The organism is Paenibacillus sp. Y660 (assembly GCF_057221575.1).
The window spans coordinates 1-115343 of record NZ_JBXBBJ010000016.1; the positions used below are offsets into that span (position 1 = coordinate 1).

114 protein-coding genes and 3 pseudogenes (1 of these 117 running past the window's edge) are annotated in these 115343 nt (G+C 48.0%); 98 read left to right on the forward strand and 19 right to left on the reverse strand.

What is annotated here, in order from left to right; all coding sequences use genetic code 11:
* Positions 1-620: 620 nt before the first annotated feature.
* On the forward strand, positions 621-1154 hold the full coding sequence (locus AC2TDN_RS17560) for a 2'-5' RNA ligase family protein (protein WP_482067621.1): 534 nt from the start codon (positions 621-623) through the stop codon (positions 1152-1154).
* Positions 1155-1468: 314 nt separating this feature from the next.
* On the opposite strand, the gene AC2TDN_RS17565 is transcribed toward AC2TDN_RS17560, so the two are convergent.
* Both AC2TDN_RS17565 and AC2TDN_RS17570 read right to left on the reverse strand, forming a co-directional pair.
* A complete protein-coding gene (locus tag AC2TDN_RS17565) occupies positions 1469-2866 on the reverse strand; it encodes an MATE family efflux transporter (RefSeq protein ID WP_484689373.1) in 1398 nt (465 codons plus the stop codon).
* Between the two features lie 94 nt (positions 2867-2960).
* A complete protein-coding gene (locus AC2TDN_RS17570; protein WP_484689375.1) occupies positions 2961-3677 on the reverse strand; it encodes a FadR/GntR family transcriptional regulator in 717 nt (238 codons plus the stop codon).
* Positions 3678-3793: 116 nt separating this feature from the next.
* Here AC2TDN_RS17570 and AC2TDN_RS17575 point away from each other — a divergent pair, with 116 nt between their 5' ends.
* From AC2TDN_RS17575 to AC2TDN_RS17605, 7 genes and pseudogenes are all read left to right on the forward strand, one after another.
* The gene (locus AC2TDN_RS17575) at positions 3794-4072 is read left to right on the forward strand and encodes an FAD-binding oxidoreductase (RefSeq protein ID WP_484689376.1); all 279 of its coding nucleotides are present in this window, start codon (positions 3794-3796) and stop codon (positions 4070-4072) included.
* A gap of 7 nt (positions 4073-4079) precedes the next feature.
* Positions 4080-4340, forward strand: coding sequence for an FAD-linked oxidase C-terminal domain-containing protein (locus AC2TDN_RS17580; RefSeq protein WP_484689377.1), 261 nt, complete (start codon positions 4080-4082; stop codon positions 4338-4340).
* 137 nt (positions 4341-4477) lie between these two features.
* A pseudogene (locus tag AC2TDN_RS17585) lies at positions 4478-5033 on the forward strand (alpha-L-arabinofuranosidase C-terminal domain-containing protein); the annotation flags it as partial.
* Positions 5034-5481: 448 nt separating this feature from the next.
* The gene (locus tag AC2TDN_RS17590) at positions 5482-9840 is read left to right on the forward strand and encodes an S-layer homology domain-containing protein (protein ID WP_484689379.1); all 4359 of its coding nucleotides are present in this window, start codon (positions 5482-5484) and stop codon (positions 9838-9840) included.
* A gap of 314 nt (positions 9841-10154) precedes the next feature.
* Entirely contained in the window at positions 10155-11198 is a 1044-nt protein-coding gene (locus tag AC2TDN_RS17595) for a multicopper oxidase domain-containing protein (RefSeq protein WP_484689380.1), read from the forward strand.
* 18 nt (positions 11199-11216) lie between these two features.
* Complete coding sequence (locus tag AC2TDN_RS17600) at positions 11217-12416, forward strand: ZIP family metal transporter (protein WP_484689382.1); 1200 nt, start codon at positions 11217-11219, stop codon at positions 12414-12416.
* Between the two features lie 26 nt (positions 12417-12442).
* Positions 12443-12643 carry a twin-arginine translocase TatA/TatE family subunit gene (locus AC2TDN_RS17605; RefSeq protein WP_484689384.1) on the forward strand — a complete coding sequence of 67 codons (201 nt, stop codon included), beginning with the start codon at positions 12443-12445 and terminating at the stop codon, positions 12641-12643.
* A 590-nt stretch (positions 12644-13233) separates the two neighbouring features.
* On the opposite strand, the gene AC2TDN_RS17610 is transcribed toward AC2TDN_RS17605, so the two are convergent.
* Positions 13234-15387 (reverse strand): heavy metal translocating P-type ATPase, encoded by a 2154-nt coding sequence (locus AC2TDN_RS17610; protein WP_484689385.1) that lies wholly within the window; start codon positions 15385-15387, stop codon positions 13234-13236.
* A 178-nt stretch (positions 15388-15565) separates the two neighbouring features.
* The gene (locus AC2TDN_RS17615) at positions 15566-16642 is read right to left on the reverse strand and encodes a copper resistance D family protein (RefSeq protein WP_484689386.1); all 1077 of its coding nucleotides are present in this window, start codon (positions 16640-16642) and stop codon (positions 15566-15568) included.
* Between the two features lie 209 nt (positions 16643-16851).
* On the opposite strand from AC2TDN_RS17615, the gene AC2TDN_RS17620 reads away from it, so the two are divergent.
* The 6 genes and pseudogenes from AC2TDN_RS17620 to AC2TDN_RS17645 all read left to right on the forward strand — a co-directional run bounded on the left by AC2TDN_RS17620 (position 16852) and on the right by AC2TDN_RS17645 (position 21711).
* Entirely contained in the window at positions 16852-17217 is a 366-nt protein-coding gene (locus AC2TDN_RS17620) for an ArsR/SmtB family transcription factor (RefSeq protein WP_482067611.1), read from the forward strand.
* Positions 17218-17444: 227 nt separating this feature from the next.
* The gene (locus AC2TDN_RS17625; RefSeq protein ID WP_484689545.1) at positions 17445-18374 is read left to right on the forward strand and encodes an ABC transporter permease; all 930 of its coding nucleotides are present in this window, start codon (positions 17445-17447) and stop codon (positions 18372-18374) included.
* An 18-nt stretch (positions 18375-18392) separates the two neighbouring features.
* Positions 18393-19301, forward strand: a complete 909-nt coding sequence (locus AC2TDN_RS17630) for a carbohydrate ABC transporter permease (RefSeq protein ID WP_484689388.1) — start codon at positions 18393-18395, stop codon at positions 19299-19301.
* Positions 19302-19343: 42 nt separating this feature from the next.
* Positions 19344-20126: pseudogene (locus tag AC2TDN_RS17635) on the forward strand (extracellular solute-binding protein); the annotation flags it as partial.
* A 102-nt stretch (positions 20127-20228) separates the two neighbouring features.
* On the forward strand, positions 20229-20726 hold the full coding sequence (locus tag AC2TDN_RS17640) for an RNA polymerase sigma factor (protein WP_484689390.1): 498 nt from the start codon (positions 20229-20231) through the stop codon (positions 20724-20726).
* The gene (locus AC2TDN_RS17645) at positions 20716-21711 is read left to right on the forward strand and encodes an anti sigma factor C-terminal domain-containing protein (protein ID WP_484689392.1); all 996 of its coding nucleotides are present in this window, start codon (positions 20716-20718) and stop codon (positions 21709-21711) included. The genes AC2TDN_RS17640 and AC2TDN_RS17645 overlap by 11 nt, the downstream gene beginning before the upstream one ends.
* A 428-nt stretch (positions 21712-22139) precedes the next feature.
* Here AC2TDN_RS17645 and AC2TDN_RS17650 read toward each other — a convergent pair whose 3' ends face one another.
* The gene (locus AC2TDN_RS17650; protein WP_484689394.1) at positions 22140-23093 is read right to left on the reverse strand and encodes an ATP-dependent DNA ligase; all 954 of its coding nucleotides are present in this window, start codon (positions 23091-23093) and stop codon (positions 22140-22142) included.
* 257 nt (positions 23094-23350) lie between these two features.
* Between AC2TDN_RS17650 and AC2TDN_RS17655 the strand changes: the two genes are divergently transcribed.
* On the forward strand, positions 23351-24184 hold the full coding sequence (locus AC2TDN_RS17655) for a deoxyribonuclease IV (RefSeq protein ID WP_484689395.1): 834 nt from the start codon (positions 23351-23353) through the stop codon (positions 24182-24184).
* Positions 24185-24321: 137 nt separating this feature from the next.
* Here the strand turns inward: AC2TDN_RS17655 and ku are convergent, their stop codons facing one another.
* Positions 24322-25170, reverse strand: a complete 849-nt coding sequence (gene ku, locus AC2TDN_RS17660; RefSeq protein ID WP_482067606.1) for a non-homologous end joining protein Ku — start codon at positions 25168-25170, stop codon at positions 24322-24324.
* A 228-nt stretch (positions 25171-25398) separates the two neighbouring features.
* Complete coding sequence (locus AC2TDN_RS17665) at positions 25399-25707, reverse strand: hypothetical protein (protein ID WP_482067605.1); 309 nt, start codon at positions 25705-25707, stop codon at positions 25399-25401.
* Between the two features lie 325 nt (positions 25708-26032).
* Between AC2TDN_RS17665 and AC2TDN_RS17670 the strand changes: the two genes are divergently transcribed.
* The 4 genes and pseudogenes from AC2TDN_RS17670 to AC2TDN_RS17685 all read left to right on the forward strand — a co-directional run bounded on the left by AC2TDN_RS17670 (position 26033) and on the right by AC2TDN_RS17685 (position 29200).
* Positions 26033-26488: a hypothetical protein gene (locus AC2TDN_RS17670; protein ID WP_484689398.1), complete on the forward strand. Its 456-nt coding sequence runs from the start codon at positions 26033-26035 to the stop codon at positions 26486-26488.
* 128 nt (positions 26489-26616) lie between these two features.
* Positions 26617-28058 (forward strand): annotated as a pseudogene (locus AC2TDN_RS17675) (spore germination protein).
* 39 nt (positions 28059-28097) lie between these two features.
* Positions 28098-28775, forward strand: coding sequence for a GerAB/ArcD/ProY family transporter (locus tag AC2TDN_RS17680; RefSeq protein ID WP_482067603.1), 678 nt, complete (start codon positions 28098-28100; stop codon positions 28773-28775).
* A 176-nt stretch (positions 28776-28951) separates the two neighbouring features.
* Complete coding sequence (locus AC2TDN_RS17685) at positions 28952-29200, forward strand: YolD-like family protein (RefSeq protein WP_482067705.1); 249 nt, start codon at positions 28952-28954, stop codon at positions 29198-29200.
* A 652-nt stretch (positions 29201-29852) separates the two neighbouring features.
* Here AC2TDN_RS17685 and AC2TDN_RS17690 read toward each other — a convergent pair.
* Together AC2TDN_RS17690 and AC2TDN_RS17695 are read right to left on the reverse strand one after the other, a co-directional pair.
* Positions 29853-30263: an ImmA/IrrE family metallo-endopeptidase gene (locus tag AC2TDN_RS17690; protein WP_169089368.1), complete on the reverse strand. Its 411-nt coding sequence runs from the start codon at positions 30261-30263 to the stop codon at positions 29853-29855.
* An 8-nt stretch (positions 30264-30271) separates the two neighbouring features.
* Positions 30272-30700, reverse strand: a complete 429-nt coding sequence (locus AC2TDN_RS17695; protein ID WP_484689401.1) for a helix-turn-helix domain-containing protein — start codon at positions 30698-30700, stop codon at positions 30272-30274.
* A 255-nt stretch (positions 30701-30955) separates the two neighbouring features.
* Here AC2TDN_RS17695 and AC2TDN_RS17700 point away from each other — a divergent pair, with 255 nt between their 5' ends.
* From AC2TDN_RS17700 to AC2TDN_RS17795, 20 genes are all read left to right on the forward strand, one after another.
* On the forward strand, positions 30956-31576 hold the full coding sequence (locus AC2TDN_RS17700) for an ECF-type sigma factor (protein ID WP_484689403.1): 621 nt from the start codon (positions 30956-30958) through the stop codon (positions 31574-31576).
* Between the two features lie 169 nt (positions 31577-31745).
* Complete coding sequence (locus AC2TDN_RS17705) at positions 31746-31934, forward strand: hypothetical protein (protein WP_484689405.1); 189 nt, start codon at positions 31746-31748, stop codon at positions 31932-31934.
* Positions 31935-31937: 3 nt separating this feature from the next.
* Positions 31938-33254 (forward strand): phage tail sheath family protein, encoded by a 1317-nt coding sequence (locus AC2TDN_RS17710; protein WP_484689407.1) that lies wholly within the window; start codon positions 31938-31940, stop codon positions 33252-33254.
* Position 33255: 1 nt separating this feature from the next.
* Entirely contained in the window at positions 33256-33720 is a 465-nt protein-coding gene (locus AC2TDN_RS17715) for a phage tail tube protein (RefSeq protein WP_484689408.1), read from the forward strand.
* Positions 33721-33747: 27 nt separating this feature from the next.
* Positions 33748-34170, forward strand: coding sequence for a phage tail assembly chaperone (locus AC2TDN_RS17720; RefSeq protein WP_484689409.1), 423 nt, complete (start codon positions 33748-33750; stop codon positions 34168-34170).
* Positions 34171-34399: 229 nt separating this feature from the next.
* Positions 34400-36610 carry a phage tail family protein gene (locus tag AC2TDN_RS17725; protein ID WP_484689411.1) on the forward strand — a complete coding sequence of 737 codons (2211 nt, stop codon included), beginning with the start codon at positions 34400-34402 and terminating at the stop codon, positions 36608-36610.
* The gene (locus tag AC2TDN_RS17730; RefSeq protein WP_484689413.1) at positions 36610-37275 is read left to right on the forward strand and encodes a LysM peptidoglycan-binding domain-containing protein; all 666 of its coding nucleotides are present in this window, start codon (positions 36610-36612) and stop codon (positions 37273-37275) included. The genes AC2TDN_RS17725 and AC2TDN_RS17730 overlap by 1 nt, the downstream gene beginning before the upstream one ends.
* Before the next feature lie 4 nt (positions 37276-37279).
* Positions 37280-38248, forward strand: coding sequence for an XkdQ/YqbQ family protein (locus AC2TDN_RS17735; protein ID WP_484689415.1), 969 nt, complete (start codon positions 37280-37282; stop codon positions 38246-38248).
* Complete coding sequence (locus tag AC2TDN_RS17740) at positions 38248-38550, forward strand: DUF2577 domain-containing protein (protein WP_484689416.1); 303 nt, start codon at positions 38248-38250, stop codon at positions 38548-38550. The genes AC2TDN_RS17735 and AC2TDN_RS17740 overlap by 1 nt, the downstream gene beginning before the upstream one ends.
* Positions 38547-38948, forward strand: coding sequence for a DUF2634 domain-containing protein (locus AC2TDN_RS17745; protein ID WP_484689418.1), 402 nt, complete (start codon positions 38547-38549; stop codon positions 38946-38948). The genes AC2TDN_RS17740 and AC2TDN_RS17745 overlap by 4 nt, the downstream gene beginning before the upstream one ends.
* A complete protein-coding gene (locus AC2TDN_RS17750; RefSeq protein ID WP_484689419.1) occupies positions 38935-39978 on the forward strand; it encodes a baseplate J/gp47 family protein in 1044 nt (347 codons plus the stop codon). Before AC2TDN_RS17745 ends, AC2TDN_RS17750 begins: the two co-directional genes overlap by 14 nt.
* 3 nt (positions 39979-39981) lie before the next feature.
* Complete coding sequence (locus tag AC2TDN_RS17755) at positions 39982-40395, forward strand: phosphoglucomutase (protein WP_484689421.1); 414 nt, start codon at positions 39982-39984, stop codon at positions 40393-40395.
* Positions 40396-41418 carry a DUF2793 domain-containing protein gene (locus AC2TDN_RS17760; protein WP_484689423.1) on the forward strand — a complete coding sequence of 341 codons (1023 nt, stop codon included), beginning with the start codon at positions 40396-40398 and terminating at the stop codon, positions 41416-41418.
* A 12-nt stretch (positions 41419-41430) separates the two neighbouring features.
* A complete protein-coding gene (locus AC2TDN_RS17765) occupies positions 41431-41925 on the forward strand; it encodes a tail fiber protein (RefSeq protein ID WP_484689425.1) in 495 nt (164 codons plus the stop codon).
* 3 nt (positions 41926-41928) lie between these two features.
* Positions 41929-42546, forward strand: coding sequence for a putative phage tail protein (locus tag AC2TDN_RS17770; protein ID WP_484689427.1), 618 nt, complete (start codon positions 41929-41931; stop codon positions 42544-42546).
* 4 nt (positions 42547-42550) lie between these two features.
* Entirely contained in the window at positions 42551-43489 is a 939-nt protein-coding gene (locus tag AC2TDN_RS17775) for a hypothetical protein (protein WP_484689428.1), read from the forward strand.
* 3 nt (positions 43490-43492) lie between these two features.
* Positions 43493-44461, forward strand: a complete 969-nt coding sequence (locus AC2TDN_RS17780) for a hypothetical protein (RefSeq protein ID WP_484689430.1) — start codon at positions 43493-43495, stop codon at positions 44459-44461.
* 476 nt (positions 44462-44937) lie between these two features.
* Positions 44938-45474, forward strand: a complete 537-nt coding sequence (locus AC2TDN_RS17785; RefSeq protein WP_484689432.1) for a phage holin family protein — start codon at positions 44938-44940, stop codon at positions 45472-45474.
* Positions 45467-46174, forward strand: a complete 708-nt coding sequence (locus AC2TDN_RS17790; RefSeq protein WP_484689433.1) for a peptidoglycan recognition protein family protein — start codon at positions 45467-45469, stop codon at positions 46172-46174. The genes AC2TDN_RS17785 and AC2TDN_RS17790 overlap by 8 nt, the downstream gene beginning before the upstream one ends.
* A 217-nt stretch (positions 46175-46391) precedes the next feature.
* Entirely contained in the window at positions 46392-46547 is a 156-nt protein-coding gene (locus AC2TDN_RS17795) for a sporulation protein YjcZ (RefSeq protein ID WP_187768168.1), read from the forward strand.
* A 177-nt stretch (positions 46548-46724) separates the two neighbouring features.
* Here AC2TDN_RS17795 and AC2TDN_RS17800 read toward each other — a convergent pair whose 3' ends face one another.
* On the reverse strand, positions 46725-47522 hold the full coding sequence (locus tag AC2TDN_RS17800; protein WP_482067599.1) for an HAD family hydrolase: 798 nt from the start codon (positions 47520-47522) through the stop codon (positions 46725-46727).
* Between the two features lie 494 nt (positions 47523-48016).
* On the opposite strand from AC2TDN_RS17800, the gene AC2TDN_RS17805 reads away from it, so the two are divergent.
* On the forward strand, positions 48017-48181 hold the full coding sequence (locus AC2TDN_RS17805; RefSeq protein WP_482067598.1) for a hypothetical protein: 165 nt from the start codon (positions 48017-48019) through the stop codon (positions 48179-48181).
* Between the two features lie 102 nt (positions 48182-48283).
* Here AC2TDN_RS17805 and AC2TDN_RS17810 read toward each other — a convergent pair whose 3' ends face one another.
* Genes AC2TDN_RS17810 through AC2TDN_RS17825 form a run of 4 tightly spaced genes read right to left on the reverse strand, consistent with a single transcriptional unit; the run spans position 48284 to position 52209 of the window.
* On the reverse strand, positions 48284-48748 hold the full coding sequence (locus AC2TDN_RS17810; RefSeq protein ID WP_053374277.1) for a RidA family protein: 465 nt from the start codon (positions 48746-48748) through the stop codon (positions 48284-48286).
* A 45-nt stretch (positions 48749-48793) separates the two neighbouring features.
* Positions 48794-50398, reverse strand: a complete 1605-nt coding sequence (locus AC2TDN_RS17815; protein ID WP_484689437.1) for an N-acyl-D-amino-acid deacylase family protein — start codon at positions 50396-50398, stop codon at positions 48794-48796.
* A gap of 21 nt (positions 50399-50419) precedes the next feature.
* Positions 50420-51553, reverse strand: a complete 1134-nt coding sequence (locus AC2TDN_RS17820; RefSeq protein WP_484689438.1) for an alanine racemase — start codon at positions 51551-51553, stop codon at positions 50420-50422.
* The gene (locus AC2TDN_RS17825) at positions 51550-52209 is read right to left on the reverse strand and encodes a helix-turn-helix transcriptional regulator (protein ID WP_484689439.1); all 660 of its coding nucleotides are present in this window, start codon (positions 52207-52209) and stop codon (positions 51550-51552) included. The genes AC2TDN_RS17820 and AC2TDN_RS17825 overlap by 4 nt, the downstream gene beginning before the upstream one ends.
* A gap of 360 nt (positions 52210-52569) precedes the next feature.
* Between AC2TDN_RS17825 and AC2TDN_RS17830 the strand changes: the two genes are divergently transcribed.
* The 7 genes from AC2TDN_RS17830 to AC2TDN_RS17860 all read left to right on the forward strand — a co-directional run bounded on the left by AC2TDN_RS17830 (position 52570) and on the right by AC2TDN_RS17860 (position 60913).
* A complete protein-coding gene (locus AC2TDN_RS17830) occupies positions 52570-53685 on the forward strand; it encodes a CobW family GTP-binding protein (RefSeq protein ID WP_484689441.1) in 1116 nt (371 codons plus the stop codon).
* Positions 53686-53832: 147 nt separating this feature from the next.
* Entirely contained in the window at positions 53833-54363 is a 531-nt protein-coding gene (locus AC2TDN_RS17835; protein ID WP_484689442.1) for a hypothetical protein, read from the forward strand.
* A 302-nt stretch (positions 54364-54665) separates the two neighbouring features.
* The gene (locus AC2TDN_RS17840) at positions 54666-57158 is read left to right on the forward strand and encodes a bifunctional diguanylate cyclase/phosphodiesterase (RefSeq protein WP_484689444.1); all 2493 of its coding nucleotides are present in this window, start codon (positions 54666-54668) and stop codon (positions 57156-57158) included.
* 169 nt (positions 57159-57327) lie between these two features.
* The gene (locus AC2TDN_RS17845; RefSeq protein ID WP_484689446.1) at positions 57328-57855 is read left to right on the forward strand and encodes a sigma-70 family RNA polymerase sigma factor; all 528 of its coding nucleotides are present in this window, start codon (positions 57328-57330) and stop codon (positions 57853-57855) included.
* Positions 57856-57912: 57 nt separating this feature from the next.
* Positions 57913-59091 carry a hypothetical protein gene (locus AC2TDN_RS17850; RefSeq protein WP_484689448.1) on the forward strand — a complete coding sequence of 393 codons (1179 nt, stop codon included), beginning with the start codon at positions 57913-57915 and terminating at the stop codon, positions 59089-59091.
* Positions 59088-60041, forward strand: coding sequence for an ABC transporter ATP-binding protein (locus AC2TDN_RS17855; protein ID WP_484689450.1), 954 nt, complete (start codon positions 59088-59090; stop codon positions 60039-60041). Before AC2TDN_RS17850 ends, AC2TDN_RS17855 begins: the two co-directional genes overlap by 4 nt.
* Positions 60038-60913 (forward strand): ABC transporter permease subunit, encoded by an 876-nt coding sequence (locus AC2TDN_RS17860; protein ID WP_484689451.1) that lies wholly within the window; start codon positions 60038-60040, stop codon positions 60911-60913. The genes AC2TDN_RS17855 and AC2TDN_RS17860 overlap by 4 nt, the downstream gene beginning before the upstream one ends.
* Positions 60914-60955: 42 nt before the next feature.
* Here AC2TDN_RS17860 and AC2TDN_RS17865 read toward each other — a convergent pair whose 3' ends face one another.
* Positions 60956-61642, reverse strand: a complete 687-nt coding sequence (locus AC2TDN_RS17865; protein WP_484689452.1) for a hypothetical protein — start codon at positions 61640-61642, stop codon at positions 60956-60958.
* Positions 61643-61795: 153 nt separating this feature from the next.
* Between AC2TDN_RS17865 and AC2TDN_RS17870 the strand changes: the two genes are divergently transcribed.
* The gene (locus AC2TDN_RS17870) at positions 61796-62851 is read left to right on the forward strand and encodes a LacI family DNA-binding transcriptional regulator (protein ID WP_482067586.1); all 1056 of its coding nucleotides are present in this window, start codon (positions 61796-61798) and stop codon (positions 62849-62851) included.
* Between the two features lie 143 nt (positions 62852-62994).
* Entirely contained in the window at positions 62995-65187 is a 2193-nt protein-coding gene (locus AC2TDN_RS17875; protein ID WP_484689454.1) for an alpha-galactosidase, read from the forward strand.
* 114 nt (positions 65188-65301) lie between these two features.
* Here AC2TDN_RS17875 and AC2TDN_RS17880 read toward each other — a convergent pair whose 3' ends face one another.
* The gene (locus AC2TDN_RS17880; RefSeq protein WP_484689456.1) at positions 65302-65457 is read right to left on the reverse strand and encodes a hypothetical protein; all 156 of its coding nucleotides are present in this window, start codon (positions 65455-65457) and stop codon (positions 65302-65304) included.
* A gap of 148 nt (positions 65458-65605) precedes the next feature.
* Here AC2TDN_RS17880 and AC2TDN_RS17885 point away from each other — a divergent pair, with 148 nt between their 5' ends.
* The 17 genes from AC2TDN_RS17885 (at position 65606) to AC2TDN_RS17965 (ending at position 85881) form a co-directional block, all read left to right on the forward strand.
* On the forward strand, positions 65606-65866 hold the full coding sequence (locus AC2TDN_RS17885; protein WP_484689459.1) for a MerR family transcriptional regulator: 261 nt from the start codon (positions 65606-65608) through the stop codon (positions 65864-65866).
* A 175-nt stretch (positions 65867-66041) separates the two neighbouring features.
* Positions 66042-67817, forward strand: a complete 1776-nt coding sequence (locus tag AC2TDN_RS17890) for an ABC transporter ATP-binding protein (protein WP_484689460.1) — start codon at positions 66042-66044, stop codon at positions 67815-67817.
* A gap of 301 nt (positions 67818-68118) precedes the next feature.
* The gene (locus AC2TDN_RS17895) at positions 68119-68829 is read left to right on the forward strand and encodes an MIP/aquaporin family protein (protein ID WP_484689462.1); all 711 of its coding nucleotides are present in this window, start codon (positions 68119-68121) and stop codon (positions 68827-68829) included.
* Between the two features lie 32 nt (positions 68830-68861).
* Positions 68862-70364 carry a glycerol kinase GlpK gene (gene glpK / locus AC2TDN_RS17900; protein WP_484689464.1) on the forward strand — a complete coding sequence of 501 codons (1503 nt, stop codon included), beginning with the start codon at positions 68862-68864 and terminating at the stop codon, positions 70362-70364.
* 216 nt (positions 70365-70580) lie between these two features.
* Entirely contained in the window at positions 70581-71120 is a 540-nt protein-coding gene (locus AC2TDN_RS17905; protein ID WP_482067580.1) for a glycerol-3-phosphate responsive antiterminator, read from the forward strand.
* A 333-nt stretch (positions 71121-71453) separates the two neighbouring features.
* Complete coding sequence (locus tag AC2TDN_RS17910; protein ID WP_484689466.1) at positions 71454-72851, forward strand: LLM class flavin-dependent oxidoreductase; 1398 nt, start codon at positions 71454-71456, stop codon at positions 72849-72851.
* A gap of 31 nt (positions 72852-72882) precedes the next feature.
* Positions 72883-74553: an ABC transporter substrate-binding protein gene (locus tag AC2TDN_RS17915; protein WP_484689468.1), complete on the forward strand. Its 1671-nt coding sequence runs from the start codon at positions 72883-72885 to the stop codon at positions 74551-74553.
* A gap of 35 nt (positions 74554-74588) precedes the next feature.
* Positions 74589-75515, forward strand: a complete 927-nt coding sequence (locus AC2TDN_RS17920) for an ABC transporter permease (protein WP_484689470.1) — start codon at positions 74589-74591, stop codon at positions 75513-75515.
* 18 nt (positions 75516-75533) lie between these two features.
* On the forward strand, positions 75534-76427 hold the full coding sequence (locus AC2TDN_RS17925; RefSeq protein WP_484689472.1) for an ABC transporter permease: 894 nt from the start codon (positions 75534-75536) through the stop codon (positions 76425-76427).
* A 14-nt stretch (positions 76428-76441) separates the two neighbouring features.
* Positions 76442-78475, forward strand: coding sequence for an ABC transporter ATP-binding protein (locus AC2TDN_RS17930; RefSeq protein ID WP_484689473.1), 2034 nt, complete (start codon positions 76442-76444; stop codon positions 78473-78475).
* A gap of 138 nt (positions 78476-78613) precedes the next feature.
* Positions 78614-79453, forward strand: coding sequence for an STM4015 family protein (locus AC2TDN_RS17935; RefSeq protein ID WP_484689547.1), 840 nt, complete (start codon positions 78614-78616; stop codon positions 79451-79453).
* Entirely contained in the window at positions 79426-80676 is a 1251-nt protein-coding gene (locus AC2TDN_RS17940) for an STM4014 family protein (RefSeq protein WP_484689476.1), read from the forward strand. Before AC2TDN_RS17935 ends, AC2TDN_RS17940 begins: the two co-directional genes overlap by 28 nt.
* Positions 80677-80682: 6 nt before the next feature.
* The gene (locus AC2TDN_RS17945) at positions 80683-81468 is read left to right on the forward strand and encodes an STM4013/SEN3800 family hydrolase (RefSeq protein ID WP_484689478.1); all 786 of its coding nucleotides are present in this window, start codon (positions 80683-80685) and stop codon (positions 81466-81468) included.
* A gap of 23 nt (positions 81469-81491) precedes the next feature.
* Positions 81492-82841, forward strand: a complete 1350-nt coding sequence (locus tag AC2TDN_RS17950; protein ID WP_484689549.1) for an STM4012 family radical SAM protein — start codon at positions 81492-81494, stop codon at positions 82839-82841.
* On the forward strand, positions 82838-83701 hold the full coding sequence (locus AC2TDN_RS17955; protein ID WP_482067572.1) for an STM4011 family radical SAM protein: 864 nt from the start codon (positions 82838-82840) through the stop codon (positions 83699-83701). Before AC2TDN_RS17950 ends, AC2TDN_RS17955 begins: the two co-directional genes overlap by 4 nt.
* Before the next feature lie 218 nt (positions 83702-83919).
* A complete protein-coding gene (locus tag AC2TDN_RS17960) occupies positions 83920-84450 on the forward strand; it encodes a type 1 glutamine amidotransferase domain-containing protein (protein WP_484689481.1) in 531 nt (176 codons plus the stop codon).
* A gap of 780 nt (positions 84451-85230) precedes the next feature.
* Positions 85231-85881 carry a hypothetical protein gene (locus AC2TDN_RS17965; protein ID WP_484689483.1) on the forward strand — a complete coding sequence of 217 codons (651 nt, stop codon included), beginning with the start codon at positions 85231-85233 and terminating at the stop codon, positions 85879-85881.
* Between the two features lie 82 nt (positions 85882-85963).
* On the opposite strand, the gene AC2TDN_RS17970 is transcribed toward AC2TDN_RS17965, so the two are convergent.
* The gene (locus AC2TDN_RS17970) at positions 85964-86782 is read right to left on the reverse strand and encodes an alpha/beta fold hydrolase (RefSeq protein ID WP_484689486.1); all 819 of its coding nucleotides are present in this window, start codon (positions 86780-86782) and stop codon (positions 85964-85966) included.
* A 116-nt stretch (positions 86783-86898) separates the two neighbouring features.
* Between AC2TDN_RS17970 and AC2TDN_RS17975 the strand changes: the two genes are divergently transcribed.
* The 3 genes from AC2TDN_RS17975 (at position 86899) to AC2TDN_RS17985 (ending at position 88677) form a co-directional block, all read left to right on the forward strand.
* Entirely contained in the window at positions 86899-87585 is a 687-nt protein-coding gene (locus tag AC2TDN_RS17975) for a M50 family metallopeptidase (protein ID WP_484689489.1), read from the forward strand.
* 26 nt (positions 87586-87611) lie between these two features.
* On the forward strand, positions 87612-88430 hold the full coding sequence (locus AC2TDN_RS17980; protein ID WP_484689491.1) for a PPK2 family polyphosphate kinase: 819 nt from the start codon (positions 87612-87614) through the stop codon (positions 88428-88430).
* Positions 88431-88527: 97 nt separating this feature from the next.
* The gene (locus AC2TDN_RS17985; protein WP_484689494.1) at positions 88528-88677 is read left to right on the forward strand and encodes a hypothetical protein; all 150 of its coding nucleotides are present in this window, start codon (positions 88528-88530) and stop codon (positions 88675-88677) included.
* Between the two features lie 98 nt (positions 88678-88775).
* On the opposite strand, the gene AC2TDN_RS17990 is transcribed toward AC2TDN_RS17985, so the two are convergent.
* On the reverse strand, positions 88776-90527 hold the full coding sequence (locus AC2TDN_RS17990; RefSeq protein ID WP_484689495.1) for a sensor histidine kinase: 1752 nt from the start codon (positions 90525-90527) through the stop codon (positions 88776-88778).
* A complete protein-coding gene (locus AC2TDN_RS17995; protein WP_484689498.1) occupies positions 90524-91279 on the reverse strand; it encodes a response regulator transcription factor in 756 nt (251 codons plus the stop codon). Before AC2TDN_RS17995 ends, AC2TDN_RS17990 begins: the two co-directional genes overlap by 4 nt.
* A 214-nt stretch (positions 91280-91493) precedes the next feature.
* Here AC2TDN_RS17995 and AC2TDN_RS18000 point away from each other — a divergent pair, with 214 nt between their 5' ends.
* The 29 genes from AC2TDN_RS18000 to AC2TDN_RS18140 all read left to right on the forward strand — a co-directional run.
* Positions 91494-92564, forward strand: a complete 1071-nt coding sequence (locus AC2TDN_RS18000) for a peptidoglycan DD-metalloendopeptidase family protein (protein ID WP_484689499.1) — start codon at positions 91494-91496, stop codon at positions 92562-92564.
* Positions 92565-93421: 857 nt separating this feature from the next.
* Entirely contained in the window at positions 93422-94663 is a 1242-nt protein-coding gene (locus AC2TDN_RS18005; protein ID WP_484689502.1) for a LolA family protein, read from the forward strand.
* A 148-nt stretch (positions 94664-94811) separates the two neighbouring features.
* Positions 94812-96005, forward strand: a complete 1194-nt coding sequence (gene alr / locus AC2TDN_RS18010) for an alanine racemase (RefSeq protein WP_482067562.1) — start codon at positions 94812-94814, stop codon at positions 96003-96005.
* Between the two features lie 220 nt (positions 96006-96225).
* A complete protein-coding gene (locus AC2TDN_RS18015; RefSeq protein ID WP_028609437.1) occupies positions 96226-96507 on the forward strand; it encodes a CopG family ribbon-helix-helix protein in 282 nt (93 codons plus the stop codon).
* A 3-nt stretch (positions 96508-96510) separates the two neighbouring features.
* A complete protein-coding gene (locus AC2TDN_RS18020) occupies positions 96511-96861 on the forward strand; it encodes a type II toxin-antitoxin system PemK/MazF family toxin (protein ID WP_028609438.1) in 351 nt (116 codons plus the stop codon).
* Between the two features lie 246 nt (positions 96862-97107).
* On the forward strand, positions 97108-97833 hold the full coding sequence (locus tag AC2TDN_RS18025) for an SAF domain-containing protein (RefSeq protein WP_484689505.1): 726 nt from the start codon (positions 97108-97110) through the stop codon (positions 97831-97833).
* On the forward strand, positions 97830-98678 hold the full coding sequence (locus tag AC2TDN_RS18030; RefSeq protein WP_484689507.1) for a CpaE/TadZ family protein: 849 nt from the start codon (positions 97830-97832) through the stop codon (positions 98676-98678). Before AC2TDN_RS18025 ends, AC2TDN_RS18030 begins: the two co-directional genes overlap by 4 nt.
* Complete coding sequence (locus tag AC2TDN_RS18035) at positions 98675-100048, forward strand: ATPase, T2SS/T4P/T4SS family (RefSeq protein ID WP_484689509.1); 1374 nt, start codon at positions 98675-98677, stop codon at positions 100046-100048. Before AC2TDN_RS18030 ends, AC2TDN_RS18035 begins: the two co-directional genes overlap by 4 nt.
* Complete coding sequence (locus tag AC2TDN_RS18040; protein ID WP_484689511.1) at positions 100041-100976, forward strand: type II secretion system F family protein; 936 nt, start codon at positions 100041-100043, stop codon at positions 100974-100976. The genes AC2TDN_RS18035 and AC2TDN_RS18040 overlap by 8 nt, the downstream gene beginning before the upstream one ends.
* A 13-nt stretch (positions 100977-100989) precedes the next feature.
* On the forward strand, positions 100990-101880 hold the full coding sequence (locus tag AC2TDN_RS18045) for a hypothetical protein (protein ID WP_484689513.1): 891 nt from the start codon (positions 100990-100992) through the stop codon (positions 101878-101880).
* Between the two features lie 35 nt (positions 101881-101915).
* Positions 101916-102065 (forward strand): hypothetical protein, encoded by a 150-nt coding sequence (locus tag AC2TDN_RS18050; RefSeq protein ID WP_482067556.1) that lies wholly within the window; start codon positions 101916-101918, stop codon positions 102063-102065.
* A gap of 40 nt (positions 102066-102105) precedes the next feature.
* The gene (locus tag AC2TDN_RS18055) at positions 102106-102252 is read left to right on the forward strand and encodes a hypothetical protein (protein ID WP_482067555.1); all 147 of its coding nucleotides are present in this window, start codon (positions 102106-102108) and stop codon (positions 102250-102252) included.
* On the forward strand, positions 102249-102674 hold the full coding sequence (locus AC2TDN_RS18060) for a hypothetical protein (protein WP_482067554.1): 426 nt from the start codon (positions 102249-102251) through the stop codon (positions 102672-102674). Before AC2TDN_RS18055 ends, AC2TDN_RS18060 begins: the two co-directional genes overlap by 4 nt.
* Positions 102675-102695: 21 nt before the next feature.
* Positions 102696-103181, forward strand: a complete 486-nt coding sequence (locus AC2TDN_RS18065; RefSeq protein WP_484689515.1) for a hypothetical protein — start codon at positions 102696-102698, stop codon at positions 103179-103181.
* Positions 103182-103245: 64 nt separating this feature from the next.
* Complete coding sequence (locus AC2TDN_RS18070; RefSeq protein WP_484689552.1) at positions 103246-104466, forward strand: M24 family metallopeptidase; 1221 nt, start codon at positions 103246-103248, stop codon at positions 104464-104466.
* Positions 104467-104489: 23 nt separating this feature from the next.
* A complete protein-coding gene (locus AC2TDN_RS18075; protein ID WP_484689517.1) occupies positions 104490-104969 on the forward strand; it encodes a PH domain-containing protein in 480 nt (159 codons plus the stop codon).
* Positions 104962-106497 (forward strand): PH domain-containing protein, encoded by a 1536-nt coding sequence (locus AC2TDN_RS18080; RefSeq protein ID WP_484689519.1) that lies wholly within the window; start codon positions 104962-104964, stop codon positions 106495-106497. Before AC2TDN_RS18075 ends, AC2TDN_RS18080 begins: the two co-directional genes overlap by 8 nt.
* Before the next feature lie 146 nt (positions 106498-106643).
* On the forward strand, positions 106644-107177 hold the full coding sequence (gene sigY / locus AC2TDN_RS18085; protein WP_484689521.1) for an RNA polymerase sigma factor SigY: 534 nt from the start codon (positions 106644-106646) through the stop codon (positions 107175-107177).
* Entirely contained in the window at positions 107164-107502 is a 339-nt protein-coding gene (locus AC2TDN_RS18090) for a YxlC family protein (protein ID WP_484689523.1), read from the forward strand. Before sigY ends, AC2TDN_RS18090 begins: the two co-directional genes overlap by 14 nt.
* Positions 107490-107711 (forward strand): sigmaY antisigma factor component, encoded by a 222-nt coding sequence (locus AC2TDN_RS18095; RefSeq protein ID WP_484689525.1) that lies wholly within the window; start codon positions 107490-107492, stop codon positions 107709-107711. The genes AC2TDN_RS18090 and AC2TDN_RS18095 overlap by 13 nt, the downstream gene beginning before the upstream one ends.
* Before the next feature lie 39 nt (positions 107712-107750).
* The gene (locus AC2TDN_RS18100) at positions 107751-107960 is read left to right on the forward strand and encodes a PLD nuclease N-terminal domain-containing protein (RefSeq protein WP_482067547.1); all 210 of its coding nucleotides are present in this window, start codon (positions 107751-107753) and stop codon (positions 107958-107960) included.
* Entirely contained in the window at positions 107960-108910 is a 951-nt protein-coding gene (locus tag AC2TDN_RS18105) for an ABC transporter ATP-binding protein (protein WP_484689529.1), read from the forward strand. Before AC2TDN_RS18100 ends, AC2TDN_RS18105 begins: the two co-directional genes overlap by 1 nt.
* Complete coding sequence (locus AC2TDN_RS18110; protein WP_484689531.1) at positions 108907-109752, forward strand: ABC transporter permease; 846 nt, start codon at positions 108907-108909, stop codon at positions 109750-109752. Before AC2TDN_RS18105 ends, AC2TDN_RS18110 begins: the two co-directional genes overlap by 4 nt.
* 105 nt (positions 109753-109857) lie before the next feature.
* Positions 109858-110241: an ATPase gene (locus AC2TDN_RS18115; protein WP_482067544.1), complete on the forward strand. Its 384-nt coding sequence runs from the start codon at positions 109858-109860 to the stop codon at positions 110239-110241.
* 165 nt (positions 110242-110406) lie between these two features.
* The gene (gene gatC / locus AC2TDN_RS18120; RefSeq protein ID WP_482067701.1) at positions 110407-110694 is read left to right on the forward strand and encodes an Asp-tRNA(Asn)/Glu-tRNA(Gln) amidotransferase subunit GatC; all 288 of its coding nucleotides are present in this window, start codon (positions 110407-110409) and stop codon (positions 110692-110694) included.
* Between the two features lie 35 nt (positions 110695-110729).
* On the forward strand, positions 110730-112187 hold the full coding sequence (gene gatA, locus AC2TDN_RS18125; RefSeq protein ID WP_484689535.1) for an Asp-tRNA(Asn)/Glu-tRNA(Gln) amidotransferase subunit GatA: 1458 nt from the start codon (positions 110730-110732) through the stop codon (positions 112185-112187).
* Between the two features lie 36 nt (positions 112188-112223).
* Positions 112224-113663 (forward strand): Asp-tRNA(Asn)/Glu-tRNA(Gln) amidotransferase subunit GatB, encoded by a 1440-nt coding sequence (gatB, locus tag AC2TDN_RS18130; protein ID WP_482067542.1) that lies wholly within the window; start codon positions 112224-112226, stop codon positions 113661-113663.
* Positions 113664-113808: 145 nt separating this feature from the next.
* The gene (locus AC2TDN_RS18135; protein ID WP_484689538.1) at positions 113809-114516 is read left to right on the forward strand and encodes an MgtC/SapB family protein; all 708 of its coding nucleotides are present in this window, start codon (positions 113809-113811) and stop codon (positions 114514-114516) included.
* Positions 114498-115343 carry the 5' portion of a DUF4097 family beta strand repeat-containing protein gene (locus tag AC2TDN_RS18140; RefSeq protein ID WP_484689540.1) on the forward strand. 1104 nt of this gene lie beyond the right edge of the window, so only the first 846 of its 1950 coding nucleotides appear in the window; its start codon is at positions 114498-114500; its stop codon lies beyond the right edge, outside the window. The genes AC2TDN_RS18135 and AC2TDN_RS18140 overlap by 19 nt, the downstream gene beginning before the upstream one ends.

The window sequence follows — 115343 nt, forward strand, 5'->3', positions numbered from 1 at the left end:
TATTGAACTGTTTGCTTCTTGTATGTTTCATCATGCTCGATCTTCTTCACAGACACAGTCTCCCTCGTTCAAGTTGTTGAATCTAGTATAATCTGTGTCTACTATTCAGTCTAACTTCACTATGTGTTGCCTCCAAACTGGCAACACATTCTTCGTTGAGCTAACGGGAAACGATATACTTTGTTTTCCTTGAACAGATGATATTCAGTAAAAAAGTCACAAGAAGAAAAAAGTCACCGAATAAGTCACAGAAAAATCGGTTAAAGATGAAAGTTAACGAAATTCTTTAGGGGTTATCTTGTTAATATGTTTAATAAACATGAAAAATGAACAATAATGAAAGTGTGCGAAAGGTAATGAAAAATGGGCGGTATGATGTAATCGCATCATCAAAACCCTTGATTTATCTGAGATTAGAGGACCCTTCGGGGTCCTTTTTTTGTTTAAGGTAACGAAAAGGTAGCATTCCTTGCAAAATAACACAGAGAAAATAAAGCTTTAGACTGACGGTGTGTCAAACTAACTGGCAGGATAGCGGTAATGACTTGTAGAAATAAGAGGAAACTATGAATCGATAAACGAGATCCTATATAAAGGAAGGATGTCAGATGAGGTGTGAAATGCAATATTTCATTGGTATTGTCCCACCAGACGAATATAAAGAGCAAATTGCGCTGTTTCGTAATCGTTGGACAAGTAATCGTCTCAAGGATGTTGTGGAGCCTCACATTACTGTCAAGGCGCAAGGTGGACTTACGGAAGATATGCGCTGGCTTGATAATATAAGGGAAACCTGTGCCTCAATCCAATGCTTTCAGTTATCATTCGTAGAACCAGGAACGTTTGGGAACGCTGTTACATTCCTTAGCGTTGAATCGGATGATGTATATGATTTACATAAGCGACTGGTGGGTACTGTATCACCGTCACCTGAACTAATCGAACGATACTTTGAATTGGATCGCTTTCATCCTCATTTGACCTTGGGCCAAACCTATTGGGGGATGAATGAAGTGGAGATTGAAGACATGAAACTCTCAGCGATTTACGCCTTAGCTCCTTTTCCGACCATTAACGTAAAATATGTTCGGGTATATAAAGAAATTAATCCGAACAAATACATACCTTTTGAAGATATCCAATTTGGTCGCTAATATCTATATCCAGTAACATTCAGTATAAACAAGAAATGACTCAGCTATGGGTATGGATATTTAACGTGGTCACAGGTGATTGCATGCGAATGTTAATGAAAAATGGGCGGCATGATGGAATAAGAGGCTTGAGTCCTTGCGTAGCAAGGACTCTCTTTCAAAAATACATCGGATGCCCACGTTTTGACCTCAAGATGTAGAATGAAGACATCTTAGAGAATGTAGGATTGAATCCTAAAATTCTCTAAGATGTTTTTATTTATGCTAATGCACAAATCAATATGATCTTAAGCGTCTCTCAAAATGAGCAGCTCTCATACAATCTTATGCTTATACCACGCTTCTCCCTTAAATCGTAATCCAAAGATTATGCCTCGTATTGCCCATTCCGTAACCATTGCGATCCATACCCCCACAACACCAAGCTGAAGCGAAATTCCTAATATGTAGCCAAGAATGACTCGGAATAGCCACATGGTGAGCAGCGAAGTAATCGAAGTGAATTTCGAATCGCCAGCCGCACGTAGAGCAGAAGGCAATATAAAGCTCAATGACCAAACGATAGGCTGAGCTATAGCGATTAATAGAATGAGCTGGAAGACGTCTGATACGATTGATTCAGGTGGCGAATACAGGTTAACTAGCCATGGGAAAATGAGCAATAAGATTGCAGTAATCAACACGAAGAAGACACTTGAAAGTGCTAAGAATGATTTAATAAACTTTCTTGCATCGGCGATATCTCTCCTCCCCATGCATTGTCCAACTACGGTAACAATCGCTACACTTAATGCCGTTCCTCCGATTTGGAATAGCATAGATAATGAATTACTGATTGCATTGACCGTAATTGGCAATGTACCGAGCTGAACGATATAGGTTTGCGTAAGCAATTTACCGCCGTTGAAGAACAATTGCTCCGCTGCAAAAGGAAGACCAATAAACATAATTTTTTTCAATAATGGAACATGCAATTTAAGTGCGTTTTTAAGCTTAAAGCGTAGTGTGTGATTGTAACGTAAAAGATAAATCAGTGATACAACAGCCCCTAGTACACGTGCGCTAATTAAGGAAATAGCTAGTCCAAGCACACCCATATCCAAAATGGTAATGAATAATAGGTTCAAGATAAAGTACGACAAGTTTAGTATGACAGACAAGACTAGACAAGCTTTTGTTTCAGACACACCTCGCAAGGCTCCGACAACACCTTGATAGATTGCGAAAAAGGGATAGGAGATACAACTGCCAATAAGAAATATTTTCGCATTAGAGATAACATCAGGATCAGCACTGCCAAATAAAAGGTCTATAATAGTGGAATGAAAAATGATAACGAGCGCGCATATTACGATGGAAAGCGTAGCGACAGATGAGATCGCCTGAGTTGCGGCACGAGATGCCTGCTCTTGGTTTCGACTGCCTGTGTATTGAGCGACAATTACAGTTCCACCTGTTGAGATCGCAATAAACACGCTAATAATGAAAATGTTTACCGATTCGACCATGCTCACTGCACTAACTGCTTCAACGCCTGAGGAGCTGATCATTGCTGTATTCAAAATGCTGATTAATACAATGAAGGCAGAATCAACGAAGATCGGAATAATCATCGAAAATATTTGTTTGTAGTCCATCGATGCTCCTGTGAAATATTTATTCAGCAGGGATATAATTGGACTTTTTAAGTGAGTATTCAATTTTAGCATCATATCATCTCGTTTCAGTCGGACTCATCTTAGAATTAACAAAAATAAAGCCAAATATAGAACTGCAGTTCTATATTTGACTTTATATTGAACAGAATTAATCTTGAATGGCTCCACGTTTCAGTACACTTTCGACTTTATGTAAATGAGCTTGAATTAACTGGCTGGCAAGCTCGCTATCCTGAGCTAATATGGCATCATATATAGATTGATGCTCTTTTAAGAGCAATGTGGAAGAGGACTTGTCCTCGAAAAACCACAGCTGACGAGTTTTTCCTATTGTCTCGGTTAGCTTGCAAGTAAGTGAGCTCATTAATGTATTAAGCAGTTCATTATGTGAGGCAGCCGCTATAGCTAGATGAAATTCGATATCCGCCTGTTCACTCATTTGCGTATTGTTCATTTCCAAAGCTTGCTCCATTTGTTCAATAATTTGCTTTAACCTCTCGAGATCCTTATCGTTTCGACGCTCGGCAGCGAATGCAGCACTGCCGCTTTCAAGCCAAATACGAACCTCCAGTATTTCTTTTACATTTTCCGATTCCTCGAATGGATCACGCGAGTTGCTTTGTGAGGCAGGCAATACTTTACATACAAAGGTACCTCCGCCATGCTTAACATCTATCCAGCCTGTAGCCTTTAATGCGCTCAATGCTTCACGAATGGTGGAGCGACCTACTCCAAAGGAGGTACTAAGGTCAACTACGGACGGTAGTTTTTGGCCAGGCTGTAAGTGACCTTCCTCAATTTGTGAAAGAATGGCTCTTTGCACAAGCTCATGTCCTTTTTCAGTTTCTACCTTTATCGGCTGCATAGAGCTTTTAACCTCCCGAAGATACAACTATAGACTATACTGTACAACTTTATTACACTATAATCAACACGAAGTCATCAGATGACCTGCTCACTTTTGCGATGGAGGGATCGATTATGTTGAATAAAGCTGTAGTTAGTCAAATGCGAGAGATTGTAGGAGAAAAGTTTTTTCGGACAGATCAGGAGGCGTTAATCGCACATTCCTATGATGGAACGCCGATGTTGCAGGCAATGCCTGATGGGGTTATTTATCCAGAATCAACAGAGCAGGTTTCAGAAATTATGAAGATAGCTAACAGCAATCTTATTCCGATTGTAACAAGAGGCTCGGGTTCGAATCTTTGCGGTGGTACAGTACCCTTGCAAGGCGGGATTGTGATGGTTATGCATTAAAAATCAAATGATTCCGGCAAGATTAGAAGTATTGGATAATCCGACCATTCGGGTTGTTGATGATTTCGCGAAAATCGGTTTGCCGCTAGATATGGCCGCGATCCTCATTATTGAGCAGGATGGTGAACCAGAAATGGTTGAACGTGCTATTGAAAAAATACAGCTTATTTGCAAGGAAGAGCAGGCGGATCGAATTGCTGTAGCAGCGGATCGTGAAGAAGCAGAAAAGCTGCTTACAGCTAGATACAGCTCATTCATTGCCTATTAAAGGCTGTTTCCTAAGCAATTATCTGAGATGGAAGCTATTTTACCATCCGCGAGTTCTAAGGGTGTAGTTGAGCGTCTCGGTACTTTTTATCCAGCAAAGGGTGAAGCAATCGCCAAAGTTGCGATGTTCCGCGGTTTAATTTGAGCTTTGATGAATGGAATGTATGGTTTCATTCGAACGAGGCAGATAAGCAGATTGAGCCTTGGTCTATTGGCGCCCCGCAGCCGGAGGATATTTATACGTTTGAGGATGCGCTGCTTGTCGGCAGTATGTTGATTACACTATTGAAGCATGCGGATCGGGTCAAGATCGCCTGCTTGGCTCAGCTTGTCAACGTCATTGCGCCGATTATGACGGTGAACGGAGGCGGATCATGGAAGCAAACGATCAATTATCCGTATATGCATGCATCTGTCTATGGCAGAGGAATTAACGGTGTTTGCGATCAACCGCAGTCTGGAGGAGGCGCTAAGCTTAGAATGTGACATTAGAAGCTTTCCAGAATACGCCGTATTCGAGCAAATAGTACTGGAAAACGAGAATTTAAAAGCGGTAAATTCGATTGCGGGGCAGGATGTGAAGCCGCATAGCGGCGGGCAATCGACCGTGAAGGATAGCTTGTTGGAGGCGCGCCTGGCTAAGCACTCCTGGCATGTGATTCGATTAGGCAAGAGGAAGAACGAGCTGCTGTAAAAGGTTTGGATGAGTAGGGCACTTTGAGATATTCAAACGTATATTTATAAGAAGAGACCTTTCACGAGTTCATTAAACTTGTGAAAGGTCTCTTCTTCTTTAAATAGAGAGCGCAAAAGCTAGCAGGGAAACCAACCTTTTCTACCAGATGATAAATAATGCAACCTTCATCGTAAATTTTTCCATATTCGGAAGGAGGCTAGTATTTTAAGATTGCTATTGCTAGGTATTGCTAGGGAAGGAGATGATCACAAAGAAAGTCTTGTAAGCGATTTCAAGTTATCCTGTTAACTCGAACCTTTTCACTCAAATTCAAAAAAAGCGTCAAAATGCTCAATCCCAAATAACGCAATACGTTTTGCCATCCATTTTTTCCACAACATGCAGCTGCTAATCTCTTTCCACCCGCGTTTAATGAATCATTAACTGACTCCAAGGAGGTTTTATGATGTTTAAGCAAAAAGGTATAAAAAAGGCATTTAGCTCTGTCCTTTCATTTGCGCTTGTGCTTTCGCTTATCAGCGTTTTTCCGGCATCGACGGAAGCGGCGGATAATCCGGCAGTTCATTCAGCAGCAGCAGCAGGTTCTGTCAACCTGCTGGACCCGTCCCTTTTTACGCCAGTGGCAGATGTGAATCTTAAAGTAAGCTCGGAGGACCCGAATCATCCGGGAGCAGACGCTCTGCGGACTGGCGGCAGCGGATATTGGCGAAATTCAAGCTCAAATGTATATATGAACGACTACTCGCCATCATCACTGGCTTTAACCCTTGACTTAGGCGCTCCCAAAACGGTTGATAAGCTGTACCTTGAATTACCGAACACCATCCCAAATATCCAAAGCAATGCGACTAGATTTGAGGTCTATTACTCCAATAACATCAGTTCATGGGAAAGCGCGCCTACGGTTGCCGATTCGGCGTACAATTACGACTGGAAAGGAAATGGCTGGACGCTGGCCGGAGGTACGGAAACGGAAGGCTTGTGGTCATTTGTTACATACAACGGACAACAGTGGGGATTTGATACGAAGACATTTTTGTATCCGTTTACAGCCCGGTATGTGATGATCAATACGGTGCTGGTTGGCCCGCGCGATTTGCGCGCGAACGATGACGCATCGAAGATGGGTTTATCGGGCCTGGCTATCTACGGCAAAGATGCGGTCAATAATGCGACTGTACTGGAACCTGCCAAAGCTACTTACAGTACATGGGATCAGACTGAACCAATAACGACAACGATTAATTTTGCTGACGGACAGACTCTTGCTAGCATAACGAAAGGCGGCAATACGCTTGTTTCGGGTACGGACTATTCGTTATCGGGAAATACGGTTACATTCGAACTCCCATACCTTGCTAAGCTGCCGCTCGGCACAAATGAGTTTGCGATCCATTTTAACAACGGTGACCCATCCATATTCGCACTGGACGTAACAGCCCGCGGCTATGGCGCGAATCACAAAACCATCAAGCTGAACCCCATTGAAGGCGTGTCACCCTATAATATTTTGAGCGGCGCAATGGGTACTGACGAGCCGGTGGAAGGCGTGACCAAACGGATTAGGGATGCTTACCACGACTATTACGGCAATCAGCCTATGGCGACTGCAGCTGACGACCATATCACTAGCGTTTGGGACAGCACGCTTAACAAAAATGTGTTTAAGGTCAAGGCTGACGGCAGAGGCTTGAATAACGAATTTGAAGAGAAGGTTCGCGATGGCGAATACGCCCATAAAGGTGTTTTTGACCCGCAAAAAGGTTACGTTGTAGGCGGAGCGGCAATTACGGACAGGCAGAGAATTGAAATTCGCCCAAGCGAGGATTCAACCAACGATTTTACAGCGTATGAGGGCGACTTGGTTTCCTATGAATGGCTCTGGAATATTCCCGATGGAAATCAGTGGAACCAGTCGAACTTCAGACATCTTTTCCAGTTGAAAGCGACGAACGCGCATAAGAAGGATACATTGCCGGGCGGCAACGCTGGCGGTGAAAACGGTGCATATATTCTCGCGATTTCAATCTCCGGAACGACCAACAGGACGCTTGTTGTGAACCATAACCGTTATGACGGCGACAAGACGATGCTAAGAATTCCGTTAAAGGAAATCGACGGACACTGGATTAAGGTTGAGCTTGACGCGCTTATTTCGGACTCCGGCTGGTTCACCGTTAAGATTACGGATAAGGTTACCGGCAAAATATATACGTTTGACAATCCGGATGTTTTTCAACCATTCGCAGACAAAGGCGCAACCGACGGCGGCAAAGACTTATGGAGAAGACCGGAGAGAAGCGGCGGCTTTGAAACCGAATATCCCGCTACCTTTGATCAATATTTGCGTCCAAAATGGGGCATCTACCGCAGCTCTAATAATGGCACAAACTCTGCATATGATGCGGAGCTTCAGCTTTCGGATATTACGATAAGCAAGGCAGCATCAGGCCTATCCTCTGTGAACCTTGCGCTTAATAAAAAAGCGTATAACGTAGGCCCAACAGCGGGCGCTAACCCGGTTCAGCAGCAATCGGTAACGGCTAATGTATACGGAAATGCCAACAAGCTGACGAGCGGCGTGCTGCAGGACCCGAAGGTATGGCCGGTCACCAGCGTTACGAGCCTTGATCAAATTGGAAATTATTCATGGCTCGGTACCGATGGCGAGCGAAAAGGAAGCTTCGTAATCGACCTGGGACAAGCGATGGATTATAGCCAGCTAAGGCTGTTTGCAAAATCGACCCGGTTAAAAGGCGCGACCGTTTATGTCTCTGATGATTTGGGCAACCATACTACGGCTGCTGAATTCGACGCCATGACATTTACGCAAGTGGATAAAAAGACAGCCGACGGATACACGTTTGCTACAGGCAACAATGACGGAGGTACAGATGCGGAGGACAAATCCTACCCGATAAACCTGGGCAAGACCTATCATTCCAGATATATCAAAGTAACGGTAGAGAACGCATCGGGAGGCAATGCAGATACGGATCTTACGGGGCCGCCGCGGCTTACACAAGTGCAGGTATTTAATGCGCCAACGCCTCCGCAAAATCTTAGGTTAGACATTAGCGGCTCAGCTAAAACGGTGAAATGGGAATCCAATGCTTCAAGCGAGGGCTACACGGTTTACAACGGCGAAGCGGTGCTGGCTGACTTAGCGGCAGGCGAGACAAGCTTTATTTTGCCTAGTGATGTGACTGATTTGTCCAATATTACGGTAAGGTCAAAGGGAACAGACACGTATTCCCGCAAGTTTATGATTTCGGCACCAACGCTGTTGGTACCGGTTTTTGCGGAATCGGTATCGCTGAACAAGAGCAGTCTTTCGATCAACAAGGGCTCATCTGAGAAGCTTGAAGCGACAGTATTACCCAGTAATGCTGCAAACAAAACGCTCGTATGGCATTCAAGCGATGATGCTGTTGCAACCGTTGACCAAACAGGTCTCGTTGCAGGTATAAAGGAAGGCTCTGCAACAATTACGGCAACGGTAGAAGGTACAGCCATCAAGGCAGAAGCCGTGATAACCGTTACGAAGTCTAACGGTTCTACAGGGCCAGAAACAAATCCTGGCAGCCCGACACCAACGCCAACCGCTCCACCAGCTGGCAATACGGGCATTATCGATGTTGAAAAGGATGCAAAAGTAACGAAAGAAACAACGGCTGACGGAAGCTCGGTGACGAAGGTTGCTGTAGACGCAGAGAAGCTGGAGAAAGCATTGGCGGCTCCGGTTGTGTTGATCGAAGTGAAGGGCAGCGATTCTATCGTTCATGTAGAGCTGCCTGGCAATGCCATTCAGAATGCGATCAGTAAGCAAGGCAATGTGGTTATCCAGATTAAAGCGAATGGCGCAAGCTACGAGCTGCCAATAAGCTTGTTTAAAGAGCTGCCTAAGGATTCAACCGTAAGCGTTATAATTTCTAAAGTAACCGGTAAAGCCGGAGACGATATCAACGCTGCGGTCAATAGCTTAAACGCGAAGCCAGTGATTTTGAATCCGATCGAATTTGTGGTCACGGTCAACGGCAAAGAAAGGACTGACTTCGGCAGCGTTTATGTCAATCGTACTATTAGCTTGGGTGCATTAACGATTGACTCTAGCAAAGCAACAGCCGTATGGGTGGATGCGAACAATCAACTCCACTTCGTTCCTGCCATTATTACAACGAAGGACGGATCCTCCGAGATTACGATTCGTTCGCCGCATAACAGCATATACACCGTCATCCAATCCGAAAAATCGTTTGCCGATTTGCAAGGGCATTGGGCAAAAGCGGATGTAGAGCTGCTGGCGAATAAATGGATTTTAAACGGTAAAACCGATGAGCAATTTGTACCGGATGCCCAAATTACACGTGCCGAGTTTGCGGCCATGTTGGTTCGTTCGCTTGGATTAACTGAAGTGAAGGCGGATGGATTCAATGACGTGAAGCCAAGCGATTGGTTTGCCGGAGCCGTAAGCACGGCGTTTAAAGCCGGATTGATCAACGGTTATGAGGACGGTTCCTTTAGACCAAACGCCAACATTACTCGCGAGCAAATGGTGGCGATGATGATTCGGGCGATAAAAGCGGGCGGCAAGGAGCTACAGGGTGACCCGGCTTTATTAAATCGGTTCGCTGACCTTTCGGATATTGCCGACTGGTCAAGAGATGCCATTTCGCAAGCGCTGACAGCAGGTCTCATTCAAGGAATGTCCGACAAGACATTTGCGCCGGGCGAGCCTGCGACGCGTGCGCAAGCTGCCGTAACGCTGAAGCGTATGCTGCAATCACTGCAATTTATCAACTAATGTATGACAAGACCGCCAAGCTGCTTGGCGGTCTTTTATGATTTCAAATGATGAATGCGGAAGCTCAATCACATGCCATGTCATGATCGTGGAGCCCGCTAAAATCCATGTAAATTAACTTTTTCTTCATAAAAACGAGGCAGAACAAGCGATCAAAAAAACACTTTACAAAGCGCCTAGGCTATCATATATTTTACACATATAAAAAGTTTCCTCAGGCAAACTTTTTGTCCCCGAGTAAAATAAAATTTTTTTATTAATTTTTTTGCATAGAGGCAAAATAATTTCCATAGATAAACACGGAGGTGAACGTAATGGCACTTGACCCAAATCGAAAAATTTCAAGAAGAAGCATTCTTAAAGTCGGAGCTGCCGGCCTATTAGGCGTGCTTGGAAGCAGTTTTCTAAATACAAGTGCATTATTCGGCAAGTCTGCCAGTGCGATGGGAAAGGATGAAATGCACCACACGCTCAAAGATCAAATGAAGCACGGGATGGCGCATGGTTACGACCCGGGAACGGATTCTACTCCGGGATTGGAAGCAGCAGTAAAAGCATTGACGGCATTCAACTATGGTGTTGTCAGTGCCTCGCCAGATGGCAGAACGATTCGGGAATATGATATTCAAGCATGGGATGCCGAAGTGGAAGTAGCGAAGGGTCTCAAGTTTCCAGGGTGGACCTTTAACGGTACGATTCCGGGACCAACCTTGCGTTGTACGGAGGGCGATATCATCAGGATCAAGTTCGGGAACGGCTCAGCGCACCCGCATTCTATTCATTTGCATGGTATTCATCCAACCCATATGGACGGCATGGAGCCTGTTCCGTCAGGAAGCGAGTTTGTGTATGAATTTGAAGCGAAGCCAGCAGGGCTGCAGCCGTATCACTGCCATGTTCCACCGCTGGCCAGACATATTCACAAAGGTCTGTATGGTCAATTCATAATTGATCCTAAGAAGCCAAGGAAGCCGGCAAAAGAGTTAAGCATGGTGATGAATGGCTTTGACTTGGATTTAGATGGCGAGAACGAGGTATATACGGTAAATGGCTACGCATTTGCTTACCAATCCAGACCTATTCAAGTGAAAGCGGGAGAGCTGGTACGAATTTATATCAGCAACCTAACTGAATTTGATCCGATTAATTCCTTTCATTTGCATGCTAATTTCTTTCATTATTATGCGACTGGAGCTGATCCGGATGCGAGGCCTTACTATACGGATACGATTATGCTTTGCCAAGGGGAGAGAGGCATCATTGAAGTGACGTTCCCTTCTCCAGGAAAATATATGTTCCATGCTCATCAGAGCGAGTTCACAGAGCTCGGCTGGATGGGGTTTTTTGAAGTCGTATAACAAGAGGGGGTGTATGATGTGCAGGCCGAGAGAGTAATTAAAAAGTCTAATAAAAAAGCAGCTTGGCTGCTTGGCGTACTGCCTTTGCTGCTGCTGGCAGGCATGATCTCCATTATTGCGACATGGGGAACAGGCGTGAAGGAGCAGCAGGCAGCTCCAATAGAAGTGCTGAATATTGAACGCATTATTTTGACCGATAATGGCTTCGAGGTGAGTATTCTCAATTCTGGACCTAAGGAGCTGACCGTTGCTCAAGTGGTGGTGGATGGCTCCTTCTGGAATGCGACTTATTTACCAAGCCCAACGCTAGAGAGGTTCGGCAGCGCAACGATCTCAATTCCATATCCGTGGGTGGAGGGAGATCCTCATGAAATTAAGCTAATTACCTCCAACGGTTTAATCTTTGTAGGGGAAGTAGCTGCTGCAATAAAAACGCCGGCTGCTGATACCAACAGGTTCCTGCAATATTCGCTTATTGGCTTTTATGTTGGTGTTATACCGGTGGGACTCGGGCTATTATGGTATCCCTTTATGCGCCGATTCTCATCCAAAGGCATTCAAGCGGTTATGGCATTCACGGTTGGTTTATTATTTTTCCTTGCGATTGATACGATTCAAGAAGGGATTGAGCTTGGTGCAGAAGCTCCTGGCGTATTCCAAGGAACAGGCTTGGTCTGGTTCGGAGCGGCGCTCAGCTTCTTGTTCTTGATTGCCGTTGATCAGACGAATTCGAAGAAGTCGTTAAACCATCATGATGCGGGCAAGCAGGTATCTTTCAAAATAGCTGGCGGGATAGGTCTTCATAATCTCGGTGAAGGTCTCGCAATTGGCGCTGCCTTTGCTGCCGGCGAGGCTGCGCTCGGATCATTTCTTATTATCGGATTTACGCTGCATAACATTACGGAAGGGATCGGCATCGCAGCGCCTCTCTTGCAAGCGAAGCCGACGCTAAAAACTTTCTTGGCCTTAGCTGTCTTGGGCGGTGGACCGGCTATTATCGGAACTTGGGTCGGCGGATTTGTCTTTAATCAGACGTTAGCGGCATTGTTCTTCGGGATTGGCGCAGGTGCTATCATTCAAGTCATTTATGTCATCTTCAAAATGATTATAAGAGATGCGAAGGCTGCAGGCGCACCTACCGTCTCGTGGCTTAACTTCTCAAGCCTAACGCTAGGAATCTTGCTGATGTATGTAACGGCTCTATTGGTTAACTTTTAGAACCAAATAGAAATGGGGAAATTAAAATGCCGATGAATATAGGCTTTGCGGGAATTGTATTGCTTGTTATTTTAGGCTTGCTACTGTTCGGGCCATCCAAGCTGCCGCAGCTGGGGCGGGCGATTGGAACGACGTTGTCAGAGTTCAGAAGAGGGGCAAAAGGATTAATAGACCAGGATGAAAAGCAGCAGGTGCCGGAGCCGGAGCAACCAAAGGAAACTAAATAATCAAGCAAATGGGCTGTTACAAAGGGAGTATGCACGCAGGAGGATAACTCGCTTTGAACAAAAGTGATTAAAAACATGCAAAGATGGCGGTGCAAGGGATATTCCTTTACCGTCATTTTTTATTTTAGTCAATAGTTGCTTTATTTGCCATATTATAGGTAATTTAATGAGCGCATATGCGCTTATGGCTCAGATTTGGCGTATGAGCGACGACGAATTAAGGCATCAAACACGCATATGCTCTTACAGCTCATAAATCATGTGTGTTGGTGAGCGATAAGCGCAAATATGCGCTTATCGCTCAGATTTGACGTATGATCGACGACGAATTAAGGCATTAAGCACGCATATGCTCTTACAGCAGACAAATTGTGTGTTTTGGTGAGCGATAAGCGCAAATATGCGCTTATTGCTCAGATTTGACGTATGATCGACGACGAATTAAGGCATTAAGCACGCATATGCTCTTATAGCCCACAAATCATGTGTGTTGGTGAGCTATAAGCGCACATATGCGCTTATAGCTCAGATTTGGCGTATGAGTGACGACGAATTAAGGCACTAAGCACGCATATGCTCTTATAGCTCACTTAACCAAGACGTTTCTTGCCTTCAATTAAAATGGTCAAGCTCACCAGCGTAACGAATATCGTTGCTCCCATATCGGAAAGAATGGCGATCCATAAGGTGAGCCATCCGGGGATGGTCAGCAGGAGCGCGATTACTTTCAGTCCAAGCGAGACAATGATGTTGAACCTTATGACACGGTTTACTTTCTTCGCAATTGAAACCGCCTCTGGAAGCTTGCCCAAATGGTCCTGCATCAGGACGATGTCCGCTGTCTCGATGGCGCTGTCCGTTCCTTTGCCCATCGCAATGCCGAGCTGCGCGGATGCGAGAGCGGGAGCGTCATTAATACCGTCGCCAATCATAGCTATCGTATGGTTGGCAGAGAGTTCTTTAATCCGCTGCACTTTGCCCTCGGGAAGCAGATTTCCGTAAAACTCGGATACGCCTACTGCCGTGGCTACTTTCTCTGCAGTCTTCTGATGGTCGCCAGTCAGCATGATGGTTCGTGTAATTCCCAGCTTGTGCAAGGCAGAGATAACCGAACGGCTTTCTTCACGGATTTCGTCTGCAATGCCGAACATCCCAAGCACGTGCTGCTCATCTGCGACGAGTACGAGGGTAAGGCCATCGTCCTTTAATTGTTCAATTCGGATTTGAATAGCATCGGGTATTGCAATGTGCGAGATGCTTTTTTCATTTCCAAGCCAATACGCCTGACCGTTAACTTTCGCTTTAATTCCTCTACCTGTAATCGTCTGAATCTCATCCGGCTCAGGCACGGAGATGCTTCTGCTGCCTATTTCTTTCATGATCGCTTTCGCCAGCGGGTGGGAAGACGACTTCTCGATAGCACCGGCAACCTGGAAAAACCGTTCTTCATCATAGGACACCAGCTGTGCTACATGCGGCTCGCCCTTCGTTAATGTCCCTGTCTTGTCAAAAGCAAGCGTATCGATCTTGCCAAGCTGCTCTAGAAACACGCCGCCTTTAACCAGCACGCCGTTCCGCGCGTTTCTCGTAATACCCAAAACAATCGCAATAGGAGAGGAAAGGATGAGCGCGCAAGGGCAGCCAACAATTAATACGGATAAGCCTTGATACAGCCATGACATCCAATCGCCTTGAAAGAGGAGGGGAGGTACAAGCATAACAAGAGCTGCAACAATCATAATAAGCGGCGTATAATATTTGGCGAATTTATTGATAAACAGCTCGGTTGGTGTTTTGGTCTCTTGCGCTTCCTGAATGAGATGGAGTATTTTGGCCAAGGAGGAATCCTTGTATGCTTTATCGATACGGACAAGCAGAAGCCCTTCATTGTTGATGCTCCCGCCATAAACGAGCTCTCCGGGCTCCTTCTCGACTGGAAGCGACTCGCCCGTAATGGCAGCCTCATTCACCGAGCTTTTTCCCTCTGAAACCATACCGTCCGAAGGGATTTTCTCGCCAGGCTTTATTTTCACAAAATCACCGACTTGAAGGGAGGCGATCGGAACGATGAGCTCCTGGCCGTTCTCCACCTTTAAGGCTTCCTTTGGGGCCACTTGGAGCAAAGCTTCCATGGAACGCCGCGCCTTCTCCATCCCATATCCTTCGAGCAGCTCATTAAGGCCGAACAGAATCGCAACGAGCGTAGCTTCCTTCCATTCGCCAATGGCAACGGCACCCACTAACGCAATGGTCATTAAGGTATCGATATTAAATTTTAATTTAAGTAGGTTTTTGAGTCCTCGGAAAAAGGTCGTGTAGCCGCTAATGATCGTGGCGATCACATATAGAAGAATGACCGCTTGTTTGTCGAGCACTCCGTCAAGCAGCAATGCCGCGGCATAAATAACGCCGGATGCGATAAGCAATTTAAGCATTTTCCCATTGCCATCAGCATGGCTATGACCCCCATGCCCATCATGACTGTGTCCATCATGATCATGCCCACCATGAGCGTGATGGATGTGGCCGTCTCCGGTATTCGATTCAGCGCACGTTTCGATATAGGCATTGTCCGATTTTAAAATCTTCTTGACTTCAGCCATTGAAATTTTCGGATTTACTGTTAATTTTGCCGAGTTATAGCTTAGCTTTGCACCCTCGCCATGCTCCAATTGTTTAATTTCTTCTTCCATGCGAAGGGCACAGCCGCCGCAAGAAAGTCCTTTTATTCGATATTCATTCATAAGCTAGCCTTCTTTCAAAATCAATATATGAATACTTGCTCATATAATATGTGAATCCAACATTTATGTCAAACTTATTCTCCCCAAATGTGTAATAAAAACATAAAAAAACCATCGATCCATTTCTGAGTAACAGTCCGATGGTATTCTATTCACATTATATGATCTCACGTGCCTTTTACTTAACAGACAAGAGTATACCGAGGAACGGAAGCAGGATGCCGATAATCGCCAAGCTGACAAATAGGCCGCGTTTATCTTTTTTATACAATGGAATCAGCATAACCAGAGATATGAGCCCGAGTGCGATCATCGCAAGCTCGGCAAAGCCCCAGCTCCATTGGAGATCTAAGCTCTGCACATTGCCATGCAGCCATTTAAATAACGGAGAAGGAGAGGGCAGCTCAAACTCGTCTTCATGTGGAGGCTCCTGTACACCCATAAAAGCTGTTATGATAAGAACCGCAAGGGCAATGAACGTTTCAAGGCGAAGCCACCAGAGCAGCCTGCGCGTATCTGTCCCATTATTCGTTAGCTTCGATAGAAAACCATTCATAAAACCAAGAAGGAGAAGCGGCAGAAATACGAGATGCTTGAGCAGGAGTGCTTCACCGTAATTAATGCCCCATGAATTAATATATCCTTCAACGATGAGCGACATCATCACTAATCCAGCGGCAATGATAAGCCCCATGCTTACAATCGATAGCGGCGTAAACCAGCGGATAAAAGCATTCCATTTCAGTTCGCCCCTTGCGAACCATGCAACCAAGAGGAGTGTTCCGAGCCAAATGGATACGGCTGCGACATGCAGCGTTTGGGAGAGCAAGCCCCATACGGCAGAGAAGCTCGTTGGATGGCTTGCCCAGCCATGCGCGATAATGCTGCAAATCCATAACGAGGCAAGCAGCCATTTGGTCCACTTTTGCTGGAAACCGCTTAAAACAGTGATCATATACATAACCGTACAGATGATTAGGTTCCAGACCCATGCGTTCCCGTAGTTGTAATCCTTTAATACGATGAGCAAAATTTGTACAAAGGACAGATTTTCGGCAAAATCGCTGAGGACAATGGTTGTCCGTATGATAGACATAAACGAGAATAACGGAATGCCCAGAATGGCATATTGAAATAGGCCAAATGGATTTGTCATGTCTGGTTTTGAACGATCGGGAATGAATTGAAGCAATAGATATCCGCCAGTAAAGGCAAATGACAAATAAAGCAGCGTCTCAAAAAAATAAATATACAAATGTACCAGCTCCAAATTCCTTAACGATAGTTAGTTTAAGTGAATCATATCACAGCTATTAACAAGTGAATGTATGCTCATATGACAATTGGTTGAAAATAGTGGAACAGCAATTACAATATGCGTTTGGATCGCTTGAATTGACTGCCTTAAACGTAATCTTTTTGATATAATGGATAGTACGAACATAAAGGGCGGTGGCAAGTGAGATGGATCGAGTAGTGGAGGAACAATGCGACGATACGTGCTTAGGCACCGAAATGAATCTAAATGTGTTGAATCAAGCGAAGCTGCAGGAGCAAACGGCGGTTGATTTGGCTGAATTGTTTAAAGCGCTAGGTGATCCTACAAGGGTAAAAATGATACATGCTTTGCTCAATAACGAATTATGCGTTCATGATCTATGTGTCGTACTAAGCATGGCGCAGTCCGCCGTATCTCATCAGCTTCGTTATTTGCGCAATGTGAGAATCGTTAAGCGACGCAAGGAAGGCAAGACGGTTTATTATTCCATTGATGATGACCATGTGAAAGAGATTTTTGTTCAAACCTTAAAGCATTTGGAGCACACTTAAAAGTAGAGAGTAACTGTATGTAAATACGGATACTCTTTTTTTTTTTGCGTTAAAGTCATATGAAGCAAAACGGAAGCTTTATCTCGCTTTTCCCCATTAGAGTATGCGCTTTCATGCGATGTTGAAAACGACATATTTACGGGGTTTCCTTTTGTCGGCTATCGTTGTGTTAGTAACCAGGAAGGAGTGATTCCGTGCAGGAGGTTAAACGTATTGCAGCGGGCAGCATGCTGAAGGAGCCGGGCAAGATGAAGAGCAGAATGGGAAAAAGACTGCTTCAAAACTGGGAGCTGTATCTATTCATTGCCCCCGCCTTTTTCTACTTTCTAATATTCTCTTATCTTCCGATGTACGGCATACAAATTGCATTCAAAAACTTTATACCGACAAAAGGGATTTTAGGAAGCCCTTGGGTAGGTTTTGATCATTTTGTCCGATTTTTTGATTCTTATTACTTTTGGGACTTGATATGGAATACTTTGAGCATTAGCCTTTATGAATTGTCTGTAGGGTTCCCGATTCCGATTATTCTGGCGCTGGCCTTCAATGAGATTAGGGGCGGGTTCTTTAAGAAGATGGCTCAGACGGTCACTTATGCGCCGCATTTCATTTCAGTCGTCGTCATGGCGGGGATGATTATTACATTCCTATCGCCATCGTCCGGAATTGTCACGCACATGCTTGAATGGCTTGGGTTTGACGCACCTGATTTTCTGACTGATCCTAGATGGTTCAAGACGATGTATGTGCTCTCAGGTGTATGGCAAAGCGCTGGTTGGGGTACCATCATTTATTTAGCTGCACTTTCAGGAGTAGATCCTGGGCTGCATGAGGCCGCGATTATTGACGGCGCTTCACGCTTCCAACGCGTACGCCATATTAACATTCCGACGATTGTCCCGACAATGACTATACTTTTAATTCTAAATATGGGAAGTCTGCTAGGGGTAGGGTTTGAGAAAATTTTATTGCTGCAAAACTCGCTGAATATGGGAGCATCTGATGTTATTTCTACATTCGTGTATCGTTCAGGACTTGTAGATGCCCAGTACAGCTTCTCCACCGCTATCGGCTTGTTCAATTCCTTAATTAACGCGTTTGTGTTAGTTGTGGTGAATCAGATTGTAAGACGTACCAATGAAAACAGCTTGTGGTAAAAGAAGGGGGTGCGACCGATGACTAGCGCCGTTAAAGAGAGCGGACGGGATAAAGTATTTCTGATTTGCAACTATATCTATGTGTTCTTGGCTTTTATTGTCGTAGCTTATCCTGTCATTTATATGATCAGCGCTTCGATAAGCGATCCGAAGTTAGTCGGTTCAGGTGAGATGTGGCTGTGGCCCAAAGGCATAACATTCGAAGGCTACCAGCGAGTGTTCCAGAACTCGAGTATATGGACCGGATACGGCAACACCATCCTGTATACGGTGGTAGGCACGACGATCAACTTATTGGTAACGCTGCCAGTGGCTTATGCGCTAAGCCGCATGGATTTTATGGGACGAAACATTTTTATGGGCATGTTCATGGTTACGATGTTCTTCGGCGGCGGTCTTGTGCCAACCTATTTGCTCGTCAAGGAGCTCGGAATGGTCAATACGATGTGGGCGATTGTCATCCCTTCAGCCGCATCGATCTGGAACATTATCGTAGCCCGTACGTTTTTTCAATCCTCGATTCCGAAAGAGCTGCAAGAGGCTGCACAGATTGACGGCTGCACGAACCTGAGGCTGTTCATGAAGATCATTTTGCCGCTGTCGATGTCGATCATTGCTGTTATGGCTTTGTTCTACGGCGTAGGCAACTGGAACAGCTACTTCTCAGCGCTTATCTATTTGAACGATGCTGCGAAATACCCTCTGCAGCTTGTCCTGCGCCAGATTCTAGTTCTGCAGGAGATGTCGGCTCAAGGCGGAGGCGCACTGGATGCGGCGAGCGCGTCTACTCTGAACAACAAAGCAGAGATCGCTTCGCTGGTCAAATACACCGTTATTATCGTTGCGACAGCGCCGATTATCGCGATTTATCCGTTCCTTCAGCGTTACTTTGTGCAAGGTGTCATGATTGGCTCCGTAAAGGGCTGATCTTGCTCATAAATGATATGGAAAAAGGGAGAGGGTTTTTGGTTGAAAAAGCTACAGAAAGCATCTTCGGCATTGCTTAGCCTCACGCTGCTTATCTCCGTACTAACAGCCTGCGGTTCCGCGAATGATGAGGGGAAAACAAACGGAAACAACGCTGGCACAGGAAACACACCGTCCAATGAAGCCGAAGGTGTGAGCAAAGACGGATTTCCTGTCGTAATCGAACCGATTACGCTCAAGATGATGTCTCAGGATGTCGGTGTTGCGGATTGGAATAAGATGCCTGTTCTACAAGAGATGGAGAAATTGACAGGCATTAAGCTTGAATTCCAGAACGCCCCGCTTGACAGCGTTGCCACCAAGAAGAACCTTGTATTTGCAAGCGGCGATTTGCCGGATATGTTCTATGCAGCAGATCTTAAACCAGCAGAGCAAGTAACTTACGGCTCGCAAGGCGTTCTTGTCCCTCTAGAAAAATATATTGATGAGGGCTATGCGCCTAATATCAAAAAAATCTTTGATGACCATCCCGAAATACGCAAGTCATTCACAACGCCAGACGGTCATATTTATGCGCTGCCTACGGTCGACCTAGCAGCGGTTTGGTACCGCGGTCCGATGTGGTACAACGGTAAATTCCTGAAATCGCTTGGGGCATCAGAGCCTAAAACGACAGAAGAACTGTATGCCTATCTGAAGCGCGTTAAGGACGAAGATGCGAATGGAAATGGGAAAAAGGATGAAATTCCGCTCACTTCCGTCAAACTGAATGATTTGCGTATGTACTTCCTTGGCTTCTGGGGCATTTATGATGAGGTCGTTTTTCTATAAATAAAAGGAGTTTTTCCTGTTAAATTTGCTTTTTTTTGTAGGGCATGTATACATTTCGCCCGCCAGTACGTTGTATAGGTTGAAGGGAGGTTGAAAGTGAATAACGAGCGGATGTTGCTGCTGCTGCAGGACAAAATGAAGCATTTACAGCGGTACTTGATTCGCATGGGAGCGAGCCAGGCTGACGCCGAGGATATCGTTCAGGACACGGTATACAAAGCGCTCCTTTATCTTGATTCCATCGTGCCAGATAAGTTTCCAGCGTGGTTGTACAGGGTCGCGCTCAATCGTTATTACGACATTCTTCGGAAGCACAAACGAATACAGTTGTCGATCGAAGAGGACGCCGTGGAAAGCAACGAAATCCCAGATGAAGTTCTGCTGCGAAAGGAACTGAGAGATGAGATCGAGCGAGTGATGGAAGCGCTAACCCCGATTTATAAGCAGTTGCTCATTTTAAAATACGAGCTGGATTTCAGCTATCGAGAAATCTCCGATTTAGTAGGCATCAGCGAGGAGATGGTGAAGACGTATTTATATCGTGCGCGTAAGAAATTTCAGAAAATATATGGAGGAATATACGATGAACGATAACGAGACAATTGACGAGGGAGAAAAACTGTCGGCGCTGGTCAGGAAGGCTCGGCGCAGAACAATTTGGAGAAACGCAGGCATCTCGTTGGCAATTACGCTATTTATTCTTGGGGGAGGGTGGTTCACCAATCTACAGCTGCAGTATAGAAGCTCGGAAAATGCGCAGCATGACATTGAAATGCTTAAGGAGATCAGCGGTCCCAACTTATATTTATCTAGCTCCCAGATTAATTACGGTTTTCTGCGTGGCACGCTCGAATACCAAACTTATAAGCTTATAGATGGCGTTCCGGTCATTTGGGATGCGGAAGCCTACGAGTTTAGCTCCTGGAGAACTTTTTCACGCCCCCCCGGCAACTATTCTGACCTGTCGCTTCCGGACCGTGTCATGCAAGAGAAAGGATTTCATTATCACCGACCTTACAATCCCCGCAATGGTGAGCGAGAGATGATGTTCTACCTTCCAGTTGTAAAATACGCTAGCTATCTCAACGAGATTCCACAGCTTAATGATATGGATGGAAAGAGGCTGGTCGAGCTGGGTATCTCTTTCGACACCAATTATACCTTAAAGCAGATCAAGGCGATGCTACCGACGGGTGTACATCCAGTATGGTATTGGGTGGATACTTATTCGGATATGAAACCATACCTAGCCGATAAAATGCCTGATGGATCCATTATTAATCCTTTTCCCGAATCAGCGCGATATGTATATGGCTTCGGAGTTCGACCGGATTACTTTGATGTCTCGGAAAAAAATTTTCTTGATGATCTGGATATTGGACTGCGCGCTAATGGAAAATATAATCAGGAGTATGAGCGCATTTACGATTATTTACGTATGGATAAGGAGAAACCAGACACAAGTGACGTGCGTATACTAGGCGTCGTCGTGACGGGAACGGCTGATAGTCTGAAGGCGCTTCAGGGGCAAAGATATGTGAAAGCGGCCGTGCTAGGTGCGATTGTCGACAAGTACTGAGCAAGATTTGTCAGAATTTTTCCTCCTTGGATCCTCAGGGAAAGTTAACAATGCCACTCCGGATGATACATAACACAAATCATAAAAAAATCTGATATTGAGAGATGCTATCCTTTAGAACAGATCGTAGTGTCTCACAGGCATATTGAAAACGGGCGAACAAAGGGGGAGATTGCACTTAGAAAGTAGTAGTAGTTGTTCAACTAACGGGTAACGTTAGTTCTATGAAACAGCGACAGTCTAGGACTTTATTTTCTCGTCCTTGGCTGTCGCTGTTTTAATTTCTAGGGTCAGTCTAAAACTTAATCTATGGAGTCTGACGGTATGACAATTCGAAAAGCCGCGTGGAATAAAGACATCCAGTCTTATCCTTTATTTTCTGCTGACATACATAGCATCGCTGGCGTACTATTCAGAGTTTATGCACACTACTCTCCCTTTAACTGGTCAACCGTGCATTCGCTACTATCCATATTAACAATAGCTTGAATGCTTGGGTGACGCATGGTCCCTCCAGGGGTAAACTCGAGATATTCGACTTTGACTGTAAGCGCAGGCGTTACCCAGACAGCATCTTTGGACCGTTCTGGTTCATTAATGAATGGCCTATGGGTTGCTTGCTTTTCCTTTATGTCTTCCGTTATTGCTGCCCAATCCCTCTGGGTTAATTTACCGGTGCCAGCATGGCCGATGTATATCATTTCACCGTCATTCGTATAAATACCAAGCAATAGTGCGTTTACTATGTTATGTCTAAAAGTGACCCCGCCTACAACGGCGAATAGGTCCTTCATGACCTTCTGTTTTCGCCAACGCCCGTCTTTTCCATTGATGCGATAAGTACTGTGAAGGTCCTTAAAAATGACACCTTCCATTTGATATTGTTTCATCAGATCGAATAAGGCTATTCCATCATCAAAATTTTGTATGATTTGAAGGTTGTTTTGCGGAATCAATATTTTCTCAAGCAATGCCAGCCGATACTCTAATGGCTTATCCGTTACCCAATCCCCGTTATAAAATAATACGTCAAAGATCATATAGGTAACTGGGGTTCGCTCTGATGATTGCTTAATTTTTTGAGATTGCTTTAAGCTGTCCCTCTTCATAACTTCATAAAATGACGGCTTATTCTGATCGAACGCAATAATTTCGCCATCAAGAATAACAGAATCGGCTTTGCAGAATTCGCTTGTGTTAAGAAGCTCGGGATACTGCAGCGTCCGTTCATTCATTCTCCGGTTGAACAGTTTGGTTTCGTTGCCGTCAAAATAAAGCAATACTCGGACTCCGTCCCATTTGATTTGCGCCACCCAGTTAGCTCCCTTAGGCGGAATAGACGTACTAATAGGCTCGAATGGATAAATGGGTTTTAGCTCCATACACAACCTCCCGAAATTTTATAGCTCAAGTTTGTCCATATGCAGGCTGCACCATAACAAGAATCACTCTTTTCACTCTTTAGGATTCCCAAATGGAATTCAGCAATAGAGCCAATTAGAAATCATCGGTGGTGTGAGATTTGATGATCGCAAAGCATTCTTTCTCAATTCTGGTATATTTGATATTCCGTATAGAAAGCATATAGGATGAATATTTGCTGAGAGCATGAAATGGTTTTGGAGCGGGAGGGATAAAGATGAAGCTTGGAAGCCATGTGACAATTAGCAACGGGTATCTAGCCGCGGCCAAGGAGGCGGTAAAGCTTGGGGCAAAAGCTTTTCAGTATTTTCCTAAAAACCCGCGCAGCCTATCTGTGAAGGCCTATGATCATAGGGATACAGATGGCTGTGCTCGTTTTTGCCAAGAGCATGGACTGGTTTCCATTGCCCACACGCCATATACGACTAATTTATCGATCGAAGGTCCAGAAATGCAGCAATTAATGATAAGTTCGATTTTAAACGATTTGGATATTGCTGAAGCGTGCGGATCCATCGGCGTTGTCGTTCATTTTGGAAAATATAAAGGTGCTGACCCCCTGCAGGGATATAAATTAATGATCGATATGCTTAATAAAGTTCTTATGAACTGGAAAGGCAAATCCCTTCTGCTTATTGAGAATAATGCTGGGCAAGGGGTGAAAATGGGGACCATGTTGGAGGAGCTTGTGCAAATCCGTAAACTGACGGATTATCCCGATAAAATTGGATTTTGCTTCGATACCTGCCACGCATTCGCAAGCGGGTTATGGACAGGGCATAATTGGACTGAAATCATGGAGAAGGGGATTGAACTCGGGTACTTCACCAACCTTAAAGCGATACATTTGAATGACTCCGTATTTCCAAGCAGCTCCTTTAGGGAACGGCATGCGAATGTTGGAAAGGGGTATATCGGCGAAAATAATATGATAGAGCTTTTGCACAGCCCTGTACTAAGGGATCTGCCTTTCATTTTGGAGACACCGAGTTCCAAGCAATATTCTCACCTGGATGAGATTAAATACGTATATACACTAGCTGCAAACTAATCAGGCATGAAGGTGATGCTGTAAATGAGAGCTTCAGCGGACAGAGAATCCTAATAGCAATTGAAAAAGCCCCCAACCACATCTTGAAGGTGGAGTTGGAGGCTTAGCTCTCTTATGATCCGCACGCACCATCATCCTTACGAAACGACATCCTCATCCTTGGCTTTCCGAGTGGTGGTCTTCCGTTTTTTCGGTTTCGGTTCGGCTGGCGGTATTTTTGCAGCCTCAAGTGAAGCTTGCAGCGCGCTCATCAGGTCAATGACATTCGTGCGGCCAGCAGCTGGCGCTGATACCTTATCGACGCTTTCACCGGCAATTTTATGCGAAATCGCGTCCAGCATCGCTGCTCGGTAATCGTCCGTATACTTCTCAGCTTGAAATGGCTCCGAAAGCTGCTCAATGAGCTGCTTTGCCATTTGCAGCTCTTTTTCATTCACAACAGTTTGCTCAGGAAGATTAGGCACTTCCGTGAGCGAGCGAATTTCATCCGGATAATGCATCGTCTCCATGCACAAGCAGTTGCCAACGGCCCGAATCGCCGCCAAGCTGCTTTTGCTTCGAATCGAAATTTTGGCGATGCCGATTTTGCCTGTTTGCCTGATTGCCTCAAGCAGCAGACTATATGCGCCGGAGCCCGCCATATCAGGGGAGAGGTAATAGGGCTTTTGAAAATACAATGGATCGATATCCGTTAGATCGACAAAATCGAGTATTTGGATGACCCGCGCAGACTCGGGCTTCATCGCTTCCAGCTCTTCCTCGTTGAACAGTACAAACTTGCCTTTCTCATACTCAAAGCCTTTGGAGATGTCCTCTGGCTTAACCTCTTCTTCGCAATGCGGGCATGTTTTCACATATGAAATAGGCATGCCGCATGTCTTGTGGATTTGTCGGAAATGGACATCCTTGTCCTCAGTTGCCGTAAACATTTTCACTGGCACATGAACCAATCCAAAGCTAATTGCACCTTTCCAAACCGTATGCATACAATCGCCGCCCTGCTTTTTTTTCAATAGGATGCGCGTGTTTGGTCAAAGTATACGGGCGATCGAATGAGGGGACGGAAAAGCGGCTGATTTCTAAAAAAGAAACCAAAGCAAAGAGACCTCCATAAGCTTAATTGAACTTGTGGAAGGTCTCTCGCTTAAGGCGAATGGTTGTCCTGCTCACTTTTATTGGTCGTCTCACTGAGCATTAAGTTGTTCTGCTTACCACTATTGGTTGTCTTGCTGGGTGCTTTTGGCAGTCTGCTGCCTAAGCTCGGCATTTTTGGCAGTGAGCTGCTTGGCGATAGCAGCCTGCGAAGCTTCAATTTTGCCTGCCTCTTCGGTTAATTTTGAAATTTGCGTCATTTTGCTGCTGAGATCAGTCGGAGAGGAGCTCACTTTGATGTTTTTTTGCAGCTGCTTTATTTTGGCGAGAGCTTTCTCTCTTTTTATCTTATCGCTTACGCTTTGCTTTTGAAGGTCGGCGATTTCTCGTTTCAACCGGCTAATGATCGACGTTGTAAAACTAATGGACATGGGGGCACCTCATAATCGTATAGTGTTGCATCGCCCCATTTTACTATAAACAGCAGGTTTAAGCGAGAAAAGAAAGACCCGAAAGCAAGGCACCATTGCTGCTAAGTGTCTTCCTACGGTCCATCGTTCATCAACCTCGGTCAGTCATGCTGTTGTTTTGTTATTGTAACCTTTATCCATTGCCTCATGCGGGGAACATAATGAGCAAGGGGTGTTCTGCCTACTTGTGTCTTCAAATCATGGTGAAGTATTATTAAGCGTTGTAGCGCATATTGTGTTCTCTTCTCTCCGATCAATCCGTGCAAACACGAGGAAGGAGTTTATTTTGAAGGCTAGAAGCTTGTACGACAACTATGTCAAAAATAATCTTTTCATGAAAATGATTTTGTTGTTTGCGCTCATCACGACCGTCACGATCGTTACCTTTTCGTTTTTTATGTTTAATGTCATGTCGGAATCAATCATTCGCAATGAGCTTGAAAACCAGAAAAAAGCGATGGAAAGCGTCAACAGCTATATGACCCGCAAATATGAATCGGTGCAATCGTTTATGCTGGATGTGTATAGGAATGAATCGCTATCGCTTCATCTCTCGTACTTCCTGCAGCATCCATTCGAGGATTATATGAAATACCAACTGGATCAGTATGCCGATGAGGCTGATATAGATATGCCGAAGGGACTCGATTATTTCGAAAATAAGCTGGATAGCGATGCCGATATTGAGAATCTGCTGCTGTACAGCTCAGAGAAATTGATCTTTGTACGATATTATCGATAGCAGCAAATATTGAGCTGAATTTAAAAATGATTTTATGGGATTTGGGCGGCAGCGACGATGTGGTTATCCGTGAAATCCGCAGCGCTTGAAGCGACGAATCTACCGCTGCCATTGTATATATTGACGGCATGTCCGATGCCACCATTATAAATGCTTATATTTTTGACTATCTAAACCGTTCGCTTCAGCTTGACCTGGATCATAAAGAGCTTGCACATCAGTTGTTATCGGGCATAGGCTCGATTCATCCCGTCGCGAAGACAGGAGAGCTCTATCAGTCGCTGCTCTCTGGCGAAGCGATCATTTTCCTAATCGGCAGTGATCATGCTTATCGCGCGGATATTCGCCAGTGGAAGGGCAGCGAGGTGACGGAATCGACCAATCAGACGTCGGTTCGCGGACCAAGGGAGAGCTTTACCGAAACCTTGAGGGTGAATACCTCGCTCATACGCCGAAAAATAAAAGATCCGAGATTATGGCTAGAGACGATAGCGATCGGCCGAATAACAAAAACCGATGTAACGATCATGTATTTGAACGGTATCGCGAAGCTTCCGTCATTTCGGAGGTACGCTCGCGTTTGCAAGCGATAGATATTGATGGCGTTCTGGAAGGCAGCTATATCGAGGAGTACATTGAGGATGCAAGGTTTTCCATTTTCCCTACTGTATTTAATACGGAGCTGCCCGATAGCGTAGCCGCGCAGCTGCTGGAAGGCAAAGTAGCCATACTCGTGGATGGTTCGCCAAAGTTTCTGGTAGTCCCTACGCAATTTGTCAGATTTATTCAATCTACTGAGGATTACTATCAGAGGGCGATCTATGCGAGCCTGCTTCGAATACTGCGTTTTATTAGCGGATTTATCTCGCTGCTGCTCCCCTCCCTGTAAATTGCCATAACGACCTTTCACAGGGACATGCTGCCTGCCTCCTTGTTGATCAGCCTCGCTGAACAGGGGGAGGGGGTTCCTTTTCCAGCTTTTATCGAAGCGGTAGCGATGGAGGTGACGTTTGAGATTTTAAGGGAAGCAGGGCTTAGGATGCCAAGGGCGATCGGTCAAGCCGTATCCGTTGTAGGTACGTTAGTAATCGGCCAAGCAGCGGTCGAAGCCGGAATTGTCTCTGCCGCGATGGTTATTGTCGGATCCGTAACAGCCATTTCGACCTTTACGTTGCCGGCATACACGATGTCGATTCTCATCCGCATGCTGCGATTTGTGTTAATGGGACTCGCGGCAAGCTTCGGCTTGTTCGGCATCATTATGGGCTTGTTTACGCTGCTGCTGCATTTATGCTCTCTGCCTCATTTGGAGAGCGTTATATGTCGCCGCTTAGTCCGTTTATTGCTTCGAATCAACAGGATACAATTGTCCGATTGCCGTGATGGCTCCATTTTAAACGGCCAAGCACTGCGCAGAAAGGCAATCGGATCAGGCGATACTCGTCGCTTGGTGGGAGCTGCCGAAGCTGCTGGAGCAAAAGCGTACGAAGGAGATTGCCGCGTTCCTAACGTTCCATCTCATAGGTACGGCTTTGTACGGCGCATTAGCCATGAACGTGAAGCTGCCTAATCCGTTTCTTCTCATCAAGCTTGTCTACGGGTCGCTCATTTGAGCAAGGAAAACGTTTTTCCCGTGTTTTTGGTGCTCTTTTTGTTTATGGTCGTCTTCCTCCTGCCGCAAATCGAGCTCTCCAAGCTGGAGCCTGTGCTCGCTGAAGGGCTTGCGCCAGTCATGAACGGCGTATTTATTTCCTTTACGATCCCGTTCTCGGAGGTTTTCGTTATATTAATGCTTGTCCCTCACGTTCGAGGCAAAAACGGGACGATGAAGCCGCTCTTGCTGGGAATTGCCTTAGGTGGCGCGATACTATTTATAACCGTCCTTCTGTGCGTGGTTGTACTCGGGTCAAGCTTAATGGAGACCAAATATTATCCGATGTTCATACTCGCTCAGAAAATAAGGGTCGGGGGTTTTCTGGAGAGAATAGAAGCCATTCTCGCATTTATCTGGATCGTAACGGTGTTTTTTAAAACGTTAACTATTTTTTATGCCATTACGCAAGGGATAACCCAATTGTTTCGGTTAAAGGAGAGCAATATGTTGACGATACCGCTTGCTATGATCTTATTGGTAGGCTCCGTAATCAGCACCCCGAATATTGTTGTATATAATGAAATCAATAAAAACGATTGGCCCTTGTTCGATCTGACGGTCTGCGTACTTCTTCCCGCCTTATTGCTAGGCTGGTTCTATTTAAGGAGAAATCACGATCATAAGGCCCAATAGGCTGGATAAGCACAAGGAAACATTTGGTTACTCATGCATTACCGCTAACAGAGTCAATCGCCAACATGCTATAATAGATCTATTCGCGTAACTTAAATGGATAGGATTAGGGTCTCCTCGGAGCGGAGGAGATCCTTTTTTATTGAAAATATAGTTGCCATACATAGCTGGAGGGGATAAAGGTGGCAAAAGGACCGAAGCGGCCAACGAGAGATGAATTTGAGCTTGAGGAGCTGGGCGAGAGATTGGTAGAGGCCAAGCAGGAGGGCACGGAGCTGCTGCTGACGATTTGGGCGGCGGAAGAGAAAGTAAGAGGCGTCATTACAGCGCTCGATTCAAGAACGAAGAAGGTTCATGTTGAGCATATGGGAAGCCTAACAAAGGTCCCATTCCTCGATATTATGAAGGTAGAAAGCCCTTATTGATAAGATAAGCTTCTTGTGAGGAAAAGATTTCTATATTCGTCAGGCTGGAGGCCTCCCTCGTTCACTTGCTGAACGACCGGAGGCCTCGCGCCTGCTCGGAGAACCGTGGATTAAAGGCAGAATATGACACTGCATCGGGAAGAGGGCAATTTGACTTTAAAACGTTAAAGATTTCGACGGTAGAGGCAAAGATTGCTTTTGCAAATATTAAACCTATTCTGAAAGCGTTTACGGGAGAGGATGAGTTTAAAGCCGTATTGGCAGATGGAGAGGGCAACGAGACAGAAGCGGCGACCGCTGAGCTTATCACCAAACTAACTCGATTCACGGGAATAAGTGTAGAAAATAGAATAATTTCACTACGTACCCCCATCAAATCGCCATCTGGGCAGCTTCGAAAGGAAATAGATCTAGAAACTAGATCTATTATCACCAAACTAACTCGATTCACGGGAATAGGTCTAGTAAATAGACTAATCCAACGAAAGTTACTTTAAAGCAAACTGCTAGAATCGCAAAATGTGCGATCATGTTGTGAGAGTAAGAAGAGGAGCAGCCTAGAATAGGTTTGCCATTGCTCTAGACTGCTTGTGAATTATTCCATTTTAGTCTATCTAACACCAGCATTGCGTTTTTAGAATAAAACTTCGCTTCAAAAATAAAACTTATGCATTTCCGCCGGAACGCGATTTCGCATAAGAAGCTCCTCAAGCGTCTCGCTGGCAGCGGGAGAATCACCGGCTGTCAGCAGTCTTACTGCAAATTTACTCGCTTGCCGTTCATACTTTCCTACATTAAAAAAAGATTGCTCATCCAGCCAAAAACGGTTGAACCCGGGATGCAGCCGGTCATGCCCAAGCTCATGCGCACATACGAAACGGCGCCAATCCTCTGGCAGCGCATCGTGAATGACGATAAACCGGCGGCGCAGTTTTTTGAAGTAGAGACCGCGCGTGCCTTGTCCGAGGTCGGCGTAACGAATATGAATGCCAAGGCCTTCAGCGATGGTGAAGGGATCATTGGTTTTGAATTTTCGAATGAGCTTTAAAATCATTTTATCCATAGCAACACCTACCCTTTGGCATCATCATCAGGAGCATCGTCGGTTGGTTCAGCCTTTTTTTTGTGCTTATTCATTTGCTTAGCTTCCCAGAACAGCCCAGTCAGCACATCCATGACACGCTGGCGATCGGTAGCACTCATCGGAACGCCGTCGAACATAATTTCCCCATCTTCTTCGAGCAGCTTCTTAAAGTCGCGCTTATCTTTATACGTTGCCCAATCGGGTATTGTTGCCGAAGCAGCATCGCGGCCAAGCAAATAATCACTGGTCGTATTCAAAATGTCAGCCATTTTTTGCAGGTCCTCGCTCGTTGGCGTAACCCGGTCATTTTCGATATGCCCAAAATTGGATCGGCCCATCGCAAGCTTCGTGGCGACATCCTGTTGTGTTAATCCCCGTTCGATTCGCAGCTGTTTTATTCTCGTCCCTAACGACATTTTAAATACCCTCCATTTTTCGAGATTCGGTATTTTAAATACTTGACGGTAATTAAAATACCGAATACAATGAGATTCATCAGATGAACACATGCAGCAATTTATTGGAAAAGCCAAATGGCTATTTTAGCTACTTCAAAGTTAGTATATTTTCGATTAAGAGTATTGTCAATACCAACCTGTAAAACAATTTTTTTTGAAAAGAACGGTATTTTAAATACCTAAAAGCAATAGAACCTTTGGGAGGTTATGCGAATGAAACAGGAACAGCAGGTAATCGATCAATTAAATGCTTATAAACGGCTTAAAGCAAGAAAGAAACAGCTAGAGGGGACATCGGTTGGTCCTGGCGTTCGTTTAAGCGCGATGTCGGAGGATGATCATTTGCAGGAGCTGCACCGACAGCTGCGCAAGCTTCCCTCCTATATGTATTTGGATGAGCAGGAGCAGCGGATCGAGGCTGCGGCGCATGCCAACCTGTCCCAATATCCGCTAGGAACAAAGGCGCAGCTAAGCGAAGTGGTTAAAAGCCGTGCAGCCGCGAGTCCAGAGGATGAGAAGCTGCTAAGGGAGCTGGAGAAAAAGATTGAGAAGGTGCTTGAAGCAAGGACCGGGTCGAACGGGTTTGAGGGCTATATGGGGGTGATCGATAAAATCAGCGAGCTTCAGGATATTGAGACTCAGCTGCAAGCTGTCGACCAAGCGCTCGAAGCGCTAGAAGCTTATGAACCCGAATACGCTCGGCTGCTGAAGCTGCGTTTTATTGAAGGGAAGCCAACAGAATTTGTTGCTTCAGAGCTTGGAATCGTCGATCGCACGTTTCGCAGATGGAAGCAAAAGGCGCTGGCGGAAGTTGTCCGCTTTCTGTCCGGCTAATGTCCGTTTTTGGTCAAATAACCGTGATATTATGATATTGTGCAAAAGATCATAAGCGGGGACGAGCGGTGGACCATACCGAGCGTCCCTTTTGTTTTTTCCAGGAGAGGGGGTGGCTCAGATGTAGGCGTTTGAGCTTGAAATTAATGAAGTTTGGAGGAATAGCGAAATGAAGAAAGCGGAACTACAGGTTGCTGGACAAGAAGCTAGCTTCAGCAAGAAAGAGCTGCTGGCTGCAAAAAGGTATACGCCATCGCAGAAGGATGTTCTCTCTGCCGTATTGCAAGAGGAAGAAAGCTATACCCATGAACAAGCGTTATCTCGGATAACAGCCTATTTGAAAAAGGAGGTCATGTAGAACATGGCAGGAGGAACATATACATCACAAAATAAGGTGCGCCCCGGCGTTTATATTAATCTGGCAGGCGAGAAACAAGCGGTGGGCAGCATGGGTGAACGAGGTACAGTAGCTGCTGCGTTGGCATTGAATTGGGGAGCATCGAAATCGGTGATTGCGATTCATGCAGGCGAGGATGTAAGAAGCTTGCTTGGTTACGATCTAAGCGCGCCTGAACTGCTGCTGGTCCGTGAAGCTCTTAAGAAAGCAAAGACGCTGCTCTTATATCGTCTGAATGAAGGGACCAAAGCAACTGCTGCTGTCGGCGGCTTAACGCTTAAAGCTAAGTTTGGCGGTGTACGCGGCAATGACATTACAGTAGCTGTGAAGCAAAACGTCGATGATGAGGAGCTGTTCGATGTTATCACTTATGTCGCTGAAGCGGCGGTTGATTCGCAAACGGTGGCTGCTATTGCAGCACTTAAGGGCAATGCTTTCGTGGACTTCAGCGGCACGGGAACGTTGACACTAGCAGCAGGCGCTCCGCTTGTGGGCGGCGCAAATGGCACGGTTACAAATCAGGATTATACCGACTATTTGACCCAGATCGAGCTTCAGGATTTTAACACAATTGCGCTTGTATCCGCTGATGCTTCTTTGAAATCCGTATACGCTGCCTTTGCCCGCCGCTTGCGCGAGGAAGAGGGCCGCAAAATTCAAGTCGTGCTCGCGAATTATCCGTCTGCCGATCATGAGGGGGTCATTAGCGTCAAAAATGGTGTTAAGCTGCAAGATGGCACGGTCATCGATGCGCAGAAAGCGACGGTTTGGGTTGCTGCGGCGACGGCCGGGGCTTCCATTAATCAATCGCTGACCTATGAAGCGTATGAGGATGCAGTCGATGCGGACATTCGGTATACAAATTCGCAAACGGTGGCTGCGCTTCAAGCTGGCGAGCTGTTGTTTACGGCAAGCGGCGGAAGAGTCATTGTCGAACAGGATATCAACACCTTTACAGGATATTCGCCAGAGAAAGGCAAAGCATTTTCGAAAAATAGAGTTATTCGCGTGCTGGATGGCATCGCCAATGACTTTAAACATATTTTCGAGAGCTTCTATATTGGCAAAGTGGATAATAACGCAGATGGCCGGAGCCTTTTCCGCAACGAGTGCTCAAAATATTTGAACAATTTGCAGGCTTTGAATGCGATTCAAAATTTCAATTCGCAGACGGACCTGTCGGTTATTGCCGGCACGGATGCCGATAGCATCGTGATTAACGTCCACATCCAACCAGTAGATAGCGTAGAAAAAGTATATATGAAAGTGACGGTGAAGTAATATGGCATTTTTGAATGCAGGAGACACGATTTCGGGCCGCGAAGGTCGGGCTTATACGGTAATTAACGATTCGCAGGAAGAGATGTTTTATGTGAAGACACTGGAGGCGAGCATTGAGAAACAAAAGGCGGAGATCAAGACGCTTGGCCATCGGGGCTTGCAGCACAAAGCGACAGGCTGGTCTGGTACGGGCACAATGACTATTTATTACGTCACGACGAAGTTCCGCCAAATGATGCTGGATTACGTAAAAACCGGCGTGGATGCGTATTTTGACATCGTCATTATGAACGAGGATGCCGCCTCCGCAACTGGCAAGCAAACGGTTGTCCTGAACAAGGTCAATCTGAATAAAGTCATTATCGGCAAGCTGGACACCGAGAGTGAAGCGCTGGAAGAGGAAATTGAGTTCACCTTTGAAGGGGTGGACATCCAAGACAGCTTCTCGTCACTCTCGCTAGGTTAAATAATTTATGAATGGAGGCAAGAGCAAATGAGTGATTTAAGTGTGTTTTTTGCGCAAAATGCAGCAGTCGAATCGACGCAGCCGTTTATCGTATCCGAAAGGTTTAAAGATGCAGAGGGACAAGCCGTCGCATGGGAGCTGCGCAGCATGACCGAGGCTGAGAACGAGGAATGTCGCAAGTCGTCCACCCGCAAGGTGAAGGGGAAAAACGGGGTTTTTGTGCCGGAGACCAACACGGATGAGTACCTCGCAAAGCTTGTTGTAAGCAGCATTCAATTTCCAAATTTAAAAGATGCGGAGTTGCAAAAATCGTACGGCACGCTCGGTGCCGAGAACCTTTTGCGCAAAATGCTGCTGCCTGGCGAATACGCCTCGCTCGTACAGCGCGTACAGGAAATCAACGGCTTTAACCAAAGCCTTAACGATTTGGCGGATGAAGTAAAAAACTAATCAAAGAGGGCGACGGAGAAGCGAATTATGCTTATTACGCCCTCCACGAGCTTCGTATCCTGCCTCATGAGCTGATGGCCATGACCCGGCGGGAGAAAGCGGCGATCTACGCGATGATCGACGTTCGCATCGAGAACGAGAAGAAACAGCGCGCCAAAGCAAAACGAAAATAAGGACGGGCAGCGCTCCCATGCGGGAGCGCCTTCGCCCGTGTGAAGGGGGTGGAAGGATGGCGAGTAATTCCCCAGCTGTTATTGACAATGGCGGTTCTTCCAATACAGGCTCTGCCGAAGCCTTTATCAATTTTTTGAATCGTTTGAATAGCGCTTTTATCGAGGCAGCTAAACAAGGCGAAAAATTAGTGAATGCTTTTGATAAAATGCGAGTGGAAACCGTACAGCTGGACGCTGAATTGAGTAAGGCAACCGTTTCTATGAATGAGTTTACCGAATCGGTAAAAAGATTAAGAGAAGCAGCAAATCCACCTCCAGCTGGTGATCCAGAGGGCGAACCCGATAGGCCAAACGGACCTGACGGTGGCGGCTCTAGACGCGGGTTTTTAGATATGGATTTAATAGATTCAATAGAAGTCATAGCAGCAATAACCAACGTAGTTAATGCAATAGATACACTTAGAAATTGGTTTCAAGGCGATACGCCAAACCCAGCAAATCCTGCAGAGGGAACACCAGCACCAGATGCTATATTAGATGCAGCAAAGCAGGGAGCGGCTTTATGGCAATCTGCCATTCTAGGCGCGGGAGCAAAGCTTACGCAAATGATTGGAATGGCGATTTCCGGCGGTATGGAGGAGCACCAATCAAAGGCAATGCTCATTGCCCGTTCCGGCGGTGAAAAAACAGGAGAGCCTCTGTACGAGAACATACGAGCAAATGCGGTGGCAAATGGCGTAGATGTCAATGAAGCGATAAATACGGCTTTAAAGCTTATGCCAACTGCCCAAAATACGAGTCAGCTTGATCGAATGACGAATATGGCGATGGAAATGTCCGCTTTTGATCCTAGCGGCGGCAGCCCGGTGGATGCTGCTGGAGCGATAAAATCGGCGATGAGCGGTGATTACTCCGGCTTGATGGATCAGTTCAACATTAGCAAGGAGGCCTTTAAAGACGTTGGATTCGAGAAGGCTAAGGATATGGATGGATTTCTAGATGCCCTGGATACGATGAGAGAAAAGGCTAATATGGGCGCAGAGGCAATGGAGACGATTGGAAGCAGTCCTGCGAATCAAATTGCCGATTTGCAAAGCTTGATTAAATCAGGTTTTGCCGGCGCAGGCATGGGTGCCGTTGCGGCGATGTCACCGCTGCTTGAGAAGCTAAATGAATTAGTTGCTGGCGAGAGGTTTCAAGCCTTTTTCGCCTTATTTGAGCAAGGATTGACGTATGTGGCCAATCAGCTAGCAGTTGTTGGTGAAGCTGCTCTTTGGCTGGTTAGTCAATTTGTAGAAAATTGGCCACTGATCTTGTCTATTCTTATGCTTGCAGGCACGGTGCTGCTGCCGACTATTCTTACTGCGTTATGGGCAATGGTTGCGCCTATTTTGGCACAGGCGGGAGCATGGCTGCTAGCTATGTGGCCCATTTTGCTTATCGTGGCAGTCATAGGAGTATTGATAGGAATCTTTTTATATTTTGGAGGAACCGTTGAGCAGGTCGTTGGTTTTGTTATGGGCTTGTTTTTTAGTTTGTTTGCCGCATTGAAAAATGGATTTGCCTATCTATGGAACATGATTTTGTCGGTTGCTGAGTTTCTGGTCAACATCTTTATTGATCCGGTTTATGCGATTAAGAAACTGTTTTTTGACCTCACCAAAAACATTGTAGATTTCTTTGGCGGCATGATCAACACCTATATTGATGGGCTTAATTGGGTGCTGGAGAAGGTGAATGCTATTACCGGTACGGATTTTGAAATGATTGGAAAGGTAGATACCAGCCAAATCGATCAATTTAAGCCGGTAAGTGAAAAGAACGTTGTAGACTTTTCTAAATATAAGATGGCACAAACGGATCTTGGGGCTGCTTTTAACAAAGGCTCTGACTTTGGCACTGGCTTAATGGATAAATTGGACAGTAAGAAAAATAATTTGAATGCTATGCTCAATAAGGAGTCTGGGTTTGGTAAGCCTGCCGGAGAGACTGCTGGAGGTTTTGGCGGGGGCGCCACGCCAAACATCAACCGAGTCGGAGAAGTCGGCAAAATCAACGACACCGTCGATATTTCCAGCGAGGACTTGAAGACGATGCGGGAGCTTGCGGAGATGAAGAACATCCAGAACTTCGTGTCCTTGCAGCCTACAGTCAGCGTGCAAACCGGAGATATTAATAACGGCTATGATATCGATACCATTATTGGACGAATTGAGCGCTCATTAAATGAGGAAATCGCTTCCTCTGCGGAAGGGGTGTACGCTTGATGATCAGCAATCGGAATTATGAATATGGAATATGGCTGAGCTACGGGAATCAACAGCAAATCATCCATCTGCCCGTTAACCCGCCAGAAATTAAAATCGGCGATACTGCGGGCGGCAAAACCTATGAGGTGTCGGGTTTAGGGGAGATCAACATTCTACAAAGTCCGAAGCTTAAGGATATTTCGTTTGAGAGCTTTTTTCCAGCTGTCTCATATCCTTTTCTGGCTAGTAAGACATGGATCGACCCGGTCTTTTATGTCAAGGTTATTTTGGACTGGATGGAGAAAAAGCATCCTATTCGGTTTGTTTATACAGGCGCAACGTTTGATATTAATTTGCCCATGAGCATTGAGAAATTTGAGTGGAAGGAAGCTGCTGGCTCCGGGGATATCGAGTACAGCATATCGCTTAAGGAATTCGCTTTTTACGGCGCTCGGCCCGTCATCCTAACAAAGGACGGTGCAAGTACCAAAACGAAGCCTCGCCCTTCCGATAAGCAAAAGCCGAAGACGTACAAGCTGGTTGCCGGCGATACGCTCATAAAGGTAGCGCGAGTCCAGCTTGGCAGCGAAGGCCGCTGGCAAGAAATTCAGAAGCTAAACGGTATCAAGGATGCGCAGCTTAGGAAGCTGCCCATCGGTATGATGCTGAAGCTGCCGGGGTGATCCTATGCTGGAAATTTTAATCGATAATCGCAACGGAAAGGTATGGGATATTACAAGTCTTGTTCCTTCTCTCACCTACAAGACAAAGCGGACCGGAGCCGCTTCGAGCCTTGATCTTACGCTTATCAAAGGCAGCCAGTATCAGAGTGCTTCATTCGAGGTGAACAGCGGCAATGTGATCCGTTTGCGCAAAGATAATAGAAATATCTTTTACGGCTACGTATTCGAGATTAGCTCAGGAAAGGACGAGAGCGTTTCGATTAAGGCGTACGATCAGATTCGCTATTTGCTTGCAAATGATACGTACGTGTTCCGTAATGTAACTGCGTCGCAGATCGTGAAGCGAATAGCGGATGATTTTGGCATGAAAACGGGGCTGCTTGCTGATACAGCGTACAAGATCCCATCGATGATTGAAGATAATAAGAAGCTGCTTGATATCATTTACAAAGCACTGGATTTGACGCTTATTCATAAAGGCGGAAATTTTATGCTATTTGATGATTACGGCCAGTTGTCTGTACGCAATATTCAGGACATGAAGGTTGATATTGTTATCGGCGATTACAGCCTCATGTATGATTATGGGCTGAAGCGCTCGATTGATGGGGACACGTATAACCGGATCAAAATTTATCAGGACAATAAGCAGACGGGGAAGCGGGAAATTCACATCGCGCAGGACAGTACTAATATAGCGAAGTGGGGCCGTCTTCAGCTTTATCAGCAGGCGGATGAGAAAATGAACTTGGCGCAAATCAGAGAGCAGCTCAGTCAGTTAATGACGTTGAAAAACCGCGAGCAAAAAAGCATCAGCATCGACGCGATTGGCGATTTGCAAGTTAGGGCAGGTTGCTTTGTTCCCGTTGTTATTGAGGAGCTAGGCATCAATCAATATTTTCTCGTGGACGACTGCTCGCATAAGTTTGATGCAGATACGCACACGATGAAGCTGGAATTGAGGGTGGTTTAATGGCATTATTGGATTCGATTAAAAAAGCAGGCGCGGCAGCGTACGCAGCAGGCAACCCGATGGCCGTTATGGTCGGAAAAGTGACAAAGATAAATCCTCTGGAAGTAAACGTGGATCAACGTTTTACTTTAACGGAGGATTTTTTAATTGTCCCGGAAAGCCTAGTGCGCTATGAAGCAGATTTGCCTTCATCAGGAAAGCTGCTTATTCGCAAAGGGCTGGAAGCGGGTGATACCGTGCTCTTGCTTCGCGTTCAAGGCGGGCAGCAGTTTGTGGTGCTGGATAAGGTGGAGAAGCCATGATTCCACAAGGAGCAAGCATCGCAGAGGCTGTGATGGATGATCGTCCTGAGACGAGCGTGACGTACAAGCTGGATCTGACAAATCATCGTATCGTCGGGACAACGGATGGTTTGGAGGCCGTTAAACAAGCTGTTTTTAAAATATTGCAGACGGAGCGGTACCGCTATTTTTGCTATAGCGACGATTATGGCGCTGAGCTGCAGGGGCTAATTGGCGAGGCGTCTGCGTTTGTTCGCTCCGAGATGGAGCGGAGAATTAGGGAGGCTTTAATGCAGGATGATCGAGTATCTGGCGTTACTGATTTTCTGTTCGACGTAACAGAGGAATCCGCTGCTATACAATTTACCGTCAATACGGCATTTGGCAGCTTTGGAGAGGAGGTGAATGGACGTGTATGAAAATATGACCTTTAGCTTTTTGCTTCAACAAATGCTGGAACGTGTCCCTAGCAATGTGGATAAAAGGGAAGGCAGCATTATTTACGATGCGCTGGCACCTGCAGCCGCAGAGCTCTCTGAGCTGTATGCCCAGCTTGACGTAAACATGAATCTGGCGTTTGCCGACACATCCAGCGGCGAATATTTATCAAAGCGTACTGCTGATTTTGGTGTAATCAGGCAAACGGCTACGAGAGCAAAGCGGCTGGGCAAATTTTACGGTGAAAATGGATCTGCCGTGGATGTGCCGCTCGGCAGCCGCTACTCGGCTGGCTTGGTTAACTATATTGTGCGAGAGAGATTAAATGCCGGTACTTTTGTGCTTGAGAGCGAGATCGAGGGCGTGGTCGGCAATCAGCAATTTGGAGATATGCTGCCAATCGATTATATTAGCTCGCTTGCGCGCGCTGAGCTTGCAGCTGTACTGGTGCCCGGAGAGGACGAAGAATCGGATGAGCAGCTGCGCGGCCGTTTTTTTGCGGAGGTGCAAAATCCGGGTACGAGCGGCAACGTGTCGGATTATATGAAATGGGCTTTATCAGTGGCAGGCGTTGGAGGGGCGAGAGTTCTGCCTTTGTGGAACGGCCCTGGCACAGTCAAGGTGGTAATCGTCAATGCGGACAAACAGCCAGCAAGCGAGGTGCTGCAAGGAGAGGTGCTTGATTTTATTAATGAGAACAGGCCAATCGGAGCTGAGGTATCGGTCGTGTCCGCAGCCAGCGTTCCGATTCATATTAAAGCTTCGGTAACGCTTGCAGCAGGCTATACGATTCAGCTTGTGAGTGCCGCATTTGCCGCTGAGCTATCCTCATATTTAGAAGAAACCGCGTTTCAGATCAACTATGTGAGCATAGCAAAGCTGGGTACTTTGCTATTGGGTATACCGGGCGTTCTTGATTATGATGGACTTCTGTTAAATGGCGGAAGCGCCAATATTGGACTGGATATTGAAGAAGTGCCTATTGCGGGGCTTATTGAATTGGAGGTGTAGCCGATGCCATACCCTGCGGAGCTGGATCGTTTTACAGAGAAGCTGAATAAAAAGGAAAACAGCGAGCTGCACGTTATCGAAGAGGAGCTTACTGTTTTAGGAGGCGTGTTCGAGGGAGAACTTGCGCATGATGATATTCGCAAGGAGAGCATTCAAGTTTATACGGGGCCGGGCTTATCCGGTCAGAAGGTCCCGAATTATTTTTTAACTGTTCCAGCTGAGATGCCATGGAGGCTTCGCATTAAGCTTTTTGCACAGGCAGATGCCGTATTTGTCACCTATGAGACGCCTGGCGATCGCGTGGAAGCGGCGGATATTAATGATTTGCAGGCCAGTATCTTAGCAACGCAAGCGGAGATCGATAGATACAAGGACAAAGGAAGTATTGATGGAGGATCATTTTTGAGGGGGAATTAGATGTCGCAGACCATACAGATTAAGCGCGGTACAAAAGCAGAACTAACCGCGTATGGCGCGTTATTGCCGGGAGAAATGGGCTTTTGCACAGATACGAAGGAAGTATATATAGGCGATGGAGCGGCGAACAGCATGGTCGGACGGGCTTTATCGGGAACGGAAGTAGCAAGGCCTGCCGCAGCGGCGCCGGGCAGGCTCTATTACGTAGTCAGCGGCACGAATATTGGATACTTATATTTTGACGATGGCACAGTCTGGAGAAGGATCAATGCGCAGAAGCTTACCGATTTGACGGGGACGTTGGATGATATTTCAGATGGCGCTACCTATGCCAAGGTGTTAAAAGCGGATGTAACAGGCGGCCATATTAACAAAGTGTCCGATGGCGTTAATGTAAAGACAGCGGCAGAGATCAAGACACATCTGGACGATGCGACCAAGCACCGGCTTATTAATGATGCGGGCTCTGCTTTAACGGATTTGTGGTCTGCGCAAAAGATTAAAAACGAAATTGAGCTGGCAAAGCATAATATCGAGCCGCAAGCTTCGGTTAAGGATAAGGATTTGGCTGTGCCTCCCGCATCGCCTGCTGTAGCAGATCGTTATTTAATTCCTGCAGGCGCAACGGGGGTATGGGCCTCTCAAACGAATAAAATTGCCGAATGGAACGGTGCAGCATGGGATTTTTACACACAGCAAACAGGCTGGACATGTTATGTCGACGATGAGCAAAAAATTTATAGCTGGAACGGTTCGGCATGGGTACGTACAGGCGGAGCGCTTCAGACGATTACAGCAGGGAGCGGTCTTACGGGTGGAGGTCAAGCCGATTCGATTACCCTGAGCGTTGGCGCGGGGAACGGGATTGCAGTTGCTGGCGCAGCGGTTAGCGCTAAAGCGGGCAAAGGCATTCTCGTTAATGCCACAGGCATCGAGGTGAGCATCGATGCGGACAGCATTGTGTACGATGCTGCGAATGGCAACCGTTTGAAGGTTGCCGTTATTGATGGCGGCACGTTCTAGGGAGGTGAGCAAATGCCAAGAAAAGTACTCATTCAACTGAGGCGAGGGCTTGAGGCAAGCATCGGTTTGCTTGAAATCGGCGAGTTAGGCTATTGCACCGACACGCAAAAGCTGTACATCGGCACAGCCGGCGGAAATATTGTGCTTGCCGCAGCACAGGCGACGGGCGACATGCTGAAAAGCATTTATGATACCAACAATAATGGAAAAATTGATAGTGCAGAGTCTGCCGACAGCGCGCCTTGGGCAGGTATAAGCGGAAAGCCTGCAGACTTTGCACCTGCTGCACATGCTCATGCGGCATCAGACATTACCTCAGGTACCGTCGCAGTAGCTAGATTGCCTGCTTCATCGGTATCTGCCGCTGGCGTAGTCCAACTAAACGATGCCATTAACAGCACAAGCACCGTGCAGGCTGCGACTGCAAATGCAGTAAAGCGCGCTTATGATCTGGCAAGCGGGAAGCTGGGGCCAGGCGTAACCTGGAATCAGCTAAAGGGGGTGTAGCTTTTGTCATATGGACTGGCGGTATATGGCGAACAAGGGTATGGGGAAGATGCGGGCGGCGGGGTAGAAGCTCATCATACAGAGATAGATTTAATGAAGTATTTGCCTCCCTATTATCATCAAATACGAGAGATGCAAGTTATTCAGAATCAGCTTGGCGGGGAGATAGGGAAGCAATCGGCTGAGATTGAAGAGGCATTTGCCCAGTATTTTGTGATGTCGGCAACGTGGGGACTTACGCGCTGGGAAAAAGTGCTTGGGCTGGGGAGCGATTCGTCGTTGCCGGATGCTCGCAGGCGCGAGAGCATTATAGCCAAGCTGCGCGGTGCTGGTACAACAACTAAAACCAAAATCATCCAAACGGCTATCGCCTTCTCAGGCGGTGAAGTGAATGTTGTGGAATATCCATCGGAGAGCCGCTTCGAGGTTGTGTTTGTCGGTACAAAAGGGATTCCGCCCAATATGGCTGGCTTTATCCGCATGCTGGAGGATATTAAACCGGCTCACTTAGCTTTTAGTTTGAAATATACCTATACGGTATGGAATCAAATAGAGTCGATGACTTGGCAGCAAGCGAAAAGCAAGACTTGGAGCGAACTAAGAGTTTACGAGGGAGAGTGAAAATATGCAAACAACCGGGAATTTAGGATTAAAAAAGCCGGAAGGCACAGATGTAGTTGATATTGCGGATTTGAATGGGAATGCGGATATTTTGGATACCGCTGTTAGCAATAAGGTCGATAAAGTGGCTGGGAAGCAGTTATCGACGGAGGATTATACCACGGCAGAGAAGACGAAGCTTGCAGGGGTGGCTGATGGAGCTAATGCATATGTACATCCAGCTAATCATCCACCGTCTATTATAACTCAGGATGCTAGTAACCGCTTTGTGACGGATACGGAGAAAACGACTTGGAATGCGAAAGCAAGTACAGCGGTTGCTACTACAACGGTAGCGGGGCTTCAATCTGCCTCTGATAAGGCAAAGTTGGATGGAATTGCAGCTGGAGCAAATAACTACTCGCATCCGGCTAATCATCCGCCATCTATTATAACTCAGGATGCGAGTAACCGTTTTGTAACGGATACGGAGAAAACGACTTGGAATGCGAAAGCGGGCACTGCTTCTCCAGTTTTCACTGGAGTTCCAATGGCGCCTACAGCTGCACAAACTATTAATAACGATCAGTTAGCGACTACAGCTTTCGTTAAGAATGCAGGATCAGCTCTTGGAGTAGCTCGTAGAAACCATGTATACAATCAGCTTATCGGAGTAACTTCAGAGGTTACAGTAAATACGTATACAACTCCTACAACAGGTAACTTCTTAGTAGGAACATACTTACGCTTGACAGGGACGACTACAGTCACGCTGAAAGTGACATATAATGATCCGGGGGGAGCGCAAACAACGTTTCTACTAAATGCTCAGTCTACTCCGTTAGGGAGTTACAGCTTATTACCTTGCTTTATTAATACTACAGCTGGAACTACTATTTCCGTAAAAGTTACCGCATCAATCGCTAACAACATGTTTGTATCATCTACAATAACGGAGGTGTGAGAAATGGGACAAATTTTAGTACCGGGAACAGCATCAGCCGGGGAAGTTCTAGCAGGAAAGAAATTCTCCGCTGGAGTTTTATATGATCAAGCTGGAACAATGATTAATCGACCTGTTACAGCTAATAGTCCTTCATGGTCGGATACTGGAGATACAGCACCAACTGGAGTAGGAAGACATGAAGCTTCGTCCACTTGGACATCTGGAAATGCTTCGGGATCGCTATTCTTTAGACCTCCAGCCGGATACCAAGACGGAACTGACTCGTGGGTTTATGCGAAAGATCCTGATTTTGTACCTTTGAATATTCCAGCAAACAAGAATGTGTTCGGACTCCAAGGTTCGATCCCTGTAAGAGATGGCGGAAATGGAACTGCGTTCCCTCCGTTTACTAACCACCATTCTCCCTCAGAAATAGCTACTTGGTCTGATGGGAACTTATTTGTTCGACCGAATGGAGTAGGTGGGGCAGGAAAACAGCTTTATGAAGGGGATACTTGGCTGCGAGTCAATGACCCTGATTTCATAGCTGCTAACATCAAACAGGGAGTAAATATGTTCGGATTAGCAGGAACTATGCCTGTAGGAAAGCGATTTAAAACAGGACAAGTGACAAACGTGTCTGGATATACATTTGCTAATTATGCTGGTGGTTCATCCACAGGAGAATCAGGCGTCACAATAACAGGACATGGCTTTGTAGTAGGATTTTTTCTCATGACATCTGGACCTAGTACAGTTCCCGGAGTTGGAACAGATGGCATGTTCACATTTGGTAACTGCTCAACTCCTATTCGACATAGAGATGTTTACGATTCTTATAACATTATAGCTGTAAGTGCCTATAATAGTTTTTATGAACAGCCTACTATGTACTGGAGATCATCGGGCTATGATTTTATTAATGATGGTACTACATTTAGATGTCCAGCTTGGGGACAACCTGTAAACTATATTTTATTTGAAGCCTAATAGTTTAAAGGAGAGAAGTTACTGCTAAATAGTAGTGACTTCTTTTTTATTAAGTGAAAATATTATGGAGATTATTGCCGGAGGAGGGAAACAATGCAGTAATCATTCAATATGAAGTACCCTATCCTGTACAAATACATCGCGTCTAAATACAAGACAACAGACAGGAATGATTTTGAATCGTGTACGATACTGAATAACTCAATAGAGCAGCAACATCTATTAATTTCTAATGATAGAAGGACTGTCTAAGGTCGAAATGGAGAAAATTAAATGAATATACTTGAGAATGACTTCTCTTGTATAGCAATGTACCACAAGACTGGCTTTACAGGACAAGCTTCGTAGAATCAGTATAAAAACTGCAAATTTTTATCATATAATGAAAAACGGCATAAATAAGGGCTCCACTTCGGCGTTTTTTTTGCGTTCTAATAAAGTTTCTAATCAAAAAGTATATGAGAGGAGGAATGGATATGTATAATAAATGGTTTGAATTAGACGTGACAGAAGGCAGAGCTATAGCAGCAGGAATAGGTGCTTTTGCGGCTCCTTGGATTGAATTAGCTTATGGTGAAGGTCGAATACTTCCCATTTCATTGCTTTTAGCTGTAATCATTCTCGATTGGATTACGGGGGTTGCGGCATCACTAAAGGATGACACATACAGCTCAGAGTATGGTAGGCACGGTATTTTACGAACATTATTTCTTCTGACATTTCCAATATTAGCGAATTTGCTGGATATGATGATGGGGACACCAGGACTGTTGTTCTATGCCATCACACTTGGTTTGGTTTATCACACCTGGCAGTCACTAACCGCCAACGCCTACCGAGCTGGCTGGGAGAAATGGATTCCTAAATCGGTAATCGAGCATATTGATAGTGAGCTACAAGCGAAGGTAGAACGAGCGACAAAGAGGAGCGGGAGCCGAGATACTAATAGCGATGCAGATCATGCCTCCAAAACTGAATCGACGACAGATAAAAGGAACTCTACTCATGATTAAATACACAATAGACCACATACCTAAAACTACCTCTAACAACCGCCGCCCGGGCCACCTGCTCCTGCCTCAATCCATAACCATTCACAACACCGGGAACCCTTCCAGCTCGGCGAAAAATGAAAGAGCGTGGCTCACCAATGCATCCAATTTGAGAACCGCATCCTATCATTTAGTGGTGGACGAGCACGAGGTAATCGAGTGCTTGCCGCTGAATGAAAATGCATGGCATGCGGGTGACGGAAGCGGCGGAACAAGCGGCAATCGAACCTCGATTGCCATTGAGATCTGTGAGAGCGGGGACTATTCCAAGTCGCTGAACAACGCAGCGGAGCTGGTGGCGAAGCTACTAAGGGAGTACGGCTGGGGCGTGGAGCGTCTTCGTCGTCACTACGATTGGAGCGGGAAGATTTGCCCGAGACTAATGTATGATGAAGGGAAGTGGACAGGCTGGTTTGCTTTTAAAAATAAAGTGGCAGAGATCCTGCATATGCAATTGCCTACGACTACGCCAATGCCAACGGATCGAAGATCGGATTTGATTTTATCGGATGGTGAGCATAAGCTTCTGGTTGAAACGCTTAGTCGTTTTACGGATCAAAAGCTTCTGGAGGATTCCAAATGGAAGCAGAAGGCGGAGCAAGGCTCCCTAACCCTCTCGGAGCTGGCATGGCTTAACACAATAATTCTTTCGCGAAAATAAATGATCCTCGCTAACTCATATGGTCTGCGGGGACCACTTTTTGTTTTAGAATCTATACAAAGACCACCCAGCTCGCTCTCAAAAACATCATTACTAGGCGTTTCAATATACCCCATAAATAACCATTTAGGCATTTGCTCATTTCCTCCAAAAGCCCATACTTTTTTCGCTCAGAATCATAGAATACTGTGTAAGTTAACAAAAAGGAGATGAACACATGAGCTATGGAGTAGCAGGTGCTAATGTAGGACCTGGACACTGCGCACCTTATCCAGTTGCAGGCGTAAGCAATTGCGGCGGCGGATTCTCAAGCATTGGATTTATTCTCGTTCTCTTTATCCTACTTGTCATTATTTCTCGTTCTTGGCTGTAATAGTCGCCAAGCAAAAGCTAACGCGTGATCCAATCTATGCGTATATCCACTAACTGCAACTATAATAACATCCCCGCTGGCCAAAGCCGCGGGGATGTTATATTTAATCTTTATGGACAAGCTGTGGCTAACGTTTACTCCACAATGGTGCTAGCGACATTTTTTTTGATTGCCTTATCAACCGATAGGCTTAAGTGAGAGCAGCGACTCAATTTCGAGAAGCGACTTGATTTCGAAGGTTGGCTGAGCGGCGCTGCTTGGCAGCGGCTGCCCTGATCGATTCAGCCAGGCACTTGCCATTCCAGCCCGGCTTGCACCCAAAATATCGGTAAACAAATTGTCCCCGACCATTAAGCACTCCTCAGTCTTCAGCCCCGCAAGCTCCATACAATGCTCGAAGATCTTAGGGGAGGGCTTGCCGCAGCCCACCTCACCCGAAATGACAATATGGCTGAAAAAAGCAGATAAGCCGCTCACGCCAAATAGCTTCTCTTTCTGTAAATCAGGCGTACCGTTGGTGAGCAGCATTAGACGGTAATGAGTATGTAAGGAATTCAGCGCTTGAAAAGTATCTTCATATATATAAGGACGCTTTCGCCTCTCCTCCGGAAATGTTTCCGCAAGCTCGGCCGCCAGCTTTTCGTTATAAATACCCAGCTCCTTTAATCCGTTTCCCCATACCCTTTTACGATACAGGGGTGCAAGTTCTCGCATGCGCTGAAGCTCCGGCGCAGCCCCATCATCAAAGCGGGCCCACAACGCTTCCATCGCTGTGACTTCAATATTTGCTAGGTACGAATAGTCTTCCAGTTCCTCAAATAAAGAATGGGCATGGCTAATAACAGCCTGCTTAAGCAGCGAGGAATCTGAGTCTTTTGCCAACTGCGCTGCCTTGCATGTTGCATCAAGCGATTCCTCGGTGCTTTTCTCATCCCATATAAGCGTATTATCCAGATCAAAAATGATAGTATTCATCGGTTTACAATCCGTCCTTTTTTTTGGTTGGTAGTTTGCTATAAAAAAAAGCTAATAGTTTCATATAATCATACGGTAGATTGCGTGAGCAGGGCAATAAGAAAGGGATAACGTGTAAGCGGGAAAGAGAGCGGAAAGACCATTCGAGTGAAGCACCAAATGGAGACAGTAAGAAAACGAGGTACGGTGGCGCCATAAAAATGAACGTGGAAAGGGAAGAGTCGGCATATGTTCGGCGAGAGGTGGAGCAGGCTGAGGAGAAAAGAAGGATTGGACGGGCTGCCGCTTCTCTTATTCAAGATAAGGACGTTGGCCTTTAAGTCTCCCATGACTTAAAGGTTTTTTTATTTGTGCGTAATGATGACCCAATCGCAAATCATGCAAAAGTGTGGGCTTCTGGAAAAATGTACAGGAGCACATTTATCGCAATAGCCTATACACATTTCGCCATAAATCATAGGATACTGTACCTTAATAAAAAAGGAGATGAACAAATGAGCTATGGAGTAGGGGGAGTTGGCGCAGGTAACTGCGGTCCGGCTTATCCAGTTGCAGGCGTCGGAAGCTGCGGGTCGGTAGGCGGATTAGGTACTGGACTTGGCATTATATTGGTACTTTTCATTCTGCTTGTTATTATTTCCCGTTCTTGGTGGAGCTAGTAGACTAAGCTTACTTGTAAATCGGTTAAATTGCGTTTCCACTAATTGAAATAGCATTCAAAACCCCCAAGTGCCTGAGCCTTGGGGGTTTTGCATGGCTTGCTACTCGCGAACTTCTGCGATGAGCTCAATTTCAACTGGCGTATGGAAGGGAAGGTCGCTTGTACCGATAGCAGACCGGGCATGGCGGCCATTTTCGCCGAACACTTCAATTAGCAAATCGGATGCGCCGTTAAGCACGTACGGCTGATCGCCGAAGCCGGGAGCGCTGTTGATAAAGCCGAGAATTTTGACGATTTTCACAACGCGGTCAAGATCTCCTAGGTGAGCTTTCATTGCTGCAAGCAGGTTGATTACGATTTGGCGCGCTGCTTCTTGTCCTTGCTCAATCGTAAGGTCGGAGCCTACTTTTCCTTCGTACATAAGAACGCCATCGATGCGGCAGTCAAAGCCCGAAGTGTAGATGAGATTGCCTGTTTGGTTCACCGGAATGTAGGAAAATTTCGGTTTTGTTGTTTCTGGCAAAGTAATTCCAAGTTCGGCAAGACGTTTTTCAATAATGGACATGATGATAACAGCTCCTCTTAAAATAATTTATATAGTAATGGTCAGCTAGTGCGTGCAGCAATGCTGCGCGCGAATAAGCTGTCCTTCACGCTTATGTGTATGTGTGCCATTCGCCAGTGTAAGCTGGCCGGCGACGATAACCTTCGAGATGCCTGACGGGTATTGACGCGGCTCCTCGAAGGTGGCTGTATCTTGGATAACAGCCGGGTCAAAAACGGTAATGTCAGCGATGTAGCCCGGTACAAGCAGACCACGCTTGCCAAGCTTAAAGCGCTGAACTGGGAATGATGTCAGCTTGCGAACCGCTTGCTCTAACGACAGCACCTTGTCCTCGCGTACATATTTGGCGAAGACGCGCGGGAAGGTGCCGTATGTCCGCGGATGCGGCTTGCCGATCTCGCAGTTCAGGCTGTCGGATGCGATTAGCGACTTCTCGTAGCCAATGACCTGCTTCACGTCGTCATCCGACATATGGAAGTAGACGATAGCGATTTGGCCGTTCTCCTCGAGCAGGAGATCCATCATGCAGTCGATCGGGTGCTGGCTGCGAAGCTCGGCAACCTCGGCAATCGATCTGCCTTCAAGGCTTTTGTTCGCTTCGGTCTGCATCGACGAGATGATGATGCTGGACCAGCCAGTGGAGCATACGAGGTTGTCCCACGTTTCTTGCTCATGGCTGAGCTCCTCCTTGATGCGTGCGCGAAGCGCTTTATCGCGAAACGCTTCAAGCGTTGCATCAATGCCGCCCTCAAGCACCCAAGGAGGGAGGACGGTCGTTAGTGTCGTCGAGCCTGCAGCGTAAGGGTACACGTCGACCGTGACGTCCATGCCGCGTGCCCTTGCCGCTTCCACAAGCTCGAGCGCATCCAGCGCTTTGCCCCAGTTGGCGCGTCCCGCTGCCTTCAGATGGCTGATATGAAGCGAGATGCCTGCCCGTTCCGCGATCCAAATGACCTCGGCAACGGAAGGCAGCAAATTGTTGCCCTCTCCGCGAATATGAGTGGAGAGCAGGCCGTTATACTTCGGCAGCACGCTGCAAAGCTCTGCAAGCTCTTCGCGGGAGGTGTAGCTGCCCGGCGCATAGAGCAGGCCAATTGATAAGCCGATCGCGCCAGCGCGCAGCCCTTCTTCAAGGAGCGATTTCATCCGTTCGATCTCGTCCTTTGACGCAGGGCGGTTCTCGAAGCCCATCACCGCGATACGAAGCGCTCCGTGCGCGACATAGGTGGCGATATGTTCGGAAGGATTCGAGCGGCCTACAAAATCCATATATTGGCCGACCGTTTCCCACGGCCATTCCCAGCTCGTACTGCCGAGAACGGGCTGCACGTACGTTTGCAGCAGGCCGGCTTTTTCCCGAACGAATGGAGCGGGAGCAAGCCCGCAGTTGCCGACAACCTCAGTCGTCACGCCTTGCTGCAGCTTAATTTCGCTGTGGGGGTGATCGATAATCATGAGGTCGGAGTGACAGTGTCCATCGATGAAGCCGGGAGAGATAACCTTGCGTTTAACATCAATAACCTGCTCAGCTTCTTGATCAATGCGCCCGATGGCAACGATAAGGCCATCCTTTACGCCTACATCGCCGTTATACCAAGGATTGCCGCTTCCATCAACGATTTTGCCGTTTTTCAGAATAAGATCGAGCATGCTTTGATCCTCCTCTTCTCGCTATTCGAGCATTCCACGTGCCGCTACGGACGTTTTGCGCAGCACGCCTGTCGATTCCTTGATGTAGACGAAGCTGTGCAAATTGACCGTGCTGCAAATGTGATTAGGGATGATGCGAATGACATCCCCGACTTGATAAGCAGAATCCGGCTTCACGTGAATCATGCCATGCTCTTCATTCATTCGCTCAAGCACCGCATCGGGATCTCCGACGATATGGCCGAAGCCCTTGAGGAACAGCGGCGCATGGCCTGGCTGCACGTCGGTCGCGAAAGTTTTGCTGCCGCCGTCGATGATAATCAAATCTGGCGAAGGACGGCTTACGATTGTAGCGTGCACGGCGCCAGCGCAATCTTCAAGGGTAGTGATGCCAAAGACGGTTTGCATCCGATCTTGATAAATGTAAGTGCCTGGACGAACCTCCGTCACGCCATCTACCTCGGCTGCGGCAACAGACGTTGGCGAGGAGCCGACGCTCACATCTTGAATCGCGATGCCGGCGCTTCTTAAGACAGCCGCCGCATCAGCCATTAAGCGGCCTTCTTCAAGACCGGCTGCTCTCACATCCAGGGTTGATGCTCCTGCAACCATCGTGCCGCGATACGTGAAGATGCCGCTTAGCTTAATCCCCTTAAGCTCGGTGATTTGTTTCGCGAGCTGTACCGCTGTATCGATCGCCGCTCCCGTACGCTTCAGCCCGGTATCGAGCTCGAGGCGCACCTCAAGCTCAGCGCCGGCGCGGGAAGCTGCTTCAGAAATCCGCTTTGCGCCTTCTAGACTATCCACTCCGATGATTAATCGAACACCTGATAGACTTAGGCGGGCGGCACGTTCAATCTTGGATTTCGCGATAATTGGATATGCGACGAATATATCGCGAATGCCGTTGTCCGCCATCACTTCAGCCTCGGAAATTTTTGCAACGGTAATGCCGATGGCGCCAGCAGCGAGCTGTCTTGCGGCCATCTCTGGCAGCTTATGCGTTTTCGCATGGGGACGGAGCTTTACGCTAAATGGCTTCACTTTCTCCGCCATAGCGGCGATATTGGCATCAACAAGATTGCTGTCGATGACAAGGCAGGGGGTTTCCAGCTCACGTCCGTCATACAATGCTGTGTTCAAGTAGTCACTCATTCTACGATTCCTCCATCGCTGTCTGCGCCTTTGGCTTCATCCAAATAGCTGTACAGCGTAAATTTAGAAATGCTCAGGTAGCTGCAAACCTTCTCGCCCGACTTTTTAATGAGAAAAGCTCCCTTTTGATCGAGCAATTGAATGAATTTGATTTTGTCTTCCTTGGCCATAGTCGCTGGCGGCTTGCCAATCGTTTCTTGCGCTTCTTGCAAAAGCGAATCGAGCAGGTCGCTCACATTGCTGACGAAGGATTCTCGAACCGGCGTAAAGCCGCTTGCCGTCAGCGATTGAAGCGTTTTCTCCGCCACCATCAGATCGGTGATGTCGAAGTTGATGCATAGCGCTCCGATAATGGTGCCTGCGTTGTTTTTGACATACATGGAGGTAGACCGAAGAATTCGCCCGTCCTTCGTTTGCGTTACATAGTTATGGCGATTGTCGCCCTCGGACGTTCCCCGCATAATTTCGAGACCTAGATTCGTGCCAGGGTCTCCGATCTCTCGTCCTGTTACATGGCCGTTCTCGATGATAACGATCGTGCTGTCCACCGGCTTCGACCAGTCGTGCACGACAACCTCGCAGCGCTCTCCGAATTGCGCCGTAATACCCTTGGCCATCTCTGTCAAAAAGAGAAATTCCTGCGATATTGATTCCACCCTGCGATCACACTCCCGTCTTCCATAAAGCCTCGTTGCCCACATGGTACTACGACTTGCACAAAAAATCAAACAAAAAATCTGTTAGCCTAAAAAAAAGTATGATTGGATATTTTTATTCTTTTATGCTTCCCGACACGACATCGGAAGAGGTGATGAAGCATGTGCTGGATCAGCAGTTCATTAAAGCGGAAGCTGTCCTGTTTAAGTAGCAGCAAATGCGGTGAAAATAATAAATTTGACTCTTTAAAGCCGTTTTAATGATTTCTAAGCTCAAATAGGTGAAAGAGCGTAACAGTTACGATATAATATGACCATTCATGCTCGGTTTAAAATATGGCATACGGGAGATATCACACGATGACGACAAATAATGAACAAAATATACCGGTACATTTACTGTCAGGCTTTCTAGGGAGCGGGAAAACGACGCTGCTAAGAAGAATGCTGGACTATTACACTGCGCAAGGCAAGAAGCCAGCCGTTATTATGAACGAGCTTGGGGATATCAACTTGGATGGCCAGCTGGTAGGCGATGAGGTGCCAATGGCGGAAATGCTGAGCGGCTGCATTTGCTGTACGATGCGCGGCGATTTGGGCATGGAGATCAGCACGCTGATCAATGAGCATCAGCCGGATGTCATCTTTATTGAATCCACGGGTGCCGCCAATCCGATGGAAACGCTGGACGGGGTAACCGAGGCGGCTATGTACAAATCCATTGATCTACGCAGCGTTATTACGGTCGTCGATGGGCCTGAGCTGCTCGCGCGCCGCGCCCGCAAAGGACGGACATTCAAGCTGATGCAGGAGCAAATCCGCTGCGCGACGATTTTGTTATTGAATAAGGCGGACAAGCTTGAGCCGGATCAGCTCGTGGAGGCGCAGCAGCAATTGCGAGAGTTAAATGCCCATGCTCAGATCATTGCGACTGTACGATGCGCGATTGACGATTGGAGCTGGCTGGATGCAGAAGTGGAATCGCACGTGCAGGAGCATCAGCTCACAGACATGGAAGCGCGGCATATAGCCGCTCATACACATGGCGAAAGCGAGGAATGCACAGTCGCAGGCTGCACGCATGCCCATGCCCATGACCATGCAACCCATCCAGCCCATCCAGCCCATCCAGCCCATGCAGCCCATGCAGCCCATGCAGCCCATGCCCATCATCATTCGCACGAGCATGTCATGGTTGTCACGCATTATTGGCGCACCCCGATAAGCAGCGAGGCATTTGAGTCGCTGCTTCAGCGGATGCCGGACAACATTTACCGGGCGAAGGGGATCGTGACGTTTACGGATGCGCCAAGCCGCTTTCTTTTTCAATATGCCTATAAGGAGTCAGATTTTCTTAGAATTGATCCGCAGGGAAAAGTAAATGATGTTGCCGTATTTATTGGTGAACATTTCTCAAAGGCTTGGCTGCTGCGCGAGCTGGAGCTTCTGGAGCAAGCAGAGCATACTGCGGAATAATGCAGATTAGCCAGACTATCTCCATCAGATCTTGTCGAAAAATGCCATCATCATGTCTATTCAGGTGAATGCTTGGGCAAAATAAGCCAGATGAGGCGTAACCATATTGCCTCTGCATCACGAAAGAATGGAAAGGTGTGGCAGCAAATGATTAAAAAATGGTTTATTCCCGCCGTGGCGCTTGCCGTGCTGTTTTCGGTCGCTCCCGTATGGGCGGCAAAATCGGCAGCGGCATTACCGGGAGCTTCATTAGTCATTCAGCACCCTAAAGAGTCCGATATGGACAGCGAGCATAAGCATCACAAGGGAAAAATGACGCGTAAAGATTTTGAAGCTTATCGACTAGAGAAGCTGAAGGAAATGGCGATCTATTTCGGCATCCAAACCGAAGGCAAGAACGCCAATCAGTTGAAGAAAGAAGTAGAGGCAGCGAAGCTTGCGAATAAAGATAAGTGGGAAGCGTTCAAAGCGGAGCATCAAGCAAAGCGGCTGGAGCATTTGCGCAAAATAGCCGAGGAGCATGGCATTAAGACAGAGGGCAAATCATCGGAGCAGCTGCGTGAGGAGCTTTACAAACTTCATGGCGGGAAAGGCAAACGTCCTCATCGTTTGGAGGATCATGACCGCGCGATTGAAGATAATGGCGATAAGCAAAAGGAAAAGCAAAACCAAGTATAAGCTGCATAAGCAAGCGCCGCCAAGTCATCGACTGGGCGGTTTTTTTGTATATGAACAAAGAAAGAGAAGAGAATGAAGGTTGCTATTAATCCTTACTATTTCTTTAAAAAAGGTCTATTGACTCTTGTTGACAGTTATACAGAGTGAATAAAGTAGTTTTTTGTCGAATTATATAGTGTTTTTATCCTATTTTTATCATTGTGCTGGATGCAAATTGTCAAGTATACTAGAACTAAATCATAATTTGACAAATTACGTCGTTTTTTTTGCTTTCTCCGACAACAAGGGGCTGATAGATTGAGATGAGAAAGATTAAGTTAAGCATTGCTCAAAAGTTAATTTTATCTCTTGGCCTGCTTGTTATTCTTTCATTTGGAATTTTAGTACCCGCCCACCTCAATAAGCTATACCATTCGAACCTGCGTGAAAGCGAGCTTATCGCTCAGACGCAGTCGATAGACTACATAAATCCTTTCTCCAATTCAATGGATCAGACAATGGCGATGCTGAGCACGCTTGAAGAAACAATGCTTCAGAGGAATAAATATGGTTTGCAAAATCGGGAATTCATCGTCAATTTGCTGCAGCAGGTGCTAGGGAAGCATCCGGAACTACTAGGCATCTTTACGTTGTGGGAGCCTAATGCGTTTGAGGGGGAAGATGAGCGCTACCGAAACATGAACAGTTACGATGATGCAACGGGGCGATTTATTCCCTATGTGGTGCGCAAGGACGATTCCATTCAAGTCATCGCAATTAAAGACTATGAGGATAAGATGAAAGGTGTCTTTTATCAACTGCCAAAAAAAGACAAGTCTTTCTCATTAATAGAGCCGTACTCTTACGAAATTGATGGCAAATCAATATTGATGACATCGCTAGTGCTGCCCATTTTGGATGAGCAAGGCAAATTTTTAGGGGTAGTAGGAGCAGATTATTCACTGGAATCGGTGCAGAAGAAAATCGAAGGTTTCCGGCCGCTTGGCGGTTATGCCAGCATTGTAACGACCAAAAATAAATATTTGGCTAACGGCAGCAATCCAGCGCTTGTGAATACCCCATATCTTCTATGGGAGGGTATTGATGAGCTGGAAGCAATGAAAGGGACGAAGCTTAGACTTAGCTATACGACCGAACCTGGTGAAAGCGGGACTGTACTGCGGATGTTTTATCCGATTCTAATCAATAATGTTCTTTGGCATATTGAAACGGTTATTCCCAAAAAAAATATGCTCTCGGACTATTATAAAAGTTTGAAAGAATCGATTCTCATAACAGCATTTGCCCTGCTTTTAATGACGTTCGTGATGGTACTTCTTGTTCGGAAAATCATCTTGGTGAATATTAATAAGGTTGTGCAGGCAACCTATGCTTTCGCTATGGGAAAAGAAGAGCATCAGCTCATCATACATACGAATGATGAATTTGAATTTATGGCGAAGCATTTCAATAATATGCTTGCCCAGAAGAAGGAAGCAGCGCGTCTGATCGAGTACCAATCGAAGCATGATTTAATGACCGGCTTGCCCAATCGGTACGCTTATCGTCGCTATATGGAAGGGATAGTTGCTGAGAACGCTAGGACACAGGGGCCAGTTGCGTTGCTCTTCATCGACCTTGACCGATTCAAAATGATTAATGATACGCTTGATCTCGCGATGGGCGACCAATTGCTCAAGGAGATAGCAGCACGGATCGTGAGTGCAATTGACGGCGGCGGAAGTGTATTCTGGTTCGGGGGCGACGAGTATATTGCGCTGTTGGAAAACACAATTCACCTCCACCAAATCACCTACATAGCGGAAGAAATATTGTCGATTATTTCGGAGCCTGTTAAGCTCAAGGATCGGATCTTCTATATAACGGCAAGCATTGGAATAAGCATTCATTATGAGTTAAGCGCAAGCACTGCGGACCAGCTTGTTAAGGAAGCGGATATTGCGATGTACGTCGCCAAGAAAGAGCGCAACACAAGCAAAATTTATACTTCTTCCATGAATGATGTGCCGAAGAAGGAGCTGATTCTTGAGAACAGCATGTTCAAGGCGCTTGAGATAGGCCAATTTATGCTTTATTACCAGCCGAAGATTGATGTAGCTTCCGGAGCCATCTATGGAGCGGAAGCATTAATACGCTGGAAGCATCCAGAGCTTGGCATGGTTTCCCCGCTTGATTTTATCCCAATTGCGGAGAAGACAGGCTTTATTATCCCGCTGGGCGAATGGGTGCTGTACACAGCTTGCCAGCAAATTAGCGAATGGGAGCGGATGGGCTTATCGCTGCTGTCGGTGAGCGTGAATATGTCGATGATTCAATTCCAGCAGAAGCAAATCGTCCATACGATTGAACGGATTATTTCCGATGCGGGCATTCGCCCTGAGCAGATCGAGCTGGAAATTACAGAGTCGATCTTCATGGACAACCCCGCGCATACGCTCAAAATATTGCATGAGCTGCAGCAGCTTGGCGTTAAGCTGTCGCTTGATGATTTTGGCACCGGCTATTCGTCGCTTAGTTATTTGCAGAACATTCCGCTGCATACGCTGAAGCTCGATAAATCGTTTATTAACGGCATTGTAGGCGATTTTAAAAAGCAGATGATATTCAAATCCGTCGTCGTCATCGCACATAATTTGAATTTGCGCGTCGTGACCGAAGGCGTCGAGACGCAGGAAGAGCTGAGTATCATTTCCGATCATAATTGCGATGGGGTTCAGGGCTATATTTTTAGTCCTCCCGTTCCTGCTCCTCGATTCGTTCAGATTTTTATGGAGCATAATAAGCAAGAAGCTTAACAGACTACCGTCTCGCGTCTAACGTGGAGGCGGTTTTTTTTTATAGCGAAATGAAGGAAATAGCCCTTTTTATTTGGTAAAATAATATTTTTCACAGAAGCTGTTACAAAACGATGGAAGATAACGTCTTCCTTATAGCTTGAGCAAAAAATGCAAGGAGGACAACGGAATGAAACATTCGGCGCCGGATTTGTTTCGTCAACAATTTAATCAGCATTATCCGTCGGTAAGACGCAAGCTGATTGCGCTTATTCGCGATGAAGCAGCCGCTGAGGATCTCGCCCAGGAAACATTTCTAAGGCTCTACCGGACTCCGCCGGATCAGCCTGAAGCAATCGGAGGCTGGCTTCAACGAGTACTGACGAGGCTGGCCTATGACTATATGGATAAGAAAGCGCGCGAGCGCGCACTGACGCAAAAGCAGGAGCAGAGCATGCTGGCGCAGCCGCAAGCGATGCCCTCCCATGAGGAGCGGGTTATCGACAAGGGCGAGCAGGAGCAGGTTCGGGTGTGGCTCGATTCATTGCCCGAGCGTGACAAGCAGATGCTGCTGCTGCGATATGAGGGCTATAGCTATGCGGAAATTGCGGAGCAGCTTCAAGTGCGCCAGCCTCAGGTCGGCACGATGCTGCGCAGAGCTGGAGAGAGACTGAAGCGGCATGCACTCAAAGCAGAGGGTGCAATGTCCAACGAGTAGAGTGACCATCTATGAAGCTTGGTTAGATCGGTCAAAACCTTTTAGGAGGAGTTCAAAATGACAACCAACGATGAAAATAATAAAAAAGAACAAGAGCAAACGGCAGATGCATGGGCTCGACTTGAGAAGCAACTGCTTACTGCAGAGTGTTCGCCCCTCTGGGAACAGTGGGAGAAGCAAGGGCATCTTGCTCAGGATGATCATCATGTGCAGGGGACATCGGCAGCCCCAGGAAGCTTGCAAGCACAACCGCAAGGAAGATTGCTCCCCGTACAGGAGCAAGTGAATTCCGTACCGCTGGGAAGAGTGCGCGTTCAATCAGGCGAGTCTGCAAACAAGCCAAACAAGGGCAGAGCAGCCCGTCGCTGGATCAAAAGAAATATAGGCAAGACAGTGGCGGCTTGCGCCGCCGCTCTCATCACCGTTGTGATCGCCACACCTTCAACGAATGAAGTGCTGGCGGCATGGCTCAATACGTTTCGTATGGATAATGTGATGGTGGTGCAGGAGGATGATTTGGTTACGCTTATGAACAGCTTTATAAAAGAAGGCGAAACGCTCGAAATGTCTAACCGCTTCGGCGAATTTGAACAAATTTCGCATGGAAGCTGGCAGAAGCTGACGCCTGAGAAGGCTGCTGAGCAGTTAGGCTTTGCCATTCCGGCAATAACCGTTGCTGATAAACAGGGCATCGATATTTCGTCGACCTCCTCGCAAACGTTTAAATTCAGCTTGAAGGTGGATGAAATCAACAGCACGATGAGCAAGCTAGGCGCGGATAAGCTGCTGCCGTCTTCCGTAGATGGCAAAGAAATCACTTTTTATACGGGCAGGGGCACGCAAATCTCCTATACGTCTCAGATAGAAGGTTCCTCTGAGCCGCGCGCATGGATTAACTATTTGGAGGTGCCGACGATTAAGGTCGATCATTCTGTTGATGTCAAAGATGCTTTCGAGGCCGTCATTCGATTCCCGGCGCTGCCTGATCATTTGCGTGACTCGCTTATGAAAGCCTCCAGCTTGGAGGATGGCCAAATCCCGCTGCCGCTCCTGACAAGGGGAGATCCGAAGAAGATCAGCATAAAAGGCGTGGATGTTTACGTGGAGAGCAGTGAAGACCATAATTCTACTACTGCGGTGTGGCTGGAGAAGGGCTATATGGTGACAGCAGGCTTCGAGAATTATGGCGATGCCAAAAAAGTAGAATCCGTAATCGCCGAGCTGGTCCGCTCATGACCGCATATGCGATAGAAACGAGCCTTTTAAGCAAGGATTATGGTGACGGGCGCGGCTGCCTTGACGTGACGTTAACCATTAGACAAGGGGAAGCCTTTGGCTTCCTCGGTCCTAATGGAGCGGGCAAAAGCACGGTCGTCAAAATGCTCACCGGTTTAATCCAGCCTACCTCAGGTAAAGCTCAACTATTCGGCCATGCTTCCGGCACTATCGAAGCGAGGCGAAGATTGGGCTATTTGCCTGAGTTGTTTCGTTATCCGGACTGGTTGACCGGCGAGGAGGTGCTTGCCTTTCATGCGAAGCTATGCGAGCTGGATCGTGTCCATGCCAAACGCCGCATCCATCAGCTGCTGGACGAAGTTGGCATCGGCAGCCGAGGACGAGACCGGCTTAAAGGCTATTCCAAGGGCATGCAGCAGCGGCTTGGTCTTGCATGCGCATTGCTGGGTGATCCCGATATTGTCTTCCTCGACGAGCCGGCTTCAGCGCTTGATCCGGTTGGCCGGCATGAGGTGCGGCAGCTGCTTGCAAGGCTTAGAAGCCAAGGGAAGACGATCTTTCTTAATTCCCATTTGCTTGAGGATGTGGAGCATTTATGTGACACGGTCGCACTGCTTAATAATGGTCAAGTGCTGGCGGAGGGCAAGGTAGCAGAGGTGCTTCGCACACAATCGAATTTTCGACTGCGAGTCAGCGGTTATACACCGCTCGCGCCTGAGCGTATACGGCAAATGCTTGGGGAAAATGTTGTTGTATCCGAAAAAGCGGCTCGTGACGGTTCCGTTTGGCTGGAACTGGCGCTTGAGGATGACGAGCAGATTGGCTTGGTCAATTATATTCTAATCGAGTTAGGGTTAACGCTATATGAGGTTGGCAAAACCCAATCCCGTCTCGATGAGTGGTTTCTGCAAGCCGTAACGGGTCTTGAGCATAGGGGGGAACGCAGATGATTGCGGTTTGGGGCTTAACGTGGAAGGAGCTTATTCGCAAGCGCGTGACGCTGATGACGATCATTATGACGGTCATATTTTGGGTCGCCTATTGGTTTGTTGCAGATGCAATCGCAGGCGAGATGCAGGATCAAGCCGTAGAGTCTTCGCTTGATATCATAAACAAGTTTACAAGCAGTGCTATGATGCTGACACTCGGTTTTTTCTTTGGGGCTTTTGCGGTTTCTTTTCTGGCTATATTCAGCTCGGTTGCCGCTGTGACTGGGGAGGCGGAGCAAGGGGTTCTGCAATCCGTACTAGCAAGGCCTATTCAACGCTGGAGATGGTATATGGGGAGATGGCTTGGCTTCGTTTCGTATGGAGCGATGTACGCTATTCTATTATTTTCGTCAATAATTGGGATTTGCTGGATAGAGACAGGTGTATTGTTTGAACTGCCTGTTTTGTTAAAGTCGTACGTACTATTTGCTTCTGTAGTACCGCTGCTTGTCACGTTAACGATGATTGGCTCTTGTTATCTTAGCCCATTAGGAAACGGTATTGGCATGACAATGCTATTCGGAATGGGTTGGCTAGGCAGCACAATCGGGCGTCTTATGGGAGTCAGAAGACCAGAAATGGAAGGGATGCAGACGATTGAGACGATAACCGGCTTAATTAAGCTGGTGATGCCGGCTGATGCTTTGCAGCAGCGGATGTTAAGCGAGCTGTTCTCTATTAAAGAGCTCAGTGGTTTGATTGACATCAACAGGGAGCTTAGTACGTTTTCAATTAGCGGTGCGCCTTCAAACTCTTTTTTAGTCTATTGTGTCATTTATACGGCAGCTATGCTTGCTGTAGGCTTGCTTGTTATCAAACGAAAAGATTTCTAAAGCATGCTGCCCCCGGAGTGCAAGGGAGGCAGCATTTGTTATTTAGATCGTCCACTGCGAATGAACAATTGCACTCACATACCAAGCTCCGTTTAATTCCTCAAGCACTAGAATAAGGCTCTCCCAATCCATGCCCCCATACTGGGGGTCAAAGCCGCTGAAATAATAATCCATTACATAGCTGTCCGGGTAAACATCCTTAATATTGACGATCGTATTGCCCGTACCTATGATTTGGTCCTCGCCTACGGTCTCCGGATTAATAAAATCTTGATCATACACAAACTTGTCGTAATACTGCTGGAAGGTAAGCGCAATCGGTTCGCCTGAGCCGTCATAGGAGCCCCATTGATAAACAGTCGTGTCCGTTAATGCCGGCAAGCCTGTGGCTGGAAATACTTTGGCAGTCGCATTATCAATATGCGCGTAGGGTGAGAATAATAGACCTTTACCCGGATGAATATAAGCTGCAAGTGTAGTCATATCATCATCCTTTAATGCCGAAATAACAGCAGCTGCCGCATCTTCAGGAGTTGCTGCCTGCTCAGGCCCGCCATCATTAACTTTGCCGCTTGTAGTTGGTGTCGGCTTAGCAGCATCGGAGCTTTGATTTTGACCCGTATTCGTAGTTGTTCCTCCATCGCCCGGAGTGGTGTTCGTCTGGCTTGCATTCGTACTGCAGGCGGATAGAAGCAGGGCTAGTGCGAAAACAGCTATCAACTTTTTCATAAGCGATTCCCCCATTGTTGTAAGTTTTAGTGTCTTCATCAAGTCTGACGTTAATCGTACACAAAAGTTGCATGGGTACTTGTGGTATTTATTGTTGTCTGCTAAACTGTAAATATCATTTAGTAAATTTATTAACTAAACATGGAGTGTGGAATGGCGACGATAAAAGATATTGCGCAGGAGGCGGGCGTTTCGGCTGCCACTGTGTCAAGAGTTTTGAACAACGATATGACTTTGGCAGTAAGCGAGGAAACGCGGGCCCGCATTTTTAGTATTGCCGAGCAACTGCAATATAAGCCTTCCAAGCTGCGCAGAATGAAAAAAGAAGAGCAGCTCTCTCGTCAGCAAATTGGCCTTCTCATGTGGTCGACGCTTGAGGATGAGCATGAGGATCCTTACTTTACTTCCATTCGCAAAGGGATTGAGACGCGCTGCGAGGAGCTGGGAATCAGCATTATTAAAGTGCTGAGAGGCAATAGCCGCGTAGAGATGCAGCCCGTGCATGAGCTGGACGGTTTAATCGTTGTTGGCTCGATCGAAGAAAACGATGTGCGTCAGCTGTACAATAACGGCAATCGAATCGTTTTCGTCAATCATTCGAATGAGCTGAACGAATACGATACGGTGAAGCTTCATTTTGAGCAGGCAACTAGAGCGGTTGTCTCTCATCTTAGAGGGCTGGGGCATGAAAAAATAGGCTACATCGGCGGCAATGATTATGTGCACCGGCTGAACAGCCTCTACGAAGGAACGGAAAACGACGAGCCGCGCCGCGTATTTTTCGAGAAGGCGCTGCGCGAGCAGGGGTTATATGATGAAAGCTATGTGATGAAGACCTATTGGTCCTCCAACAGCGGGTATGAAGCGATGAACCGCCTGCTGCAGCAAAGCTCGCTTCCTACGGCTTGCTTTATAGGGAGTGATCCGATGGCAGTCGGCGCGCTTCGGGCGCTGCATGAGCATGGCATTAAAGTGCCGGAGGATATGGCTATTGTCGGCTTTGACGATATCGAAATTTCCGCCTATCTGAATCCACCGCTAACAACCGTTCGCGCGCATACGGAGCATATGGGCCGAGCGGCGGTACAGTTGCTGCTTGAGCGTATTGAAGGGCGGGAGGCGGCTATTCATATGACGATCAACACGACGCTCATCGTTCGGGAAAGCTGCGGCAGTTCGTTGAAGGCTTCGGACACGTCGATTCGCTGAAAAGAAGCAGATTAACAGAGAAATTCCCTCTCATGCTAATAAACATTGGCTAGTTTCAAAAAGAGCAGTTCTAGCAGAATCACTTGAGGCTGTTCAGCTCAGTTCAGAAGCACGTCTTATCAAACTTTTAGGAGGTTATTATTTTGACTATTCAATATGACCAGCAGCGTTCGTTATTTCATTTGCAAGCGAAGGACACGAGTTATGTCATCCATATTACGAAAACAGGCTATCCCGCACACATCTATTGGGGCAAAAAGGTGCGCGGCGTACAGCTGGAGCGCTTATTTGAACTAACAAGCCGCGCATCCTTTACCCCTAGCACGGAGCTTGACCAATTGGAATTGTCGCTCGATACGCTTCCGCATGAGTATCCGGCTTATGGCAACTCCGACTTTCGGATGCCGGCTTTTCAAGTCAAGCTGCCTAACGGCACAACCGTAACGGATTTGCGCTATGATTCGTATCAGATCATCAATGGAAAACCTGCACTTGCCGGATTGCCGGCGACGTACGTGGAAAGCGATTCCGAAGCGCAGACGCTGGAGATTACACTCAAGGATGATCTGACCGGCTTGTCAGTTATTTTGTCTTATACGGTATTTGAAAACTTTGATGCGATTACCCGTTCGGCAAGAGTCGTCAACAACGGAAACGACACGCTGCAGTTGCAGCGTGCATTCAGCATGAGCCTTGATTTTGCGCATGACCAGTTTGAAATGCTGCAGCTCTCCGGCGCATGGATTCGCGAGCGGCATATTCATAGACGCACGCTCGTGCCAGGCTTGCAGTCAATCGAGAGCCGCCGCGGCTCAAGCAGCCATATGCAAAATCCTTTTGTCGCTTTGCTGTCGGAAGGTTCTACGGAGGATCATGGTGACGTTTATGGTGTGAACCTTGTATATAGCGGCAACTTCACTGCCGGCGTAGAGGTGGACCAATTCCATGCTGCGCGTCTATTCATAGGCATCAATCCGTTTGATTTTAATTGGCAGCTGGAGCCGGGCGAGCAATTTCAAACGCCAGAGGCAGTAATGGTTCATTCCGAGCATGGGCTCGGGGGTATGTCGCGCAGCTTCCACGACTTCTACCGCGCACGCCTCATTCGCGGAACGTTCCGTGACCAAACGCGTCCGATTCTCGTCAATAACTGGGAAGCGACGTATTTCAACTTTAACGCGGATAAAATCGAAGACATCGCCCGCGCAGGCCAAGAGCTCGGCATCGAGCTGTTCGTATTGGATGACGGCTGGTTCGGGAAGCGCGATAACGATACCACTTCGCTTGGCGATTGGTTCGTAGACCGCAATAAGCTGCCTAACGGCTTAGAGGATTTGGTCAGCCGCGTGAAACGTCTCGATATGCAATTCGGCCTATGGTTTGAGCCGGAGATGATCTCGCCGGAGAGCGAGCTGTACGAAGCGCATCCCGATTGGTGCCTGCATGTAGAGGGGCGCAGACGTACGCAAGGGAGACAACAGCTTATTCTGGATATGTCGCGCAAGGATGTGCAGCAATACATCGTGAAGTCGATTTCGGACATTCTTTCAAGCGCGCCGATTACGTACGTGAAATGGGATATGAACCGCAATATGACGGAGATCGGCTCGGCGCTGCTGCCAGCAGAGCGTCAGCGCGAGACGGCTCACAGATATATGCTTGGCCTTTATGCTGTGCTAGAGGAAATCACGTCATCGTTCCCGAGCATACTGTTCGAGAGCTGCTCTGGCGGCGGCGGCCGATTCGATGCGGGCATGCTGTATTACATGCCGCAAACGTGGACAAGCGACAACTCGGACGCGGTATCCCGTTTGAAAATTCAATACGGCACAAGCATTGTTTACCCTGTAAGCTCGATGGGTGCTCACGTATCGGCGGTGCCTAATCATCAGGTTGGACGCATCACCTCGCTTGCGACGAGAGGAAATGTCGCGCTGTCGGGCAATTTCGGGTACGAGCTTGATTTGACTCAGTTTACGGAAGAAGAGAAGAGCGAGGTTAAGGAGCAGGTTGCGCTATACAAGGATGTACGCCATCTTGTGCAGTTCGGAGATTTTTACCGTCTGCTTAGTCCGTTCGAAGGTAATGAAACGGCTTGGATGTTCGTTTCCAAAGACCAAAGCGAAGCGTTTGTTGTCTTCGTTTCTGTGCTGCAAGAGCCGAATCCGAAGCTCAATCGCTTCCGCCTGAAAGGGCTTGATCCGAATCGCGATTACAAGCTGCATGGCGAAGAAACGGTGTATGGCGGCGATCAGCTGCTTTATGCTGGCCTAGCGACGCCGCAATTTTTTGGCGACTACTCGAGCAAGGTGTACCGTTTCCGCGCAGTGGAGTAAAGCCGTATAGTGTTGAATCGAATAAACTATCGCATAAACAAAAAGGGCGTCTCAGAAGTTGATTCAACTTCCGGGATGCCCTTTTTTTTGCTTTGTATGTAACCTTTGCTTCGATTAATACATGTTAGAAGCAGTTGTTGCTGCCGCAGCGACAAGAATGATAAAAATGATGGCATAAACGACAAGAACGATTGCAGCCCATATCAAGGACGCTTTAAAGAAGTTCTTTTTGGTTGGATTGCCTTCGCCAAATGCCCATACGAACATCATGATAATGTTTACGATTGGAATGACTACTATTCTATTAATCTTTAATTTTACATTTTAAGCAGTCAAGCAGTCATAATAAATGATGATAACCTCTTGCCCTTGACGCTGCGTCAAGGGTTATACTCTATTCCAGAGGAGGGAGTAACTGGTGGAAAAAGATTCTCTTTATGCAATAGGCGTTTTCGCCAAGCTTACCGCGGTAACTGAACGGACACTCCGTTATTATGATCGCAAAGGGCTGCTAAAGCCGTCCAGCCGAAATGCGCATGGACATCGTTTCTATACCGATCGGGATTTGATTCAGCTGCAAAAAATATTGACGCTTAAATATTTGGACTTCTCGCTTGAGGACATTGCTGCTTATTTAGCTAGGCCGGAGGAGGACTTGCAGCATTCGCTTGCCTTGTAATATATCAGTGGATTTAATGAAGAGGAGCTTGCGCAAATAGAGCGGCTCGACGATCCTTCGCACTCGATTGACCCTATTTTATTTCCAAATGCATTCACGAAGGATGAAGAGACCTTTCTAGCCGCAGTATTCGAGCATCTTGAAGCTTTGAAAACGATTAAAGAGGGGAAATCAAATGAAAATTAGCGCTGAAGCTGAGAAAGCTCAGGCAACTGCCAGCGTATCGCAATTTTTCAAGCTGATTGCAAAGCATAAGCCAGCTACTATTTTGATAGCAGCCGCCATTGTATTAGGGCTTGGAGAGACGCTGTTTTCGCTGCTCATTCCGTTATTGACCAAAAATTTAGTTGATGAACTCTCGCAATCTACGATCGAGACGGCTACATTTGTTGTGCTCGGTGCTGTTTTTTTGGCTCAGACCATTATGTCAGGGTTCACGGTCTACACCATGTCCTATGTTGGCCAGCATGTTATTGCCGGCTTGCGGCGCGAGGTATGGGAGCGAGTGCTCAGGCTGCCTGTTCCATTCTTTGATCGCAACAGCTCTGGGGAGACGATGAGCCGCGTTACGAATGACACGAATGTGATAAAGGATTTTATTATCGGCCATGTCATTTCTTTTCTGGGCGGCATTATTTCGATTATCGGCGGCGTGACTTTATTGCTGATTATCGATTGGAAGCTGACGCTGCTTATGCTGATTGCCGTTCCTGCTGCACTGCTTGTACTATGGCCGCTTGGGACCAAAATGTTCAAAGTCTCCAAATCGATGCAGGATGAAACGGCACTGTTTCAAGGTGATTTAGGCAGAGTGCTTTCCGACATCCGCCTTGTGAAGGCATCGCTTGCGGAGCCCGTTGAACAGCGCCAGGGCGGCTTGCGAATATCGCGGTTGTTTACATTTGGGCTGCAGGAAGCGAAAATTATGTCCGTTGTAACGCCATTAATGATGACTGTAATGCTGCTCATTCTCGTGATCTTAATTGGATACGGCGGAGTGCGAGTAGCGCAAGGCACCTTAACAGGCGGCGAACTCGTTGCCATAATTTTATATATGTTTCAAATTGTCATGCCGTTTACGCAGATGGCTTCGTTTTTCACGCAATTTCAGAAAGCGATGGGTGCTTCCGAGAGAATTTTGGAGCTGCTGGGAGAGAAGGAAGAGCAATCTGGCGAGGCAAAGCCTTCCAAAGCATACACTCAAGAGGAAGCCCAAAAATCTTTGATCCAGTTTGATCGGGTAAGCTTTGGGTATTCGGAGGACCGGCCGCTGCTGCATGCAGTCTCCTTTCAAGCTAGGCAGGGGCAAGTAACCGCATTTGTAGGTCCGAGCGGTACAGGCAAGACGACGTTATTCTCTCTGCTAGAGAGATTCTACAATCCGACCGAGGGTGAAATTTTGTACGCGGGAGAGTCGATTGCGTCGATGCGGCTGGAGGATTGGCGCAAACGAATCGCATATGTATCGCAGGACAGTCCAATGATGCAAGGCACCATTCGGCATAATCTCACTTATGGGTTGGAGCAAGTGGAAGAGGGGCTTATAAACGAGGCGGTGAAGCAGGCGAATTTAACATCGTTTATTCACTCGCTTCCAAACGGCTATGAGACGGAGGTCGGAGAAAGAGGCGTTATGTTATCTGGCGGCCAGCGTCAGCGGCTGGCAATAGCTCGAGCTATTTTGAGAGATCCCGATATTTTGCTGCTGGACGAAGCAACGGCACACTTAGACAGTGATTCCGAACAGCAGGTGCAGGAGGCTCTTCAAGGGCTGATGAAGGCGAGGACGACGTTAGTTATCGCTCATCGCCTCTCGACGATACGCGGCGCTGACCAAATTATTATGCTGGAGAAAGGCGAAATTTCCGGTCAAGGCTCACACGCGGAGCTGCTCGAGGGCCACCCTTTATATGCCAAGCTAGTTCAGCAGCAGTTCAGCGCCCGTGATTGAAGCGGCCTATCTCTCGTTTGCTAGTTAAGAAGTAATTTTCAGTAAATGAAAGGGTTTACAAACTAGCATATGCTATGTATAATACGAAACAAGTGAATATGATCTGCTGTGAGAAACTGAGAACAGCCATTATGTAGCACCTGCAATTGTCCTTTATGAGGAACAAGCGCAGGTGTTAAATGATGGCTGTTTATTTTTTTTGGAGGTGATGCAGCCGTTCTCGAGGCGTAGATTGCGTTTATCTTTAGCTAAGAAGAGTATGTTCTTCTACTTAATACTTATAATATGGGGGTCAAATACAATGTCCGCTTTTATGGCAGAAATCATTGGAACAGCACTATTAATTTTACTAGGTAATGGCGTAGTTGCTGGCGTATTATTAAAGAAATCCAAAGCCGAAAACGCAGGCTGGATCGTCATTACATTGGCTTGGGGCCTAGCAGTTGCAGTAGCGGCATATTGTGTAGGAGGCTTTAGCGGGGCGCATTTAAATCCTGCATTAACGATTGCGCTTGCAGTGGCAGGCAAATTCGAATGGAGTCTAGTGCCGGGCTATATTCTTGCACAGATGATTGGCGCATTCTTGGGCTCGGTATTGGTATGGCTGCACTATTTGCCTCATTGGAAAGAGACGGAAAACACCGAGCTAAAGCTAGCTGTATTTGCTACTGGCCCTGCGATTCGGAATTTTGGTGCCAATCTGATCAGCGAAATTATTGGCACATTCGTCTTAGTGATTGCGATTATGGCAATCGGGGCTAACAGGATGGCCGATGGTCTTACGCCTCTTATCGTTGGGTTTTTGGTGGTGGTTATTGGTCTTTCTTTGGGCGGGACAACGGGGTATGCGATCAACCCGGCACGCGACTTGGGTCCACGGATTGCGCACTTTGTATTGCCGATTGCGGGTAAAGGCTCTTCCGATTGGCGTTATGCGTTCGTTCCTGTCGTTGGCCCGATTATTGGCGGCGTGCTTGCTGCAATTTTCTATACATCTGTATTTACCGGTTAATAAACAAAAATAAAAATGCGGAGGTTTTTATAATGGAAAAAAAATATGTGCTTGCTCTTGATCAAGGGACAACCAGCTCTCGTGCAATTTTGTTCGACCGTGAGGGCAACAATGTAGGAACGGCTCAAAAGGAATTTACGCAAATTTATCCAAAAGCAGGCTGGGTTGAGCATGATGCGATGGAGATTTGGGGAACGCAAAGCGGCGTAGCCCGCGAGGTGCTTGAAACCGGAGGCGTCAGCCCGCAGGAGATTGTATCCATCGGAATTACGAACCAGAGGGAAACGACTATCGTTTGGGATAAAAACACCGGCAAGCCCGTCTATAATGCAATTGTGTGGCAGGACCGCAGAACCGCTGAAATATGCGATAGCTTGAAGGAAAAGGGATTAGAGACATATATCCGCGAAAATACGGGTCTCGTAGTGGATGCCTATTTCTCGGGGACCAAAGTGAAATGGATTTTAGACAATGTAGAAGGTGCTAGAGAGAAAGCGGAGCGAGGCGAGCTGCTATTTGGTACGGTGGATACTTGGCTGATCTGGAAATTGACAAGAGGACAAGTCCACGCAACTGATTATACGAATGCGTCCCGTACGATGTTGTATAATATTATGAATTTGAGCTGGGACGAAAAGCTGCTGGAGGAGTTGAACATCCCGCTATCCATGCTTCCTGAAGTGAAGCCTTCCGTAGGACTTTACGGCGTCACGGATCCGCAGACGTTCGGCGGAGCAGAAATTCCGATTGCCGGAGTTGCGGGTGATCAGCAAGCTGCGCTATTTGGTCAGACCTGCTTCGAGTCCGGCATGGCCAAAAACACGTATGGCACCGGCTGCTTTATGCTGATGAACACCGGAACGAAAGCAGTTGCTTCCAAATCCGGATTATTGACAACGATCGCTTGGGGCATGGACGGCAAAGTGGAATATGCGCTGGAAGGAAGCATTTTCATTGCGGGGGCAGCGATCCAGTGGCTTCGTGACGGTCTGAAGCTGTTTGATTCTGCATCGGATTCCGAGTATTACGCTGGCAAAGTGACGGATACGGATGGCGTTTATGTGGTACCGGCATTTGCGGGGCTTGGAGCGCCATACTGGGATATGTATGCAAGAGGAGCGATGTTCGGCCTGACGCGCGGCACTAAGAAGGAGCATATCGTTCGGGCTACGCTCGACTCTATGGCTTATCAGACCAAAGACGTGCTTGGCGCGATGGAGAGCGATTCGGGCCTTAAGCTCCAGTCCTTGCGGGTGGATGGCGGGGCAACGGCAAACAATTTATTGATGCAATTCCAAGCAGATATACTAGGCGTGCCTATACAAAGACCTGCGGTCACGGAATCTACTGCGCTTGGGGCAGCATACATGGCAGGAATTGCGGCAGGCTTTTGGAAGAAAGAAGACATTGCAGGACGGGCAAACGGGATTGCAACCTTCGAGCCAAAAATGGAGGAAGCGGTCCGCATCAAGCTGTATAAAGGCTGGAAGAAAGCAGTTAACCGGACGATGGAATGGGAGAAAGATGAAGAATAGAAGCGATAAAGCTTAAAAGATAAGCCATTCACTTTTGATACGGCGGCGTTTTAGACAATCCACATCATTATCTGTTCCTTTTGTAATGAGGGGTGGATAAGAGATGTGGATTTTTTATGAAAAAAATGTAAATATTTTAGAAATAGGCTATAATTTAAGTTCTTACATTGGATTCCTAATTATGAAATAGATCACACAAGAGCAAGGAGGGGAGCTATGATTCAGGATACCGTTATACCGGCTGTTCGAGGCTTTAAGGAGCTAGAGAAGGCTCTGGCATCGCCGCAGGAAATCATTTTTTTGCTGGAAGGCGAACTGATTCAATTGCAAAGCATCGTACAAAGCGTCAAGAGCGCCAATAAGAAAATATATCTCCACTTGGATATGGTAAGAGGCATAAAAGATGATGAAGCCTCGATTCATTTTTTGTCCAAAAGCATCAAAATCGATGGGGTGATCAGCACAAGAACCTCCTCATTGATTAATGCTAAAAAGTATGGCCTTAGCGCGATACAGCGCGGATTTATCATTGATTCCCACTCGATGAAGACGATTATAAATTCTGCGAAGCATGTGAAGCCTGATTACATCGAAATTTTACCGAGCTTCTCTCATCCGAAAATAGAGGCTATAAAGAAAGAGACCGGGGTAGATATTATTTTGGGCGGATTTATTGAGAAGAAAGAGGATTTGCCCATCTTATTTGGCGCAGGTGCTGTAGCTGTATCGACAAGCAGAATGGAATTGTGGAGTTAAAAGAAAAAGGCAGGTTTTAAAAAGGGGTATCCCAAGAGTAGCAGCTAACTACTAAGGGTTAACCCCTTATTTGCCTTGTTTGATGAAATAATCGCGTTCCCGTTGATTGCGTAATCGAATGGGTTCACTGTAAATAAACGAACGCATTGAAATATTGTATATAGAAATAGAATTTATCTATTATGGGAGCGATTGACTGCGTTTGAACGCAGGTGATAGACTCATCTCTATAAATCCAACAAAACCTATTTGAATTATGTAATATCTAAAAACAAAGCTTAGCTAAGGCAATCATATGCCTATTTCAATGAAATATGAGGGGTGGAGAAAGATATGGCGGTGCAAAGAAAACTAAGATTGGGTGCCATATTGCATGGTCCAGGAGGCAACTTCGCAGGCTGGAGACATCCAGATGCCGCAGCGGATGCGAGCGTTAATTTTGAATTTTATAAGCAGCAGGCAATTAAGGCTGAGGAAGGAAAATTCGACTTTCTGTTCATAGCGGACGGCTTGTACATCAACGAGAAGTCGAATCCCCATTTCTTGAATCGCTTCGAGCCGATTACGATTTTGTCCGCGCTTGGCGCTGTCACTTCCAAAATCGGGCTGGTCGGAACCTTGTCTACCTCTTACAGCCAACCGTTTACAGTATCCAGACAGTTTTCTTCCCTTGATCACATTAGCGGCGGGCGAGCGGGCTGGAATGTCGTGACGTCTCCCCTCGAAGGTTCGGCGCTCAACTACAGCATCCCTCTTGAGCAGCATCCCGACCACAGCAAGCGCTATCGCATTGCTGCCGAGTATTTGAAGGTGGCTCGCGGCCTATGGGATTCATGGGAGGATGATGCATTTGTACGCAACAAGGAAACCGGTGAATTTTTTGATAAAAGCAAGCTGCACACGCTAAACCACGAAGGCGAGTTTTTCTCCGTCAAGGGGCCGCTTAATATCGCGAGATCGAAGCAGGGCCAGCCGGTCGTATTCCAAGCTGGCTCATCGGAGAGCGGAAGGAATCTGGCAGCCGCCTCAGCTGACGCTGTATTTACGAATCACGAGACGCTTGAGGAAGCGAGAGCATTCTATCAGGATGTGAAGCGTAGAGCCGCTGAGCTTGGACGCTCGCCAGAAGAGATTCTTATTTTTCCGGGAATTGGCGTTATCGTAGGAGCGACAGAAGAAGAGGCAGAGCGCAAATACGAAGAGGTTGCACGCTTGGTCAGCATTGATAATGCGCTCGATAATTTGGGGCGGTTTTACGAGCATCATGATTTCAAGCAGTATCCGCTGGACGGACCGTTCCCTGATCTTGGCGAGCTCGGCAAAAACAGCTTCCAAAGCACAACGGACAAAATCAAGCGGGAAGCGAAGGCGCAGAGCTTAACGCTGCGTCAAGTCGCGCTGCGCGCGGCAACGCCAAGAACGCCGTTTATTGGAACCCCTGAGAAGGTTGCCGATCTAATTCAAGAGTGGTTTGAGCAGGGAGCGATCGACGGATTTATTATCGGGGCGGGCGTACCGACTGGGCTGGACGAATTTGTGGAGCTTGTCATTCCGGTACTGCAGCAGCGCGGCTTGTTCCGCACCGATTACGAAGCGGATACGCTGCGCGGCAACCTAGGCCTAGAGATTCCAAGCAATCGCTATACCGAACAGCGTCTTAAGCAGTTGGAATCCTTGGAGGATCAAGCGGCCTCTGAAGCAGCGGCAGCGCAAACAAACGGAGCTTTTTAACTTAAACAGAATGAACAGGGGAGAGATTGAGATGTTAAAAAAACGAATCAGTTGGAAAACCATTATTGCACTTACGACAGCGTTAGTATTGGTGCTGAGCGGCTGCGCGGGAACGAAGCAAGCAGGCAGCAAGAATGAGGAGACGGAAGCTGGCTCTAGCACGAACGCATCAGCCTCTACAGAGACGATTAAGGGCGGAGAACTAACCTATGCGCTGGCAACGTCGCCGGATAATCTCGACCCGCATCGCAGCGGCTTAGCCGTAGCGGTTCGCGTCATTCGTACGATTCACGATAACCTTGTCGCCCAGTTGACTGACGGCTCGATTGTGCCGTGGCTGGCAACGGAATGGGAAATTTCAGAGGATGGCAAGAGCTATACGTTCAAACTGCGCCAAGACGTTAAATTTCATGACGGCACACCGTTTAACGCCGAGGCAGTGAAGTATAACTATGATCGGATTCTGAATCCGGAGACTAAAGCCGCTAACTCGGCCGCTTTGATCAGACCTTACAAATCGGCCGAAGTAATCGATGAATTTACCGTCAAGCTGAATCTGGAGACGCCCTCCAATGCGTTTTTAGGCAACCTTAGCCAAGCGCTGGTCAGTATCGTATCGCCGACTGCTGCTCAGAAGCAAGGCGATCAGCTTGGCAAAAATCCGGTTGGAACGGGTCCGTTTAAATTTGTAAGCTGGGAAGAGAATTCGCAAATTACGGTGGAGCGAAATCCCGATTACAAATGGGCGCCGCCTCTGGTTGAGAACAAGGAAGCGCCTTACCTGGATAATGTCACCTTTAAAATAGCGCCCGAGGAGGCTACTCGAATCGGAAGCGTGCAGAGCGGCCAAGTGCTGGCAGGCGAAACGATTCCGCCGCAAAATATTCTCGCGCTTGAGAAGGACGAGAAGCTTCAATTGTTCAAATCGAATACGCGGGGTTTGCCTTATACGTTATTCATCAACCAAACGAAAGCGCCATGGAACGAACTCAAAGCAAGGCAGGCGCTTCAGTCGGCCATTGATGTAGATACCATCGTCAAAACCTTATATTTAGGCACGTATGACCGTGCTTGGTCACCGCTTACGCCAGGAACCTTCGGTTATGACAAGTCGCTCGAGGGCAGTGTTAAGCCAGATCTAGACAAGGCAAATGCACTGCTTGATGAGCTGGGCTACGTGAAGGGCGCCGACGGCTTTCGTGCGAAAGACGGCAAGAAGCTTACGCTTCATTACGTTGACGGCTCGCCGAACCGGGAGAAAAGAAATGATATAGCAGCCATTATCCAGCAGCAATTAAAGCAAATCGGCGTTGCGGTAGAGGTAGAAATTACGAAGGATGTTCGCACGATTGTGTTCGAGAACGGCGACTACGATATTTACGGAAATAGTCAGGTCAACTCCGACCCTGAAGCTTTACGCGCTTTCTATCACTCTGATTCCGTCAGCGTAGGCGGTAAACAGAACCTTGCTGCGTACAAAAACGCTGAGGTAGACAGCTGGATCGATCAAGGCTTGATCGAGAAGGACACTGCAAAGCGGCAAGAACTGTACGCAAACGTTCAGAAGGCGATTATCGATCAAGCGGTCATCATTCCGATCTACGTTTTCCCTTATACCATAGCAGCTTCCAAGACAGTTAATGGAATCAAGTTTGATTCCCTCGCTTATCCGTTGTTTAATGATATATTTATTCAAAAATAAGCAGTGGAAGTCATCCTTCCATAAGGAGGTAAGTGATGCTTAAAGCGATTAGTATTCGGTTATTTACCTCCTTGGTCGTCATTTTGGGATCGCTCGTGCTCGTATTTGTCATCGTTTATCTGTTGCCGGGCGACCCTGTCTTATCTATGGTCGACCCAAGCACGGTGTCGCCCGAGGTGATTGCGAGCCTGCGCGCGCAGCTTGGCGTTGATAGGCCGCTCTATGAACAGTTTGGCTCTTATGTAGGGAAGGTTTTGCAAGGGGATTTTGGCAAATCGATCGTAAATGACGAGCCGGTGCTGCCCAAAATTATTGCTCATTTGCCGGCGACGCTTGCTTTGACGGCTGCAAGCTGCTTAATAGCAGCCGTTGTCGGCATCTGGCTCGGGGTGCTGTCGGCGATCCACCGCGATCGCTGGATCGATATAACGGCAAGAATAGTCGGGTTATTCGGCATTTCGATGCCAACCTTTTGGTCGGGCATATTGCTCATTCTTATCTTCTCGATTACGCTCGATTGGTTTCCGGCGATGGGCTCGGAGGGCTGGAAGACGCTTGTGCTGCCGGCTGTCGGGCTAGGCATTGTCGGAGCGGGCTTCGTCGTTCGGCTCGTCCGCAACAGCATGCTTGAAGTGATTAACGAGCCATTTATCGTAACGCTGAGAGCGAAGGGCGTTTCGGAGAAGCTTGTCATGTACCGGCATGCGCTGCGCAACGCGCTTATTCCAGCCCTGACGATGATCGGCGTTCTTAGCGGCGATCTGCTCGCAGGAACCGTCGTCATCGAAACGGTATTCTCCCGGCAAGGAATCGGGAGAGTCATATCGGATGCGCTAATGTCCAAGGATTTGCCAGTCGTGCAGGGCGTCGTCTTTTTCTCGGCCATTATGTACGTCGTCATCAATTTAATTGTGGACCTCTCTTACCGGATCATTGATCCGAGAGTCAGGCGTTCGCAATAGGCAAAGGGGGAGCTTCACATGAAGGAGACCGCAGTCGTCAAGCCGGCTTGGCCGAGAATTAGGGCAGCACGCAGCTTGGCGCCTAGAAGGACTAAACTTAATGTATCCAACCTGCTTGTCTATGCAGCTGGTTTTATCGTGCTCTTCATCGTATTGTGCGCGCTTATTCCGGAGCAGATCGCTCCTTATTCGCCAACTGAAATGATCATGACCGATATTATGCTGCCGCCAAGCTTTACGCATTTGTTCGGCACCGATTATTACGGCCGAGATGTCTTTAGCGTAGTTGTCTACGGCAGTCGCGACTCGCTGATGATCGGCTTGGCATCGGTTATTGTCGGCGGCTTTCTGGGCGCTTCGATTGGCGCATTATCGGGGTTTCTTGGCGGCATTTTCGATACGGTCATTATGGGCTTTATCGAGGTGTTGATGACGATTCCCGGCATTCTATTCGCGCTCGCTATTGCGGCTGCGATGGGCCCAAGCTTGTTCAATGTTGTGCTGGCGGTTGCTTTATCAGCCGTTCCGGGCTATGCCAGAGTATTCCGCGGTCAAATTATAAGCATCAAGGGGCGACCGTTCATTACGGCGGCGCGCTCGGTTGGCGCGGGCCATTTGCGCATCTTTTTCCTCCATGTTTTGCCGAATGCTTGGTCGCCGCTGCTCGTGATGGCAACGATCGGCTTAGGCACCTCGATATTGGTAGGATCGGGGCTTAGCTTTCTTGGACTAGGCGTCATTAAGGAAATTCCCGATTGGGGTACGCTGCTGTCGCAAGGAAGAGGCTATTTAACCGTTGCTTGGTGGATGTCCACCTTCCCAGGTCTTGCGATTACTTTGCTCGTATTGTCGGTCAATCTGATGGGCGACAAGCTTAGAGACCATATCGATCCGAAGAAAAGCAGGATTTAGGAGGGGGCACTCATTTGAAAACATTGCTTGAAATTGAGCATCTAACCGTCAAGTTTGCTACTCCTAAGGGCTGGTTGACCGCTATTTCGGACGTATCGCTTAGCATGAAGCCGGGCGAGACGGTATGTCTCGTCGGAGAATCTGGCAGCGGCAAGACGATTACTTCCAAATCGGTCATGCGTTTGATCGACTATGAGAATGGCGTAATCGCAAGCGGCGAAATGAAGCTGGACGGCATCGATTTAGTACGCACGCCGCAAAAAGGCATGCGCACGCTGCGCGGCAAAAAAATGGCGATGATCTTTCAGGAGCCGATGTCAGCCTTTGATCCGGTATTCACAATCGGCAGTCAGATTGTAGAGGTCATTGCCGGGCATAAGCTCGGCAGCAGTGAGAAAGCGCGGGAGCGCGCGATTCATTTGCTCGGCCGCGTCGGCATTCCCGAGCCGGAGCTGCGGATGAAGCAGTATCCGGGCGAGCTGTCCGGCGGAATGCTGCAGCGGGCGATGATCGCGATGGCGCTTGCCTGCGGCCCGGAGCTGCTCATCGCTGACGAGCCGACAACGGCGCTCGATATGACGATTCAAGCACAAATTTTGCAGCTGCTGCAGGAGCTTAAGACAGAATTCAATATGTCGATTCTTCTTATTACGCATGACTTGGGCATTGCTGCCGAAATGGCTGATCGCATTATTGTCATGTATGCGGGTCAAGTCGTTGAGCAAGCAACAGCTGAGCAATTGTTTGAGCAACCGCATCATCCTTACACGCAGGGCTTGCTTCGTTCCATTACGACGCTGGACAGCGAGAGAGGCTCCAAGCTGTTCTCCATTGATGGAAGCATTCCGAATTTGTTCGAGCTGCCGACAGGCTGCCGCTTCCACCCAAGGTGTCCGCATGCAACTGACAAATGCGTGAAGGAAAGCCCGCCTCTCTTCGATGTTAATGACCGCCAAGCGGCGTGCTGGTATGCGGAGGAGCTGGCGGAGGCGCAGGCATGGAAACGCACAGATAAGGCAAGCGCTGTTCCAGCTGCGACTGTGATAGAGCGTGTCAGTCTTGTTGCAGAAAAGGCGGCTTTGGCCGAAAATCTATTTGAAATCGAAGGCTTGCGAAAATATTACCCGCTCGGCAAAAGCTTGCTGTCGCGCCGCTCATCCGCGATTCGCGCTGTCGATGACGTGTCCTTCCAGATTCGCAAGGGGGAGACATTTGGCCTTGTCGGTGAATCCGGCAGCGGCAAATCGACGCTCGGCCGCGTTATTATGCAGCTAGAGAAAGCAACGGCAGGCACAGTGACCTTTGCAGGGCAGCAGCTAACGGAGATGAAGCAATCCCAGCTGCATGATGTGCGCAAGGATATGCAGATGATCTTTCAAGATCCGTTCGGCTCGATGAATCCTCGCTGGCGAGTGGGCGATATCATTGGGGAACCGCTCTCGATCCACACCTCGCTAAGCGCAGCAGAGAAACAATCGCGAATCGAAGAGCTGCTCCAGCTCGTCAGTCTTAATCCTTCCTGGCATGAGCGTTACCCGCATGAGTTTTCCGGCGGTCAGCGGCAGCGCATCGGCATCGCCAGAGCGATCGCGCTGCGTCCATCCTTCTTGCTTGCCGATGAAGCGGTATCGGCGCTTGATGTATCGGTGCAAGCGCAAATCGTCAATTTGATGCAGGATTTGCAGCAAAGCCTCGGGCTGACGTATTTGTTCATTGCCCATGGCCTTCACGTGGTCAGACATATCTCGAACCGGATCGGCGTCATGTACTTGGGCAAGCTTGTTGAAATTGCCGATAGCGAGGAACTGTTCAAGCACCCTGCGCATCATTATACGAAAGCGCTCATTGCCTCGATTCCTTGGCCGGACCCGTCCCGCAAGAGAGGGCTTCTAACCATTAACGGCGAAATTCCGTCCCCCGCAAATCCCCCCGCGGGCTGCCGCTTTCATACACGCTGCCCCGCTGCGACAGCGCTGTGCAAGAACGAGCAGCCGGAGCTGCAAGAGATTGAACAAGGACACTTCGTAGCCTGTCATTATCCTGCTTAAAAGCCGAGAGCCTCATTTACTGGGGTTCTCGGCTTTTGTCGTTTGCGGGTAGGCACATATGACTAAGGGACCATTGACGGGCTGAAAAACACCATGGTAACCTAATTCCATATGGAAACAATTGGAGGGGTACTCTTGATTGAAATTCGCTTATCGGTTGGCTATGACGAGTATGAAGAAGGGATTAGAATGTCTAGCTTGATCGAAAAATTGGCATCGAGCGAGGATGGCAAACAGCTGTCTATACTCACGATTGGCGATTGGGGTCAGGCGTATGAGAATTCTCCGGACAGCTTCATGGAATCGTTGATCAGCCATAAGGATGCTTTTCCTAATTTAACGAAACTATTTATTGGAGATATGGGCTTTGAGGAATGCGAGGTTTCCTGGATTAATCAGACGAATCTCTCGCCGCTGCTTGCGGCATTTCCGAATTTGCAGTCGTTATCAATAAAGGGCAGCCAACAATTAAGCTTGCAGCCGCTCGTTCATGATAAGCTGCAGGAGCTGGTCATTATTTGCGGAGGACTGCCGAAGTCGGTGCTTGAGGAAATTACGAGCGCGAGGCTGCCGGAATTGAAAAGGCTGGAGCTTTATTTGGGCGTTGAGGATTACGGTTTTGACGGCGGAATCGAGGATGTGCTGCCGCTGATGAAGGGGGATCTATTCCCGAAGCTTACTTATTTAGGCTTAAAAGACAGCGAAATTCAGGACGAAATTGCGATTGCGATCGCGGATGCGCCGATTTTGGACCAGTTGGATACGCTCGATCTCTCTTACGGCACGCTTTCTGATGAAGGTGGGGCAGCGCTGCTTGCGAGCGAGCGCATTAGGAAGTTGAAGCATCTTAATCTCAGCTATCACTATATGACGGGCGAGCTGCTGGAGCGCTGGGAGCAACCGGGCATGTCGGTCGACGTGACCGATCAGCAGGAAGCGGATGAAGACGATTGGCGTTACCCATTTCTAACCGAGTGATGGGCAGCTATTCAATCGGAGGCAGAGAGACTCCCTTTCTATTAATAGGGAATCCAGCAAACAAAAGGACAATGGGTCTGCAGGCGGCAAGAAGCAAGCTGGGGCTGGCTCCGGCTGTCGTGCTCTCGTATGAGCAGCTGCTTAAGCGGAACGTGTACATACAAGATGTACTGCAACAAATGACAGGCGGCGGAGAGATCATCATACGGCTTGATGCGCCCGGCGAGGACCAAGCGGTTGAACGGGAGCTGATCGCTTGGGGAGCACCCGACCGCAGTGGTGACGATGTCTTCTGGTCTGCATGCTCGCTGCCTGAGCGCATTTCGATATCGGCTGCGGACGCGCTTGCTCTTCCTCTCCAGCATGGACAAATCTATTATCCGGCGCAGTGGTACCGCGGCTATAGTCGATTTCTTGCCGCTATGCACCTTGAGGTAAGGGCTTCAAAGATAGCCGTCCGCTGGGTCAATTCGCCAGGCAGCATCGCGAGCATGTTCGACAAAAGAAGCTGCTGGCAGCTATTGTCGCGGCACGGCCTGCGCGTGCCGGCTTTGCCGGCGCCTGTCGGTTCCATCAAAAGCTACGATGAGCTGCAGGCGGCAATCTCGATCAGCGGAATGAGGCGGCTGTTCATTAAGCTCGCCTGCGGATCTGGCGCTTCCGGCGTTATCGCTTACCAGATCAACCCGCGGACAGGCGCTGAGCTAGCCATAACGACCATTGGCATTGAGGAGCAAGCCGGAAGCAGCAGCTTTTACAATGCCGGCCTGCTGAGGCGTTACCGAGAGCATTCCGATATTAGGCAAATCATTGACTGGGTATGCAGGGAAGGCGCGCATATCGAGCGCTGGATCGAGAAGGACAGCTTCGAGAGCAAGTCGTTTGACGTGCGCCAGCTCGTCGTGTATGGCGAGGCTTGCCATACGGTGCTGCGGCTGAGCAGCACGCCTATTACCAATCTGCACCTTCGCAACGAGCGAAGGATGGATATCGACGAGCTGCTATCCGCCGAGATGAAGCAGGCTGTGAAGCTGACGGCGGAAGCTGCGCTCCGTGCTTTTCCGGGAAGCCGGGCGGCGGGCGTGGATGTGCTCGTTCAAAGAGGCAGCGGACTTACGTATGCAATAGATATTAATCCATTTGGCGATTTGCTCTATGGTGCCGAGTATGAGGGGATGAACACCTATGAATGGCAAATGCGCGAGCTTCTCAGAAAGGAATAGCAACGTATGCTGGATATGAACCAAATCGTGGGCTCCCACGATATTTTGATGATTACGCTCGACACGCTGCGCTATGACGTGGCGAAGCTGGAGGAAGCGAACTGTCCGAACCTTTGCGCAGGCGGAGGGTGGGAGATGCGGCATACGCCGGGCAGCTTTACTTATGCAGCCCATCATGCTTTTTTCGGCGGCTTTCTGCCGACTCCCGCGAACACGGACAAAGCCTCTCATGTGAGGCTTTTCCATACCAAAAATACAGGGCTCAAGACGCACCCTCATACCTGGTTATTTGACGCTCCGGATCTCGTATCCGGCTTGCAGGAGGCTGGCTACCGGACGATCTGCATCGGGGGCGTCATTTTTTTTACGAAGAAAAACAAGCTTGCCAAGGTGCTGCCCAGTTATTTTCAAGAAAGCTATTGGAGGATGACCTTTGGGGTGACCAATCCCCGCTCGACCGAGCATCAGGTAAATCACGCGCTGAAGCTGCTGGAGCAGGCAGATCCCGCTGAAAGACTGTTTTTGTTTATGAATATATCCGCCATTCACGGGCCTAATCACTATTTCGTGCCTTGCGCGAAAAAGGATTCCGTAGAGACGCAGCGCGCGGCGCTTCGCTATGTGGACAGTCAGCTTGGCGTGTTGTTCGAAGCAATGAGGCGCCGGGGCAAAACGCTTTGCCTAGCGTTCTCCGATCATGGGACGGCTTACGGCGAGGACGGCTACGAGGGACATCGTTTGGCGCATGAGGTCGTTTGGAACGTGCCTTATCGCGAGTTTATATTGGAATAAGGAGGGCAAGCAGCTTGCAGCATATCTCATCGCAACAATCTTCTCCCGAGCTGGGGGAGCGGGAGCAGCGGTTTACGCAGGCTCCATACCGATCATACCTGTATTCCTATCCGCACAAGACGGCTTATCGCGATTTGCAGCCCGCACAATCGCTGAAGGAGCTGTGGGAGCGGGATCAAACGGACTATCACTTTTTGTATATGCACATTCCTTTTTGCGGAGCGCGCTGCGGCTTTTGCAATTTATTTACGCTGCCGGACCGGCGTGTGGATGTCTATGAGCAATATGTTGATGCGCTTCAGCGTCAAGCGGAGCAATGGGCGCCTTGGTTCCAAAATCGATCGTTCTCCAGATTCGCGATTGGCGGCGGAACGCCAACGCTGCTGGAAGCGAGCCAACTGAACCGGTTATTCGACATTGCTGAGCATACGATGGGGCTTGATCCCATGCTGGCATCGATATCGGTAGAAACGTCTCCGGAGACGGTAACCGCAGATCGGATGCGTGTGCTGAAGGATAGGCTCGTTGACCGCGTCAGCATGGGTATCCAAAGCTTTGTGGAGGAGGAAGCCGCAGCCATCTACCGTCCGCAGAAGCCGCGTATTGCGGAAGAATCGCTGGAAGTGCTGATGAGCTATCAATTTCCGCTCGTTAACGTAGATCTTATCTATGGCTTGCCTGGGCAAAATGAGGATACATGGCTGTTCTCGCTTGAGAAGGCGATCAGTTACGGTCCGGGCGAAATATTTATTTACCCGCTTTATACGCGCGAAAATACGATTTTGAAGCCTGAGCAAATGCGCAGCGCAGGAGACGATATTAGGCTCTCGCTTTATCATATTGCAAGGCAGCGTCTGGAAGCCGCGGGCTACAGGCAATATTCGATGAGGCGTTTTGCGAAGGATATTCCTTTTAATCATAAGAACTTGTTGCCCTTCAACTGCCAGGAGGAAGGCATGGTTGGCCTCGGCTGCGGAGCCCGTTCCTATACGCGCGAGATACACTATGCTTCACGATACGGCGTAAGCACGGCTGCGACAAGAAGCATCATTGAGGACTACGTAACAGCTGAGCGCCACGATACGGCAGATTACGGCTTTATTTTGAGCGAAGCGGAGCAAAAGCGCAGGTATGTTTTGAAGGCGCTGCTGCACCGGGAGGGACTTGCGCTATCCGCATACGAAGGGCGTTTCGGAACTGATCTGCTGGAGGAGCAGCCCGATTTGAAGGAGCTGCTTGGCGCCGGACTAGCCGAGCTTGATGCAGGAATATTGCGGCTGACGACGGATGGCTTGGCTTATTCGGACGCCATCGGTGATGAGCTTATCTCGGGCGAGGTAAGAGAGCTGATGAACGGGTATGTCATCCGGTGAAGGCGGTGCTCTATTACCGAGGTGCATTGTCGTCATGCAATTATGACTGTCCGTACTGTCCCTTCAGCAAGACAAAGGATAGCAAGGAGACGCTTGCGAAGGATAAGCAGCAGCTTCAAGCTTTCATGGAATGGGTTAGCGAGCAAGGTGCGGCGGGTCATCAGCTCTCGATTTTCTTTAATCCATATGGAGAGGCGCTTGTTCACCGCTGGTATCGCGATGCGATGATCGAGCTTTCCCATTTGGCGCATGTAGTGAAGGTTGCAGTGCAGACCAATTTATCCGTTAAGCTTGAATGGACGCAGCAGCTTGCGAAGGACAAAGCAGCGTTCTGGGCAACCTATCATCCCGGTCAAACGAGCCAAGCTCATTTTCTAGGCCAATGTATGAAGCTGTATGAGCAGGGAATTTCGTTCAGCGTAGGCTCAGTAGGCATTCGAAGCGCGTTTGACGCCATTGCTCAACTGCGAGAGCTGCTGCCGGAGGATGTCTACCTATGGGTGAACGCTTTTAAGGATCGGAAAGCTTACTATACGGAGGATGAGGTTGCGTATTTAACGCAAATCGATCCTTACTTTGGGCTGAATGTGCCCGATTACGACAGCCTCGGCAAGCCGTGCGGCGCAGGGGCGAATGTGTTTTACGTGCAGGGTGCCGGCATCGTCAAGCGCTGCTACAGCGATCGGAAAGTCATTGGACATCTCTATAGGGACGGACTTACGGGCCTCGCTGCCGAGCGGCCTTGCGGGATGAAAAAATGCGGCTGCTACATCGGCTACATTCATATGCCGGAGCTGGGGCTGGAACAGGTTTATGGGGATCGTTTGCTGGAGCGAATACCGGCTGGCTTTGCTCGGTAAACGCACTGCCGCTATGCAGATTGCAATGAATCAGTTGCTGAGTCAAAATAATAAGTCGCAAATATTAGCGCAGCTGCAAGCATAGCAAAAGGATGAAGGGAGCCGAGCGGCTCCCTTTATTCGTGTATGAGCAATAGGGCGGGGCTTGCTTGCTTCAAAATCGCTCGATTGGGGTACAGTACATTATGGATTGAATACTGAGAGGAGCGTGCATATTGATGACGCAGGCGAAGAAGGTTGCTTTTCTACTAGCCAATGATTTTGAAGATTCCGAGATGAAGAACCCTTATGATGAAATGGTGAAAAATGGGCATGAGGCCGTTATTATTAGCTTGAAGAGCAATGAGGAGCTGAAAGGAAAGCAGGGCACGATTGCGTATACCTCTCACTTGGGTATTGCAGAGGCGAATGCGAGCGATTATGCTGCCATCATTATTCCCGGCGGAAAATCGCCATCCTACCTCATGAATAACGCGGATGTGCAAGCCTTCGTCAAGGAGGCCGATCAAGCCGGCACGACGATTGCGGCTATTTGCCACGGTCCGCAAATATTGGAGGCGGCAGGCCTGCTCAAGGGCCGTACGCTTACCGCATATCCGGGCATCTCGTCGGAGATTAAGGCTGCGGGAGGAAACTTCGTTGACAAAGAGGTCGTCGTGGACCGCAACTGGGTGACGTCACGGACGCCTGAGGATGAGCCAGCTTTCATTCGCGAAACGATTGATAAGCTTGGCGTAAACGCATGGTAGGCTGAGCTCTATACGCGAGGATGGAAGCGTGTGTTATGAGCGCAGTCATGCCGGATTTGAGATCACCGCATATAAACAGTTGAGGTTTCTCAAATTTAACTCCCAATAAGAAAACGAACACTAGAAGCAGAAGCATTCTAGTTGCTCGTTTTCTTATTTTTGTTCTTAACAAATTAGTGTAATAATGAGCCCTTTCATGAGCAAATAACTTTTTTTGCCGAAGTCATTCATTCAAAAAAAGCGTCATACAGCCCCGGTGCTTTAGAATGGATGAAGCGACAACCCATCCAGCACCCGAGCAACCCAGCAAGCAGCACCTCAGCCCCCAATAACCGATGAACTCAGCAACCAAGCAACTCACCAGATCCAACCTGCAAACATCCACCAGGCAACCATCCAACCTGCCTCAAGCTTTATGGATGAGGATTAACAGGTTTTTCCAGCTAAATGGTTTATTTACCTTCTCAACGAAAAATTAACGGGATATTTCCAGTTATTTCTGTTCAATGGTCATGTTTAAAGGTTACTGGTGAATGAGATAATGCGAAGGGGTTGAGATCATTTATCGCAGCGCGGTGGTTATATCTATGGGTGAAAATGTGTCAAAAAACTAACTGGACATTTTCTGTTATTTCCGCACTAGCAATGGTGAGAGGTCGTTGGCTGCTTATGAGATTATGCGGGGAGGACAGGCTCGTCAAAATTGTTTTCCGTACCTAATTGAAGTATATTTGAAATATAGCTGCTACTTTCACTTCATGTTAAGGAGGACATGCTTGGATGCCCGATACTGCGTTTGAGAAACATATGGACAAGTCTGCCGCCGCCCCGGGTATTCAATCATCCTCAAAAGTGAGTAAATCTGCCGTTATAGAAATGGGTTTAAAATCTTTAAGTGAGCTTGGCGCGAATCACATTTGCAAGGTTTGCATCGCAAATAGCGGCTCATGCTGCAACGGCTGCCAGCATTTGCTCGACGGCGTAGGCTGCCAGAAGCGAAATACGGGCTGTACCGCATGGTTATGCGGCTTTCATAAATATTTATTTTACGAGGTTGGTCAATTAGAGGAATGGAATGAATTTTGGAGCCAGGTGCCTGGCCAAGATTTCCGGGAGGACTTCACACCCGAGCATCTTACGATAGAGAAAAAATTGCACAGTCAGCAGCACACGCTGGATCATCTTGGCGAAGCGCTCGCAGCGGATTTGCAGGAAATGGTTAGGTCCCATTCTGCTATCGGCCTCATCCTGACGCTGCGGGAGAAGCTGGATAAAAATATCGACTTGCTTATGAACGGCGATAACGACCATAAGAAGAAAGTACGAATAAAGAGAAAAATCAAAGTACTGACGAGCGACTTCCAGCGCTTCCACTACTTATTGGCTAAATATCACGAGCAGCAAGCTGATGATATGACCCCTAACCACTAACACTTAGGCGGAATCGCTTAACCTTCTTCGGAAAACGCAAAAAGGCGGAACAGGACTTATCCTGTACCGCCTTTTATTAGGTTTATTTTAAAAATTCCAGCAGCTCCTTATTGAATCTGGCTGACTCATCAAAAAGCATGCCGTGGCCGCTTTGCTCGAAAGTTACGAGCGTCGAGCCGTCAATGCCGTTCAGCAGCTGCTTCGCAAGCTCAGGCGGACAGATCGTGTCGAGCGAGCCTTGGAAAATCGTTGTAGCCGTTTTGATCTGCAGCATATCGGAGCGCAAATCCTCGTCGCGAAGCGATTCGAACGTACGAACCGTTCCCCAAGCGGAGGCTTCGAGTCCAAGCTGCTGCAGCCAATCCTTAAAGGGCTCGCTAATCGCTTCTGCATCCGCTGCTTTAGCTATAAACTTCTCCCCAAAGTCGCGCAGCAGCTGCGGGCGGTCTTTTTTTACGGCGGCGATTTGGGCGTCAGCGTCTTCCCTCTTCATGCCATACGGAAAATCATCCCGCTGCGTGAATGACGGTGCTGCCGCGCCAAGCAGCGCAAGCTTGCGGATGCCATATCCGCCATGTCGCGCCATATAACGGACAGCTATCGCTCCGCCAACGGAGAAGCCGACCAGGTAAGCCTGATCCAGCTTCAAATAATCGACAACCGCTTTTACGTCATCTGCAAGCCGATCATAGTCGTAGCCCGTTGCCGGTGCGTGAGATTTGCCGAAGCCGCGCTGGTCAATTCCGATGCAGCGGTAGCCCTGTTCTGACAGCAGAGTAAACTGATATTCAAACATTTGGCTGCTCAGCGGCCAGCCATGCAGAAAGATGACGGGGGTGCCGGAGCCGATATCCTCAACGTACAGCCTTACGTTTTTTTCAACCTCAATGTAACGTCCCATAATATCTCTCCTCTCGCTTCTATTCTTTTACTTACCCATTTAACGATCGTTTGAAAAATAAATCTTTCTCATTCGTATATGAGTTAAAATAAAAGCAGAGGATTGGAGGCTGATGCATGTTTTCTTGGCTTAGAATGGCGGTAATCCTTATCGTTACGATTTTTTTGACCCGGTTCATTCCGTTTTCGGCATTTTTTCAAAATGTAAACACATTGGTCCACGAGCTTGCCCATGCGCTGGCGACGCTGCTGCTTAAGGGGAGCGTCATGCATATTTACTTGTACGCTGATCAGAGCGGGGTGACCTATACGGCGTATACTAACAGCTGGATGGTCATTCCGATAGCTCTTGCGGGTTACACCGGCTCCGCTTTGTTTTCATTGCTACTTTTCTTTTTGCATGCGAAAGGGAAGGAACGCTTTGGACTCGCCTTAATTGCGGCAGCAGCGGGAGTCGCGCTTGCGCTATTCGTTCGAAACGGGTATGGGATGGCTTGGAGCGCGGGTTTTACGGCACTGACGGTACTCATTTATTTGATTGCACCAAGCTGGCTGCGGACCGGTTATTATTTGCTGCTCGCCTTCATTTGTCTGGTGGAATCAGTTATTAGTCCGTTTATTTTGTTTTATATTGCGGTTACCGAGCCGGCTTCGGCGGGAGATGCAGCTAGTCTAAGCGGAGCAACGTTTTTTCCGGCCTTTGTATGGTCAGCTATTTTTTGCGTCTTTGCGCTATGGTGCGCCAAAATCGCGATCGGTTATTTGTTTAGGAGAAAGCCCAGTGGGATAGTAATGAATAAATAATAATGATGGGGAAGGCTGTGTTGAAAATGTCCAAGAGCTATAGGCTGCCCGCAAGAAAAAAAGTGGATTTGACTGACATCGATCCGAAGGATACAGGCCGCTTTCTGAGCAAGGAAGAAGCTGCCCAGGAGGTCGAGGAGCTCGAGCAGGAGCTGCAGCATTTGCAGGAGAAGCTTGCCGCCGGTAAACAACAGGCGGTGCTGTTTATTTTTCAAGGCATGGATTGCAGCGGGAAAGATGGGGTCATTAAGAAAGTGTTTGCCGGATTGCATCCGCAGGGTATATCTGCCCACAGCTTCAAGGCGCCGACGGAGGAGGAAGCGCGGCATGATTTTTTGTGGAGAGCGCATCGCGCAGTTCCCGCCCTTGGTCAAATCGCTGTCTTTAATCGTTCCTACTATGAGGAAGTGCTCATCACGAGAGTGCATGGCAAGGTGAAGGACGAGGAGGCCAGGCAACGGTTTAAGCATATCAATCATTTTGAAGCTTTGTTGGCCGATAGCGGTGTGAAGGTGGTCAAAATCTTTTTGCATATTTCCAAGCAGTTCCAGCTGGAGAAGCTTATAAGCCGAATCGAGGACCCGAGTAAAAACTGGAAGTTTGACCCTTCCGATTTATTGGAGCGCAAATCGTGGAAGCAATATCGCGGGTATTACGAAGAGCTGTTCGAGAAATGCAGCAAAGAGGCCCCGTGGCATGTGGTTCCTTCTGATCATAGATGGTATCGCAATTATGCAGTGCTCCAAATCGCAGTAGAAGCTATGCGAAGCTTGGAGCTGAAGGAGCCGCCAGCGAGTCCCGAGCTGCTGCTGCTGCTGGAAGATCTCAAGAAAGAGGAGGATTAGTACGGTCATCCTTGCTCCCTAGTAGTCCATTACTCTACACCATGGTATTATAAATGTGGAAATAAACGGATATGGACGAAGACATATAGGGGGCATTATGCAAAAAGGCTATGATCGGATGAGAAGAAATGGTGGTCATCGACGCTTGCCGTCTTTGTACGGGGCAGGGCTTAGCATTTCAAGCAAAAGCGAGCGGGGCACAACGATAACCTTCGAGGTGCCTCAGCTTCAAAAACCAAGCGTTTAAGCAGCATTCTTCTTCGGTTATCCCTATGTCTGTCTCAAAAGCAGCCTACAGGGATAACCTTCTTTTTTATTCATAAAAGCATAGATGATTGCATTCGGTTATCCTGTTCCATTCCAAATTAATCGGATAATAGTACCTCTCCCCAAGGCTGTATCCACTGTAATTCGGCCGCCCATAGACTCGATCAGCCCTTTGGATACGGCCATGCCAAGACCAGTCCCATTCGGCGTTGCGGACGTATCCGTGCCTCGATAGTAACGCTCGAACAGCTTATTTAATGTATCCTCATCCATTCCAGTACCGTTATCCGCGAATTGTATCGTTAGTCCTTCATCTGCCAAAATACTGACGGTGAGCACTGTATCAGGCGGGTTATGAAGCAGTGAGTTGGCCGTCAGGTTGTTGACCACCCGCTCTAGCCAGGGGGTGTATAAGTTAACAACCACTGCTGTATGCGACTCGTGAAACACAATTCTTTCCCTGCCGTACTCAGGGTTCGCGGCTGCTTGCTCTAGCGCCCCTCGCAGCCAGCTGTTTAAATCAACCTCCTCTGCCTCTGGCGGACGAACGCCGGTTTTCAGCCGGTAAGTCATCGCAAGATCACTGATCAGCATATCCATATGTGCAGATTTGTCGAGCATGCTGCTGGAAAATTTACGAACCTCCTCCATCGACCATTCATATTTAGGCTCCGCTAGCAAATGCGCATAGCCTTTAATAGATGACAACGGCGTTTTCAAATCATGCGTAATTCCCGCGATCCATTCCTCTCGCAAGCTATCGGTTTGATGCCGCAAGGCTTGGTCACGCTGCAAGGTGTCTGATAGCTTATCGATCGAATGCATGACCTCGGCAAAGACGCGGTAACGGCGCCTCCACTTGCCCGAATGCGTTCGGCTGTGGCGAATGCCTTTGTGGTCGCCAGGCTCTTTATATTCGCCTTTGCCCAGCGTATCGAGCCAAGTCAGCATATGAAGCATAGGCCCGCCAAAACGATGCGCATTCCACAGAGATAGCAGCAGGAACAAGGCTAGAATGGTTGTGAACATGGCGATTATGCCGATTAACACCACTTTTGCTTCCTCTGGAACAAGCAGGTTATTTCCTCCATTGCTGCTTCTGGCATTAGGCAGGCCGATTACCCATGTACGGCCGGTCTCATCCTCATAGGAGGAAGTGAGATGGAAGCCGTACCGCTCATTGTATAGCGTGCGGAGGGAAAGCTCTTGAAGCGTGTAATTAGCCGGAATGACATCAGGTCTGTTATAGGAAGCAAGCTCATGGCCGGCCGCATCGAGCAATTGAACGAAGCCGCCAAGCTGTACGATGCGCTCCATTGTTCCTCCTGGAAGCAGCAGCTTGCCGTCTGAGGATATTTTTCCGCTGCTTCTGGCTTCGTTTAATAAGGGGTCGATTTGGTTTGGAGCACCGTACAACAGTGTGTAACGCTTGCTGCCCTTGTCTTGAATCCACAAATAAAGATGATAAGGATATGGCTTTTCACCAGTCCAGTACGCGATCAGCTCGCCTGGATTGTATCGTAGAGGAACGTCTTTAGGTGTATTGTAGGATTGCTCTACCTTGCCATTTTCGTCCAAGCTTTGCAGCCATCCATCGTTTTTCTTTACCTGTTCGAGCAGATGCGGATCGAATCGTATGCCATTTTTGCCAAGCTCGGAAGATTCTACGAGTCGAGCCAGCCCAACCGATGCGAAATCATGGGAAACGCTAATATCGGCAAAGCGTTTAACGACCCAGATGACCGTTATGGCTGCGATTAGAAGGACAACCAAGCCGGCGATTGCGAGCTGGAGGACAAACCGCATCGTTAGCTGACGTTTTATGGTCATAATGAATGGGTTCTCCTTGATTCGTTTTGAATAAGCTTGTAGCCTAGTCCTCTCACATTGACGATAAAGCGCGGATTCGATGGTTCCGGCTCGATCCGCTCCCTGATGCGGTGAATATGGACCATAACGGTATTGTCATCATGGAGCGAATCCTCGCCCCATACGCATTCATAGAGCTCGCTTTTGCTGAAAATGCGATTTGGATTTTTGCACAAGAAGAGCAGCAATTGAAATACAAGCGCTGGACAGGGCACCGATTTTTGATCGACCGTTAGCTCTCCTGCCGTTTCATCGACCTGAAACCGTCCGTAATCGTATACGGTGGATGCTCTGTTAGAGAGTTTCTCTGGCTCTGCTTCAATGGCAAGCTGGCTAGCGGACGCTAGGTAACGACGCAGATGAGAGCGGATCCGTGCGACGACCTCAAGCGGGTTGAATGGTTTCGTAATGTAATCGTCGCCGCCAACCGCGAAGCCGGTCAGCTTATCGAAGTCAGTCGTTCGAGCGGTTAGGAATAGGATCGGGGCATTCGTCGTTTGGCGGAGAAAAGGACAGATGTCGATTCCGCTGCGTCCCGGCAAGTGAACGTCTAGTACGATTAAATCATAGGTTTTGGCTTCGCAGGCTGCGATAGCCGCTTCCCCTGTGCTCGCGGTATCCACATTCGTATACCCCTCCTTGTGGAGTACAGTCATCAGAAGCTCTAAAATGGATTGCTCGTCGTCGACAAGCAAAATAGCCGCGTCGTTCATTCTTTCAATCCCTTCGTCAAAATCGTCATTTACTCCATCATAGCATGAAATTTTTGGCTTAAACCATACGTTGTCTTAACGGAAGCTTAATTCGTTTGCTGCTTTGGCGGATGAAAGTTAAGGATCAAGTAATCAAGGGTTTCGTTAGGCATAAGACTTCGTTGCTAGAATGAGGGAGACAAAATTGATTTTGAAAGAAAGCGGGGAATTAGCAATGAATAAAAAACAGAGCAATACGTTTAACGGGGTCATTACGTTTGGCAAGACAGCAATGGCAGCAGGTGTGCTTGCCGTTCTCGTTACGGCTTGTGGAGGCGGGAATAACGCGGCGACAAACAATAGTGATCCGACAGACAGTCCGGCTGTTACGGATACTGTAGCAACGGCTAATCCAAAAGAGACAGCAGCAGCAGCAGTGGGAGATGCGCTGAAACCGGAGGAACTGCCTCAAGCGCTGCTTGACGGCAAATATGACGTTATTTATGATCGTTTGAGCGCGGATTTCCAGAAACAATTGACGAAAGAGGATTTTTTGAGCAGAGCGACGGATTTTGTTAAGGGGATCGAGTCATTCGAGCAGGCTTCTATCATGCAGCATAATGGCGGCAAGATGCATAATTGGGTTAGCAACTCCAAAGAAAAGGGACTTACGGCAGTTTTTGATGACAAAGGGGAAATCTTGGGGCTGCAAATCAAGCAGCTTTCCTATTGGCCGGAAACCGATAAGAACAAGACAAAAATCGAATACGATTGGCCGCTCCGCGGCGATTGGTTTGTATTTTGGGGTGGAGAGAATGCGCTTGTAAATTATCATTATGAGCACGAAAGCCAGCGGTATGCCTACGACATCGTACAGAGCAAGAATGGGTATTCCTACAAGGGAGATCCACTCAAAAATGAAAGCTATTATGCCTATGGTCAACCTGTGCTTGCGCCAGCAGATGGGGAGGTTGTCTCCGTCGTAAACGATGTTCCAGATAACGAGCCCGTCGGCGTCATGAACGAGAAGGCGCCAGCCGGCAATGTAGTCGTTATTGATCATGGCAACGGCGAATACAGCTATCTGGCCCATATGAAAAAAGGCTCCGTTATCGTTAAGGCAGGCGATCAGGTCAAGCGCGGAGATGAGATGGGCAAGCTCGGCAATTCGGGCAACTCAAGCGAGGCGCATCTTCATTTTCAAGTGTCTGATGGCGCGAATTTGTTTGAATCCCGTTCGATAAATATTAATTGGAAGGGCGGAATCAAGCCAATACAGGGCGAGACGATAACGTCTGCCGAGTAGAAACCGCAAATCGCAAAAGCTACGGGCGACGAGATCATCCAATCTTTTAAGATAGCATAATTCAAAATGAATGGAGCAGTCCCAAAAGTAGTATGCTCGCTGGGAGACAGCTCGCTTTGAATGGAATGTTGGAAGTGAAAAAATAGCGGTACAGGGGGCTATTCCTGTACCGCTATTTTTCTATTCAGGTCTATGGTTGCTTGGCTTCATGAGATTGTGGGCAAGCGAAAGTCTCCCCGCCTCCAGGCTTACCTATGGCAAGCCACGATGCAGGAATCGGAGGAATCCCCGGTTCTTCTGCAGTCTCGGGTTCAAAACATTTATGTGGCTGAGCCCTCTTGGGTCAGCATGAACGGGAAAAACTCCCGTTATTTCAAGTGATTTTTGGCAAAAATCAGGTTTAGATGGATTTTCTCCCGTTAATATCTCGCATTTGACCCTATTTCGGTGAAAGTGCTCTGACTAACGGGAGTTTTTCCAGCTAAATGAACAAACTGGCGACTTATCAGGAAAATAGATGGAGTTTTTCCTGTTCATTCCACAGAACCGAAATGATTTGAGCTAGCATGTTATTTCAAACTTACGGGTTAGAACAATGAATGCTGGAATAAGCGAAAAAGCCCGTGAAAAGTAAGGTTAAAGAGCGAATGACAGGAGCTCCAGGGCTTTTCAAGAAGCACTCCACCCGTATGATACGATTGTACAAATTCCGCGAAGGACTCGGCCTCTCGGTTCTTAATCACTCCTGTGACAAATTAAAAATTTGGTCAAGCACATGCCAGTCCGCATAATTGGTCAAGTCCCCTCATAGACATGTTATCAGCCAGTAAAAAACAATGTGCAGAGGGGATGATTACATGCGTCGCATGACATGGACCGCGGCAATATTATTATGCTTTTCATTAGTATTAGCTGCTTGCGGAACGAAGGACGCCGAGTCCGTGGTTAAGGAGCTCGACAAGGTAGTAAACAGCATGGAGAGCTATCAAGGAAGCGGTACGATGACGCTGCGTACAGGACAGCAGCCACTAGAGTATAAAGTGGAGGTTTCCTATCAAAAGCCGCAGTATTATCGGATCAAGCTGACGAATGAAGAGAAGGATATTACACAAATCGTGCTTCGCAATGACGACGGCGTATTCGTACTCACTCCGAAGCTGAATAAAGTGTTCCGCTTCCAAAGCGATTGGCCGCAAAACCAAGGTCAAGTCTACTTGTACCAAACGCTCATTCAGAGCATTCTAGTGGATAATTCACGACAGTTTGTCATTGATGATGATGCTTATGTATTTGACGTAATGGCAAATTATAACAACGGCTCCTTAGCCCGTCAGAAGATTTGGCTGAATAAATCGGATTACAAGCCGGTTCAGGTCGAAGTCAGTGATACAAACGCAGCGGTTATGGTTGAGGTGAAATTTGATACGTTCGATTTTGGACCGAAATTCGACAAGGCTGTATTCGAGACAGAGGCGAATATGAACGCTGCGCCTTCCAGCCAAACGACGGAAGAGCCGACGATGACGACGCCTGAGGAAGATGGTAATGCTGCGTCAGGCAATGCAACAGATAATACGGATGGCAATACGAGTGTAGATGCAAATGAGGACGGAGCAGCACCAGAAAACGAAGGCGATCAAAGCGGCAATCAGCCTGAAGATGACGCCGCAGTAGACGGAAATGACCAAACGAACGACAGCGGCAACGCGGCTGAGAATGAAGGCGACGATGCAGCAACCGGGGCAAAACCGGAAGAGGAAGCAGATTTCACGGCTATGACTCCTTCGTATACACCTGATGGCGTATCGAAACCAGAATTAGTTGACATCGTGTTTGGCGGCAATCCAGGCTTAATGAGCCGTTACACAGGCGATTACAGCTACACGCTTATTCAAACGGAGCCAAAAGATGTGGCAACATCGTACGTGCCAGGACTGCTCGTTGATCTCGGAATTACGGTGGGGCAATTGAGCGGCGATGAGCAGCAAACGCTCACCTGGACTTACGAGGGCCATCAATTCCGGCTTACAAGCGCAAATCTGCCTGAGACCGAAATGATTAAGATCGCGCAATCGGTTCAAGGTGAAATCGGGAAATAAAGCTGGGAAACAGCAGAATTTCCAAGACGTACTAGCCATTTCCGGGGTTCGTTTCATTGACAGTCGCAGCAGCAACGTATAACATTATTGCTATTGATGTTTGCTGCTCGGACTGTTATGGCTGCCAGATGAGGAGAAGGTGAAAGGCTTGGAATCGTTTTATCGCCCGACCAGGGTTGAACTATCATTAGATGCGCTGCGACATAATTTACAAGCTTTCCGCAATGCTCTCCCGGAGGGATGCAAGCTGCTCGCTTCGGTCAAGGCGAATGCTTACGGGCATGGCGCGGTCGAAGTGGCGCGTGAAGCGGAACGCTTTGGCGTAGATTATTTTGGAGTTGCTTTTCTTGATGAAGCATTGCAATTACGGAAGGCAGGCATCCAAACCCCGATTCTTGTGCTAGGTTTCGTGGCTGCGGATGCCTTGTCTGTTGCAAGAGACAACAATGTGACGATCAGTTTATTTAGAGAAGATGTTCTAGAGGCTGCTGCTAAGCTTCCCGCTGATAGCAGTGGACGAAAGCTAAAGGTACACATCAAGATCGATTCCGGCATGGGACGTCTTGGCGTGATCGGGAAGGACGCTGCGGTGTCCTTTATCGAGAAGGCTCTGCAGGTTCCGCAGCTTGAGGTTGAGGGGATGTTTACGCATTATGCTCGCGCAGACGAAGCTGACAAGGACTATACGAAGCTGCAATATGACAGATTTCGTGAAGTGGCTGCATATGTTGAACAGCAAGGCTGGCCTATCCCGATTGTTCATGCGGCCAATAGTGCAGCGGGGATAGACACGCCGCACTTTGCTTGCGGCATGCTGCGGCTCGGAATAAGCATGTACGGACTATTGCCTTCTGACGAGGTCAATCAGCAGCGCATCGAGCTGGAGCCTGTTATGACGCTTAAGACGGAAGTCGTTATGGCCAAAACAGCCCCTGCGGGCTGGGGTATCAGCTACGGCACGCGTTATGTAACCGAGGGCGAAGAGCGGATCGGAACGCTGCCGATTGGATATGCAGACGGTTTCAGCCGCATGCTGTCAGGCAAGGCGCACGCGCTTGTGCGCGGCGTGAAAGTACCGGTTCTTGGCACCATTTGTATGGACCAATGCATGATTGCGCTTGATCCTGCTGTTTCACAAGCGGCTCCATTGCCGGTTGAGCAGGGCGAGGAGGTTGTGCTTATTGGCCGGCAAGGCAATGCGGTTATTACGGTGGAAGAAGTGGCACAGCAGCTTGGCACTCTCAACTATGAACTCATTTGCATGCTTGCGGTACGATTGCCTCGTGTATATGTAAGCGGTCGCCAAATAATGGCAATTTACAACCCCTTATTACAAACTTAATTCGAATTAGCAAAATCTTTATCTGCATTCTTTCGTAAAAGAAGAGGATTTTCGCCAAATCTCACGAATGTAGTAAGGTAGATCTTCTATAAAGGCTATACATGAAAACATACAGCATATTTGATATACGGCGATCATAGATATGTTGAAGTATAGCGACGGCAATATAATGTCATAATGAGTAATATGGTTTTGGAAAAGTTTTGGGGGTGCGAGTTCGGTGGCCAATGTACAAAATACCAAAAGAATCATGATTAGCCTGCCAGATCATTTGCTGGAGGAGGTTGACGGGATTGTTGCCAAGGAAAACTCCAACCGCAGCGAATTTATTCGGCAAGCCATGAAGCTGTATTTGGTGGAGCGCAAAAAACGTCAAATTCGAGAATCCATGCAGCGCGGGTATATGGAAATGGCGAAAATAAACCTGAACATGGCCTCGGAAGCTTTTCAAGCGGAGGAAGAAGCAGATCATACGTTAGGCCGTCTCGTTAGCGGGGTGTAGAGGTTGATTGTAAAACGCGGAGATGTGTTTTTTGCGGATTTATCGCCAGTCGTCGGATCGGAGCAGGGCGGTGTTCGCCCCGTATTGGTCATTCAGAATGATATTGGTAATCGCTTCAGCCCTACAGTCATCGTAGCTGCAATCACCGCTCAAATTCAGAAGGCGAAACTGCCAACTCACGTTGAGATGGATGCTGCTGCTCATGGTTTTGATCGAGATTCAGTTGTACTGCTTGAGCAGATTCGGACAATTGACAAGCAGCGCCTCACCGACAAAATTACGCATTTGGATGATGAAACGATGCGCAAGGTTGACGATGCTTTGTTGATTAGCGTTGGATTAATTGATTTTTAGTATAAGCGAGAGCTATTTAGCGTCTAAAAGAGGATTCCTCTTGCTGAATGGCTTTTTTTGTCGACTTTAGGTGAATTTTGATAAAATTAGGAAAAAAATGATAGACAAATGAAAGTTCAATTTGCTATTATGAACTCAATTACTTATTGCTAACCTATATATGAGCTTTATTATGCGAAGAACGCACGCGGTACGCCTTAGATGGCTGTCGGTGCGTTCTTTTTTTATGCTCAGAGAGGAGTGGAGATGAAGAGGAGACGGAATGCGATCATCAGCTTAACGGCAGCGGTGCTCTCGGCAAGCTTGGTTTACGGCATGTATGAGCTGCAGCGAATTCAAATCAAGAAGGAGGAGACGGTCGCCGTACTTGTTCCCAAACGATTTATTGGAGCGGGCGAGCGGCTTAAGGAAAGCGATCTGGAGTTTCAAATGGTTCCTCAAGGCGCTTTTGTCACCGATATGGTCATCAATCTGGAGCATGCCGCCGGGAAGGAGGCAGTGATCCCCTTAGGCAAGGGGGAACCGTTATTAATTTGGAAGGTCGACGATTATTATTTGCAGCCCAAACGCTTCGAATCGACCTTCCAAATTCCGAAGGAGTATATCCGCTCGATTTCGAACGGAATTAGAGCGGGCGACAAGGTGCTGCTGTATGCATCGGGAGAGTCTTCTCCCTCCATACGACTCTTCCCAGAAGCGGTCACTGTGGCCTCGGTGAAGACTTCGGGCAACGTAGAGATCGATAATATGGACAATCCGAATTTATTTTCGCTGGCCGAGGGAAACAAGGAACAAATGTATGCTTCTAGGCGGGAAGCGAATGGGATGATCGATTACATAAACGTAAACCTAACGGAGGAGCAATGGCTTAGGCTGGATAGCTCATGCAAGAGCGGCGAGTTGAAGCTCGTTGTCGCTTATAGTCCTTTGTCGCTTGAGCTGCTTGCTGGCGGGGAGGCTGATGGGTCGTGAGCGGAGCTTTGGCGCCACTAGCTGTTTTTATTGGTACAACGCCCAATATTGGAACGACGACAGCGGCGTTTGCTGCAGCTTACCGAATTGCGGAAGAAAGCGGCAAGCCTATCGGATATTTGTGCCTCAATCTCAAGAGCGCGAAGATCCACCGCTACATAGGCGTGGACGAGCCGCTCATTACGCTGGATAAGCTGCGTCCGGAGCTTCGCTCGTTTACGCTAACGCCGGAGAAGCTCCGTCGAGCTGCTTTTCCAGTACCCGGTCAGCCTAATCTGCAGGTGCTGTTCGGCAACCTCATGAGAGATCAGGCCGAGTACTTCACGCCAGAGGAGGCAGAGCATCTGCTGACGATTGCAGAGCAGGCCTTCGCGCTTATTGTTCTGGACGTAGGCGCATATTGGGACAATGCAGCTACGATTTGCTCGATCAGAAGAGCAGGCTCACGAATTCTCGTTACAACGCCTGCCTTATCGCATTTTCAAGAGGACGGCAAGCGATGGATTGGTCAGGTATCGCCTTTATTTGGGGTTAGCCCCGAGCATTACGAATCAGTCATCATCAACAGTCCTTGGAGAAATGGAGGTTATCAGATGAAGCATATATGCAAAGAGCTTGGCACATCGGCACTTGGTCAGCTTCAATTAAGCGAGCCGGTGTTTAGCCAATTGGATAGTGGTACTTATGCGCAGTGGCTGAAGGAGGATGCGGAAGGGAAGCAAACGATGCGAGAGCCAGCGAAATCAATTATGCAGAGGCATGGCATTCGCGGTACGGTGAATACGATTTCTGTTCAGCCGTGGTATCGGAAGCTGCTTGCGCATCGCAACGGTACAAGCTCGTGACGGCGCAGCAAAATCGCTTTTCACCATCCGAATTTGCAGCACAAATGCAAGTTGAGAAGGAAAGCCTCGAGGCAGCGTCGGAGCCCTCTTACCTGACAGCTGACCCGCAAGGGGAGTTCGCTAGGCTCGCTGATGATATTAGAACCTATTTAAGCGCGCCGCAGGGGCTAGGAGAGGAAGAGCGCAGGCAATACAGCGAGACGTTAAACCGTGCGGTGCTTGGCTACCCGCAAGAGCGCGAGCAGGTTCTGGCGGTCATTACGGATCGATTGATCAGACTGCGCATGCATGGGGCTGTAAATGTACAGCATCCCTATCAATCGCTAGCCGAAGCATTGTTTGCGGAAGTCATTGGACTTAGCGTGCTTGAGCTCGTACTTGCCGATAAGGCGGGGCTTGAGGAAATACAAGTTGTCGGCGAGCGTATCTTCATCGTTAAGAATGGTCTAACGACCCCTTCTCCCTACCGCTTTGACAGCATCCGTGAGGTGGAGCGCATCCAGCAAAATTTGGTTCTCTACAATAATGACCGTATAAATCCGCGTAAGCGATGGGCGGAGGTCATGCTGCAAGACGGCTCTAGGGTGACGATGACCGGCTTTGGCTTCACTGCGAGTCCAACCTTGACGATCCGCTTCTATACCGTGCGCAGCTTCAGCTTAGAGACGCTATGCAGACCTGCTTACAGGACGCTGAATGCGCGTGTGCAGCAACTACTCAGGGCGATACTAGCTGCAAGATTCAATCTTGTAATCATTGGAGCGACCAATTCGGGCAAAACCAATCTGATGAAAGCGTTAATTGCGGAGCTTCCGGATGAGGAGCGAATCATAACGATCGAGGGTCGATTCGAGATGATGCTCGGGCGTGATTTTCCAAGTAAAAATATCGTGGAATATATGGCGGATGAAGAGGATGCCTATCACCGCTCGGATCAAGCCTTTAAGCTCGCGCTCAGGCAATCGCCGCAGCGCATCATCCATGCTGAAATTCGCGACGTCGATGCGAATATTTACGTTCGAGCCTGCACGCGAGGCCATTCCGGGAGCATGACGACTGTCCATGCCAATAGGCTGGAGGATGTGCCGGAGGCGATAACGGACATGTGCATGCTCGATGGCAGAGGCATGAATGCCGAGCGCCTGACGAAACGGATTACGCAATATGTGACAGAGATCGGCATTGAAATGAGCTATCTAGGCGGTCGAAGGGTAATCAGCCGTATTGGCGAGCTGTGCTGGGAAGCAGGGCAAGCCTTTGTAAGAGATTGGGTTAGGTTCGACGAGGCGAAGGATGAATGGCTATATCCATTTCCGCCTTCTGCACGGGCTAAGCTGGAACCCACTACTGGGGGCAACATGGATGAATAGTCTATCGACAGCAGCGGCGGCGTGCTTGTTATTTTGTTTATTTTTTATTGCATCGTACAGCTTGTTCCTCATTTGGTCGAAGGAGCAGCAGCTCAGAAGCAAGCTGGCATATCGAGCGAATAGAGGCTGGCGCAAGCGGCTGTCTGAACGGTTTAGACGTTATGAATGGCTGCATCAGCACTTAGCTGAGCTGTTAGAAACGCTCCAATTAAAGATATCGCCTGCTGCCTTTGCATGCCTATCGGGCTTGCTCCTGCTCGCAGGAATCGCATCTGGCGGTTTGTTCTTTCAAAGTGTGAAAGGAACCTTAATGTTCGGCGGCGTGCTGGGCTCGTTGCCCTACACGATACTAAGGACGATGCTCATCCATCGGCGGATGCAGACACAAATCGATTTTTTGCCGGCGGTTGAGCTCTTTTACCAGTGCTATCTTGTAACGGGCGAGCGGCAGATTCGGATTGCGCTGCAGCGCACGGTGGAGGAGAGAAGGTTGCTTGGACCGATGCAATCGGTTTTTGAGCAGCTTTATCGCAATCTTTCCGTACGCGGCGACGATGAGGCGAGTCTGCGACTGCTTGCCGCATCGCTAGGCCATGTATGGGCGGACTATTTCGTTAATATTTTGCGAGTGGCGCTTGTAGAGGGGGTAACCGTAACAGACAGCTTAAAGGAGCTTCTGACCGATATGCGCAAGGCAAGACGAGCTAATGAGCAGGAACGGAATCGATTGCTTGAAATACGCGTAGCCAACTTCTCTCCTTTTCTGTTTCTAGCTTTGTTTATCGGAATCAACCTTCGGTATAACAAGGATAACTCTTATCATTACTACATCGTTGATGCCGAGGGGAGAGATATGCTGCTGAATGCGATGGTGCTCATATTTGCTTCGTTTCTAATGGGATTATGGCTCTCGCGCAAAAAGATGTGAAAGGAGAATGTGAATGACTGTATGGACCGAGCAAATGGTACGTTTAGTCTTGATGATCGGGCAGTATGTATTTGGCGCAGCATCGATATATGCGCTATTGCAGCTTTTGCCGCAGCGGCCAGCTCGGTGGAAGCATCTAGCCGTATTAAGCTGGCGAACGAAGGAAGCACCGGATAAATGGCTGAGGCTGCTTCGTATTTCGAGACAGCGTTCCTCTTTCATGGAGAGAGAGCTGCTGCTCGCGGGCTGCGGGGTAACGGCAGACGCCGCATGGTATGTGATCGCAAGGCGATCACTAATGCTTGCTATTGGCGCGCTCATTCTTATTGCTGGGATATGGCATGAACGAATAAATGCTTATGTACCCCTCACTTACATAGGACCGGGTTTGCTGCTGGTCATGCTGTTGTTGTATATCGACTTAGTATGGCTGCGATCCATTCATAAGCTGCGCGCGCTTCAGGTGACCAAAGAAATATTTTCAGTAAGCAAGCAGTTGCTTTACTTATCTGATTCCTCGCTGCATATCCATTCGAAGCTGCTGCGCTGCATCCCTTTTACAAGAACGATGCGCCATGATTTAGAGCAGCTTCTGGCCGAATGGTATCACGATGCAGGAGGAGCGCTGCAGCGGTTCAAGCAAAGGCTTGGAACAGATGAGGGCTTAAGCTTTGTGGAGACGCTGGATGCATTGCGAATGCATGAGAGTCCGCAATATTATGAGCTGCTTCGTGTACGTATTGAGGATTACAAGGAAAAAATCGAGCTGGCCAAGGAAAGCCGCAAGGAATCGACCTCATATTTTTTGTTTATGATCGCGGGCATTCCGATTTTATATACTTTTCAGGTGTTTATTTATCCGTGGGTAAGAGAGGGGCAAAAGCTGTTTCAGTCCCTTAGCTAAAATAGTGCAGACAGCCAATGAAAGGAGGTGGTAGCATGCGCAACATTTTGATGACGGTCATGATGCTCGTTGTCGTTATCGTCCTATTCAATACAATCATCGCCCAAGACACAACGGGAACTAGAAGTCAAATTACATCGCAAGGAACTTCGGCCAATACGCGAATAGGCAGTCTGACTCCATAAGCTGAGCGCTGGATTTGCAATAGAGCGGAGGTGCCCATTTATGCGAGGAATACTTGTATCGATACTGCTGCTCATTACGGTCATCATTCTCTATCAAGCCGTTGCAGAGGGAGATGAAGGAATGAAGCAGCAGATCAATGGTGCGGGCGGCTCGATCAGCAACCACATAAGAGGAATAGACCCATGAAGCAAATTTTAATTTTTGTCTTGTTTGCGGCACTTTTGTGCTGGCTAATGTTTTCCCCCATCTATAAGCATGTTCTGATCGTCAGGCAAGCTGTTTTGCAGCAAGAGGTCGATTATTTGCTGGAAATAGGCGCCAGCGGGAGCTATGGCTACATAAGCGAGCAAATGCAGGAACAGTCGAGGCAGCGTTTAGCCCGTATTGGCATGCGCCCTAACGACATCGAATTCGAGCTCGCATCTACAAGCGGTCTGGCGGCATCTAATCCAAACGCTCCTCTAATACGAGGGACGGGCATTTCATTAACGATGAGCTATCCGTATGAGAATTTGTTCGAGATTGACCGTTTAATCGGCTTGACGCCGCCGCTGCCTAATGAGCGGATGCGAGCGTTTGGCATGAAAATGAGTGAATATGTACCTTAAGCGAAGGGAGCGGGTGAATCGATGTACAAGCTGCTGCTTATCGTAGTGATGATGTCGGTATGGATTTCGATTCATCTGCTGCAGGTGGAGGAGGAGCTTGCCATGCAAACTTTATTTCAAGGGAAGCACGCGGTCAATCGAGCTGCGCATGCGGCAGCGCAGCAGCTTGACCAGACAGCTCTTGGCGAAGGCTTGCTGAGGTTGGCTCCCGATGAGGCGGCAGATACTGCCGCTTCATATTTACGGGAAAATTTAAGGCTGGATGCCAGCGGCGCGCCTTTGCCGGAATCATTTTTGAGGCAGCGAGTGGAGGTTGTCGTATTTGAAATTGTGAATGCAGATCAGACATTTCCCTATACATATATAAATGATGACTATGATTATGAGGTTACGCTGCAGCGGCCGGGGGTGATAATGATCGTTCATATCGTGTATCCGCGTGCCTTTCAAGTGTTGGACGCCATCGAGTGGAATATAAAGGGGGCTGCGGAGCTCGTAGCAGGTTGACGGGCAACTGGAAAATTGATGTAATAAGGGGAGGGAACTTATATAGGAGCTGATAATCAAAGTGATGGACATTATTCAGGACATTCCTGCTGAACTTGTTAAGGAGCGAATTGCTTCACTACAGAAGGCGATGCAGGCTGAGCGGATTGACGCTTTTCTCCTTACTCAAAATGTGGATCTCTATTATTTAAGCGGGTCTATGCAAAATGGATATTTGTTCGTGCCAAGCACAGGCGAGGCTACCTTTTACGTTCGGCGCAGCGTTTCACGCGCGAGGCTGGAGACAGCGGTTCAGGTAGCAGAGCTCGGTGCTTTTCGTCTGTTTGGAGAAACGTTGGCGCAGCGATATCCGTCTTTATTTGTTAAAGGGGGAGAGCTGCGAATAGCGGCCGATCTGGATGTGCTTCCTGCACAGCTTTACTTAAAGCTCTCCGAGCTGCTCGGCAAGGCGGGGCGCTGCGAGCTCATAGACGGTTCAGCCATTATTCGCCATTTGCGAATGATTAAAGCGCCATGGGAAGTAAGCCGGATTGAAGCAGCGGCTGAGGTTGTGGCGGAAGCGCTGAGCGAGGCTTTGAATGATTTGAAGGAAGGCATAAGCGAGCTTGAGTGGATGGCGCGTGTAGAGTATGAGCTTCGCAAGCGCGGACATATCGGCTTAATGCGCATGCGCGGCTATAATCAAGAGATTACGACCGGGATGGTCATTTCGGGGGCGGCGGCAGCGGTTCCGTCTTATTTTGACGGACCAGCAGGCGGCCTTGGACTTGGCGCGTCATCTCCGCAAAGCGTCAGCAGATCGATTATCAAGCGAAATGAGCCAATATTGATCGATATCGGCTGCTGCGTGGACGGCTATGTCATCGATCAGACTCGTACGGCGGTAATCGGCAAGCTATCGGAAACGCTGCAGCAAGCTTATGAGGTGTCGGAATCGGTTATCGCTGCCGCAGAGAAGCTGATGGTTCCCGGTACGCCATGCTCGAGTCTTTATGAAGATGCTCTTGCACGATGTGCGGCTGCGAAGCTGTCGGATCATTTTATGGGTTTTGGCGCGGATCAAGCAAAGTTTCTAGGGCATGGCATTGGACTTGAAATCGATGAGTGGCCTGTCCTTGCCAAAGGTTTCCAGACACCGCTTGCGCCAGGCATGGTCATTGCGGTAGAGCCAAAATTCACGTTTCCAGGGCAGGGCGTTGTAGGCATTGAGAACAGCTATTTGATCACGGAACAAGGCGCAAGAGCACTGACTCGTTCGAAGGCGGAGCTTATCGTTCTGCCTTAATCCAAAAAGGGGAGATATATGATATGGATCGGGAGTTAACCAAACGGCTTCATCGTGATTACATAACCGTTTATCGCATTACCGAGCTCATTACAAATGGCATATTTTTGGCTTTGATCATCGCTTATTTCACATTGGCGATCATTTGGGATTGGACGCTGATCCCTGGCTGGATCGCATTGTTCATTTTTATTGTTACAGCCATACTGTTTACATGGACGTTCCCCAAAATGATGATGACAAGATTTCAATATGAGCTGTTTGAAGATGAGATTGAAATCCAAACAGGCCTTATCTTCTTGAAAAACGTGCTTGTTCCGATGGTTCGGGTACAGCATGTCGAGCTGGAAAGCGGACCGCTTATGCGCAAATACGATCTGGCGAGCGTATCTATTGTAACGGCTGCGACTACGCATCAAATTAAAGGCTTGAAGCAGAGCGAGGCGCAGCTGTTGAAGAGGCAAATCGGTATTTTGGCTAAGGTGGATGATAAGGATGAATGAGCGCCGTACGCTTCATCCCATCTACATATTATTCGGGCTGTTGAATACGATTAAAGGGTTCATTCCTGTAATATTGATTGGATTAGTTCGAGGGAACGACTGGACTGAGCTGGCATGGTATTGGTATGCGGGCGCTTCCGTGCTGGCGGCTGTGATTCTCTTGTTTAGCTTTTTGGAGTGGAGGCGTTTTGGCTTTTGGCTGGAAGAGGACCGGATCATTATCCGCAAAGGCTGGTTGTTCCGAGACGAGAAGACGATTTATTATGGCCGCATTCATTCCGTTAATGTAGAGCAGCCTTTTATACAAAGGATACTTAGAGTAGCACAGGTGAAGATCGAGACTCCTGGAGGCAACAAGAAAGCGGACGGTATATTGCCGGCACTTTCCCTTGAGGCAGCGAATGATATCCAACAAATACTTAGAAGGCAAGCAACATCGAATGTCCAATCTGCGGATGCAGGGGCTTCTGCAAGTAATGAAGCGCAAAATAAAGCTGAGGAGCAGCGCCTGGTTGTCAAGATGAATGACAATCCGCTCACGCAGACGACCTCAGCCGAACCAAGCAGAAGTATGCCTGCCTTTACGCTAAATGCAACACAGCTGATTCAAGCGGCAGCGACCTCGATGAACTTTGGGCTCGTGGCAGCTTTTATGGTCGGTTTGTTCTCCTTGGCGGATGATCTGTTCAATATGCTTTTGCCTGATCATTTCTTTGAGAATGTCGTAAAAGATTCGGCAAGCCTAATGACAAACTTTATCTTAATCTTCCTTATAATTATAGGTGGAATAGGGTTCGCATGGCTGCTTTCGATCGTGTTGTATGTTTTGAAATACAGCGGCTTCTCGGTAAAGAGAGATGGCAGACAGATCTCGGTTTCTTATGGATTGCTTGAGAAGAAAACCTTTGTGTTTGATCCGAAAAAGGTGCAGGCTGTTGTCATCAAGGAAGGATTGCTTCGCCAAGCATACGGTTATGCGGAAATCCAGCTTCAGATCGTGTCATCGGATAAGAAGGAGCAGCTTATGCTGCATCCATTTCTAAAGCGTACAGCGATACAGCAGCTACTGAACGACTTTGTTCCACAGGTAAAGCTTCCTTCGAACTCGCAGATAGAGGGCGCTCCGAAACGCGCGCTGCTGCATTACGTTAGAATAGAGCTTTTGTTTACTTTGCTGGTATGCGCCGCGTTCATTATATTTTTTAAAGCTGGCGGTTTATGGTCACTGCTGCTTCTCCCGATTGTCCTATTGTGGAGAAGAAGCTGCTATCGCGCGGCGGGAGTTAGGCTTCACGAAGGCCAGCTTACGCTTCGCAACCGGTTTGTATCGAGAACCACCTATTTGATTCGGCGTCCTCAGATTTTAACGATGCAGGTGAATCGCACGATTGGGCAGCAGCGCAAAAAGCTGCTGACGCTTTCCGTTCGTACAATGGGAAGCGTATTTGATTACAGCGTAAAGTGTCTTGATCGCAAGGATGTTGAACCTGTATGGCAATGGTACAGCCGCATCCAGAGGAAAAAATAGAATAGATGTCGCCTATATACAGCTGCAGAAGAGCTATCGCTTCCGCAGTTGTTTTTTTATCAAAAAAATTTTGTTATCCCAGTGAACGAAATGTGATTGCTAGCCGTCTAAGCTATATCGAATGCATTAAAGGAGGTTGCGCGCTCGTGCAAGACGAGACGAAGCTGATTAAGCAAGCGGTACGAGGCGATACGCGAGCGCTCTCTGAGCTGCTGCAGCAGCATTATTCTTTTTTATATCAATACGTGCTAAAGGTAACGATGAACAAAACCCGTGCGGAGGATATTACGCAGGAGACGATGATGAAGGCTGTTGAGAAAATAACAACGTTTCAAAGCAAAGCTAAATTTTCGACTTGGCTCATTACAATCGCGTCCAGACTCGTCGTTGATCGCATTCGTCGGAATGAGCTGGAGAAGCATTGGCTGCAGTCGGAGAAGTCGCTGCATGCTATTCGCTACGAAACGTTGCAGCGGGGAGATGAATGGCCCGAGGCGCTTCAAGCGCTAGGGGAGCTGAGCAGCGACATTCGAATTCCGGTGCTGCTTAAGTATTATTACGGCTATGCGCAGGAGGAGATCTCGTCGATGCTGGACATTCCAGTAGGAACGGTAAAATCAAGGCTGCATAATGGATTAAAGCAGCTGCGGAAGGAGCTAACGGAGCATGAAGAAGCCTAAAGAGGTTAATCACGATCAGCAGTGGTTTGACGATCAATTTAAAGAAGCCGTGACCCGTTTTGACGCCACTCATGCGCCCGATGTTCCCGATTTGCAGCAGTTCGAGGCATTCGTAGCGGGACATAAGCAAGAGATGAAGGGGAAGCTTTGGAAGGAGCTCCTATTGTTCTGGCTGACAGCATGTTTTATTTTTGGCGTGATGATGTGGATGATAGATCGGAATTTGGTTTGGTTTGCTGTCCTTCAAGCCCTTGTTGCTGCGGGGGGAGTTGGGTTTGTCATCATGACGTATGGTCGAAGGAAGGTACGGATATGGAGGAGCTAAAGGTAATACCCATCTGGGTTTGGATACTGATCATCATTGTGCTGATCGCACAATCGACTTGGCTGTTTATTGACGCTCGCAAAAGGGACAGCATGCCTTGGCTTTGGGGCATATGGGGTTTAATCCAAACGCCGATGCCGCTTATCTTTTATTTCATTTTTGTGCGAAGCGGCTGGTTCCGTCGAAATGGCGATAAGAACAAGGAGTAGCCGCGTTACTCTTTGGATTAACAAAGGGAGGTCATTTTGATGGTTAACGATCAAATTGAATTATCGCAGATATTGCCTATTATTGCTCCGATCATTGTTATTCAATTGATTTTGGTAGTGATTGCATTGGTGTTATGCGCGAAGGCGGAGCGCACGAACGGGCCTAAGTGGATGTGGGCACTGATTATTATATTTGTGAATATTGTTGGGCCGATTGCCTTCTTTATAGCAGGAAGGAGGAGCCACTGATGGGCACATTGCTTCAGGTGAAGGGATTAACCCAAACATTCGGTGACATAAAAGCGGTAGCGGGCATCGATTTTTCGATTACCGAAGGCCACTGCGTTGCACTGCTTGGACCTAACGGAGCAGGAAAAACGACGACCATTCGGATGATTACCGGTTTGCTTAAGCCGACTGCAGGACAGCTCGAATTCCAGGGCTCTGCCCAAGGCGTCAATCATCGGGCACTAATAGGCTACTTGCCTCAAGCCCCATCCTTCTATTCCTGGATGACGGGAAACGAATACGTTGTTTATGCGGGAAGATTATGCGGCTTAAACGCTGCAACTGCCAAAAAACGCGCGAAGGAGCTTTTGGAGCGAGTCGGCATTTCCAGCGCAGCCAAGAGACGGATCGGCTCCTATTCAGGAGGCATGAAGCAGCGTCTTGGCCTTGCTCAAGCGCTTGTTCATCAGCCTAGGCTGCTTGTTATGGATGAGCCGGTTTCGGCGCTTGATCCGCTTGGGCGCAGAGAGGTGCTTGAGCTGCTGCGAGAGCTGAAGCAGGAAACGACGGTGCTATTCTCTACTCATGTGCTGCATGATGCGGAGGAGCTATGCGATGATGTCATTATTATTCGAAACGGGCAAGTGGCTCTGCAAGGAGCGATTGAATCTATTCGCATTGAGCACCGCAAGCCGATCATTGAGCTTCAGCTAGAGCGTGATGCGAACGCTGAACGATGGCTATCCTCTTATATGGCTCGTATTCTTCCTTCTGCGGGTGCTGTGAACAAGCATAGCTTATTTCAGTCAGTCCAGCTGCATAATGGGGGAGCGTGTTTCACCGTAAACGATGTAGATGCAGCGAGGCGAAGCTTGCTCGAGGAGCTGACCAAGGATCAGGTAAAGGTGAGCAGGCTGGAAGTCGGTCATACTTCGCTAGAGGATTTATTCATGAAAGTGGTGACAGCATGAGTACCAACATATGGGGAAATGCACAGCTAAGTACGGCAAAGCCTGCCTACACATCAAGCTTTGCCCGTTTTGTCGTCATGGTGCAGAAGGAGCTGCTGGAGCTTATTCGCAGCTATAAGCTGCTTTGGGTGCCGCTTGTTTTCATACTGCTCGGCATTATGCAGCCGGTATCGACTTATTTCATGCCCGTCATATTGGAGAAAGCGGGCAGCCTGCCGGAAGGAACGGTTATCGAAATTCCGACGCCGCTTGGCTCCGAGGTGCTTGCGCAAACGCTTCAGCAATTTGGAACAATCGGTGTTCTTGTTCTTGTACTCGTTTGTATGGGCACGGTGTCGGGTGAGCGCAGCAGCGGCACAGCATCCCTCATTCTAGTAAAGCCGGTGTCGGTGCTTTCCTTTATCGTCTCTAAATGGACGGCAATGCTTCTGCTTGCTTGGGGCGCTCTGATCCTCGGTTATTTCGCTGCTTGGTACTATACAGGATTGTTATTTGAAGAGGTTTCCTTTGCGAAAATGATTGGCAGTCTTCTCATTTTTGGCTTATGGCTGTCCTTCCTGGTGTCGATTACGATTCTCTTCAGCGCGCTGCTCCGCGGTCCTGCAGCTGCGGCCTTCTCTACGCTTGGCGGCGCTGTTGCATTTACTCTGCTGACGGGCCTTTTTCCGAAGCAGCTTGGGTGGAGTCCTGGCGCGTTAAGCAGCTTTGCTTCTGCATCCGTTACCACGGGGATAGCCAATACGAGTCGATTTGGCTTAGTGATAGCACTGACCATTATCGGTATTGCAGCGTCTATTTCCTTATCTGCATGGGTGCTTCGCAGAAGCTCGGCAGTAGAATAAAAGGATGGCAACTCTATCAACTCATTCTTCGATTGGACACCGCTATTATTTTTTAGTAGGATAGTAGTGAAAGAATCAGCGGCGAAGAAACAGGAGTTGAGGACGATGCTACAATTAGGCACAAAGGTCGTCATAGTGGCTGACCAATATGAACAAAACCTTCCCATCGGAGAGCATGGTTATATAATAGCTTACGACCGCAACGCGGATAATGTATTTGATTATGTGCTGAGAGTCCCATCGGCCAATCGGAATTTTCTTATTCCAGATGAAGACGTGGAGCTTGAAGAGGTGCTTATTCAGGATGAGGTTGACCGTATCGAGCGGGAGGCGCTAATCGATTTTGCGCTTGCGACTCATAATGAGGAATTGTTTAAACGCATTATGAATGGCGGGAATGAAAGCGAGCCGGAACCGGATAATACGGGCAAGGAACCGCTTAGCCCAGCGGACTTTATTCGTCAGGTTAATCTAAAAGCTTGGATTTAAGCAGCAATTAATCAAATTGGACTGTTCTGTATGTCAGCCTGCTGATATAAGGAACGGTCTTTTTTTTTCGCGAAAAGAGGAACTTGCCGTTTACATTGATGTTCGCCCTAATTGTGAGATATAATAGGAAGAATGATTACAGGAATAGGAAAGGAAGAATACCCGATGAGCATTACGGCCAAGGATGTAGAGCATGTCGCCAGACTGGCGCGTTTAGAGCTTTCCGATTCGGAGAAGGATCAGTTCACGGAGCAGCTTAATGCTATTTTGAAATATGCGGAAAAGCTTGATGGACTGGACACGGAAAATGTTGAGCCGACCAGCCATGTGCTGCCTATTACGAACGTTATGCGTGCGGATGAGAAACGCCCGTCGCTGCCGATCGAGAAGGTGCTGCTCAATGCGCCTGATGAAGAGGATGGACAATTTAAAGTACCTGCGGTACTTGAATAATACGAATGGGTTTTATATGAAGGGAGGAACTACTGTTGGCACTGTTTGATTTGCGCCTGCAGGATGTACATAACAAGCTGAACAATAAGGAACTGTCTGTTTCTGAGCTGGTTAGCGCATCATATGCGAGAATTGCAGAGACCGAGCCTGCTATCCAGGCTTTTATTACATTGAATGAAGAGAATGCGCGCTTGCAGGCTTCCGAGCTGGACAAGCAATTGCAAGAGGGCGGCGAACGCGGTTTGCTGTTTGGCTTGCCGGCGGGTGTGAAGGATAATATTGTGACGGAAGGGCTGCTTACGACCTGCGCGAGCCAATTCCTGAGCAATCACAATCCGATTTATGACGCTACAGTCGTTCGCAAGCTCAAAGCGGCTCAATCGGTCACGATTGGCAAGCTGAATATGGATGAATTCGCTATGGGCGGCTCGAATGAGAACTCAAGCTACTATCCAACACGCAATCCTTGGAATACGGAATACGTGCCAGGCGGCTCAAGCGGCGGCTCGGCGGCTTCTGTTGCTGCGGGTCAAGTGTACTTCTCGCTTGGCTCCGACACGGGCGGCTCGATCCGTCAGCCCGCAGCGTATTGCGGAATCGTGGGCTTGAAGCCGACATACGGCCTAGTTTCACGCTTTGGACTAGTCGCATTCGCATCATCTCTCGACCAGATCGGCCCGCTTACCAAAAATGTAGAAGACTCCGCTTACGTGCTGCAAGCCATTGCCGGCTACGATGCAAGCGATTCTACTTCTGCGAATGTGGAGATTCCGGATTATACGTCAGCACTGACTGGCGATGTTAAAGGTCTACGCATCGGCGTGCCTAAGGAATACCTCGGAGCGGGTATTGACCCACGCGTCAAAGAAGCGGTGCTCAAAGCATTGTCGGTATATGAATCGCTTGGCGCGACATGGGAAGAGGTTTCGCTGCCGCATACGGATTATGCGATTGCTACTTACTACCTGCTCGCTTCCTCGGAAGCCTCATCGAACCTAGCCCGCTTTGACGGCGTGCGCTACGGCGTTCGTGCGGACAATCCAGCCAATTTGATCGATTTGTACAAGAAATCTCGCAGCGAGGGCTTTGGCCCCGAAGTGAAACGCCGTATCATGCTAGGTACGTATGCGCTTAGCTCCGGCTACTACGACGCTTACTACTTGAAGGCTCAAAAGGTACGGACGCTGATCAAGCAAGATTTTGACCAAGTGTTTAGCCAATATGATCTGATCATCGGACCTACGGCTCCGACGCCAGCATTCCGCATCGGAGAGCAGGTTGGCGATCCGTTAACGATGTATTTAAACGATATTTGTACCATTCCGGTTAGCTTGGCAGGCGTTCCTGCTATTAGCGTGCCATGCGGTACAGCTGACGGCTTGCCGATTGGCCTGCAAATTATCGGGAAGGCGTTCGACGAATCGACGGTGCTGCGCGCCGCTCATGCGTTCGAGCAGCACACGGAGCATCATAAACAACGTCCGCAGCTATAAGCGGTCATATATACGTTTACGAAGGGATCGATACGAATGTCTGAACCGAACAAATACGAGACGGTTGTCGGGCTGGAAGTCCATGTGGAGCTGCATACGAATAGTAAAATCTTTTGCGGCTGCTCTACGGCTTTCGGCGCGCCGCCGAACACCCATACCTGTCCAGTATGTCTTGGACATCCCGGCGTCTTGCCGGTACTGAACCGCCAAGCGGTTGAATATGCAATGAAGGCGGCAATGGCGCTCAACTGCCAGATTGCCGACATCAGCAAGTTTGACCGTAAAAACTACTTCTACCCGGATTCGCCAAAGGCGTACCAAATTTCACAGTTCGATCAACCGATTGGCGAGCATGGCTGGATCGAAATCGAAGTGAACGGTGAAGTGAAGCGAATCGGCATTACAAGGCTTCATCTCGAAGAGGATGCAGGCAAGCTCACTCACGTTGACGGCGGCTATGCATCGCTTGTCGATTTCAACCGTGTCGGCACGCCGCTAATCGAGATCGTATCCGAGCCGGATATCCGCACGCCTGAGGAAGCGAAGGCTTACTTGGAGAAAATTAAAGCGATTATGCAGTATTGCGATGTTTCTGACGTGAAGATGGAAGAAGGAAGCCTGCGCTGCGATGCGAACATAAGCCTTCGTCCTTACGGACAGAAGGAGTTCGGAACGCGTGCCGAGCTCAAAAACATGAACTCCTTCCGCGGCGTTCAGCGCGGCCTTGAGTACGAGCAATTCCGTCAAGCGGAAATTCTCGATGGCGGCGGAGTAGTTATCCAAGAGACTCGTCGCTTCGACGATACGCTTGGCAAATCGTTCTCTATGCGCGGCAAGGAAGAAGCTCATGATTATCGCTACTTCCCGGACCCGGATCTCGTTTCGCTTCATATTAGCGAAGAGTGGAAGCAAAGCATTCGCGCTACGATACCAGAGTTGCCGGACGCCCGCAAAGCGAGATATACGGCGGATTACAGCCTGCCTTCTTACGATGCTGAAGTTATTACTTCATCGAAAAAGCTTGCGGATTTCTTCGAGGAAAGCCTTGCTTATACGAAGGATGCCAAAACCGTTTCAAACTGGATCATGGGCGATCTCCTAGGCTACTTAAATGCAAACGGCCAGGAAATTTCCGATGTAAAAATAACCGGACAAGGTCTTGGCGAAATGATCGGCTTGCTTGAGAAAGGCACGATCAACGGAAAAATCGCCAAAACTGTATTCAAAGCGATGCTGGAATCGGGCAAGCTGCCTCAGCAAATCGTTGAGGAGCAAGGGCTCGTTCAAATTAGCGATGAAGGCGCGATTCAAGCGATCGTGAATCAGATCGTAGAAGCGAATCCGCAATCGGTCGAAGATTATAGAGCAGGCAAAGAAAAAGCGATTGGCTTCCTCGTTGGGCAAATCATGAAGGAATCCAAAGGGAAAGCAAATCCTGCGCTTGTAAATAAGCTCCTAGTTGAGCGCTTGAAATAAGTGCAGCTTCGTCCAAAAACGCGGTTCATCGTTATGATGAGCCGTGTTTTCTTTTTGACCGTCATGTTGGTAAGATGGCCTGTATGCTCTAGCTGCTGCATACAATTATGTTACAATAGCTAGTAAAGAAAGGTCGGGATCACCAATGATGAGTACACTTGATAATCCCTGGTACATCAGTGAATTGCACATTTTACTAAGGCTTCTTCTCGCCTTGCTGCTTGGCGGCCTTGTCGGATTTGAGCGTGAGCAGTCGAATCATGCGGCAGGACTTCGGACTAATATTTTGGTTTGTTTAGGCTCATGCTTGCTCATGCTGCTCTCCATGTACGGATTTACTTCTTTTATTGATGAGCCGAACGTAAGGGTTGACCCCGCGCGTCTTGCTGCGGCTGTTATTACCGGCATTGGCTTCCTTGGAGCTGGTACGATATTATTTACCGGAAAATCGATTACAGGCTTAACGACCGCCGCATCCTTATGGGTCGTATCTGCGATTGGATTAGCTGTCGGAGCGGGCTTCTACTTTGCATCAGCGACGGTGACGATTATGGTTCTAGTCACGCTATGGGCGTTTAATAAATTGGAGAAAAGGTACATTAGCGCGGAAAAGGAGCATTTACTCAAAATCAAGGTTAACAATCTATCGAAAGCCTTACCCGATATAAATGGTTTGTTGACCGATCAAAAAATTCTCATTCGAAAAATGCTCTTGGAGGAGTGTGAGGATGATGGAAAAGGCGAGCAGATCATGCTTCAGGTTTACGTTACGCTGCCTAAATCGGAAAAACTGCTTATGCTGCTTGATAAAATAAAGCATTTGGAGGGTGTACGTTGGGTCAGCTCAGAATAAAACGGACAAAAAACAGACTGCTCACCGTATTGCTCGCGTTCGCATTGCCAGGTGCTGGGCATATGTATACGGGACAGCACCCGAAGGGCTTGCTGTTGATTACCGCCTTTTTGCTGGATCTGACAGCGATCGTCAGGCTAGCGGATTCAGATGGCGGCAGGCATTTGCTGTTAATTGCTTATTTAGGCATCATGCTTCCCGTTTTTTATTTTATTAGCGTCTTCGATTCCTTGCAAAGCACGGAAGCTGAAGATCATAGCCCAGTTGCACTAAATCGCACGCTCGGCTTTATCATCTTGGCCGCCGGGGCAATCATGCTTGTTTTAGTAAAGCCTCCGCAAGCGATTTTGCCTTGGATGAATGAGCTTGCGGAGTTTTCCATAGGTCCCATTATCATCATTGCAGCGATCACATTGCAGCTGCGTTCACGGAAAGGATCGGTATCTATGTTTAAGCTGGGTCGTTTTACAGCAGCGGTGCTTGTCCTTACTGTCGGGGTGCTTCTTCTGTGGGATCAAATACAAGGAAGAAATGATATTTCGCTACTTGGACAATGGTGGCCGGTCATATTTATATTATTAGGCCTCGAAGTAATAGCATTCAGCATAAAGTTTAAGGGAACGAAAAAGAAGCTAAGGCTTGACGTCGCGGGAGGGATGATCGCGTTAGTCATAACGATGACCGCATATGTAGTTACCCAATATGCCGATATCCCTTTTCGCTGGCTGGATCAATTTAATGTCGATTTGAACGGCGCTGCGGATTACGGAGAAGAAAAGGGCTTTCGCTATGACAAAGCAATTATTAAAGTGCCGCTGGATGAAGCT

Excerpts from the sequence above, each read along its gene's own strand:
- AC2TDN_RS17760 (WP_484689423.1), top strand. The coding sequence starts at position 40,396 with ATGTCGCAGACCATACAGATTAAGCGCGGTACAAAAGCAGAACTAACC.
- AC2TDN_RS17990 (WP_484689495.1), bottom strand. The coding sequence starts at position 90,527 with ATGACCATAAAACGTCAGCTAACGATGCGGTTTGTCCTCCAGCTCGCA.
- AC2TDN_RS17575 (WP_484689376.1), top strand. The coding sequence starts at position 3,794 with ATGTTGAATAAAGCTGTAGTTAGTCAAATGCGAGAGATTGTAGGAGAA.
- AC2TDN_RS17620 (WP_482067611.1), top strand. The coding sequence starts at position 16,852 with ATGGATCGAGTAGTGGAGGAACAATGCGACGATACGTGCTTAGGCACC.
- AC2TDN_RS17795 (WP_187768168.1), top strand. The coding sequence starts at position 46,392 with ATGAGCTATGGAGTAGCAGGTGCTAATGTAGGACCTGGACACTGCGCA.
- AC2TDN_RS17765 (WP_484689425.1), top strand. The coding sequence starts at position 41,431 with ATGCCAAGAAAAGTACTCATTCAACTGAGGCGAGGGCTTGAGGCAAGC.
- AC2TDN_RS17860 (WP_484689451.1), top strand. The coding sequence starts at position 60,038 with ATGATTGCGGTTTGGGGCTTAACGTGGAAGGAGCTTATTCGCAAGCGC.
- AC2TDN_RS18135 (WP_484689538.1), top strand. The coding sequence starts at position 113,809 with ATGATGAGTACACTTGATAATCCCTGGTACATCAGTGAATTGCACATT.
- AC2TDN_RS18065 (WP_484689515.1), top strand. The coding sequence starts at position 102,696 with ATGTACAAGCTGCTGCTTATCGTAGTGATGATGTCGGTATGGATTTCG.
- AC2TDN_RS17625 (WP_484689545.1), top strand. The coding sequence starts at position 17,445 with ATGCTGAAGGAGCCGGGCAAGATGAAGAGCAGAATGGGAAAAAGACTG.
- AC2TDN_RS18005 (WP_484689502.1), top strand. The coding sequence starts at position 93,422 with ATGCGTCGCATGACATGGACCGCGGCAATATTATTATGCTTTTCATTA.
- AC2TDN_RS17690 (WP_169089368.1), bottom strand. The coding sequence starts at position 30,263 with ATGGATAAAATGATTTTAAAGCTCATTCGAAAATTCAAAACCAATGAT.
- ku (WP_482067606.1), bottom strand. The coding sequence starts at position 25,170 with ATGCATACGGTTTGGAAAGGTGCAATTAGCTTTGGATTGGTTCATGTG.
- AC2TDN_RS17570 (WP_484689375.1), bottom strand. The coding sequence starts at position 3,677 with ATGCAGCCGATAAAGGTAGAAACTGAAAAAGGACATGAGCTTGTGCAA.
- AC2TDN_RS17650 (WP_484689394.1), bottom strand. The coding sequence starts at position 23,093 with ATGGAGCTAAAACCCATTTATCCATTCGAGCCTATTAGTACGTCTATT.
- AC2TDN_RS18105 (WP_484689529.1), top strand. The coding sequence starts at position 107,960 with ATGGGCACATTGCTTCAGGTGAAGGGATTAACCCAAACATTCGGTGAC.
- AC2TDN_RS17815 (WP_484689437.1), bottom strand. The coding sequence starts at position 50,398 with ATGCTCGATCTTATTCTGAAAAACGGCAAAATCGTTGATGGAAGCGGC.
- AC2TDN_RS18095 (WP_484689525.1), top strand. The coding sequence starts at position 107,490 with ATGGAGGAGCTAAAGGTAATACCCATCTGGGTTTGGATACTGATCATC.
- AC2TDN_RS17960 (WP_484689481.1), top strand. The coding sequence starts at position 83,920 with ATGACGCAGGCGAAGAAGGTTGCTTTTCTACTAGCCAATGATTTTGAA.
- AC2TDN_RS17610 (WP_484689385.1), bottom strand. The coding sequence starts at position 15,387 with ATGAATGAATATCGAATAAAAGGACTTTCTTGCGGCGGCTGTGCCCTT.
- AC2TDN_RS17830 (WP_484689441.1), top strand. The coding sequence starts at position 52,570 with ATGACGACAAATAATGAACAAAATATACCGGTACATTTACTGTCAGGC.
- AC2TDN_RS17605 (WP_484689384.1), top strand. The coding sequence starts at position 12,443 with ATGCCGATGAATATAGGCTTTGCGGGAATTGTATTGCTTGTTATTTTA.
- AC2TDN_RS18025 (WP_484689505.1), top strand. The coding sequence starts at position 97,108 with ATGAAGAGGAGACGGAATGCGATCATCAGCTTAACGGCAGCGGTGCTC.
- AC2TDN_RS17665 (WP_482067605.1), bottom strand. The coding sequence starts at position 25,707 with ATGTCCATTAGTTTTACAACGTCGATCATTAGCCGGTTGAAACGAGAA.
- AC2TDN_RS17745 (WP_484689418.1), top strand. The coding sequence starts at position 38,547 with ATGATTCCACAAGGAGCAAGCATCGCAGAGGCTGTGATGGATGATCGT.
- AC2TDN_RS17840 (WP_484689444.1), top strand. The coding sequence starts at position 54,666 with ATGAGAAAGATTAAGTTAAGCATTGCTCAAAAGTTAATTTTATCTCTT.
- AC2TDN_RS17630 (WP_484689388.1), top strand. The coding sequence starts at position 18,393 with ATGACTAGCGCCGTTAAAGAGAGCGGACGGGATAAAGTATTTCTGATT.
- AC2TDN_RS17755 (WP_484689421.1), top strand. The coding sequence starts at position 39,982 with ATGCCATACCCTGCGGAGCTGGATCGTTTTACAGAGAAGCTGAATAAA.
- AC2TDN_RS17870 (WP_482067586.1), top strand. The coding sequence starts at position 61,796 with ATGGCGACGATAAAAGATATTGCGCAGGAGGCGGGCGTTTCGGCTGCC.
- AC2TDN_RS17965 (WP_484689483.1), top strand. The coding sequence starts at position 85,231 with ATGCCCGATACTGCGTTTGAGAAACATATGGACAAGTCTGCCGCCGCC.
- AC2TDN_RS17560 (WP_482067621.1), top strand. The coding sequence starts at position 621 with ATGCAATATTTCATTGGTATTGTCCCACCAGACGAATATAAAGAGCAA.
- AC2TDN_RS17725 (WP_484689411.1), top strand. The coding sequence starts at position 34,400 with ATGGCGAGTAATTCCCCAGCTGTTATTGACAATGGCGGTTCTTCCAAT.
- AC2TDN_RS17890 (WP_484689460.1), top strand. The coding sequence starts at position 66,042 with ATGAAAATTAGCGCTGAAGCTGAGAAAGCTCAGGCAACTGCCAGCGTA.
- AC2TDN_RS17790 (WP_484689433.1), top strand. The coding sequence starts at position 45,467 with ATGATTAAATACACAATAGACCACATACCTAAAACTACCTCTAACAAC.
- gatC (WP_482067701.1), top strand. The coding sequence starts at position 110,407 with ATGAGCATTACGGCCAAGGATGTAGAGCATGTCGCCAGACTGGCGCGT.
- AC2TDN_RS18060 (WP_482067554.1), top strand. The coding sequence starts at position 102,249 with ATGAAGCAAATTTTAATTTTTGTCTTGTTTGCGGCACTTTTGTGCTGG.
- AC2TDN_RS17590 (WP_484689379.1), top strand. The coding sequence starts at position 5,482 with ATGTTTAAGCAAAAAGGTATAAAAAAGGCATTTAGCTCTGTCCTTTCA.
- AC2TDN_RS17720 (WP_484689409.1), top strand. The coding sequence starts at position 33,748 with ATGAGTGATTTAAGTGTGTTTTTTGCGCAAAATGCAGCAGTCGAATCG.
- AC2TDN_RS18070 (WP_484689552.1), top strand. The coding sequence starts at position 103,246 with ATGGACATTATTCAGGACATTCCTGCTGAACTTGTTAAGGAGCGAATT.
- AC2TDN_RS17805 (WP_482067598.1), top strand. The coding sequence starts at position 48,017 with ATGAGCTATGGAGTAGGGGGAGTTGGCGCAGGTAACTGCGGTCCGGCT.
- AC2TDN_RS17820 (WP_484689438.1), bottom strand. The coding sequence starts at position 51,553 with ATGAGTGACTACTTGAACACAGCATTGTATGACGGACGTGAGCTGGAA.
- AC2TDN_RS17835 (WP_484689442.1), top strand. The coding sequence starts at position 53,833 with ATGATTAAAAAATGGTTTATTCCCGCCGTGGCGCTTGCCGTGCTGTTT.
- AC2TDN_RS17775 (WP_484689428.1), top strand. The coding sequence starts at position 42,551 with ATGCAAACAACCGGGAATTTAGGATTAAAAAAGCCGGAAGGCACAGAT.
- AC2TDN_RS17895 (WP_484689462.1), top strand. The coding sequence starts at position 68,119 with ATGTCCGCTTTTATGGCAGAAATCATTGGAACAGCACTATTAATTTTA.
- AC2TDN_RS17730 (WP_484689413.1), top strand. The coding sequence starts at position 36,610 with ATGATCAGCAATCGGAATTATGAATATGGAATATGGCTGAGCTACGGG.
- AC2TDN_RS18080 (WP_484689519.1), top strand. The coding sequence starts at position 104,962 with ATGAATGAGCGCCGTACGCTTCATCCCATCTACATATTATTCGGGCTG.
- AC2TDN_RS17915 (WP_484689468.1), top strand. The coding sequence starts at position 72,883 with ATGTTAAAAAAACGAATCAGTTGGAAAACCATTATTGCACTTACGACA.
- AC2TDN_RS17980 (WP_484689491.1), top strand. The coding sequence starts at position 87,612 with ATGTCCAAGAGCTATAGGCTGCCCGCAAGAAAAAAAGTGGATTTGACT.
- AC2TDN_RS17865 (WP_484689452.1), bottom strand. The coding sequence starts at position 61,642 with ATGAAAAAGTTGATAGCTGTTTTCGCACTAGCCCTGCTTCTATCCGCC.
- AC2TDN_RS17985 (WP_484689494.1), top strand. The coding sequence starts at position 88,528 with ATGCAAAAAGGCTATGATCGGATGAGAAGAAATGGTGGTCATCGACGC.
- AC2TDN_RS18100 (WP_482067547.1), top strand. The coding sequence starts at position 107,751 with ATGGTTAACGATCAAATTGAATTATCGCAGATATTGCCTATTATTGCT.
- gatB (WP_482067542.1), top strand. The coding sequence starts at position 112,224 with ATGTCTGAACCGAACAAATACGAGACGGTTGTCGGGCTGGAAGTCCAT.
- AC2TDN_RS17855 (WP_484689450.1), top strand. The coding sequence starts at position 59,088 with ATGACCGCATATGCGATAGAAACGAGCCTTTTAAGCAAGGATTATGGT.
- AC2TDN_RS17970 (WP_484689486.1), bottom strand. The coding sequence starts at position 86,782 with ATGGGACGTTACATTGAGGTTGAAAAAAACGTAAGGCTGTACGTTGAG.
- AC2TDN_RS18000 (WP_484689499.1), top strand. The coding sequence starts at position 91,494 with ATGAATAAAAAACAGAGCAATACGTTTAACGGGGTCATTACGTTTGGC.
- AC2TDN_RS18040 (WP_484689511.1), top strand. The coding sequence starts at position 100,041 with ATGAATAGTCTATCGACAGCAGCGGCGGCGTGCTTGTTATTTTGTTTA.
- AC2TDN_RS17920 (WP_484689470.1), top strand. The coding sequence starts at position 74,589 with ATGCTTAAAGCGATTAGTATTCGGTTATTTACCTCCTTGGTCGTCATT.
- AC2TDN_RS17810 (WP_053374277.1), bottom strand. The coding sequence starts at position 48,748 with ATGTCCATTATTGAAAAACGTCTTGCCGAACTTGGAATTACTTTGCCA.
- AC2TDN_RS17695 (WP_484689401.1), bottom strand. The coding sequence starts at position 30,700 with ATGTCGTTAGGGACGAGAATAAAACAGCTGCGAATCGAACGGGGATTA.
- AC2TDN_RS18090 (WP_484689523.1), top strand. The coding sequence starts at position 107,164 with ATGAAGAAGCCTAAAGAGGTTAATCACGATCAGCAGTGGTTTGACGAT.
- AC2TDN_RS18075 (WP_484689517.1), top strand. The coding sequence starts at position 104,490 with ATGGATCGGGAGTTAACCAAACGGCTTCATCGTGATTACATAACCGTT.
- AC2TDN_RS17715 (WP_484689408.1), top strand. The coding sequence starts at position 33,256 with ATGGCATTTTTGAATGCAGGAGACACGATTTCGGGCCGCGAAGGTCGG.
- AC2TDN_RS17645 (WP_484689392.1), top strand. The coding sequence starts at position 20,716 with ATGAACGATAACGAGACAATTGACGAGGGAGAAAAACTGTCGGCGCTG.
- AC2TDN_RS17595 (WP_484689380.1), top strand. The coding sequence starts at position 10,155 with ATGGCACTTGACCCAAATCGAAAAATTTCAAGAAGAAGCATTCTTAAA.
- AC2TDN_RS17655 (WP_484689395.1), top strand. The coding sequence starts at position 23,351 with ATGAAGCTTGGAAGCCATGTGACAATTAGCAACGGGTATCTAGCCGCG.
- AC2TDN_RS17845 (WP_484689446.1), top strand. The coding sequence starts at position 57,328 with ATGAAACATTCGGCGCCGGATTTGTTTCGTCAACAATTTAATCAGCAT.
- AC2TDN_RS17565 (WP_484689373.1), bottom strand. The coding sequence starts at position 2,866 with ATGATGCTAAAATTGAATACTCACTTAAAAAGTCCAATTATATCCCTG.
- AC2TDN_RS17750 (WP_484689419.1), top strand. The coding sequence starts at position 38,935 with ATGGACGTGTATGAAAATATGACCTTTAGCTTTTTGCTTCAACAAATG.
- AC2TDN_RS17785 (WP_484689432.1), top strand. The coding sequence starts at position 44,938 with ATGTATAATAAATGGTTTGAATTAGACGTGACAGAAGGCAGAGCTATA.
- AC2TDN_RS17995 (WP_484689498.1), bottom strand. The coding sequence starts at position 91,279 with ATGAACGACGCGGCTATTTTGCTTGTCGACGACGAGCAATCCATTTTA.
- AC2TDN_RS17740 (WP_484689416.1), top strand. The coding sequence starts at position 38,248 with ATGGCATTATTGGATTCGATTAAAAAAGCAGGCGCGGCAGCGTACGCA.
- AC2TDN_RS17880 (WP_484689456.1), bottom strand. The coding sequence starts at position 65,457 with ATGATGTTCGTATGGGCATTTGGCGAAGGCAATCCAACCAAAAAGAAC.
- AC2TDN_RS17850 (WP_484689448.1), top strand. The coding sequence starts at position 57,913 with ATGACAACCAACGATGAAAATAATAAAAAAGAACAAGAGCAAACGGCA.
- AC2TDN_RS17580 (WP_484689377.1), top strand. The coding sequence starts at position 4,080 with ATGATTCCGGCAAGATTAGAAGTATTGGATAATCCGACCATTCGGGTT.
- AC2TDN_RS18115 (WP_482067544.1), top strand. The coding sequence starts at position 109,858 with ATGCTACAATTAGGCACAAAGGTCGTCATAGTGGCTGACCAATATGAA.
- AC2TDN_RS17905 (WP_482067580.1), top strand. The coding sequence starts at position 70,581 with ATGATTCAGGATACCGTTATACCGGCTGTTCGAGGCTTTAAGGAGCTA.
- AC2TDN_RS17705 (WP_484689405.1), top strand. The coding sequence starts at position 31,746 with ATGAAGAAAGCGGAACTACAGGTTGCTGGACAAGAAGCTAGCTTCAGC.
- AC2TDN_RS17780 (WP_484689430.1), top strand. The coding sequence starts at position 43,493 with ATGGGACAAATTTTAGTACCGGGAACAGCATCAGCCGGGGAAGTTCTA.
- AC2TDN_RS18055 (WP_482067555.1), top strand. The coding sequence starts at position 102,106 with ATGCGAGGAATACTTGTATCGATACTGCTGCTCATTACGGTCATCATT.
- AC2TDN_RS17925 (WP_484689472.1), top strand. The coding sequence starts at position 75,534 with ATGAAGGAGACCGCAGTCGTCAAGCCGGCTTGGCCGAGAATTAGGGCA.
- AC2TDN_RS18045 (WP_484689513.1), top strand. The coding sequence starts at position 100,990 with ATGACTGTATGGACCGAGCAAATGGTACGTTTAGTCTTGATGATCGGG.
- AC2TDN_RS17800 (WP_482067599.1), bottom strand. The coding sequence starts at position 47,522 with ATGAATACTATCATTTTTGATCTGGATAATACGCTTATATGGGATGAG.
- AC2TDN_RS17700 (WP_484689403.1), top strand. The coding sequence starts at position 30,956 with ATGAAACAGGAACAGCAGGTAATCGATCAATTAAATGCTTATAAACGG.
- AC2TDN_RS18110 (WP_484689531.1), top strand. The coding sequence starts at position 108,907 with ATGAGTACCAACATATGGGGAAATGCACAGCTAAGTACGGCAAAGCCT.
- AC2TDN_RS17710 (WP_484689407.1), top strand. The coding sequence starts at position 31,938 with ATGGCAGGAGGAACATATACATCACAAAATAAGGTGCGCCCCGGCGTT.
- glpK (WP_484689464.1), top strand. The coding sequence starts at position 68,862 with ATGGAAAAAAAATATGTGCTTGCTCTTGATCAAGGGACAACCAGCTCT.
- AC2TDN_RS17945 (WP_484689478.1), top strand. The coding sequence starts at position 80,683 with ATGCTGGATATGAACCAAATCGTGGGCTCCCACGATATTTTGATGATT.
- AC2TDN_RS17735 (WP_484689415.1), top strand. The coding sequence starts at position 37,280 with ATGCTGGAAATTTTAATCGATAATCGCAACGGAAAGGTATGGGATATT.
- AC2TDN_RS17975 (WP_484689489.1), top strand. The coding sequence starts at position 86,899 with ATGTTTTCTTGGCTTAGAATGGCGGTAATCCTTATCGTTACGATTTTT.
- AC2TDN_RS17910 (WP_484689466.1), top strand. The coding sequence starts at position 71,454 with ATGGCGGTGCAAAGAAAACTAAGATTGGGTGCCATATTGCATGGTCCA.
- AC2TDN_RS18050 (WP_482067556.1), top strand. The coding sequence starts at position 101,916 with ATGCGCAACATTTTGATGACGGTCATGATGCTCGTTGTCGTTATCGTC.